Genomic DNA, 113308 nt, shown 5'->3' with positions numbered 1-113308 from the left:
AAAAAATGAGGCCCCCACGCTTACCTGCTTCGCATGGAACGCTGCCCCCCGTGGGGGTGTTTTTCAGCTCGGGAGCGGCCCTTCGCTGAAAAATGGCGAAAATACGCGCCATGCTGACTGAACTACGGCACTCCTTGGTCAGCAAGAGCTGGCTGCCGGACCTTGCCTTGATTGCACTTGCCTGGTGGATGGCTTTTTGGCTCCGTTTTAACCTGGGGTTACCTGCGCGCTATGTCTATGACGCTCTGATCACCACACCGATTGCTCTGGTGGGGATGGCCTGCGGTTTGATAGTGTTGCGGGTGCCTCGCCAATCGTGGCGATATGTGAGTCTTGCCGATTTACGGGGGCTGGCGGCCGGGGTAGGGTTAGGGGCTCTTTTGACTATGGCCGTTGTCCTGGGCTTGCGCATACAAGGCTTTCCCCGGTCGGTGTTCCTTATCAGCGCAGTCCTGGCGCTCGTGTTTCTGGCTGGAGCCAGGGCTACCTGGCGCACTCTGATGGAGTTGGTTCACGCGCCCACTGCTGGGACATCTGCTGCACAGCCCTTGCTCGTGGTGGGAACTCTGGAAGAAGCGGACCAGGCGTTGCGCACCCTGAAGGGCGTGACAGGCTGGCAAGTTCGCGGCGTGGTGTCCCCCAACGTTCAAGATACTGGTCGAACGCTGCAAGGCATTCCCGTGCTGGGCTCGGTCGAACAACTGGCGAAGGTCGCGCAAGCGGGGCATATCAGCACGATCTTGCTCGCGAGCCCGCCAGGGGCGGCCCTGAGGCGCGAAGTATTGCTGCGTTGGTCTGCCTCGGGATTGGTGCTGCTCACCCTGCCTAGTGCGGACGAATGGTTGAGTCCCGGCGCAGTCGCGCCGCGGGAGGTGCGGCTGGAGGACTTGTTGGGACGAGCGCCGGTTCAACTCGATGCTCAGGGGCTATCGGCGTTGGTGGGTGGACAAACCGTGCTGGTGACGGGGGCTGCAGGCTCCATAGGCTCGGAGCTATGCCGCCAGGTAGCGCGCTTTGGTGCCACGCGTTTAGTCTGTGTGGACCAGTCTGAATTTTCGATCTACCAGCTCGAGCAGGAGCTGCGCCGCAGTTTCCCTAATCTGCGCGGCGTGTTCCTGACTGTGAACGTACGAGAGTCCGAACGCATAGCCGATATTGCCAGGCAATATCAACCGACCATGGTGCTCCATGCGGCAGCTTACAAGCACGTGCCTTTGATGGAGGAAAGCAACGAAGTAGAGGCTCTGCGCACCAATGTCCTCGGCACGCTGTATGCAGCAAAGGCTGCAGCCCTTTGTGGCGCTCAACGCTTTGTTCTGGTCTCCACCGACAAGGCCGTCAATCCGACCAGTGTCATGGGAGCCAGCAAACGCCTGGCAGAACTGGGGGTTCAGGCCGTGGCAGACGAGTTCCCTCGCACGCAGTTTCTCTCGGTGCGATTTGGAAATGTTCTGGGCTCCAGTGGATCTGTTGTACCGTTGTTTACTTCCCAGATAGAGAAGGGCGGCCCGATCACAGTCACCCACCCTGAAATCGTGCGCTACTTCATGACCATTCCTGAGGCTGCGCAATTGGTACTGCAAGCAGGTCTGATGGGAAGTTCAGGTCAGATTTTCGTGCTTGATATGGGTGAGCCTGTGAAGATCGCAGAATTGGCTCGCATGCTGATTCGGCTCTCCGGCAAGTCAGAGACTCAAGTGCCCATTGTGTATACAGGCTTGCGCCCTGGGGAGAAACTGTATGAAGAGTTGCTCGCCGATGATGAAACCACCGAACTCACGCCGCACCCCAAGCTCAGGGTAGCCAAGGCGGGAGGTTCGGAAATCGCAAGCCCTTCAGCGATCGAATCAGCGATCCTCGACCTCGGTGTTTCGCCTTCTGGAGATTCAGTGCGTGGATTGCTCCACCGGTTTGTTCCCGAATATCAGGTGGGAAAACCGAAAGGAGAAGGGGTGCTTCAAGCGCAGTGATCCAAGCAGATTCTCCCGGTGGCCTGTCTTGGCATGTGCGCGGGGATGACGATGATCGGGAATGAAGGGCAACGGGGTGTTGTGCTGACCAACTCACGACACCAGCGGCTCCAGCGGGACTGCGTTACCTAGCCCGGGGCGGCAAGTACTCAACGCCTGAACTCAAGGCACGTCGGGCCCTGCTGTCTGTCCCCCGATATTGGAGCGGTTCAGTACATCAGCCACCAGTTCAAGCCGCAGGAGAGGATTTTCCAACGCCATCAACTGCTGCTTGGTTTCGTTCGGTAGCGGCAGCAGTTCGCACCAACGATTGGCAACCCAGCCGCAGTCTGCGTAAGCACCTGAGGGATCAGACGCCGTCGTCAGCACACCATTTGCACGAAGCGTTGTTCGTAGCTGCCGCAACAGATCGACGGTAAAGAAAAGATCGTCCGGGATATTGACGGTCTGATCGTCTTCGATCAAGACCACGTCGGCGACCCAGAGACCATGTTTGAGACGTTCCTTGCGAACGGTGCGAAACCGTTGCTTGCCCTCACACTGCATCACGAACAGGCCAGGTTGGGGGCGTTCCAGAGTCACAATATGAGCCAGCGTACCTTCCGAGTGCAACTGCTCTTCGGGCGCACCCGCCACCAGAACCTCATGACCCTGGCGTAGGTTGACTACGCCAAAGGGCGCGCCAGCTTGATAGCATTTTTCAATCAGATCAAGATAGCGCACTTCAAAAATACGCAGAGGCAGTTCTCCGCCTGGAAACAGCACGGTGCCCAGCGGAAATAACGGCAGTCGAGTGAGGGTAAGTGGTTCGTCAGCCATAGGTATCGCTATGATCGCACGCATATGAATCCACAGGCCGATCTGTCGGCAGCCAATGCTCTACCAAATCGTTTCATTTCTGCTTGAAGTTGCCGCGACCTTGGTGGGCGGAGCTTGCCTGCTTCGCCTCTACATGGGGTGGCGCCGTATGTCCATGGTGAATCCGGTCGGAAGATTTGTCCTGGCACTCACCGACTGGCTGGTCCTGCCCCTGAGGCGGGTGATACCACCGCGCGGTTCTGTCGATGCGTCCAGCCTACTTGGCGCCTGGTTAATCAAGATGCTGCAATTCGCAGTCATGATGCTTTTTCTGGGTGGTCACGGTTGGGCGGTCTTGCCAGTACTGGCGCTGCTCGGCATTGTCAAACTCGCCATCTCCGTGGCTACGGCGGTGGTTCTTGTTTCCGTCATCATGTCCTGGGTGCAGAACCGAAACGCCATGGGGGATGTGTTTGAACGCCTGAGTGAACCTCTGCTTGCACCTTTGCGCCGCGTTATCCCGCCTATTGGGGGAATCGATCTGTCTCCACTGGCGCTGCTCGTGTTGCTTCAGATCGCAAGCATCATGCTCGGGGCTGCCCAAGCGCGCTTGCTGGGTGGAGCGGTGCTTGGCGGGTAGTGCTTGGCGGGTAGTGCTTGGCGGGTATTGATTGGCGCCTAGGGCGTGTATAGGCGGCCTTGGACGACGCGCATTGGCGTTCCGCTCAGCACAAAATGCGCCGTAGCCTTTGAAGTGAGCCCGGGAGGAGAGGAACGGGCCCTGCGCATGGCAGGGCATTTACTCAAGTGGTCAACGTTTTGCCGCGTGGCACTTGGCGTGCCATTTTTGAGCGGCAGACCGGCCGTTTATCAGCTCACTGAGTCCGCAGGCTGGCGCTGCAGCATGGCCAGCAGTTTGGCTACTTTTTCGCGCAGTTCGCGTCGATCGCAAATAAAGTCGATTGCGCCTTTGGTTTGCAGGAATTCTGCACGCTGGAAGCCCTCAGGCAGCGTGACGCGCACTGTGCTTTCGATGACACGGGGACCTGCAAAGCCGATCAACGCCTTGGGCTCTGCGATCACCACGTCGCCCACAAAAGCAAACCCTGCGGACACGCCACCCATCGTGGGGTCGGTGAGTACGCTGATGTAGGGCAGGCCCTTCTTGGCCAAGCGCGTCAAGGCTGCATTGGTCTTGGCCATCTGCATCAGGGACAGCAGGCCCTCCTGCATACGGGCGCCACCAGTGGCCGTAAAGCAGATGAAGGGCACTTTCTGTTCAATGGCGGTTTCAACACCGCGCACAAAGCGCTCACCAACTACCGAGCCCATGGACCCGCCCATGAAGTCGAACTCAAAGGCGGCTGCCACGACGTTAACCGATAGCACAGCACCACCCATGACCACCAGGGCGTCGGTTTCACCGGTGTTTTCCATTGCCTCTTTGATTCGCTCCGGGTACTTCCGGCTGTCCTTGAACTTGAGCGCATCGACCGGCACCACCTCCTGGCCGATCTCATAGCGTCCTTCATTGTCGAGAAAGACGTTCAGGCGCTCGCGCCCACCCAGGCGATGATGGTGACTGCAGTGTGGGCAGACGTTCTGGTTTTGCTCCAGATCCGTCTTGTACAGGACGGTTTCGCACTGAGGGCACTTGATCCAAAGGCCTTCAGGCATTTGCCGCCGCTCGGCCACGTCAGATTTCTGAATTTTGGGAGGAAGAAGCTTTTCGAGCCAACTCATGGAAATTCCTTGGAGGTTGTCGGACTTGGAGCGCCGATAGCGAAAACGGGCTCCAGCCAAGACGGTTTCATTGTATTCGCAGGCCTAAGAGGCCGGCATACCGATCGCTGGCCTTCATGCGCCACAGGGGATTCGCAACAGGCGATTGGCAAGTCCGCAAGCCTCTTGAACAATAGGAGGATTATCAGGCGTCCAGCGCAGTACGGATGCTGCGCATGAAATCAGCCGCCACCGCAATCACGCGTTCGTGTGGTTGATCTTCGATAAGCTGAATCAAGCGACTGCCAATGACGACTGCGTCCGCAATGCGTCCGATGGCGCGGGCTGTCTCGGCATCCCGAATTCCAAATCCCACACCCACTGGCACGTGGACGTGCTGGCGAATACGGGGCAGCATGTTCTCGACTTCTGCCGTATTCAGCGTGCCTGACCCCGTCACGCCCTTGAGCGATACGTAATAGACATAGCCACTGGCCACTTGAGCAACCTCTTTCATGCGTTGCTCGGTCGAAGTGGGGGCCAGCAGGAAGATAAGGTCAATGCCGTTCTCTCTGAGCTTGAGCGCGAAGGCTTCGCACTCCTCAGGTGGATAGTCGACGACCAGAACACCGTCGACACCCGAGGCAGCGGCATCGCGAATGAATGCGTCCGCACCGTGCTTCTGGTCATAGCGCTCAATCGGATTGGCGTAGCCCATCAGGACCACTGGGGTCAGAGCATCCTTTTCCCGGAATACCTTGACCATGGCAAGAACCTGCTTGAGGCCGACGCCTAATGACAGCGCGCGGTCTCCGGCCTTCTGGATTACCGGTCCGTCTGCACTCGGGTCCGAGAACGGGACGCCGAGCTCGATCACGTTGGCGCCTGCGGCCACCATGCCATGCATCAATGCAGGCGTAATGTCGAGGTAAGGAAAACCAGCCGTCACATAAGGGATCAAGGCCTTGCGGTTTTCCTTTTGAAGCTTTTCGAAGGTCGCGGCGATGCGGCTCATGACTTGGCTCCTCTGGACGCAGGTATACCCTTGACGACATGGCCGCGCATGGAAGGGCGGTCATAGAACTCCGCCCCATCAAGGTCGGCTACGGTGCCTATATCCTTGTCGCCGCGTCCTGAGAGGTTGACCAGGATCGATTGGTTCGGGCGCATGGTGCTGGCGAGTTTCATGGCGTAGGCAAATGCATGGCTGGATTCCAGCGCGGGGATGATGCCTTCAGTTCGGCACAAGTGGTGAAAAGCGGCCAATGCTTCAGCGTCGGTCGCTCCTACGTACTCAGCGCGGCCAATGTCTTTCAGCCATGCGTGTTCAGGGCCAACCCCGGGGTAATCCAGTCCGGCACTGACACTGTGCGTCTCGGTGATCTGGCCGTTGTCGTCCTGCAGTATGTAGGTTCGGTTGCCATGCAGGACGCCGCTGGAGCCTTTTTGGAGGCTGGCAGAGTGTTTGCCACTTTCCAGGCCCTCTCCAGCAGCCTCTACGCCGATGAGGCGCGTATTTTCGTGCGGAATGTAGGGGTAGAAGATGCCCATGGCATTGCTGCCGCCACCCACACAGGCAATCACGGCATCAGGTTGCTCGGCGGCAATGTTTTGGGCGGCCAGCATCTCGGGCATTTGGGTCAGGCACTCCTGCCCAATGACGCTCTGGAAGTCCCGTACCATGGCGGGGTAGGGGTGCGGACCAGCCACTGTGCCGATGATGTAGAAAGTGTTGTCTACGTTGGCCACCCAGTCGCGCATGGCTTCATTCAGAGCATCTTTGAGCGTCTTGCTGCCAGATTCCACAGGCACCACAGTGGCACCGAGCAGCTTCATCCGGTAGACATTGGGGCTCTGGCGCTTGACGTCTTCGCTACCCATGTAGACCACGCATTCCAGCCCGTAGCGCGCGCAAATGGTCGCCGTGGCAACGCCATGTTGGCCGGCGCCGGTTTCTGCAATGATGCGCGGCTTGCCCATACGCTTGGCCAACATGGCTTGACCGATTACGTTATTGATCTTGTGAGCGCCCGTATGGTTGAGATCCTCGCGCTTCAAGTAAATCTGCGCGCCCCCAAGTTCACGGCTGGTGCGTGCTGCGTGGTACACAGGCGAAGGACGGCCCACGTAATGAGCCAGCTCGTAGTGGAATTCAGCTAAAAATTCGGGATCGTTCTGAAATTTGGCATACGCTTGTCGCAGTTCGTTGATTGCGAAGGTCAGCGTTTCACTGACGAAGCTTCCGCCATAAGGACCAAAATGTCCGGAGGCATCGGGTTGTTGATAGGAGGACATGGGATGGGCAGCCTATTTTCTAATGGATGGCGAAAATCGCGCCGGAGCAGGCGGATGTTCCAGATTGGTAGTTACTGACGGCAACCAGGACTGCGTCACAGGTCAATGAGCGCCACAATTCAGGCGTTGGTCAGTCTTCACGGGCGTCAGCGGCTCTTACGGCTTCGACAAATTGAAGAATTTTGTCTGCGTTTTTGATGCCTTTGAGCGGCTTGCCGTCGGGACCGTCGGCTTCGACGCCAGAACTCACGTCAACGCCGAGCGAAAACCCCCGAGTGCGAAGTGCGCGCACTCCTTCTCCCACGTTTGCAGGTGTGAGTCCACCAGACAAGACGAGGTGAGCATTGACGCTTGGTGGTAGAAGTGACCACTGAAATGCCTTACCGCCGCCGCCATAACCCTCGACTTCAGCGTCGAGCAATATGGCTTGGGCGTGATGAAAATCCTGGGTGAATTCTATCAAGTCGAATTGCGCCGCGGAACCGAGTGGAATCCGGGCTGCGCGAATCCATGGCCTGGTGCACGCTTTGGCAATGCTCTCGCATTGGATGGGCGTTTCGTCTCCATGAAATTGAAGCAAAGTGGGCGCAATGAGTGCGCAATCTGAAGCTATTTGCTCTTCAGCGGCATTCACGTAGAGCAGGACCGAGCTCAAGAACGGTGGCAACCTGCGAACCAACTCCGCCGCACGCTCAGCACTGACATGACGAGGGCTTTTGGCATAGCGGACAAATCCTATGGCATCTACGCCTGCAGCCACGGCCGCATCCACGTCCTCTTCGCGAGTCAGGCCGCAGATCTTGATGCGTGTTCTACTCATAATGGCAACCAATCATACGCGGGTGTGTGCTCCGGTAGTCCCCACTTCTGATCGTACAGTGGCCCAAGGAAATACAGTCCGTCAGGCGAGAACGTCGGGGCCGCCACTTTCCGGTTGCGCGCCAGTAATACTTCGCGCATCCAGTCTGGGGATTGTGCACCTTGGCCCACTGCAATCAGGCAGCCCATGATGTTGCGGATCATGTGGTGCAAAAAGGCATTGGCTTCGAAATCAAAACGCCAGTAGGCTCCTCGTCGGGCAATGTGGATGCGCTTGATGGTTTTCACTGGAGAGAGTGCCTGGCACGCCGAGGCTCTGAATGAGCTGAAGTCGTGTTCGCCCATCAAATGGTCTGCGGCCTGACGCATGGCCTGCTCTTCCAGTGGACGGAATACCCACCCCACGCGCCCCGCATCAATACTGGGCCGCACGGGTGACTCAAGCAGTATGTACGCGTAGCGGCGGGCGAGGGCGCTTGCGCGGGAGTGAAACTCCAGCGTGACCTCTTTGGCCCACTGCACCGCAATGTTGGAGGGCAGGTACCGGTTGGTCCCACGCACCCAAGATGACAAGTCCCGCACGAGATCGATGTCGAAATGCACCACCTGCATGAGGCCATGAACACCTGCGTCCGTACGGCCCGCGCAAAGCGTAGATACCGGACGGTTCGCAAAAGCGGTCAAGGCCGTTTCAAGCTTGTCCTGAACTGTGAGTCCGGTGGCCTGACTTTGCCAACCTTGGTAGGCGCGGCCATCGTAGCTGAGGCCGAGCGCAAGCCTCATGTGGTCAACTCAATTCATTCAGGAAGCGCTCGGCACGTGCCTTGAGTGGTCCAGACGCTTCGGCGACGACCTCCTTGATGAGGCTGCGTGCGCCTTCGGTGTCACCAATGGCATGGAACTCTTGAGCGAGCGCCATTTTGGTGCTCAAGGGGTTGTCATCCAGATCGTCCGCAGAATCAGGTTGCTCCGTGCTTGGCTCTCCAGGCGAGCGGGATTCTGGATCCATGGAAAGGGCCTCCAGATCGAACTCGATCATGCCGGAATTTCCAGTGTCGACAGGAGCAGGCGGAGGCGGGACCGAAAGGGAGGATGGCGTTGGATAGGCCTTGGGCGTATCGAGCGTCATGGGTTCGGAGCTTGCGAATTCTGCTGCAGCGGCAATGTCAAGATCCAGATCGAAATCCAGAGGCGGCATGACGGAAATCGGCGAGACCAGCAGGTCAGCCGATTTCGAATCAGGCTGCTTCGGTGCCGCTGCTGCAACAGCCGCTGCCGCAGCAGCAGCACCGGTGACAGCAGCAGTCGTGCCCATGGCTGGTGGGGCTTCTGGCGGGACACTGCGAGCGCTGCTTGTCTTGGCAGGTTGGGCGTCATTGGCCTTGACCGGAGCGCTTTCCAGATCCAGGTCCAGAGCTGAGAAGCTGCTGGGTAAGCCGCTTTTTTCGTCGATCAGCCGGGTAGGCATGGGGCCGGTGTCGGTGCCGAATGCGCGGCGGGGAATTTCAGCATCGTCCGCAGCCAATAGGTTGGACTCGGAGGCGTACAGCGGATTATCCGCGTCGATCTGTGAGCCAAGTCCGCGGATGTAGGCCCAATCGCCACCGGTTCCGCCAGAGATCGCATGCGCTTCGGTCGCAATGGCCTCGAGCGCGCGTGCATCGCGGCGCTTCAGGTAGATTTCTGCCAGCTTGCGGTGAATGGACAAACGCGTAGGGTTGACGCGCAGGGCTTCTTTCAGAATTTCTTCTGCCTGCATGTCACGGCCATAGGCCAGATACACGTCGGCTTCGGCCACTGGATCCACATCACCAGCCGCGTCGATCTGACTTGGCGAGTAAATCATGGACGACTGATTGCCCATGTGCGAGGTGCGGTTGGTCGTATCTACACGCCTGCCACCGCTCGATCCAAAGAATGAGTCGCCTTGTGGGCGGCTTTCGGTCAGTGTGCTGTCAAATTGGCCATCTGCTTCTTTTTTACGGCGTGAGCGATAAAGGCCGTATCCCAGCAGCAGAGCCAACAACCCGCCGCCTGCCAGTGGGAGCATTGGATTTTCTGTGAGGGAATCAAGAAGAGAAGGCTCTTCTACCAGTGGGGGCGCAGGCCTCGGTGCAGGCGGTTTGGGTGCAGGTTTCGGCGCACTGCTCGCTGCGGCCGCAGCCGTGGCGGCGGCTGCTGTGCTCGCAGTTACGGCAGCCGCTTCCGCCGAGGACGCCGCTTGGATGCTTGCGTTGGCCGCTGTGGTTGATGCCGCCGCTGCTGCAGCAGTGGTTGCTGCACTTGTAGCAGCCGCGCTAGCCGCAGGTGATGCGCCGACAGGCACGTTGATCGACGGGGCCTGTGCTGTGCCACCGGCGGAGGGCGTTGTGGGTGCTGCAGGAGTTGCTGCTGTCGCAGGGGCTGTGCTTGGTGCTGGAGCGGGTACTGCAGTGCCTTGCAGACGTGACAACTCGGCAATGTTCCGGTTCAGTTCTGCAATGCGATCTGCTTGCTCTTGAGCTTGTCGAGTACGTGCGGCGCCAGTTTCGGCTGCGCCCGGAGAAGACGCAGCGCCTGCTGCCCCCTTGGAGATAGTCAACCGATCCGGTGTGGCCGGAGCAGGTGCGCCGTCACGGACGCTCGCTGAAACGCGGCCAGAAGCGCTTCTGCCTGCCGCCTCGACTTGAGCGGCGGGGGCGCTTTGGGCCAAGCCACGGCGGAATTCGCGGAAATCTCGGCTTTGCGCCACTACGGCCTGGCGTGCTTCTGAACGGGGTATCGAGGACGCCTGCTCCGCATTGGGCATATCCAGGACAACGCCAGCCTTCATATAGTTCACGTTGCCCCGTATGAATGCTCCCGGATTGGCTCGCAGCATGGCCATGAGCATTTGATCCAGAGAAACCCCAGCAGGCAGGTTGGCAGACGCTAGTCCGTAGGCCGTGTCGCCACGCCGAACCGTCACTTGCCCACCCCCTCCGGCTGCGGAGTTGCGGGCTTGCACCGCTTCGGCGGCTCTTGCACGTTGTGCGGCACGTGCGGCAGATGCCGTGCCAGGTGTCGTTTGTTCTGCCACTGAGGGGCGTGTGCCTGGTGCCGGAGGCGGCGCCTGCAAGACCTGCGGGCCAGCAGGCGACTGCGTCTGAGGCGCTGGAACGGGTGTCACTGGGGCGGCTGCCTGAGGGCGCGATGGCGGATCGACCAGCATCGTGTAGTCGCGCACCATGCGGCCGTTGGCCCAGTTGGCTTCTATGACGATCCCCAGGAAGGGCTCATTGATAGGGCGTTCGCCAGTCAATCTTAAATAGGCTTGCCCGTTTGCTCGCCGCTCGAGGCTCAAACGAGCGCCTGTCAGTGCTGCTGTGTAGTCCACGCCCACAGAGCGGAAGGCTTGCTGGGAAGCGATCCGAGCCTGAAAGGACGAGGCCTCTTCGGAAGAGATTTGTGGCACTTCAATCTCGGCACGCAAAGGCTCTCCGAGAGAGGAGCGTACGGTAATGGCGCCTAGGGCCAGTGCTTGGGCATCCAGACTGATGCCCAACGTAGTCAATGCGACCGCTGAAGCAAGGGTTGCCTTCTTCCAGACAGGGAACCTATTGCTGGCAATATCCGACCCCCGTTGAGCAGCGTTGGACTTTTTCTTCATAGATCATTAGACAGGCTGGGCCTACCGCAAGGAGATACGGAAATCAACATTAACATCAACGAATTAGGCTGACAAGCTAATGGGCAGCCTGAAATTCGAGGTTGTCGGCAGAAAATTCACCTAAGTCAACTCCCGGTTGGTAATGGTGCCAATGATATAGCCAACCGTGGACTCTCCTGGAGCAAGCGGCGTCGCTCTGCAGTGGCGGCATCATCAGGAGGCATGATGTTGTCGTGGCGCAACGAGCCAGGCTCGATGCGCTACTAAACAATGAACCCGAATCCGGGTCAGGAGCGCGCGGTCCTGACATTCAGAATGTCAGAGCGTCAGAGCGTTTGCCCTGCAGCTCAGTCACGAATCAGGCATCCAGCAAAATGCGCAGCATACGGCGCAAGGGTTCCGCAGCACCCCAAAGCAGTTGATCCCCAATTGTGAAGGCGCCCACGTATTCGGGGCCCATGGCCAATTTGCGGATCCTGCCCACAGGAATGGTCATGGTGCCGGTGACGGCCACTGGCGTGAGGTCTGCCAGGGTGGCCTCCTTGTTGTTGGGCACCACCTTGACCCACTCGTTGTCTGCTGCAAGCATGGCTTCTATATCGGCCACTGGCACGTCTTTTTTCAGCTTGAAGGTCAAAGCCTGACTGTGGCAACGCATGGCACCGACGCGCACGCAGAATCCATCGACTGGAATGGCCGCTGTACCAAAACCTTCACCAAGACCCATGATCTTGTTGGTTTCGGCCATGCCTTTCCATTCTTCGCGTGAGTAGCCATCACCCAGATCCTTGTCGATCCAAGGAATCAGGGAGCCGCCAAGGGGTACGATGAAGTTGGCTGTCTCGTCCTGGCTGAGGCCACGTTGGCGGCCGATGACCTTGCGATCGATTTCAAGGATGGCGCTCTTGGGATCATCCAATAGCGGCTTCACTTCGGCATAGAGAGTGCCGTATTGAGTCAGCAGTTCGCGCATGTGCTGTGCACCGCCGCCGCTAGCAGCCTGGTAGGTCTGGGTACTCATCCATTCCACCAGCCCCGCTTTGTAGAGTGCGCCTACGCCCATCAGCATGCAACTGACTGTACAGTTGCCGCCCACCCAGTTGTTGCCGCCCTTGCTCAGTGCATTCTTGATGACCGGCATGTTCACTGGGTCGAGAACAATCACCGCGTCGTCGTTCATGCGCAGCGTACTCGCCGCGTCGATCCAGTGGCCTTTCCAGCCGGCCGCACGCAACTTCGGAAACACTTCAGAGGTGTAATCACCACCCTGGCAGGTAATGATGATGTCGCACTTTTTCAGCGCGTCGATATCGTGCGCATCCTTAAGCGTTTTCTCATTCCGCGCCAGAGCAGGCGCGGGGCCGCCGGCATTGCTGGTAGAGAAAAAAACTGGCTCGATCAGTTCGAAGTCTTTTTCGGCCTGCATGCGGTCCATGAGGACCGAGCCGACCATGCCGCGCCAGCCTACGAGGCCAACCGTGTTTCCGATTTTCATTTTCTTTCGCGCCTTTCAAACAAAGTTAATCTGTCTGACCTCCCCGGATCGTCTGGCTCCGGGAGGGTGGGCGCACGACGAACCGGGACTGAGGTCAGCCCTTTTTGGTGATCGTGGTAATGGAGGAGATGAGCGAGACAATGACAGCGTTCGCCTTCGGTGTTGAAACCGAAGCGAGGGGATCAAGGCGATCGCACGCGTTCATAGTGCGCTAATTTTAGTGGAGCATGCCTTGTTCGCCGAAGGCCAATCAATCAATTCCCGTCAGGCGCAGGGGGAAATGTCTCTTCGGTACGACGGGTGTGTTCTGAGATGTAGAAAAAAGATTTCAGTTATTGCAGTTGATTGGCCAGGTCCATAAGGTCGCTTGCGTGCAGCGTGTTGGCTGGATCGGGTGAGACAGCCTTGGGGCGGCGAGAACCGAATTCCAGCGGCCTTTCTATATAAGCGGTCTGCAAACCGCAAGCGCGAGCGGCGGCCAGATCATCCTGGTGGGCAGCCACCAGCATGACGTCGGACGGCGCCAGATCGAACACCTCAGCGGCACCGCGGTACACCACGGGGTCAGGCTTATAGGCTCGGAACACTTCGGCAGAAAGCACGCAATCCCAGGGAAGGCCGGCTTGCTTGGCCATGTTTGTCAGCAGGCCTATGTTGCCGTTGGACAGCGTGCAGATCGTGTGCCGTCGTTTCAGCAGCGACAAGCCTTCTATGGCATCTGGCCATGGAGCCAGGCGATGCCACACGCGATTGAGTTCCCGGCGCTCTGTGCTCGGCATACTTTCCAGGCCGAATCGGGGAAGGATGTCGTCGAGGATCATTCTGTGCAGATCATCCACTTTGGTCCAGCCCAGCTCGCCGGACGTGACCCGTGCCATAGCCGGACGATAACCTTCTCGCCAAGCGACTGCAAACGCGTCGCCGTCTACTTCAGGGTAGAGATGAGCCATCTCAGCGACGATGGACCCATGCCAGTCGACTACCGTGCCGAACACGTCAAAAAGCAGGACCCTGGGCGGGGTGGGAAGTACAGCGGCCATGTCTTTTTACCGTGCTGCGCAGGAATTCAAATGCGGGTGGATGGAGCGTTCAATCCATCTCACATGCTGGCCAGCCACGGGCTCGCAGGCGCGCTCCACATCATATGTCGGCGCCAAACCGAAGCTGATCGCGCTTTTCCAAAGCACTTTGGCAATGATTTCAGCGGAGGGCGCAGGGATTGCGGAAAGGGCTATTTTGGGGGAATAGTCGGACATGGCAGCGTCTCTCTGAGATGTTTCAATCCAGCCTTGCGGCCTCCATCTCAGCATAGGCGCTAACACATGCAACTGTCTGTAGGACAGAACACCAAGCAAGACCTTGGGAGAGGTGGTCTTGCCAATTCACCCCTCGCTCTCCACGGTAGCCCTGGGGTGCAGAGGAGGGGGGGCCGACTGCGCAGGTAACGCAATGGGCGCAAACGGTTATCTCAGCCCAAAGCCTTGACGACCGCTTCGCCCATTTCGCGGGTGCCGACCTTGGTCGTACCTTCGCTGTAGATGTCTGGCGTACGCAGGCCCTGCGCCAACACCTTTTTGACAGCGCTTTCGATACGATCCGCCGCCTCTGGCTTGTTGAGCGAAAAACGCAGCATCATCGCCGCGCTGAGAATGGTGGCCAAGGGGTTGGCTACACCTTTGCCAGCGATGTCGGGTGCGCTGCCATGGCTGGGTTCGTAGAGCCCTTGCTTCTTGTCGTTCAGACTTGCCGAAGGCAGCATGCCGATGGAGCCGGTGAGCATTGAAGCCTCGTCGCTCAAGATATCGCCGAACATATTGCCGGTCACGACGACGTCAAAACGCTTGGGCTCCTTGACCAGCTGCATGGCAGCGTTGTCGACATACATGTGATCGAGCGCCACGTCTGGGTAGTCCTTATGGACATCAGTAACCACGTCTTTCCACAGCTGGAAGGTTTCCAGAACGTTGGCTTTATCAACGCTGGTCAGGCGCTTGCTGCGTTTGCGCGCGGCTTCAAAAGCCACCCGGGCGATGCGTTCGACTTCCGGACGTGAGTAGCGCATGGTGTCAAAGGCTTCTTCGGCACCAGGGAAATGGCCATCAGGCGCGACGCGTCGTCCACGGGGCTGACCAAAGTAAATGTCGCCAGTCAACTCGCGGATGATCAGAATATCCAGACCGGCCACCAGCTCGGGCTTCAGGCTACTGGCATGTGTGAGCTGCTCATAGCAGATCGCAGGGCGGAAATTGGCGAAAAGACCCAGGTGCTTACGCAGACCCAAGATAGCCTGTTCGGGGCGCAAGGGGCGATCGAGCTTGTCGTATTTCCAATCACCTACGGCGCCGAACAAGATGGCATCAGATTGCTGGGCCAACTTGAGCGTGCTGTCCGGCAAAGGATGGCCGTGCGCGTCGTAGGCGGCACCACCTACTGGCGCCTCTTCCATTTCGAATTGAAGATCAAGCGAATTGAGGACTTTTACTGCCTCGGCAACAATTTCAGTGCCAATGCCGTCACCAGGAAGAACTGCGATTTTCATATTAGATTTTGAAGTCAGGACTTGCGAACGTCATCGCGTTTCAGTAGGCGGCCGCTGTTTTAGCCAGCCAAGGCTTGGTTGCCAGGCGCTCAGTCTCAAATGCCTTGATTTTGTCCGCTTGGCGCAAGGTGAGCCCAATGTCGTCCAGGCCGTTCAGCAAACAATATTTTCTGAAAGGCTGCACATCGAAGGCCAGTTCGCTTCCATCGGGTTTGACAATCACCTGGCGTTCCAGGTCGATGGTGAGTTCATAGCCGGGGAATACTTTGAGCTCGTCGAACAGTCTGGCAACGGTGGCTTCCGGCAGCACGATGGGAAGCACGCCGTTTTTGAAGCAGTTGTTGAAGAAGATATCAGCAAAACTGGGTGCTATGACGCTGCGAAATCCGTATTGCTCCAAAGCCCAGGGCGCATGCTCGCGGCTTGAGCCGCAGCCAAAATTCTTGCGGGCCAGGAGAATGCTTGCGCCTTGGTAACGCGGCTGATTCAGCACGAAGTCCGGGTTGGGTTTGCGCTGGGTTGGATCCTGGCCGGGTTCGCCCTTGTCCAGATAGCGCCATTCGTCGAAAAGATTAGGGCCGAAGCCGGTTTTCTTGATCGATTTGAGAAACTGCTTTGGAATGATCGCGTCGGTATCGACGTTCTCGCGGTCCATCGGGGCGACCAGGCCTTTGTGTACGGTGAATTTATCCACGGTGGCAATCGTTAAGAAGTTTAAAAAATGCTTGAAAGGTCGACAGTCAGGTAAGCGCTTGAACGAGACGCGTCGTCCTGCCAACTCCCCATGTATTACCTGGCGATCAACTGCGGCAGGATAAGTTGGGGGGATTGGTTGAAGGCTGACGCCATCCAGGGAACAAGGAGCGCTTATTTGGCAACGCCTTTGACTTTTTCACCAGCGGTGTTCAGGCCGTCGCCGGCCTTGTCCAAGCCGGTGCCTACGGCGTTGGTGACTGTGCCTCCCACTTCCTTGGCGTCTTGTTTAGCAGCGTTCCATGTATTGCAACCGGCCAGAGCCGCAGCAGCAACAATGAGCGTCAGGGCAAGAGTTTGTTTCATGAGAGATTCCTTTCGGTTGTTTCAGTAAGTAAGGATTACAAGCTTACCAAGGACGAAGCCTGACCGCTCAGGAAAAACGGCGGATATCTACAAAATGTCCGTGCACTGCAGCAGCCGCGGCCATGGCAGGGCTGACCAAATGCGTGCGACCACCAGCGCCCTGGCGACCTTCGAAGTTGCGGTTGCTGGTGCTGGCGCAGCGCTCACCGGGTTCCAGTCTGTCCGCGTTCATGGCCAGACACATGCTGCAGCCTGGCTCACGCCATTCGAATCCCGCGGCCGTGAAAATCTTGTCCAGGCCTTCTGCTTCGGCCTGGGCCTTGACCAGGCCCGAGCCAGGCACCACCATGGCCAGCTTAACGTTACGCGCAACCTTCTGACCAAGTCGTTTGACCACGGCAGCAGCTTCGCGCATGTCCTCAATTCGGCTGTTGGTACATGAGCCGATGAAAACCTTGTCTATATGGATGTCTTCCATCGCCTTGTTCGGCTCCAGGCCCATATAGACAAGTGCGCGCTCAATGGCGCCACGCTTGTTGGCATCCTTCTCTTTGTCTGGATCAGGCACTCGGGCATCGACGCCCAGCACCATTTCCGGGCTGGTGCCCCAAGTCACCTGCGGCACGATGCTGGCGGCGTCGAGTTCCACCACAGTGTCGAACTTGGCGTCTGCATCGGAATGCAGCGTTTTCCAATACGCGACCGCTTGATCCCATTCGGGCCCACCCACAAACTTGCCTGACACCTGATCGGTTCCAGGCGAGAGCAGACGACCTTTGACGTACTCGATGGTTTTCTCATCGACAGCGACCAGTCCTGCGCGGGCGCCTGCTTCGATGGCCATGTTGCACAAGGTCATGCGGCCTTCCATGGACAGCGAGCGAATGGCGCTGCCCCCGAACTCGATCGTATAACCCGTACCGCCTGCCGTACCAATCTTGCCGATGATAGCCAGGGCAATGTCCTTGGCAGTGATGCCGGGGCGCAGGCTCCCTTCGACCTTGATCAGCAGGTTCTTGGCTTTCTTGGCCAGGAGCGTTTGGGTGGCCATGACATGCTCTACCTCGCTGGTGCCAATGCCGTGCGCGAGGGCGCCGAAAGCTCCATGCGTACTGGTGTGGCTGTCTCCGCACACGACCGTCATACCGGGCAAGGTAGCACCATTCTCTGGGCCAATGACGTGCACGATGCCCTGGCGTTCGCTCAGGAACGGAAAGAAAGCGGCTGCACCAAAGGACTTGATGTTGGCATCCAGGGTAGTGATCTGCTCTTTGCTGATCGGGTCTTCAATGCCGTCGTAGCCTCGCTCCCAACCCGTGGTGGGCGTGTTGTGGTCAGCAGTAGCCACCACCGAACTGACGCGCCAGACTTTGCGGCCTGCCTGACGCAGGCCTTCGAAGGCCTGCGGACTGGTGACTTCGTGCACCAGGTGGCGATCAATGTAGAGGATGGCAGTGCCGTCTTCTTCGGTATGGACGACATGTTCGTCCCAGAGTTTGTCGTAGAGGGTGCGGGATGTCATATTGAGTCTCTCGTGGGAAGTCAAATTTTATGCGGCTATGGGAGAAAACGGAGTGGTCTCGGTCAGGTGTTCGACCAAGGCTCGTGCCGTCACAGGGAGGCTGTCGAAATCACGTGCGACCAGGTTGATCTGGCGTGATGCCCAATCATTGGTGAGAGGCACACCGCGGAGATCACCCACGCCGTGCATGAGCCCAAACGCGCGCTCAGGCATCACTCCCACGCCAAGGCCGTTATCGATCATGCGGCACATGGCGTCCAGGCTGGTGATCCTGATACGGAGCTTGATGGAGCGTCCCGCGTCGCCTGCTGCGTGGTGCATGGCAAGGTAGAGGGATGAGTTGGCGTGCAAGCCGACATGGTCGAACTCCAGAGTCTCCATGAAGTCAATCGACTCTCGTTCCGCCAGCGGGTGCCCGCTCGGCACGATCAATGCAAGATGATCTTCACGGTAGGGGCGAGATTGAAGCGGCCCACCATGGCTCAGAGCGCTGGCGTTGCAGATTCCGAGATCGGCAGCACCTTCCTGCACGGCGCGCACCACTTCGCTGGAGAGATGCTCTTCAAGGTCTATCTTGACCTGTGGATGTCGGTGGGAGAAAGCCCCCAAATCTTCCGGCAAAAACTGGACGATGGCAGAGATGCTGGCGTGCATTCGTACATGGCCGCGCACCCCATCAGCGTATTCCGACAACTCGCCCTGCATTTTCTCAAGGCTGAAAAGCACACTGCGGGCGTGATGGAGCAGGTTTTCCCCGGCTGGGGTGAGGTCGACACCTCTCGTGTGCCGATAGAGAAGGCTGGTCCCCAAGGCTTCTTCCAGGTCAGCCAGCCGTTTACTGATGGCCGATGCGGCAATGAACTCACGCTCTGCTGTGCGCCCAATGCTGCCCAGCTCGCACACAGCTACAAAAAGCTGAAGCGAGGTGAGATCAATGCGACGGACAAAACTGCGCTCTGTGGGTTTCATTTCTTATAGTCTTCTCGTCTGGAGATGACTTAGGCGTATTTTCACACTAGTTGAGGCTGTTTGCCTTCTCCGTTCGCGATGGCCGTACTGGCGACCTTAGCTTACCCACCTCCATTCTTGGCAACTCTCGCCGATTAGAACCCGGCGAATGAACGCCTGCCTATCCGGGCCGAACGAGCTGTCAAAGAAATTTGGAGAAAATGAGTAAATTGGAACTAATTATTTTTCCTGGTCACTCAACGTGAAGTGCTTCCGGTTCTCAGTCTGGCTTGGCTCTCATATCCACGTCTAAGTTCGTTCTTTTTACGGCTATAGTTCGCATCAATGTAATTAGAACTTATATATTCAATCACGAACTCAGTGGTTTTGAGATAGGCGCGCGCATGCAGGATGAGATACAGGCAATTCAAAACGGAGGAGTGAACGACCAGACAGCCGGCGAAGGGCCCTCTGAGGCCACCAAAAGTTTGATGGCACTGTGTTCCCTGGCGCGTTTGCACCAGACGGCGGTAGATCCCGCCACGCTCGCGCATCAGATGGGATTGCAGCCCGGCGAGGCAGCGAGCCAGGAAGATCTACTCCGCGCTGCGAAGCACCTGGGTTTGAAGGCCAAACTGTCCCGCTCCAGCGTTCAACGCCTTTCTCTCAGTCCTTTGCCGGCGCTGGCAATACTGCGTTCAAAGGATGGAGGCACTAGGGTCGTCGTACTGGCGCAGTGCGATACCCAGCGCGTGCTGATCCAGGATCCCGCAGCCAGCGGATCCGCAAGCCGGCCTGTAGTGCAGACCCTAGATGCTTTTGCGCAAGCCTGGACAGGTGAGCTGATCCTGATGACCAGCCGTGCAAGCTTGACGGGCCAACTCGCCAAATTCGACTTCTCCTGGTTCGTTCCCAGCCTCGTCAAATACCGAAAGCTGCTGGGCGAAGTCCTCCTCATTTCTTTGATGCTTCAGCTCTTTGCCTTGGTGAGCCCTTTGTTTTTCCAAGTGGTCATGGACAAGGTGCTGGTGCATCGAGGCGTGACCACCCTGGATGTACTCGTGATTGGGCTCGTAGCTGTGGTGGTGTTCGAGAGCATCTTGAACGCGCTGCGCACCTATGTGTTCAGCCACACCACCAATCGCATAGACGTTGAGCTGGGCGCCAAGCTCTTTCGCCATCTGATGTGTTTGCCTTTGGCCTACTTCCAGGCAAGGCGCGTGGGAGATTCTGTGGCGCGGGTGCGAGAGCTTGAAAGCATCCGGAGTTTTCTCACAGGCAATGCCTTGACCGTGGTGCTGGATGTCATGTTCTCGGTCATCTTCGTTGGCGTGATGCTGTTCTACAGCGTACCGCTGACGTTCATCGTCCTGGTCAGTCTGCCGCTGTACTTTGGACTCAGCCTCATGGTGGTGCCCATTCTGCGGCGCCGCCTGGACCACAAATTTGCGCGCGGCGCGGAAAACCAGGCCATGCTGGTCGAAACCATCACAGGCATACAGACTGTGAAGGCCAGCGCCCTGGAGCCTACCTTTGCTCGCCGCTGGGATAGCCATCTGGCGGCGTATGTCAGCGCAGGCTTCAAGGCCCAGAACGTCGCCAGTTGGGCGCACGAAGGAGTCAACCTGATTGGCAAGCTGGTAAATGCGGCCACGCTCTGGTATGGCGCTCACTTGGTCATGAGCGAACAGCTCACCGTAGGCCAGTTCATCGCTTTCAATATGTTTGCACAGCGGGTGGCCCAACCCATCATGCGAATGGCTCAGCTATGGACAGATTTCCAGCAGACCGGCATCTCCATGGCGCGACTGGGCGACATATTGAACACCAGGACAGAGGCGCCCCCCAGCAGCGCCGCCCAGTTGCCGCGCGTTCAAGGGCGTATCACTTTGAACACCGTGCATTTTCGCTACCGCCCTGAAGCGACTCCAGTACTGCGGGGCTTGAGCCTGGACGTGCGCCCAGGCGAGGTTCTGGGCATTGTGGGGCGTTCGGGCTCAGGCAAAAGCACACTGACCAAACTCGTCCAACGACTGTATGTGCCGGAGCAGGGCAAAGTGTTGGTCGACGGCATCGATATCGGGCTTATCGATGCGGCGCAGTTGCGCCAGCAAGTGGGCGTCGTGCTGCAGGAAAACTTGCTGTTTAACCGCAGCGTGCGCGAGAACATCGCGATTGCCGACCCGGCTGCACCGCTCGAGGCCGTCATGCGGGTGGCACGCCTGGCGGGCGCGCACGAGTTCATCAGTGAACTTCCAGAAGGCTATGACACGCTGGTAGGAGAGCAGGGCGGCAGCCTCTCTGGCGGGCAACGCCAGCGTATCGCCATTGCGCGTGCGCTGTTTACCAACCCGCGCATCCTCATATTGGATGAAGCCACCAGTGCATTGGACTACGAGAGCGAGGCCATCGTTCAGCGCAATATGGCCTCCATTTGCCACGGACGTACAGTGCTCATCATTGCTCACCGCTTGAGCGCGGTCCGCCAGGCGCACCGCATCATCGTCATGGACAAAGGGCGAATTGTGGAAGCGGGACCTCACGACCAGTTGGTTCAACAACCGCAAGGCCTTTACGCGCATCTATGGCGAATGCAGGGAGGGCAGGGCAGCGCACCAACCCCCAGCGCCGTGTCCGTACCCTTGCCTGAAGAGGCCTTGGCATGAGCGCCAATACGCCCGCAGCGGAGCAGCGACATCCGTTGCTGGATTTGCTCGCAAGATACCGTGCAGTTTTTCGCTCTGCGTGGGAGAACCGCGCCGATTTGGCGGGACCCACGCGCCTGGCAGATGAAAGCGCCTTCCTGCCGGCAGCGCTGAGCCTCCAAGAGACTCCAGTCCATCCAGCGCCACGTCGTCTGGCGTGGATCATCATGGTGCTGTTCGTCATCGCCGTGGTCTGGGCCATTCTGGGCTCCATCGACATCGTTGCGGTGGCACCCGGTCGCATCATAGTGAGCGACCGGACCAAGCTTATTCAGCCGTTGGAACGCAGCGTGGTACGTCGCATCCTCGTGAAGGATGGCGACCAGGTCAAGGCAGGGCAGCCACTGGTGGAATTGGACCCCACCACTGCCCAGGCTGACAAATCCAGCCTGACGGAAAGCGGACGGGCGGCGCAGTCGGAGTGGCTGCGCTCGCGCGCCTTGCTCCATTGGCTCTCAAGCCGTTCGACATCGAGAGTGTCGTTTGACCCCAAAGACATTCCGGCTGAGTGGAGCGCGGCCACACGATCCGAGGCCAACTCCCAGCTCATCGCAGAGTGGAGTGACATCACGGCCCGGCTGGCGCGTCTGGCTGCCGAACAACAGCGCCGAGATGCCGAACAAGCCACCGTTCAAGCCATGCTCGCCAAGATCGAAGCCACCCTTCCTATTGCGCGCCAACGTGAGCAGGACTTCCAGTCCCTTGCAGCCCAGGGTTTCATGTCTGGCCATGCCAATCAGGACCGCATGCGTGAGCGGATCGAGCTTGAACAAGACCTTGCTACCCAGCAGGCACGCTTCCGCGAAGCTCAAGCCGCTTTGCACGAAGCAGCCCAAACACGTGGCGCATACCTCGCCGAAACCAGAAAAGCCTTGAAAGACCGTGAGGTCGAAGCTGACCTCAAGCGCCATCAAACCAACCAGGAATTAGCCAAGGCGACCCAGCGCGAGCAATTGGCGACTTTGAGCGCTCCTGTGGCTGGCACGGTGCAGCAACTGGCCTTGCACACGGAAGGCGGCGTGGTCACCGAAGCCCAGGCATTGATGGTGATCGTGCCCGAAAGCGCCGAGGTCAGTGCAGAAGTCACCCTGGAAAACAAGGACATCGGCTTTGTCTACCCGGGCCAGGAAGTCACGCTGAAACTGGAGACCTTCCCGTTTACGCGTTACGGGACAGTGAACGCCACGGTAGACAAGGTGACGCAAGACGCAGTGAACGACGAGAGACGCGGAGCGATTTTTCCGGCGGTTTTAAAGCTGTCTCAGAACCATATTCAGGTAGACGGCAAGCTCATCAAATTGGCGCCAGGAATGAATGTGACGGCTGAAATTAAAACTGGGAAGCGAAGGGTGATTGATTATTTATTGAGTCCAATTCAAAAGGCTGGTAGCGAGAGTTTAAGAGAGCGTTAATTGCAAGCGAGTTGCATTATAGGAGGTTCATGCTTCGTTTTTTTTGCTAACAATTGGTTATTTTTTGATGTCATTGATATTTCGGAATTTAATTTGATGCCATATCGATTGAACTCGCCGCATCTGGCGGAATTAGTAGTTGAAGTAAATATCAGGAGAGCTTTTACAGGCTTGAGTTGTATGTATTTTTTATGTTTTTGATCAGATTTCTTGCTCAGCTTATGATTTGCTTGATGTTGATAATGAATAAATTTGCGGGTTTTTTTGATACTGCCCCCCCCGTTGCTGATGAGATCTTTGAAGAGTTTAATTTAATATATTGGTCTATTGCATTCGATTTGAAAGGTGTATAAATTTATATAAATAACTTCATGGTTGTGTTTTTTGTTTTTCTTGCTATTTGGGGGCCTGCATTTACTTTTGTCGCATATGGATATGGGGTGGTTGAATCTGAGTTAGATTTGAAAATATTGAAGAATCGCCATCACCCGAGTTTTTATATCAGGTGCTGGGGGACTGTTGTATGGATTTTTTTCAATCAAATTAATCGTTGGATTGTTTCTCTCGTTGGATTTTTGATGCTGTTTGCGGTGAGGATTGGCTAAGATAATGAATTTCGCGGATGCTATGGGCGCACTTGGATGGGGAAGCCCAGCAGGAAGTCGGCGGACCCAGGGAAAACCTCTTGCCAATTCAATGTTGGCGTTTTGCTGAAGCGACTTAAACAAGGATATTAGCTTTGTCTATCTGGTCAGGAAGTCACGCTGAAACTGGAGACCTTCCCGTTTACGCGTTACGGGACAGTGAACGCCACGGTAGACAAGGTGACGCAAGACGCGGTGAACGATGAAAGACGCGGAGCGATTTTTCCGGCTGTTTTGAAACTGTCTCAAAACCACATTCAGGTAGACGGCAAGCTCATCAAATTGGCGCCAGGAATGAATGTGACGGCTGAAATTAAAACTGCAAGACGGAAGGTTATCGAGTACCTACTCAACGCTATTGAGAAGGCGATCAACGAAAGGTTAAGAGAGTGCTAAGTCCAAGGAAATTGCTTTGTAATTAATTCTAACGGTGATTTTTGACCCTACTTGCCTACATTTCATGTGTCGAATGTCAACCGCGTTTTATGTTCCTTTAAATAATGACAAATAGTAAAAATATTAAATGAATTTTGTGGATTGAATTTATATGTACTTTTTTTGCTTTTTAATAGGATTGGTTTTTCAGTTCGCAATTTTATTGATATTGAAAACTGGTCAATTCGCAGATTTTTTTACTGGCGCATATATTTCTATGTTATTTCTTTTGTTGGCAATTTACATTGACTCAATTTTCTCAAAAAAGCTTAACGCGCAAGTTAAAAGTGTTCTTGGAGAAACGATGCACGCCGACTGCGATTTAAATATAATTGAATTAATAAAAATGGATCAATTTGTTTTGGCGAAAAGATGCAAAAGAAATACTCAGGGGGATTGGTTTCTGTTTGGGTGCCTGGCTTCTAATTTAATCGTGGGGCTTGCTGGTTCTGTTTAATGAAGAGTTATTTGAATATAATTTAGTCTTTGCTATTAATTTTATATGGATAAGTTGGAAGTAATATTAAAGGGCGGTAATTCGCCGACTGCATGCTGCGGCCTACGACCAACATACCCAACAACGCCCCCTAGCTGGTGAATCGACCCGTCAGAAATAGACACCTTCGAACCTCAAGCTGGGCTCATTCGGAGACACCGACGGTGCAGCTATCAGGTACCGAAGGGCGTGGGTTAGGCGTGTAAGCTATGGCACCAAGAGATGGATGAATTTCCTGCCGCATGTAGCGGGGTGCGCATCGCACTGTGACCCACAATGGCCTCATGGTAGAAAACGCGTTGCGAGTGGTAAGTCAGTATCATTCGAAGTAGCCGCACCCTGGGGGACCCAGCGATTTCACGCCAACGAATGACCGCATCACCTCTTTCCGATCAAGAGAACGTCTGTTCGAATGAAGACGTTCCAGAAGACGTTCCAGAAGACGAAGGACTATCCTTACCGTTCGTCGATGACTATCTGTCCGCGTTGCTGGCGCAGGCCAGCAACCTCATATCGACAGAATTTCATCGTGAAGTGCAATTAGCAGGCTTTTCTGTGACTGAATGGCGAATACTGGCTTCATTGACCGGCCAACCTGGCATTAGTATTGGTGGACTAGCGCAAATTTCCGTCAGCAAACAACCAACGATCACTCGCCTGCTTGACCGCATGGAGGCAAGGGGATACGTGGAGCGCTTTGCGCATGGAACCGATCGTCGCGTCACCATGGTTCGCATCACAGAGGCTGGAGGGACCATTGTGGCCAGCTTGATTCAGAAGGCCAAAGAGCACGAACGACGAGTGCTGCAACCCTTCGGGTTGAAGCGCGCTGAAGCGCTAAAGGTCACCTTGCGGCGTATCATCGAACTGCATCGACTACCAGGGTGATTCTGGGCTCTCCCTCATGGCGTCAATCGGACTTGATGCCGCGTGCCTTTACGATTGGTCCGAACAGAGCGCTCTCGGCTTTCACCATCTTCGCAACTTCCGCCGGTGACAATGCGACCGGCTCAGCGCCCACATCTGCGAACCGCGCCTTAACGGCAGGCAACATGAGTAGTTTGTTGAGTTCGCGATTCACACGGGCCACATTCACCGCCGGCATCGCGGCAGGCGCGTACACCGCGAAAGGCGTGTCCACGTAAACCTTGCCAAAGCCCGATTCCTCCACCGTGGGGGCATTGGGGTAGTAGGACGCGCGCTGGCTGCTGGCCACGGCCAGCAGCTTGAGTTTGCCAGCCTTCACACTGGGGAACACCGTGCCCGGCACGAACGCATAGTCGATCTGCCCGGCCATCACGTCCTGGATCGCAGGGGCCATGCCCCGGTAGGGAATGTGCGTGGCGAATATGCCGGCCGTCTGCTTGAACAGTTCACCGCCCACGTGCGGCGTGGTGCCGTTGCCGGCCGAGCCATAGCTGAGCTTGCCGGGGTTGGCACGCGCATAAGCCACGAATTCAGCCAGCGTGCTGGGCGCAAGCGTGGGTCGTGTGACCAGGAACAGCTGGGTGTTGGCCAGCAGCGCCACATGCTGCAAGTCCTTGGACGGGTCCAGTGGCATACGCTCGAACATGAGAGGGTTGACCGACTCGAGCGTCGTCACGTTCACGAGCAGCGTGTGCCCGTCGCCACCGTTTCGTGCCACTTCGACCGCCGCCACGTTGCCGCTGGCGCCGCCACGGTTGTCGATCACCACGGGCTGGCCCAACGCCTCGCTGAGCTGTGGCACTAGCAGGCGGATCAGCACATCGGCCAGGCCGCCGGGCGGGAAGGCCACGACCATGCGCAGCGGCCGGCTGGGCCAGGGCGCAGGCTGGGCCGACACGCCCGAGGCCGCGAGGCCGGCGGCAAGGCTCAACAGATGGCGGCGTGTAAGAGCATGGTGTGCAGGGTTCATGAGGGCTCTCCTGGTGAAAAATTACAACGCGAGGCTGCCGACGCTGGTGCCGCCGCAGACATACAGCACCTGGCCGGTGACGAAACCGTTGGCCGCATCGGCGAAGAAGCCGACTGCGCGCGCCACGTCGGCCGATTCGCCCAGGCGCTTGACGGGCACTGATGCAGCCAGCTGGCGCTCTTTTTCGCTGCCTTCCTGCACCACATCGTAGAACATGTCGGTGCGGACCGGTCCTGGCGCCACCACGTTCACCGTGATGCCGTCGGCCGCGAGTTCCAGCGCCCAGGTGCGTGCCATGCCCAGCATGCCGGCCTTGGTGGCCGAGTAGCTGGTGCGCGTCTGCAGGCCCAGCGCGGCGCGCGAGGACAACAACACCAAGCGGCCGAACCGGCGTGCACGCATCGCCGGCAATGTGGCCTGCAGCATCTGCACGGCGCAACCCAGGTGCAGGTCGACCAGCGCGTCCAGGTCGGATAACTGCACATCGGGCAGCAGCGCCGCGCGGATGACGCCGGCGTTATGCACCAGCGTGGTTACTTCGAAGCGGCGTGCCATGTCGCGCACTGCCTCGCCCGTAGCGGCGCGGTCGGTCAAGTCGACCTCGATGTTGTGCAGCCTTGGATGTGTGATGGGGCTGGCGCGGCGCGCGAGTGACACCACCTCGTAGCCCTGTTCCAGCAGATGTTCGCAGATGGCCTTGCCGATGCCAGCGCTGCCACCGGTGACGGCGGCGATCTTATGGTCTGCCATGCTCATGCCTCCACCAGTGCCAGCACGCGCAGGGGGCTGCCACTGCCCTTCTGGATCTTCAGCGGCGCGCTGAACAGCACGGCGCCCGTGGGTGGCAGCTGATCCAGATTGGTCAGGCACTGCAGCCCATACTTGCCCGCGCCGTGCATGAGCGAATGGCAGGGGTACGGAGGCAGCAGGTGGTAGCCCTGGCCGGCGTCGGTGCCGATGGCCTCCGTGCCGAAGCCCAGCACATCGCGCTGCTCCACCAGGAAGCGCACGGCCTCGGTGCTGGGGCCGGGTGTGTGCTGGCCGGTGTCGTCCATATTCTGGAAGGCCTGGCCGTCCTGCGCTTTCGACCAACGCTGCGACCAGTCGGTGCGCATTAGCACCCAGGAGCCCGCCTGTATACGGCCGTGTGCGGCCTCGAAGGCTTCGATGTCTGCGACGGTCATCAAGTAGTCCGCATCGGCCGCAGCCTGGCGCGAACAATCGATAACGCAGGCGGGTGCGACGAGGCGCTGCGGGTCGATGGTGTCCACCGAATTGTTTGGCAGGTCGCGACCCGAGATCCAGTGGATGGGCGCGTCGAAATGCGTTCCGGTGTGTTCGCCGCACGAGAAGTTGTTCCAGTACCAGCCCGGGCCGCGCTCATCGTAGGCCGATATCTGCTCGACACGGAATGGCTGGCATTGGCCCATTTCGGGCGGCAGCGCGATGGCGGGAAACTCGGGCGCCAGCGTCTGCGTGAGGTCGACCACGCGGACCTGACCGCTGGCCAGTGCGGCAACCAGGTTGGCCAGGATGGGAGAAGCATTGTGGCTAGCGGTCGTCATCTCAAGATCCTCCTGCAGCGAGTTCGCGCTCGAGCACTTTGGGGTTGTCGCGCCAGCGGGCCAGCCACTCCTGCGCGATGTCGCCCGGGTAAACGTCTTCCACTCCGTCTTGCAAGGCCTTGACGATGGCTGATGCCAGCGCAGCGGGGCCGAGCTTGGGCGGCGGCATGTTCTGGTTCCATTCGTCGTCCACCGGGCCCGGGAACACGTGAATGACCCGCACGCCGGCCGGCCGCATCTCGGCGCGCAGGCATTGCGACAGCGAAAGCGCCGCCGCCTTGGAGGCTGAGAACGTGCCCTGCGCTGGGTAGTTGGCCAGCGCATAGATCGACAGTACGTTGACCCAGGCACAGGCGTGGGTGGCACCGTCAGCTGAGCGGCCGCGCAGCGCCGGGCCGAAGGCCTGGGCCAGGCGCAGCAGGCCGAAATAGTTGACCTCCATTTCGGCCTTGGCTACGTCGGTGCCGCGCCGTGCGTTGATGCCAAAGGTCCTATGCAGTTCGGCCGTGTTGACCACGATATCGACCTTGCCACCGATCTGGCCCGCAAGCTCGGTCACCGAGCGCTCATCGCTGACGTCCAGCGGCACCAGTGCGACCTTGGCTAGCGCGGCGAGTTCGGCCACGCCGGACGCCTTCTTCCAGGGTTCGGCATGGCCGACCCAGACCAGGTCGGCACCGGCCTTGAGCAGCGCACGCACCACGGCCTGGCCCACCGGGGTTTTGCCGTCGGTGACCAGCACCTTGCGAAAGCGCGGGTCGCAGGCCATCTCGCGCAGCATCTTGTCGTCTGCCATGTGTTCGCTCTCTTTCTCGGGAAATCCGATTAGCACAGCCTGGCCGCTACGGTCGATGCGGGCGCCGACGCGCACTCGTTCTGGTGCAGCGCCGACATCCCCGTGCAAATGAACCATCACGCTGGGACCGGCGTCCAGTTGCACCATGCCCAGCCGCCAGGGCAGGCGTTCGCGGAAGAACAGGTCGTTGCTGTGATCCAGCGTGGTCTCGGCCAGCAATTGGCCAGCACCAGACTGGGCACACCAGCGCACCCGGGCTGACACGCAGCGCCCACAGGCCTCACGCGGAGGGTACTGCACTGCGCCGCAGTCTTCGCAGACCTGGAGCTCAAAGCGGCCCTCGGCGGCTGCGGCCGTCAGCCCCAGGGCCACACGGCCCCGTGCGCTGGGCGGCAGGTTAATTTGCGGCGTGCGCAGGATGGGGTTCTTGCGCGACGGACGCGGCATAGGAATGCTCATGTTGAAGCCCCCAGCACCACGGCACCGGTGCACAGACAGCGGTCGTAGGTGACCATGCCGAAGCCGCCCACCAGGCCCAGCTGCGCGTTGGCAACCGCCCGCTCGCCGGCCGCGCCAATGAGCTGTCGAATGGTTTCGGTCAGCCCCAAAAAGCCGCCCGCCGCACCGGCCTGCCCAGCCGAAAGCTGGCCGCCGCTGGTGTTGTTTGGAAAGTCACCGTCGTGCGTTGTGCGACGTGCACGCACGAAGGCGGGGCCCTCGCCCTTGTCACAAAATCCCAGGTCTTCAAATTGCATCATCACGATCACCGGGTAGTCGTCGTAGGTCTGCACGAAGTCGATGTCTGCCGGCTGCGCACCGGCCATGGCGTAGAGCTCGTCACGGTCCATGCGCCAGCCGCCGCGCAGCATGACCGGGTCGTCGGCATAGGCGTTGTGGCGCTCGATAGCGCCGCGTAGCAGTGCATGCGGCAGGCCCAGGTCGCGCGCGCGCGCCTCGGACATCACGAGGAAGGCCTCAGCGCCCGCGCAGGGCATTACGCAGTCGAACAAATGGATGGGTGCGGAGATTGCCTTGGCGGCCACGTACTCGTCCAAGCTCAAAGGCTTCTTGAACAAGGCGTTCGGGTTGCGCAGCGCATTGGCACGCTGGTCCACTGCGATGCGGCCGAAGTCCTCCCGCGTGGCGCCATAGGTGCGCATGTAGTTGGCGGTGATGAAAGCGAACATCGAGTTCGGCCCACCCGCGCCATAGGGGTAGGTGGCGTCACGCGCGAAGTCACTGAATCCCCCCAGCGTCTGGCGGAACGAGTCCACATGGTTGGTGTCGGCCGCGATGCAGGCCACGATGTCGGCGTCGCCGGCCTGCACGGCCCGCGCCGCGCGGCGCAGCGCCATGACACCGCTGGCACCGCCCGTGGGGATGTGGTCCAGCCAGCGGGGCGACAGGCCCAGGTGCTGGGTCACGCCGACGGCCGTGTCGGGCGCCAGCGAGAAGCTGCTGACCGTAAGCCCGTCGATGGCGCTCTTGGGCAGGCCGGATTGTTCGAGCAAGGCATGCAGAGCGCTGCCGATGAACCAGTGCGCACCGCGCGTGGAATAGCGCTCGTAGGGCACCGTCACGGGCACGGCGACGGCCACGCCTTCGTATCCTTTGCGAGTATGGAAGTGGGCCATGTCAATCCAGGCGGATACCGGCGCTTTTGATGATGCGGCCGAACTTGACCGTGTCGTCACGGATCACCTGCGCGAACTGCGCGGGTGTGTTGGCCACCACTGTCATGCCCTGAGCAGCAAGCTGCTCGCGCGTGGCAGGCAGTTGCAGGATGCGCGCCAGCTCGTTGTGCAGGCGCTGCACGATGACAGGGTCTGCCCCGGCTGGCAGCACGAAGCCGATCCACGTCACCAGGTCCACACCGGGCAGGCCAGACTCGGCCAGCGTGGGGACGTCAGGCAGCAGCGGGTTGCGCTGGGCGCTGGTGACCGCCAGCGGCCGCACTTTGCCGGCCTTGAGGAAGGGCATGGCGGGGCCGAGTGCATCGAAGATCACGGGTACGGTGCCGCCTACGGTGTCGGTCATGGCCGGTGCACCCCCTTTGTAGGGCACGGCCAGTAACTTGGCCCCGGTGGCGGCCTTGAAAACCTCGCCAGCCACCTGCGCCGGCAGTGCGCCGTGCGCATAGGCCAGTTCGCCTTTGCGCTCGCGCGCCAGGGCCAGCAGCTCGGGCACGTTCTTGGCGGGTGTGGTGGGGTGCACGGCCAGCACCATAGGCATGGTGATGGCCAGCGTGACCGGTGTGAAACTGGCCACCGGGTCGTAGGGTAGCTTGCTGTACAGGCTCTGGTTCATGGCCAGCGTGGAGTCGATGGCCACGAACAGCGTGTAGCCATCGGGCGCGGCCTTGGCGGCCGCTTCGGCCGCAATGATGGTGTTGCCGCCGGGGCGGTTGTCCACCAACACCGGCTGCTTCCAGCTCTCGGACAGCCGCGTCGACACGATGCGCGCCACCATGTCGCTGCCCCCGCCGGGCGGAAACGGCACGATGATCCGGATCGGCTTGCTGGGGTAGGTGCCCTGCGCGCCCGCAGTGGCCAACATGAGGCTGGCGCAGCACGCCACGAGACCTTTCAGGAGAATGCGTTTCATACGGTTCCTTCCTTTCAGCGTTTGAGCTGGTAGCCGGCCGCCTCACGGTCCCAGGTTTGTTCGGTGGTGCCGCGTTCACGCAGCTTGAATTTCTGGATCTTTCCGTTCTCGGTGGCCGGCAACTGCGCCATGAACTCCACGAAACGCGGCACAGCGAAGTAAGCCATGCGTGGCTCGCAGAACTGCATCAGCGCCACGGCGTCTAGACTGGCGCCTTCGCGCAGCACGATGGCCGTCATGACCTCGTCTTCGGCCATCTCGCTCTTGACTGGGTACACGGCCGCGACCGCGATGGCCGGGTGGCTCAGCAGCACCTGCTCGACCTCATAGGACGAGATGTTCTCGCCGCGCCGACGGATCGCGTCCTTCAGCCGATCCATGAAGGTGAAGAAACCGTCGGCGTCGCAGACCACACGGTCGCCAGTGTGGAACCACAGGTTGCGCCAGGCCTCTACCGTCTTCTCGGGCATACCGAAGTAGCCTGTGGCAAACGCATAGGGGTCGCGTGCGCGCAGCAACAGCTCGCCGGGCTGACCGCGCGGAACGGGGTTATCGTCCTCGTCGACCACGCAGGCCTCAAAGCCATCGCCGGTGCGACCCATGCTGCCAGGGCGCTGCTCGGCGTCCAGGCCGATCACGAAGTTGGTCTCAGTGGATCCATAACCGTCCAGCAGCCGCATGCCGAAACGCTTGGTGAACACGGCGTGGAACTGCGGCGGCACGCCGGGTGCCAGCGCAATGCGCACGCGGTGGGCGCGGTCGTCCGGAGTCGTGTCCTTGGACAACAGGATGGGCACCATTGCACCCAGCACGTAGGTGACGGTGGCCTGGTGCCGCACCAGTGATGACCAGAAGGCCGAGGCCGAGAAGCGCTTCTCCACGACAAGCGTCGAGCCGCTCAGCAAGGCCTGAAAGAAGGCGTTCATCGCATTCGTGTGGAACAGCGGCAGCGTAGTCAGCAGCACCTCGCCCTCCTGCAGGCCCAGCAGGCTGCCGCTGTGCACGCCCCACCAGAAGAACTGCGCATGCGGGCAGCAAACGCCCTTAGACAGGCCGGTCGTACCCGAGGTGTAGAGGATCAGAAGCGTGTCACCCGGGCGCACGGCGGCCGGCGCTGCGGTCTCGGCCGGCTCAGCGGGGAAGGGCGTGCAACCGACCTCGCCCTCGGCTGACGCGTCGAGCAACCAGATTGATTGCAGCGGCAGCGCAGGGGCTTCCAGCACCGCCAGCGCGCGCACGGCCTGCAGGCCCTCGGCCTCAGTGACCAGCAGGCGCGCCCCGGAGTTGGACAGGATGTGCTGCAGCTGGCTACCGCGCGAGGCGGTGTTGATTGGTACCGCCACGGCGCCGATCCAGGCGCAGCCCAGCACCACTTGCATGAACTCCGCCCGGTTCGAGCACAGAAGCGCCACGCGGTCGCCGGCCTGCACGCCGGCCTGCTGTAGCGCCGTGCCATAGGCACCTGCGATACGCAGCGCATCGGCGAAGGTCCAGCGTACGGAGCCGGCCACGAACAGCGTGCGCCCGCCGAAACGGGCGGCCTGGTGCTGCAACATGCGCGGCAGCGTGCGATCGGGCGGGGCGAAGGCCTGGGCCAGAGGAATAGGTTTTTGCATGGCGGGCTTACATGAAGAGCTGCATGCTGCCAAAGGCTGCATCGCAGTTGACGAGGTCTACGCGCTTTTCCCTGATGCGCAAGGCTCCGGCCTGCTGTACCAGCGTGTGCGTGGCCCAGCCCGCATAAAGCGTCTGCGTGTCCTGTCGGGTTTCGACATAGTGGAAGGACGTGCGGCAGGTGAAGATGCCGGCCGCGTCGTCACGTGCCAGCACGCGCGGCTGCTGCAGCAGGTGGTGGCAGCGGCTGACAGGTTGTTGCGAGAAAGTACGCGCACCGGCCAGGCGCGCCACGCGCACCTGCAGCAACAGCTTGTCTTCATACAGTAACGAGGCGTGCAGGCGCGGGTCAGTCTGGCCGTGCGCGAGCGGCATCCAGTAGTGGCCGTCTTCGGTGAACAGTTGCAGCCAGTCTTCGAAGCGCAGCGCATCAAGCATGGCGGCCTCATCGAGTACGAAATCGATGAGCTGGGTGTCCGTGGGCGCAGTCATGCAGCTTCCCCTTTCGCCATGCCGGCCGTCATGAACCGTACCCAGGCACGCATCTGGCTGCGCATCTGCCATTCGTTGGTGCCGTTGGTGACGGCGTCGGTCTGCCCGTGTTCGGCGCTGTCGTACAAGCGCCCGACGTTCACCCACGCGGCGCCGCGCGAATGCAGGCCCTGTTGAGCGCGTTCGTACATCTCGAGGTCGTCATGGCCAACGACCGAGGTCGGCGCATTGACCAGGCGGTTGTACATGAGCGTGCGCTCCAGCAGCAGGTCGGGCGCGCCGACCAGCCGAAAGGTCCAGCTTTCCACTAGCGTCTTGTTGGCAGCCAGCGGCTTGAAAAGGCGCAGCGTCTGGATCGGCCCCTTGACCATGATGTTCGGGAAGTACACGGTGTTATGACGCACCTCGCTGAGGATGCTGCGTGCACGCTCTTCGCCGTAGGCCGCAACCATGCTCTCCCAGTAGCCCGCCGCAGGCGAATACTCAGCGTGGATGGAGTCGCTGACGCCGGTGTGGCCGTGGCCGTTGGTCCAGACGCGGATACCCATGTTCTCGAAGAACTCGTAAGGGTTCACGAAGGGCGCGAACAGCTCCACAGCCATGGGCTTGGGCGTGCCTTCGGGTGCCTGTTGCCAGACCTTCACTGCGGTGCCAGCCGACGACTCGTGTGCGACCATGGGGTGGCAGGTGTCGGTCTGGTTGTCCACCAGCATCTTCCAGTTGCAGTGATGCAAGTAACGCATCACGCCCCCAGCCACTTCGAGTCGGCCTTCGGGTGAGCGATCGACCATGTTGTCCAGCGTGGACAGCGACGGACCGAAGAATTCCGCGAAAGAGATTCCCTCCGGGTTCAGTCGGCAAAAAACGAAATCCCGGTAGACCTCGACCGCGCCAACGGCCGCCAGGCCGCGGCTGGCTTCGCAGTTCTCGAAGCCTGTGTTGTCGTAGCCCTTCTTGAGCGGGATGGACAGCAGCTTGCCGTCGGTGCGGTAGGTCCAGGCATGGTAGGGGCAGCGGAAGAACTTGCCAGTGTTGCCGCAACCCTCAGGTGCGATCTGCACGCCCTTGTGCGCGCAGCGGTTGTACAGCACCTTGATGCTGCCGTCCGTGTGGCGCACCATGATCACGGGCTGGTCGCCCACGGTTGTGCCGTAGAAGTCGCCAGGCTTGGGAACCTGGCTGGCGTGGCCGACATAGACCCAGGTGTGGGTAAACAACTGCTCCATCTCTAGCGCGAAGACTTCGTCGCTGACGTAGCAGTCCTTGTGCACCTCGGTGTCGCGCACCAGCGCAGCCACGGCGGCGGGGTTGTCGTGGTAGCGGGACATGATGCCCTCTCAATCGAGCTTGATGTTGGCGTCTCGGATCACGCGGCCCCAACGCTCGCGCTCCTGAGCGGCGTAGCGCGTGGCTTCCGCTGCCGAGGTGGGCAGCGGCTCGATGCCAAGCGTCGCCATGCGGGCCTTCACATCATCGGAGTTCAGTGCCGCGTTCAGCGCCTTGTTCAAGGCTTCCTTCGTCGCCGGCTTGGTGGCAGCAGGGACTACCAGTGCCTGCCAAGCGTAGGCCTCAAAGCCGGTCAGGCCCTGCTCGGCCAGCGTGGGCACGTCGGGCATGGATTTGACGCGTTGACCGCTTGCCACGCCGATCGCGCGGACCTTGCCCGAAGCGATGAAGGGGCCGCCGCTGGAAGTGTCGACGAACATGAAGGGCAACTGGCCGCCGACCACATCAGCAATGGCCGGTGCCGCGCCCCGGTAAGGCACGTGCGTGAGCGCAAGGCCAGTTTGCGCACGGAACATCTCTACAGCCAGATGGTGTGGACTGCCGGCGCCGGGGCTGCCGTAACTGACGCCTTTGGGGTCGTTTTTCGCCCAGGCCAGGAACTCAGGCAGGGTTTTCACCGGTGCATTGGGCGCGACCACCAGAACGAGAGGGAAGCGTGCGATCATGCCAGCCAGCGCGAAGTCCTTCTCGGCGTTGTAGGTGAGCTTGCTGTAGAGAAAGGGGTTGGCTGCGAGCACGGCAGAATCAACCGTGGAAACGGTGTGCTCGGGGCTGCGCGTCTTGGCCACGTACTCGGCCGCGATGTTTGCGCCGGCACCGGGCTTGTTCACTACGATAAAGTTCTGGGCCATGCTCTTGCTCATGGCATCGGCCAGCATGCGGGCGACCACGTCGGAGCCGCCTCCCGGCGCGTAGCCGACGACCCACTCCACGGGTTTGCCATCATTGGCAATCGCCGCGAGCGGGAACAGGGCGAGGGCACAGCGCATCAAGGTTCTACGAATCATCATGGGGCTCCTGGGGTGGTTGGGGGTCAAAAAGATTCGGGTCAAAGGTCAAGCACCAGGCGAGAACCCTTGGCGCGCGAGATACAGATCTGGATCACGTTGCCGGCGGCCTTTTCGCTGGCGTTGAGCACGTAGTCGCGGTGATCGATGTCGCCTTCCAGTACGGGCACGGCACAGACGCCGCACTCGCCGCGCTTGCAGTCGAACAGCGGGTCGCAACCGTGGTCGATCAGACATTCAAGGATGCTCTGGTCCGCCGGCACCGTGAAGCGCTGGCCGCTTTGCGACAACACCACTTCGAACGCATGGTCGCCGGCCTGGGCTACGGGGGCGGTGAACAGCTCGAAATGCACGCGTTCGCTGGGCCAGGCGCGGGCGTGGGCGGCGGCGAGCACGGCGTCCAACAGCGGTTGGGGGCCGCAGACGTACAGGCGGTCCTCGGGGGCGCAGGCGTCCAGTAGCGCGCCTACATCGAGGGGTGCACCGGACTCCTCGTCGGCATGCACGTGCAGCGCGTCGCCCAGCAGAAGCTGGAGTTCAGGCAGCAATGCCATCAACGCACGGCTGCGGCCAGCGTAGACCATACGCACCGGCCGGCCATGGGCACGGCAGCGGGCGGCCATGCTGGCCAGCGGCGTGACGCCGATACCACCCGCCACCAGCACCACGGCGCCATCGTGCGTGGCCAGGGGAAAGTCGTTGCGCGGCGGCTCGATGGTGAGCGCGTCGCCCGCCTGCAGGCTATGCATGAAGCGCGAGCCACCGCGGCCAGCGTCTTCCATCCGCACGGCGATAGTGTAGGCCTGCGGTGCAGCACCGGCATCGGCCGCCGTGGAGAAGTCGATCAGCGAATAGTGGCGCCAGTCGTCGGCCGTGCCGATACGCACACGTACATGGGCACCAGCGTCGAAGGCCGGCAATATACCGCCTTGTACGGGCTGCAGCGTGAAACGGCGGATCAAGGCGTTCAGCGTCTCGACTTGTGCGACGCGCATGGAGATGGTGGACATGGAGGTTCCTTGTTCAAGCCAGTGCGTGTCGGACCAACAGGGCCTGCAACTGCTTGCCGTGCTCGTCTGCCAGCGCGGCCTCGCGCAGTGCGCTCAGCGTGGCGGGTGCCAGCGTCGCGCCGGCTGTGCGCACGGTGTGCATCAGCAGCAGGTAGTTCGCCAGGCCATGGGCATGCGTATCGCTGTAGCCCTTGACCAGACGCTGGCACCGGGCGACCTCCACCGCTAGCGCGGGGTTGATGGCCGCCGTGCTGGCGATCTGCTCCAGCCATTGAGTGATGCGCGCGTTCTCGTGCTGGTAGCGCAGCGACCTGCGCCTCGTGCCGCGCAGCCGTGCCAGGCTCCACAGCAGCAGGAAACCACGCAATGAGCTGGTGGAGACGGTGCGCCCGCTCCGCGTGAAGCGCGCCACCAGTCGATGCACCGCATGTGGTTTGGCCAACCAGCGGCCCAGGCCGGCGGGCAGGGTGTCGCAGATCTCCTCAATGCGCGGGTGCATGTACTCGTGGATGGCGATCTGTTGATCGGACTGCAGACCCACCTCGGACTTCACACGCGCGAAACGGCTCCCGCGTGTCTTGAGGTCGGCCACGCGCACGGTGTCCTCGTAGCTCATCCACAGCGCCAGGTGGCGCGCGGTGTCGCGCAACAAGGCGCCCGTGCCATCGTCGGGCAAGGCCTGCACGACAGTCAGACGGTCGAGATAGAGCGCGGCGTAGGCCGGGTCCTGGTAGTCGATCAAGCGGCGCACGCCTTCGGTGGCGAGCTGCTGCGCATCGGCCGGCAGGCTGCGCACGCGGGCGAGCAGGGCGGCGACGGCGGGGTCACGCGGCGCAGCACCTGCGGCGGCCAAGTCCCGTGGCACCGCGTTTGCGACGGCTGCCGGCGCTCCGGCTTCCGACCCACCGGTTGTAGCCCGCGCATAGGCCGCGTCGAAAGCCTTCAAGCTGGACTTCACGCCCACGCCGCCGCGCTCGACCGTGGTCTCGAACTGCGCGCGGCTCCAGGGCAGTACGCCGGTCGCGGCCAATGCGCCGAACAGCGCGGCGCTGACCACGCTGCCAGCGTCCGTGGCCAGTTGCGCCATGTCGAAACCTACAAACCGCTGGGCCGCTTTGCGCGCATGGGCTAGCAGCTCGGTGCTGTCGACGCGGCCGTCGCCCATGGCGGTCTTCTCGGCGATCGAGTAGACGCGGTGGGTAGACGCGACCAGCGTGGTGCGGTCGGGCGTGACCAGGCCACGTTGCACGGCGCGGCCAGCTTCCATGAGTTCGGAGGCCAGCACTACGTCCACGTCGCCAGGCAGCGGCATCAACGCCAGCACAGGCTGGCCGCCGTCCTGCAGCGCGCGGGCGCCAGGGAACAGCTCGACGTAGTAGATGGTGGCGCCGGTGCGCTGGGCTACGCCGGGCACCGAGGTGGTCTGGGCGATGTAGCCGTTGAATTCGCCCAGGTCGACCAGCCAGTCGGCCAGCACGCCGCCTCCCTCGCCACCCATGGCGAGGATAGCGATCTTGATAGGTTGTGGAGTGGACATGAAAGACCTTAAAACGCGTAGCGCGCGCGCCGCTGCGCATCGCGGGCCTGCAGCCGGCCGATCACCGCCTGGCGCACGCGCTGGCGCAGGCGGTCCCAGCGGCTTGGGTTGCTTACGATCTGCGCGCGATAGAACGAGGGGCACAGTACGGCCGCGTGGGACACCTCGCCGCACAGGCCGCAGCCCACGCAGCTGTCCAGCACAGTGGCCACCGGGTCGGTGCGCAGCGGGTCGGGGTTGGGCTTGACCGACAGCGAGGGGCAGCCTGACAGCCGGATGCAAGAATGGTCGCCGGTGCAGGTGTCCGCATCGATGCCGAAGCGCTCGCGTACCACCCGCTTGCCATTGGCGATCGCCTGACGCACCTTGGGCTTCTCGCGGCGTTGCAGGTTCAGCATGCACTCGCTCTGAGCGATCAACACCTTGGGCCCTTTGACGGTGGTGGTGAGCGCCTCGCGCAGCGTGCTCACCATGGTCTTCAAGTCATAGGTGCGACGCACGGTCTGGACCCATTGCACGCCGACGCCGCGCACGGCCTGCTCGATGGCGTGGTTGGTGCTGCGCGTGGGGTTTAGCGCCTTGGACGACAGGATGTCCTGCCCGCCGGTAGCCGACGTATAGCTGTTGTCGACCACAATGGTCAGGTTGTCACTCTTGTTGAAAACCGCGTTGGCAATGCCGCTGGTCAGCCCGTTGTGCCAGAAGCCACCGTCGCCCATGACTGAGATTGCCCGCTTGCCTGCAGGCACGTTCAGCGCCGCCGCGCCGGCCGCCCCCAGGCCGTAGCCCATGGTGGTGTTGCCCAGGTTGAAAGGCGGCAGGATGGAGAACAGGTGGCAGCCGATGTCGGCGCTGACATGGTGCTCGCCCAGCTCGCGCTCCACAAGCTTCATGGCGGTGAAGATCGGCCGCTCGGGGCAGCCGGTGCAAAAGCCTGGCGGGCGGCCATGCACATTGGCGTCGATCGGCAGGGCCGGTTCGGTCGTCGCTGCCACCAGCGGAATGGTCTTACGAACGGGCGTGGCCGATGCGGGCAAGCGCTCATAAGTCCGTAGGAAACTGCGCAGGCCCTTGAGCACGACGGCGGTGGTGTATTCGCCGGCCACGGGCAGCAGGTCCTTGCCGTGCAGCTGCGTGACGCTGTCGGCCTGGCGCAGCACGCTAGCTATGTTCTGCTCGACGAAATTGGGTTGCCCCTCTTCCACTAACAACACCGCACGCTTGCCGCTGCAAAAGCGCAGCAGTTCGTCATTGACCAGCGGATAGGCTACGTTCATCACGTAAAGCGGGATCTGCGAGTTCCCATAGGCGTCAGCGAGATTGCACACCTGCAGCGCGCGCACCAGTGTGTTGTAGCAGCCGCCTTGCACCACGATGCCGACGTCGTCGGCATCCTCGGCAAAGAACTCGTTCAGGCCACGCTCGGTGATGAAGCGCAGTGCGGCTGGCCAGCGCTCGTGTACCTTCTCCTGCTCGTGGGCGAAGCTGGCGGGCGGCAACACGATGCGGCTCACGTCGCGTTGTGGCTGTTCCATCGCTTCTGCGATCGTGTGCGTTGGGCGACGGTTGTCAGCCGCGACAAACTGGCCGTGCACATGGCAAGCGCGGATGCGCAGTTGCAGCATCACGGGAGTGTGGCTGGCCTCTGACAGGTCGAAGCCGTCTTTTACTGCCTGCACGATGCTGGGCAGGTTGGGCCGCGGATCGAGCAGCCAGATCTGCGACTTCATCGCGAATGCGTGGCTTCGCTCCTGCATGATGGACGAGCCCTCGCCGTAGTCTTCACCGACGATGACGAGCGCACCGCCGGTAACGCCGCCCGAAGCCAGGTTAGCCAGCGCGTCGGACGCCACATTGGTGCCCACCGTGGCCTTGAAGGTGACGGCGCCGCGCAGCGGGTAGTTGACTGAAGCGGCCAGCGTGGCGGCAGCCGTGGCCTCGCTCGCGCTGTTTTCGAAACGGATGCCGTGTTCGGAAAGGATGTCCTGTGCGTCGGCCAACACGTCCATCAAGTGCGAGATCGGCGCGCCCTGATAACCGGCTACGTAGTTCACGCCTGATTCCAGCAGCGCTTTGGTCACGGCCAGGATGCCTTCGCCATGGAATACCTCGCCAGCGCCCAGGCGCAGCTTCTTGACTTCTTCTGCGAATGAACGCTCGGCCATGCGGGGTCCCTTTAAAGTCTCTGCAATCAAGTAAATACATGATTTTGGATGGATTGTATTGATGGAATTTCAAAAGTAAATACATCCATAATCATGGATTTCCCTAATGAGAAAAGCCGAAAACTGAGAGAAAAGGGAACGGATCGCAGATAGACATCTCCTTTTCGGCTTTGCATCCACACCGGTCAAAAAGCGATTACGCCTCCGCCACATCCGACGCTGTAGACCACAAAACTTGCGCAAGTTATGAAAAAGGCGTTCTAGCCGGCGGTTGAATTTCGTTTCCAGAAATCCGGCGCGCGGGAGCATCGTTGTGGATGCTGACTTCTCATCCCACAAGGAGGCCAGACGATGCAGTGACTAAATGCGAAGCAGGAGTCACTGTGGACCGTGGCAAAGTTGGAGGACTTTATGCAAACAGACCGTCCGTTGCGGTTGATCCGAAGGCGGGTGAAGCCCTGGAGCGCCTGAACGGCGTGCTCAACACCCCCAACGCAGATACAAACAGAGCCTCGGGATGAGCTGCCGAAAATAGCTGGGACTTCGAGGCCAGCGCAGTCGGACATCACCGCGCTGGGACTGCGGAACAGATGGGTTGGGTAGTCCCACTGGACGATATTGGTACTTTCGCGGCAGCAAACTCAGAACCGGATGAGAACAATGACCCCCACGCTTGCCAGCTTCGCGAGGTCCGCTGCCCCCCTATACCGGGGCCCTCCGAGGGGGCGTTTTTCTCTTGGGGCGGTCCGGCAATAAAAAAACCCGCCAACGCGAGGCGCTGGCGGGTTTTGAGCAAAGGGCAGGGGTGCCGATTACTTGATGTCGCGGCGAACTGGGCCGGTGTACAACTGGCGTGGGCGTCCGATTTTGTAGTCGGCGTCGCCAATCATTTCGTTCAACTGGGCAATCCAGCCCACAGTGCGTGCAAGGGCGAAGATGCCGGTGAACAGTTTCACTGGAATGCCGATCGCACGCTGAACGATGCCGGAGTAGAAGTCCACGTTCGGGTAGAGCTTGCGCTGCACGAAGTAATCGTCTTCCAGGGCAATCTTCTCCAGGGACTTGGCCAGGGCGAAGAGTGGATCGTTTTCCAGACCCAGTTCAGCCAGAACCTCATTGCAAGTTTCTTGCATGAGCTTGGCACGTGGATCGTAGTTTTTGTAGACGCGGTGGCCAAAGCCCATCAGCTTGACGTTGGAGTTCTTGTCTTTGACTTTAGATACGAACTCGCCCACTTTGGCAACGCCACCCATTTTCTGGATGTCTTCCAGCATGTTCAGCGCGGCTTCGTTCGCGCCACCGTGAGCAGGGCCCCAGAGGCATGCAACGCCGGCAGCGATGGCTGCGAACGGGTTGGTGCCAGAGCTGCCGCACAGGCGAACCGTGGAGGTGGACGCGTTCTGCTCGTGGTCAGCGTGCAAGATGAAGATGCGATCCAGCGCTTTTTCCAGCACAGGGCTGACTTTGTACTCTTCGCAAGGCGTACCGAACATCATGCGCAGGAAGTTGCCTGCGTAGGACAGATCGTTCTGCGGGTACATGAAGGGTTGTCCAACGCCGTACTTGTACGCCATGGCCACCAGAGTAGGCATCTTGGCGATCAAGCGGATCGCTGCGATGTCGCGATGTTCTGGATTATGGATGTCAGTGCTGTCGTGATAGAAAGCAGACATGCCACCCACCAGACCGGTCAAAACGGCCATCGGATGGGCATCACGGCGGAAGCCACGCAGGAAGAACTGCATTTGCTCGTGCACCATGGTGTGGTTCATCACGAGCTTGTGGAAACCATCACGCTCTTTCGCGTCTGGCAATTCGCCCTTCAGCAACAGGTGGCAGGTGTCCAGGTAGTCGCAGTTCTCTGCCAACTGTTCGATGGGGTAGCCGCGGTACAGCAGTTCGCCCTTGTCGCCATCGATATAAGTAATGGCAGACTCGCAAGCCGCCGTCGACATGAAACCTGGGTCATAGGTGAACATGCCTGTTTGCGCATAGAGCTTGCGGATGTCGATGACGTCCGGCCCAATGGTGCCTTCATAGACTGGCAGTTCAACTCCGTGGCTGCCGTTGGAGAACGACAGGGTAGCTTTGTTGTCGGAGATTTTCATCTATTAATTCCTGATGAGATGGCGGTTGAAATCAGTTGGATGGCCTGCGTTGCCTTGAATGTTCAGTGCCGCATGGCTTGCAGCACTTCATGCACTTCCGGCGTGTCGAGGTCGTCCTTGGGTTCGGTTCGTCGCAAAAGCAGATCAAGCAGATCGTTGTCAGCAAGATCCATCAGCTGCGTCAAACCGTTCGCCTGCGAGTGAGTGATGCACGATTCGTGGCTGGCAAAGAATTTCTCGATGAAGAGATCATTCTCCAACAAGCCCCGCCGGCAACGCCAGCGCAGCTTGCTGAGAGCACGTTCATCAATGCAGTCGGTACTCATGGTCAGGCAGCGCGACGGACCATCAGTTCCTTGATCTTTCCAATGGCCTTGGTCGGATTCAAGCCTTTCGGACATACATCAACACAGTTCATGATGGATGTGCAGCGGAACAAGCGGTAGGGATCGTCGAGGTTATCGAGACGCTCGCCAGTGGCCTGGTCGCGGCTGTCGGCAATGAAACGATAAGCTTGCAGCAAACCGGCAGGACCTACGAACTTGTCAGGGTTCCACCAGAAGCTTGGGCAAGACGTGGAGCAGCTGGCGCACAGAATGCATTCGTACAAGCCATTCAGCTCTTCGCGTTCCTCAGGCGATTGCAGGCGCTCTTTTTCGGGCGGAATCGATTCGTTGATCAGATAAGGCTTGATCGAATCGTATTGCTTGAAAAACTGCGTCATATCGACGATCAAATCCCGAACCACGGGCAGGCCGGGCAGGGGTTTGAGCACGATGGGGTCTTTGAGCGTACGCAGGTTAGTCAGGCATGCCAGACCGTTCTTGCCGTTGATGTTCATGGCGTCGGAGCCACAAACGCCTTCGCGGCAGGAACGACGGAAAGACAGGGTAGGGTCTTGCTCTTTCAGCTTGACCAGCGCGTCAAGCAACATGCGCTCATGGCCTTCGAGTTCAATCTCGATGGTTTGCATGTAAGGCTTTGTATCCTTATCGGGATCGTAGCGGTAGATCTTGAATGTGCGTTTTTGCATCGTGTAGTCCTCGTGGTCTTTGCTTAGAACGTGCGCACTTTAGGCGGCACTGATTCCACTGTGAGCGGTTGCATGCGCACGGGCTTGTAGCTCAGGCTGTTGTCTGCTGAGTGCCACAGCGTGTGTTTCATCCAGTTGGCGTCGTCGCGGCCAAGTGGGGCAGTGGGGTGGTCGGCAGGGTGCTCGTAGTCAAGCACCGTGTGGGCGCCACGGCACTCTTTACGTGCGGCGGCTGAGACCATGGTGGCTTGCGCCACTTCGATCAGGTTTTCGACTTCCAGAGCCTCGATACGTGCAGTATTGAACACCTTGGAGTTATCTTGCAGACCGATGCCTTTGGCACGCTCACGCAAAGCAGCGATCTTCACAACGCCTTCGTCCATGCTGGCCTGGGTACGGAACACACCTGCATGCGCCTGCATGGCAGATCGGATGTCGTTGGCCACGGTTTGCGAGTATTCGCCGCCACCCGCATTGTCGAGGCGGTTCAGGCGCTCAAGCGAAGCGTCTGCTGCGTTGGCCGGCAAGTCTTTGTGCGATGTGTTCTTTGTGAACTCAATAATGTGGTTACCGGCGGCTTTGCCGAACACCAACAAGTCGAGCAACGAGTTGGTGCCCAGGCGGTTGGCGCCGTGCACGCTGACGCAGGAGCATTCGCCAACGGCGTAAAGCCCATTGACTGGCACGTTGTAGTCGCCCTCAGTGGGCATGACGACCTGGCCATTGATGTTGGTAGGAATGCCGCCCATCTGGTAGTGGATGGTGGGCACCACTGGAATAGGTTCCTTGGTGATGTCGACGTTGGCGAAGTTCACGCCAATCTCATACACCGAAGGCAGGCGCTTGTGAATGGTCTCGGCGCCGAGGTGGTCCAGCTTCAGCAGGATGTAGTCCTTGTTGGGACCGCAGCCTCGGCCTTCCTTGATTTCCTGGTCCATGGAACGGGAAACGAAGTCACGGGGCGCCAGGTCTTTCAGCGTAGGAGCGTAGCGCTCCATGAACCTTTCGCCGTTGCTGTTCAGCAAAATGGCGCCTTCACCGCGGCAGCCTTCTGTGAGCAACACACCCGCACCAGCCACGCCGGTGGGGTGGAACTGCCAGAACTCCATGTCTTGCAGCGGGATGCCCGAACGAGCCGCCATGCCCAGGCCGTCACCGGTATTGATGAAGGCATTGGTACTGGCACCGAAGATGCGTCCGGCGCCGCCGGTAGCGAGCATGACCGTCTTGGCATGCAACACGTACAACTCGCCGGTTTCCATTTCGAGGGCAGTCACGCCCACCACGTCACCCTGATCGTCACGCACCAGATCCAGGGCCATCCATTCAACGAAGAAGGTGGTCTTGGCCTGAACGTTCTGCTGGTACAGCGTGTGCAGCATGGCATGGCCGGTACGGTCGGCGGCGGCGCAGGCGCGTTGTACGGGTTTTTCGCCGTAATTGGCTGTGTGGCCGCCGAATGGGCGCTGGTAAATGGTGCCGTCCGCATTGCGGTCAAACGGCATGCCCATGTGCTCCAGGTCATAAACGACCTTCGGTGCTTCGCGGCACATGAATTCGATGGCGTCCTGGTCACCCAGCCAGTCACTACCTTTGATGGTGTCGTAGAAGTGATAGTGCCAGTTGTCTTCGCTCATATTGCCGAGCGATGCGCCCACACCGCCCTGAGCCGCCACTGTATGTGAGCGGGTGGGGAAGACTTTGGACAGCACAGCAACGTTCAAGCCGGCACGTGCCAATTGCAGGGAGGCACGCATACCGGAGCCGCCGGCGCCTACGATCACCACATCGAACTTGCGGGTGGTTACTTGCTCTTTTGTATAACTCATGGTCGTGGATTCAATTTTTTTGTCGTTTCGAGTAGATCAACGGCATCTCAGAGGCGCCACAGCACTTGCACGGCCCAACCTGCGCAGCCCACCAGCCAGATCAGCGTCAAAGTGTCCAGAACCAGTTTGAGACCAACTGGCTTGACGTAATCCATGAAGACGTTACGGATACCGACCCAGGCGTGCCAGGCCAAGGCCACGATGACGGAAAACGTCAGGACCTTCATCCACTGAGAGGAAAAAATACCTGCCCATTTGTCATAGCCCATGGGGCCCTTGTTCACCAGCACCTGGACCAGCACGATCAAGGAAAAGATGGCGATCAGTGCGCCGGTGAAACGTTGGCTCAGCCAATCACGCAGACCATAGTGCGCGCCTACGACGAGACGCTTGGAACCGTAGTTCACTGCCATTTTTTTCTTCCTTCTTCTCAATACAAACCGAACAGCTTGGCGCCCAGAATCACTGTGAGCGCCACGCTCAGCACCAGCGTAGTCACTGCAGTGCTTTTGCCAAATTCCTTGCTCAGCTTATGCGTTGCATCCATGTAGAGGTGACGCAAGCCAGCGATCAGGTGATGCAGGTAGGCCCACATGAGAGCCAGCACAACCAATTTGATGAACCAACCGGGAAGGATCCACAAACCGCTGGAGAAGGCGGCGCTGAACTGGCCGAAAGATATCTCCGATGAAACTGACTTGTCGAACATCCAGATGATGAACGGCAACAAGAGGAACATCAGGGCACCACTGATCCGATGCAAGATCGACACGATTGCCGCAGGCGGCAGGCGGTAGGTCAATATATCGGTGATATGGATGTTGCGGAACTCAGGCCGTTTCTTGGCAGCTTCGCTCATGTGAGATCTTTCTTCAAATGTGTAACGACTAGGTCGTAGTTCGCGGGCAAATTTTGTAAATTCTATTGCAATGCAGCAGACTCAACTGAGGTGGTTGCGATAGTAGTGCGTATCAGTCCGGTATAGACCGCGTCGAAGCTCCATAGGAGCGTCGTTGTAGGTATAGGCGATTCGCTCTACGCTGAGCAGCGGTGTCGCCTGCGTGACCCCGAGCAAACCTGCTTGAGCAGCGTCCGGCAGGACGGCGCGGATTTTCTCATCTGCACGAACCATGCGCACACCAAATTCGGCTTCGAACAGCGCATACATGGGGCCGTGGTAATCCGCAAGTCGTTCAGCAGTCAGCCCTTTGAAAGGGCCACCGGGAAGCCACAGGTCTTCGCAGATGGTGGGAACGCCGGCGAAGGTAAGTACCCGTCGCGCCTGGAGCACTGGATCGCCTGTGCGCAAAGCCAGCGCGCGGGCGATTTCGGCGCTTGCCCGCAGACGCCGACAGTCGATGATGTCCCTTTGAGCAGGGCCCTCGCTGTCCGTGGTGCCGCTGTCCGGTTCCAGGCGAAGAAAGCGGTATTGAACGTGCTGCTCCGCATGTGTGGCAACAAAAGTGCCACGACCTTGGCGACGTATCAGCAGGTTTTCTGCAGCCAGTTCATCTATGGCTTTTCGAACGGTTCCCTGGCTGACGCGAAACCGCGCCGCAAGATCAAATTCACTGGGAATAACCTCACCTGGCTTCCATTCCCCTTGTTGCAAGCTGCGCAGAATCAGGCCTTTGATCTGCTGGTACAGCGGACTGAACGCAGGCGTTGCGCTACCCGAGGGCGCGCCGGGAGGAAGAGGTGGCTCAGTGTCTGCGAGAGAGAAGGCTGGGATGGCCATAGGTGGGAGTGGTCTTCGGCGCAAAAAAGAGCAAAAAATTAAAAAAAGCGCGCTCCGACACCAGCCGCCGCCAGAGCAGGCCAATCATATCTTATATAAGACACAAGACAAATTGACCTCATGGGGATTTCCCGGATACACTCCCAGGTTAATCGCCATGCGCCGAGGTTCGCGGTTTGTTCCGCCTCAGGGTGCATTGCAGTTGCCGTTTTCTCATTACAAACTGGAGTTTTTTCCATGAGCAAGAAGCCTGTTCGCGTCGCCGTCACCGGCGCCGCCGGTCAAATCGGTTACGCCCTGCTGTTTCGTATTGCTTCCGGCGAAATGCTGGGCAAAGATCAGCCGGTCATCCTCCAGTTGCTCGAAATCCCTGACGAAAAAGCGCAGAAGGCGCTGACTGGCGTCATGATGGAATTGCAAGACTGCGCATTCCCCCTGCTTGTCGGCATGGAAGCGCACAGTGATCCCATGACCGCGTTCAAGGACGTCGATTACGCCTTGCTGGTGGGCGCACGTCCTCGCGGCCCTGGCATGGAACGTGCCGACCTGCTGGCTGCCAACGCGCAGATTTTCACGGCACAAGGCAAGGCGCTGGACAAGGTTGCCAGCCGCAACGTCAAAGTGCTGGTGGTTGGCAATCCCGCCAACACCAACGCCTACATTGCGATGAAATCCGCACCTAGCCTGCCAGCGAAGAACTTCACTGCCATGCTGCGCCTGGATCACAACCGTGCCCTGAGCCAAGTGGCCGCCAAGACTGGCAAGCCAGTGGCCGCCATCAAGAAACTGACCGTCTGGGGCAACCACTCTCCCACCATGTACGCTGACTATCGCTTTGCCACCATTGATGGCCAGGACGTCAAGGACATGATCAACGATCAGGAATGGAACGCCAACGTGTTCCTGCCTACCGTCGGTAAGCGCGGCGCCGCCATCATTGATGCGCGTGGCCTGTCTTCTGCTGCCTCTGCTGCTAACGCCGCAATCGATCACATGCGTGATTGGGCGCTGGGCACCAATGGCGAATGGGTCACCATGGGTGTTCCATCGCAAGGCTGGTACGGCATTCCTCAAGATGTGATCTTTGGTTTTCCCGTAACGTGCGAAAACGGCGAATACAAAGTGATCGAAGGCTTGCCAATTGATGCTTTCAGCCAAGAGCGCATCAACAAGACCTTGGAAGAACTCGAAGGCGAGAAAGACGGCGTCAAGCATCTGCTTTGATGTGACTTGGCTCACTCTCCCTAAAACAGGGGAGAGTGAGGCCTGGTTGGGGGGAGGGCGGCAGTGCACAGAAGCTAAAGATGCCTGCTGTTACAAGAAAGATGAAATCTCTCTCCATACCGGCCACCCAAAGGCTTAGCAATACTTTCCCACCATGCAGCACCCACGCGACGTTCTTCTAGGCGCCCAAGCCACAGCCGGCATGCTGCCGGTATGTGACCATTACAGCGGCGTGGAAGCGCGTATGCGCAAAAGCCTGCAATTGCAGGCCGAGTTGACCCAGGAGTTCGGAACCTGTGTCTTTGATGTGACGCTCGACTGCGAAGATGGTGCTCCCGTAGGTGGAGAGGCAGAGCATGCTGCTCTGGTCACCGAATTGGCCCTGGCTGCCTCCCCGCAGGCCCGGATCGGCGTGCGGGTACACCCGGTTGATCATCCTGCATTCGCCGCCGACATAGCGCAGATTGCTGGCAAGGCAGGGGCCAGGCTTTCGCACATCATGATTCCCAAGGTGGAATCGGTGAATGACGTCGTCTTGGCCGAGAAGGCCCTACTGGCCGCGTATCCTGCAGGCCTGCCATTGCAGGTCTTGATTGAGTCTCCCGCAGCCGTACATCGAGCTTTTGACATTGCAGCTCACCCGCGCGTGCAGTCGCTCAGTTTCGGGTTAATGGACTTTGTGTCGGCCCATGCCGGCGCCATCCCGGCAGACGGCATGGGAATAGAAGGTCAGTTCACGCATCCATTGGTATTGCGCGCCAAGCTTGAGATTGCCTCCGCAGCGCACGCTTATGGCAAAGTGCCTTCGCATTGCGTAGTGACCGAATTCAATGATGTTCAGGCCATGCGGACTGCTGCACGGCGTGCGGCGCGTGAGTTTGGCTACACACGTATGTGGAGTATTCACCCCAGCCAGATTCGCGCCATTCTGGAAGCCTTTGCTCCGGATGAAGGGCAGATCGAAACCGCCGCCGCCATCCTGCTGGCAGCGCAGCGAGCCGACTGGGCTCCCATCAGTTTTCAAGGTGCATTGCACGACCGGGCCAGCTATCGTCATTTCTGGCATGTGCTGGAGCGAGCTCACAGCACCGGTCGGACTCTTCCCGCTGAGGTGATGGCATGGTTTTGAGCGTGAAGGCAGCGATGCCCTCCCGTTTACGTGTCATTTCATCTCCTTATTCTTTGCTTTTTTACCCAAAAGGTGGCTTCTCCATGACCATGAAGTTCATTGCTCTCGCTACCCTGACAGCCGCTCTGGCATTACCGTTTGGCGCTGTTCAGGCACAAACTGCTAACAACACGACCAAGAAGCCGGCAGCCACAACCAAGGCTCCAGCCAAGAAACCAGCGGCCACGCAAGCCAAGAAGCCCGTAGCCAAGCGTAAGGTGCCCGCTAAGACAGCGAAGGCAGTGGAAGCCGCTACCCCGGTCGAGTCGCTTTCCAGTCGCCTGTCCGAGAAAGAATTGGCCATTGCTGACCTCATTCATACGGGCAAGATCCAATGTGAGCTTGGCGCAGACGTCACCGTGAAAGCCGATGAGGCCAACCGCGGCTTCTTCCATGTCACCACTGGCAAGCGCAAGTACTACATGCACCCGGTCGAAAGCCGTACGGGCGCACTGCGCATGGAAGACGGACGCCTTGGCGCCATGTGGCTGCAGCTGGGCAACAAATCGATGCTGATGGATCAGCGCGCAGGACAGCGACTGGCGGACGAATGCGCCACGAATGAGCAGCGTCTCATTGCCGAACAAATGAAAGCCAACAACACGCCCGGTTTGCTGGATGACTTGAAGAAGTAAGTCTCCTTCATGGCCTTGTTTCGCAGTCAAGGCCTGAGCATCTTGAGTGTTTGAGTCGTTAAGTTTCAGGAGAAAGAAAAATGTTGAAGAACTATCGTGACCACGTTGCTGAACGCGCTGCCCTGGGCATTCCACCACTACCACTGGATGCCAAGCAAACCGCCGAACTGATCGAACTGATCAAGGCGCCACCTGCGGGTGAAGAAGCATTCCTGCTGGATTTGCTCACGCATCGCATTCCCCCAGGCGTGGATGATGCTGCCAAAGTAAAAGCCAGTTTTCTAGCCGCCGTCGCCCATGGTGATGTCAAAGTCGACCTCCTCAGCAAGTCTAAAGCCACTGAACTGCTCGGCACCATGGTCGGCGGCTACAACGTTCACCCCCTGATTGAGTTGCTGGACGATGCAGAAGTGGCTGGCGTGGCGGCTGATGCGCTGAAAAAGACTCTTTTGATGTTCGACTTCTTCAATGACGTCGTTATCAAGGCCAAGGCAGGCAATGCCAAAGCCAAGGAAGTCATTCAAAGTTGGGCTGATGCCGAGTGGTTCACTTCGCGTCCTGAAGTGGCGAAGAAAATCACCGTGACTGTGTTCAAGGTACCGGGCGAAACCAACACCGACGACCTTTCCCCAGCACCTGATGCCTGGAGCCGTCCTGACATTCCGCTGCACTACCTGGCCATGCTGAAGAACACTCGTTCTGATGCGGCCTTCGTGCCAGAAGAAGATGGCAAGCGCGGCCCCATGCAGTTCATTGAAGACCTGAAGAAAAAAGGTCATCTGGTGGCCTATGTCGGCGATGTGGTGGGTACCGGTTCCAGCCGTAAATCGGCTACAAACAGCACGATATGGGCGACGGGTGTAGATATTCCCTTCGTGCCAAACAAGCGTTTCGGTGGTGTCACCTTAGGTGGCAAAATCGCCCCGATCTTCTTCAATACGCAAGAAGATTCCGGTGCGCTGCCTATCGAAGTGGATGTCAGCAACTTCAACATGGGCGACGTACTCGACATCTTCCCCTATGAAGGCAGGATCGAGAGAGACGGTCAGAAGGTTGCAGAATTCCAACTCAAGAACGATCTGCTTTTGGATGAAGTGCAGGCTGGTGGCCGTATTAACCTCATCATCGGCCGGTCGCTGACTGCCAAAGCACGCGAAACCCTCGGGCTTCCTGCTTCAACTGTGTTCCGCCTGTCCGTAGCACCTGCTGCCAGCAAGGCCGGTTTCACACTGGCCCAAAAAATGGTTGGCCGTGCATGTGGGTTGCCAGAAGGGCAGGGCGTTCGCCCCGGTACTTACTGCGAACCTCGCATGACCACCGTGGGCAGCCAGGACACCACTGGGCCCATGACACGCGATGAGTTGAAAGATCTCGCCTGCCTCGGATTCTCCGCAGACATGGTGATGCAATCGTTCTGCCATACCTCTGCCTATCCGAAGCCAGTGGACGTGAAAACCCACCGTGAGCTTCCAGCCTTCATGAGCAACCGTGGCGGCGTGTCGTTGCGCCCAGGTGATGGCGTCATCCACTCATGGCTCAACCGCTTGCTGCTGCCCGACACCGTCGGTACCGGTGGCGATTCGCATACACGATTCCCTATCGGTATCTCCTTCCCGGCAGGCTCTGGCCTGGTGGCTTTCGGTGCAGCCACAGGCGTCATGCCGCTGGACATGCCTGAATCCATCCTGGTGCGCTTCAAAGGCGAGTTGCAGCCAGGCGTCACCTTGCGTGATCTGGTGCATGCGATTCCTCTTTACGCGATCAAACAAGGTCTGCTTACCGTCGCCAAAGCCGGCAAGGTCAACGCTTTCTCTGGACGTGTTCTGGAAATCGAAGGCTTGCCAAACCTGAAAGTCGAGCAAGCGTTTGAATTGTCCGACGCGTCGGCCGAACGCTCAGCTGCAGGTTGCACGATCAAGCTCAATAAAGAGCCGATCATGGAATATCTGCAGTCCAACGTGGTTCTGATGAAGAACATGATTGCAGACGGTTATGCAGACGCCAAAACGCTTGCACGCCGCATCGAGAAAGTGGAAGCCTGGCTTGCCAAGCCAGACCTTCTGGAAGCGGACAAGGATGCTGAGTACGCAGCCGTGATCGAGATCGATCTGGCCGACATCAAAGAGCCGATTGTTTGCTGCCCCAACGATCCTGATGACGCCAAGTTCCTGTCAGAAGTGGCCGGCACCAAGATCGATGAAGCCTTCATCGGCTCTTGCATGACCAACATCGGCCATTTCCGCGCTGCGGCCAAGCTGTTGGGCGGCCAGCGAGATATTCCTGTGAAGCTGTGGGTGGCACCGCCTACCAAGATGGATCAGAACGAGTTGATCAAGGAAGGGCACTACTCGGCTTTCGGTACAGCTGGTGCGCGCACGGAAACGCCCGGTTGCTCGCTGTGCATGGGTAACCAGGCTCAAGTGCGTGAGGGCGCCACGGTGATTTCCACCAGCACCCGTAACTTCCCCAACCGTCTGGGCAAGAACACCAATGTGTATCTGGGCTCTGCGGAGCTGGCTGCCATTGCCTCGCGTATCGGCAAGCTTCCCACCAAAGAGGAATACCTCAAGGAGATGGGCGTGATCGATGCGGACAAGGCCAGTGTCTATCGCTATATGAACTTCGATCAGATCGAAGAGTATGCAAGCGTGGCAAGGGAAGTTACAGCCTGAACGCTGTAGCTTTGCTTTTCACTCAAGCAGTCTTCGGGCTGCTTGAGATAGCTGAAAAAGCCTCCCGTAAAACGGAGGCTTTTTTATTGCCGGGCCGTCCCAAAATAAAAAGCGCCCCCACGGGGGCGCCCGGCATAGGGGGCAGCGGACCTCGCGAAGCGGGGAAGCGTGGGGGTCATTTCTATTTTTTCCCCATGACTCCAACACCGAATTTCCCGGGACTAAAACCACCCGCGGGTCGCAACCCGCAGGACGCGCCCATGTGTGGCCTAGCCGCGCAGACTCCTAAGTAGGTTTGGCGAAAACGTCAATCGCGTGCCCAGTCTCCAGAAAGGATTTCAGGCTCGACAACACGATAGGCCAACCCTTGCTGATGCCGTTCAGCATTCCGCTGCCGGGAATCAGTCCGTCGTGCGTGATCGTCAGACGCACCATGCCGTCATAGGGCGCGAGGTCGAAGGTCACCCGGCTATAGGCGGCAGGATCGTCCGCTTGCGAAGCATTGGCCCAGGTGATGACTAGACGACGCGGAGGCGCATGTTCCACCACCTCGCCCACCAGTTCCACCGTCCGCTCCGCGTTGGCGCGTACATGCTTCCATCGGGCACCGGGTGTCCAGTCGGATATATTCTCGTGTCCCCAATAGGCTCTGGCCATCTCTGGTGTTGTGATCGCCTCGAACACCTTTTCAGGGGTCGCGCGGATGTAGGTGATGTATTGGAAATTCGCGGTTTGCTCGGTCATGGTCATTCTCCTTCGAGTTGATGTTTGAGGTCGTGTAAGAGCCGCAGCCGCTCGCGCTCGAACTTGCGGACCCAGCGTTCATAGATGTCGTGCAGCGGCACGGGGTTGAGGAAATGCAGCTTCTCGCGTCCTCGACGGACCGTGCTGATCAGGTTGGCGGTTTCGAGGATGTCCAGATGCTGCGTGGCTGATTGCCGGGTCATATCCAGCCCCTCGCAGAGTTGGCCGAGGCTCTGCCCGTTCTGCTCGCACAGAAGATCGAGCACCCGCCTGCGAGTGGGGTCACCCAGCGCCTTGAAGACCTTGTCAGCGTCCATTCGTCTTCACTTACGTTCTCCTGAAGGCAGGCCAACTCTTCGTCAGTTCCGGTTGTCGATCTTGACATCGTGCGGACTCGGCTGGCCCTTGCCGGTTTCCACGACATCTCCTTCTCGATCGAACAGAGAGACCGCGGATGCCGCAGCCTTAATCTTGTGATGAATTATGCAGGTAAATACCTGCATGTCAACCAGGACGCAAAAAACATGAGCTGCTTCTATTTTCCAAGCGACCCGCGGGGCGTGTGTGAGGCCAATACAACTATGGGGCGTCGGTCCAGTCAGATTTGCCGACAAAGGGAGTAAGAAGCCTGCAAGGAAAACGCGTAGCCGTGTATCATGAGAATGATTCTCATTTATATGTAATGCACCTTCGGAACGCAGCCTTGTGATCGCGACAGATTCCAGTCTAGATTTATCAACCGAACAACAGATCGACGTCCTCTATTGCCAGCACCATGGGTGGCTGCATAACTGGTTGCGCCGCAAGTTGGGGGATGCTCATCAGGCGGCAGACCTTGTGCACGATACTTTTGTGCGTATTCTTGAGGCCTGCCGGGCCGAAGAATTGGCCCTGAACTCCGTGCGGGAGCCACGCGCATATCTCACTACGGTGGCGGGGAGGGTGCTCGCCAATCATTATCGAAGGGCCTCCCTCGAACAAGCCTGGCTGGCGGCCCTGGCACTTTATCCCGAATCATTTGCGGTTTCTCCCGAGGACCGCCTGAGCATCTTGCAAACATTGCACGAAATTGATGCCATGCTCGACGCTTTGCCTTCAAAAGTGCGCACCGCTTTCCTGCTGGCACAGCTCGAAGGGCTGACCTATGCGGAGATCGCCTTACGCATGGATATTGCCGAGCGCACCGTCAAACGGTATATGGCCCAGGCATTCGAAGAATGTTTGATGCAAGTCGAATGACAGGCTCAGCTGAGGGTAGGCCTGCCGGTGTGCCGCGTGAGGTCTTGCGCGCAGCATCCAGGTGGATGGCACATCTGAATTCGGGGGAAGCTACAGCGGCCGAACGGCAGGACCTGGAGCGATGGCGCAGTGCAGATGAGTTGCACGAGTTGGCCTGGCAGCGCGCTGTACGTCTGAACGCTCAACTGGGGCGTTTGCCTGCGCTGGTGAGTCTGCAGGTTCTAGGCCGTGCTCGTCGACAAGCCGGACGCCGCTCTGCATTGCAGAGCTTGGCGGTGTTCGCGGTGGCCGCACCGGTGGTCTACACAGTCTGGCGTGGAATTTCCCATGGGCAGGATACCTGGACCGTCAGTCATAGCACTGTAACGGGAGAACGCCGTAAAGTGGTGCTACCCGATGGCACAAAGCTTGAGCTCAACACGGCCACAGATATCGACGTCTCCTTTGACTCAGGGGAGAAGGGACTGCGTCTGGTCAAGCTTCACTCTGGAGAGCTTCAGATTGAGACCGCACAGGACTCCGCACGCCGGCCGTTTGAAGTGCAAACACGCCACGGCCGCATTCGGGCACTGGGTACGCGGTTCCTGGTGCGCCAGACGCCAGAAGACTCCGCGACCCTGGTGGCAGTGCAGCAAAGCGCGGTTGAGATTCGCCCGAAGAATTCTGGTGACCACCCCTTCCGTATCGAGGCTGGCTTGCAGACTCGCTTTGATGCTGCTGGCGCGCATGACATAGTTCCGGATCATCCCCACCAGGCCTCATGGGTGCGCGGAGTGCTCTTTGCCAGCAACCAGCGTTTGGCGGACTTCGCAGCTGAACTTGGGCGATATCGGAGAGGCGTGGTACGTTGCGCGCCGGAGGTCGCCGATCTTCGAATTAGCGGAGCATTCCGCTTGGACAGCACAGACGAGATTCTTGCAGCACTGCCGGACACCTTACCGGTCCGCATGGCCTACCGCACACGTTGGTGGGTCGAGATCAGGCCACTAGCCACTCGTTGAAAGCTATTTGGCACTTTCTTTGTCACCTTTTGACGTTTCGGGTGTCATACCTATAGAACGCCAGCAAGCCGCGTCGCGGAGCCAGCTAATCAATCCATCCAAGGGAAGCTCCGCATGTCTCGACACCGTATCTCCAGAGGCGCCCCTGCGCGCTCGAAAACTGCCCCGCTCGCCGAAGCTGCGCGCCAAGCCATGTTGATGATGGCGCTGACCACTGGTGCAGGCTGGCTGCCAGCCGCCTTTGCCCAAGTTCCCGCGCCGGCAAGTGCCTATGCAGTGCCTGCAGGGCCGCTCGATGACGCTTTGACCAATTTCGCTGCCAGCGCCGGCGTGACCGTGCAACTGGATGCCAGGTTGGTTTCGGGTCGCCGAACAAGTGGGCTTCAAGGGCGCTATGGCGTGCGTGAAGGGTTCACCCAATTGTTGGCTGGCACCGGGCTGGAAGTGCATGAGCGTAGCCGCGGAGTCTGGGTATTGCGCCAAGCGTCGTCACCGGCTTCGGCGGCAGCATCCACATCGAACTCCGCAGCAGCCGCAACTGTCGCACCGCCCGCGCAAGGCGACGTTACCCTGGCTGAAGTCAAGGTGACGGCAGACGCCGGTCGGCGCGAAGCGGGAACCCGTACGGTGCTTACTCAAGATGATGTCGAGCGCACAGGGGGCAATAGCATTGCGGACGTGATTCGCTATCAGCCGTTGGTCGAAGCACCGGGCACGGTGCAAGGAGCCACGCGCGGAGCGAGCCGCTATGACCGTGGCGGCACCACCGGATACAACATCCGTGGCGTAGAAGGAAACCGAGTGGGATTGGACGTGGATGGCATAGAAATGCCAGACGCAGTCAGCCGCGCACCGCTCACAGCTCGCTCAGAAGACGGTACCTTCGGGATGGGGCGTGATTTTATCGACCCTGACCTGTATTCCTCGGTGGATATTCAGTCAGGGACGACCAATTCGCAGCGTTCTGCTGGAGGCATCGGCGGCGCGGTGAGCTTCCGCAGCAAGTCGCCAGAAGACTATGTGAGCGCCAGCAATCCGTTCTATGCGGGAGGCAAACTCGGCTATAGCCAAGCCGACCGTGCATGGTCCAAGGGGGTGACGCTCGCGGGGCAGACTGGCGATCTCGGGCTATTGTTAGGCTACTCGCGCCGTGATGGCCATGAGTCCAAGAACAACAGCGAGTCCCTGTCGAGGTACCCGGAGCGCTGGAATTCGGACGCGTTGCTGCTCAAAGGTGTGGTGCGTGTAAATCCCGAGCACAAACTGGAACTGGCCGCCGACCTTTACCGCAAACAGAACCAGTCCACCTTCGCAAGCTGGAACGCCGACGGTACGGCTGTCACCGGCACTTCAGATCAAGACGCCCGTACCAAGCGCGACACGGTGTACGCCGCGCACACCTGGACGCCTGGGGTCGGTGGTCCCATAGACCAGGTCAATACACGTCTGTTCCTGCAAAACACCGACATGGACGACGTGACCAACACGGTCACGACAACCCCAGGTGCCGCAGTCCGAGAAGCTTCGCAGAACACTACGCATCAGATCGGCTTTTCCAGTGTGGCAGACAAACGCATTGCCAACCATGCGATCAAGTTCGGTGTGAACTACTCGCGAACCAAGAACGAGCACCCATTTACATCCAGTGAGGCGTACGGCGCGGGTCAGCCATTTCCTGACACGCTGACGGTGCGTTCGGGGGCGTTTGTACAGGACACCATTGACTTCCAGCTAGGTGGCCGGCGTCTCGCAGTCGTGCCGGGTTTGCGGGTGGACCGTATCGAACCGAGCATCCGAAATACGGGCAACTTCGGCAATGACCGCATCTCTCAGGCTGAGTTGGAAGCGATGTATGGCAACGCACCGACGACGACCATCGTCAGTCCGAGCCTGGCTGTCTTGTATGACGTGATGCCCAGCATGACCGCCTACGCGCAGTGGAAGCGGGGTGGGCGCGCTCCCACCAACAGTGAGATTTTCGGCTATTGGAATAGCGGTGGAGGCACGTACGCGCTGCTCGGTGACCGAAATTTGAAGGCAGAGACCAGCAACGCCTTCGACGTCGGCCTGAAGGGCTCTCCGGTGCCCGGGGTGCAATTTGCGGGTTCTCTCTTCTACACGAAGTACAAGGACTTCATATCCTATACACGCTACACGCGGGCGAACAATCCTGAAAAATTCGTCAACATTCAGAACAGCCTGAGCATCCTCTACCAGGCCGAGAATCGCGATGAGGCGAATATCTACGGCACTGAACTCAGCGTTCGGCTGGAACATGGTACCTGGACGCCCGCTTTGCGCGGCCTGTACACCACCTGGGCAGTGGGTTACAGCAAAGGCAGCTCCAAATCTAACTATGCGGGCGACAAGAACGTCGACCTCGACTCCGTGCAGCCTGGCAAAGCCATTATCGGCGTTGGCTATGAGGCACCGCAAAAGGCCTGGGGTTTGAACCTGATGGGCACATTTGTTCGCGGCAAGCAGGCCACCTCTACGAATCGCCAGTCTTATAGCAATAACCCCGGCGCCGAATTGACTGACTCGTCAACGCAACTGTTCCGCGTGCCCGGCTTCGCGCGTTTTGACATTTCCGGCTACTGGCGCATCAATAAGCATGCCCGCCTGAACTTCGGCATCTTTAACTTGGCTGACAAACGGTACTGGGCCTACAGCAGCACACGCAGTCTGCAACCAGTCAACCCCCGGGATCGCCAACAGATTGAGCTTTCTACCGCGCCAGGCCGCACATTCGCTGTCAGCTTGAATGTGGACTTCTGAAGGCACTGGCGCATCTACCCCCCCATCACTCCCAAGCACCGAGATCCTCTATGCAATATTCAAAAAAACCTGTTCTTGCAATACTGGCTGTAGCCGCATTCCTGTCGGCTTGCGCCGGCAGCGTTGCGCCCAGAAACGCCGCGTCTACTACACCCCAGTCCCAGCCCGCACGCCCCGCAGGGGGCCATGGCGTGGCAGCTTTCCTTGGCAGCTACGATGCCGACCGAGACGGCAAGGTCACGCGTGCCGAGTTCGATGCGATCCGCGCACAGCGCTTTCAAGCTGCTGACACCAATGGTGACGGCTGGCTCAGCGAAGAGGAGTACGTCGCAGAATTCGAGTCCCGGTTGAAGCGGCAGTACTTTGATGCTGGACGTCAGCCGGACAAGGCCTACGAAAACGGGATCAAACAAGCGCACGTGCGGTTTGGCATCGTCAACCGAGCGCGGGACGGCAAGTTCACGCGTGCTGAAGACAGTGCCATTGCTGAAAAGACCTTCGCCAACCTGGATACCAGCGGCGATGGCGTCGTGTCTGCGGCCGATCCGCAGCGCCCACGTGAGCAGCAGAGCGGTAATAGATGAGCGCGCCACAACGCGTTGCGGCCAGGCACGCACAGCATAGAACTCACTGGTTGGCTGGCGCTGCACTGAGCTTGCTGGCAGTGCCGGCGGGCGCAGGCACTCTCTCGTTGCAGGTCACTCTGCCAGCCATTGATACGGCTTCTTATTACCGGCCCTATCTCGCGGCGTGGATTGAGAAAGCCGAGGAAGACAAAGCTGTGCTCGGTACTCTGGCCGTTTGGTACGACACACGGTTGCGAGACAACGGCGGCAGGGGCTGGTTGCGCAACCTGCGTACGTGGTGGCGCACTAGTGGCGAGCAAATGGTGTTGCCTGCAGATGGCGTCAGCGGCGCCACTCGTCCGGCTGGCACGCACCTTCTTCAATTCAGCGATGCCAAGGGCGTACTGTCAAAGTTGCCTGCAGGGCAATATCAGCTGGCTATCGAAGTTGCACGCGAAAACGGTGGACGGGAAATGCTGCGTCTGCCTTTCACCTGGGGGCGTTCCGCCAGTCAGGCCGACGCGCAGGGACGTACTGAGCTCGGAAAAGTGAGTGTGGTGGCCGCGCCCTGAAGCGAATCTGCAGCCTCTGCATTCCAACCCATCCAACAATGGAAACATTAATCATGAATTCGTTTCTTTCTCGCTCATTGGCCCTGTTGACCGTGGCTTGCCTCAGCGCTTGCGGAACGCAGGCGCCTGTCGGCCAATCAGTGTCGGGCCCTGTCGTCTACAAACACGTCCAGAGCTCTCAAATTCAACGCGCAGCCGTCGCACCAGCGCTGTACGAAGTTGCATTCTCCGCACGCCAAAATGCCGTGTTCGTGGCCTCTTCAGGAGGCTTTGGTGAGGGTGCCGGGGCCAGCAAGGTGTTGCGGCTCGATCCCAAGACGCTCGCCGTGCAGGCTGAGATCACATTACCGCTGCGCGGATTTGGCGTGGTACTGGATGACGCTTCCAACAGACTGTACGTCGGGAACACGACAGAAGGTTCGGTCACCGTGGTGGACACTGCCAGCAATCGGGTGGTGCAGGCCGTCCCGCTGATGAAGAAGGTCAAAGGTGCCGATGGCAAGGAAAAGTATCCGCATCATTTCCGCGAGCTGGTGCTCGATACGGCCAATGATCGGCTTTACGCTCCGGGCCTCAGCTCGGATGGCAGTTCGCTGTATGTAATGAACACCCGCACGCTCACGCTGGAGAAGGAGCTTCCAGGGCTGGGGGCGGTCGCGACGGGCATCGCTTTGGACGCAGACAACCATCGCTTGTTTGTGTCCAACATGCGCGGTGGTCTTTTCGAAGTCGACACGCGTAGCCTGAATATCAGCAAGAGCTATGACGTAGCCGCGGACCAGATGCTTAATTTGGCCTACGACCCTAAAGCTCGGCGACTGTTCGCAACGGACCAGGGCTTGAGCAGCATCAGCGAACGCCGTCAGAAGGCGGAGCCCGGCTTCAAGCCCACTCCTGGCAACCGTGTCGTGGTATTTGATGCTGACAGCGGGAAAATCACCACCAGTATGCAGACGGGCGACGGTCCGATTGCGCCGCTGTTGGACTTGTCACGCCAACGTTTGTACGTCACCAACCGCGGTGCAGGTAGCGTCAGCGTGTTTGACACGTCCAGCCACCAATTGCTGCAGACGATCGCGCTGCCAACGCATCCGAACAGCATGGCGCTGGACAGTAGGAATAACGTGCTTTACGTCACGGTTAAGAACGGCCGTAATGATGTACGAGGCAGCCACGAGGCCGTGGTGCGCATCGCTTTCTGATGCGGGCAAAAGAGGCTGGCAAGCGAAGCTTCTGGCTTCGGCAATTGCATACCTGGCATTGGATTTCCGCTGCCATCAGCTTGGCAGCGATGCTGATGTTCGCCGTCACGGGCATCACACTCAACCACGCAGCCAGCCTCTCGGCCAACCCCAGCAAACATGTGCAACGCGCAGTGTTGTCGGCAGACTTGCGGGCGGTACTTGAGGCCATGGCGGACAGCGCCACTGATTCGGCGCCCCCTGAACTCGCGCGCTGGGCTTCGGAAACCTTCGCTATCAATATTTCTGGCCTCCCTGCGGAGGCTGGCCCCGATGAGGTTTTCGTGGGGATTCCCATGCCCGGAGGGGAGGGGGCCTTGGTGATTGACCGCACCGACGCCAACGCGACCTACACAGTCACCAAGCGCGGGTGGGTAGCCTACTTCAATGATTTGCACAAAGGCCGCAACGCTGGCGTCGTGTGGTCGTGGTTCATCGATGGCATGGCGGTCAGTTGCGTGGTCTTCACGCTGACGGGGTTCGCGCTTCTGTGGATGCATGGCCGCACCCGGCCTCTTACTTGGCCATTGACGGGTTTGAGCTTGTTGGCACCCATCTTGATAGCGTTACTCTTTGTCCATGGCTGAAGCTAGTGTGCTGTCCCGTATTCGGTGCAACGCAGACTTATGCAACTAGACACTCTCAGCAACCGCGTGTTCTTGCCGGTTGACTCTGGTAAGAACATACCAGCCGTGCCGCGTGCCGGCGACCCAATGCACCGATTCGAGGGGACGGCGATGGGGACACACTGGTCGGTTCAGGCTTATGCGCCGAAGAGCGTGGATCCCCAGCGTTTGCACTCGGCCATCATGCAGGAATTGGCCCACGCCATCAAACTGTTCAGCACCTGGCAAGCTGACAGCGAGGTGGCCCGCTGCAATGCAGCGTCTGCTGGCGACTGGCAATTTTCGGCCCCCTGTTGGACCCTTCTGGAAAGTAGCTTGGCCTGGGCGCAGTCCAGCGGTGGCGCGGTCGATCCAACGCTAGGTGCGCTGGTGAATTTGTGGGGTTTTGGTCCAACGGGGCCACGTCCGGAGCGGGCACCTCTGCCGACTCAACATGAGATCGACGCGGCATTGCGTGCTAGCGGCTGGCGCAATGTCCAAATTGATACGACGAGGCGAACACTGCATAAACCCGCTGGCCTGCAACTTGATTTCAGTGGCATCGCCAAGGGCTGGGCTGTTGACCAAGTCTCCTCCAGGTTGGTGCGTGAAGGGGCCTGCGTGCACCTGGTCGAAATCGGCGGGGAGCTCAAGAGCCGCGGGCTGAGACACGACCTGCAACCCTGGTGGGTGCTTATGCAAAACAGGGGTGGCAACCCTCGAAGCTTGCTGGCATTGGTGGATATGGCAGTGGCCACCTCGGGCGACACCCATCATCATTTCAACCATCAAGGGCGCCGATATTCACACACTTTGGACGGCCAAAGCGGTTGGCCCATCGCGCATGGCACAGCTTCAGTCACCGTGTTGCACCCTCAAGCCATGCAGGCCGACCTACACGCAACGGTCTTGACTGTCATGGAGCCTGAGAGGGCCTTGGACTGGGCCGAAACGCATGAACTTGCAGCGCTGCTGACGGTGCGGAATTGCCAAGGCGTGGAGGAACATATCAGTACCGCCATGATGGCTATGTTGGATTCATAGCAATGACGGTCGACTCGAGTCGCTGGATGTGGGCGGCGTTCGCCTGTGTTCTCTGGCTGTCGCTGTGGATCCGACCGATGCGTAATAAGCTCGGCATCTGGCAGCCCATTCGCAGGGTCGCTCGGCGCCTTCCTGCTCAAGCCCAGGCTGAAGCATTGTTGATTGGCTATGCGAGCCAGGGCGGCTTTGGTGCTCTATTGGCTGAAGATTTGGCACGCAACCTGGCAGCGGGCGGTTACCCGGCCCACGCTCGGTCTTTGCACAGTCTAAGTACGCTCGATATCGGCAAGGCAAATCGCATGCTCTTTATTGTCAGCACCACGGGCGAGGGCGACGCACCTGACAACGCCGCTGCGTTCGTTTCCAGGGTGATGAGCGGCACACTCAATCTTCAGAAATTACGCTACGGGATTCTGGCCTTGGGTGACAGCAGTTATGCGAATTTTTGCAAGTTTGGCAGACAGCTGGACGCCTGGTTGATCTCCGCGGGTGCAATCTCGGTCTTCAACCGTATCGAGGTCGATAGCGGCCATGCTGCCGCCTTGGACATGTGGCGTCAAGCCGTTGAACGTTTTACAGACCACACCTTGGCTGCTGACCCACTGCCTAGCCGGCAGTCGGCACTTACGCAACGTTGGATGCTGGTTCGGCGTGAGATCCTGAATAGCGGCAGTCCTGGCGCGCCCATTCACCACATAGTGCTGCAGCCGATGGAGCCGGCTGTGCATTGGCAAGCCGGAGACGTGGGGCGGATATGGATTTCCAATAATTTCGACGAAATAGCCACGAGCCGCGATTACACACTGGCGTCATTACCGCAGAGTGGTTATGCGGAATTGATGGTGCGGGAGGTTTTGAGGCCAGATGGTCAGCGGGGTCTGGGGTCTGGTTGGCTGGGACACGGTCTTGTCATAGGCGGTGAGCTCAGAATGGAGATCCGCTGCAACCGTGAGTTTCATAGTCCGGGGGCCACCGTACCCCTGATTCTGATCGGTAACGGCACGGGATTGGCTGGACTGATGGCACACCTGGAGGTGCGTGCGCTGGCGCAGCGGCTCGGACAACCCATAGGGCCTGCATGGCTCTTGTTTGGTGAGCGAACTTCCCAATTTGATGCGCTGTGCAGTGAAAGACTCGAGGGCTGGCTTGCCTCTGGCGTGCTAAAACGCTTGGATCGCGCATTCTCTCGGGATGCAGAAGCGTCTGCGCATTACGTCCAAGACTTCATCGGCCTTTACTGTGAACTGATGCAGCAATGGGTGAGCCACGGTGCGGCCATTTATGTCTGTGGTCAGCGCGAGGGCATGGCGAGCGGCGTGGAGGCAGCGCTGCGACAGGCGCTGGGCGAAACCCTTCTAGAGCAACTGACCATCGAGGGCCGGTACAGGCGAGATGTCTATTGATGCGAGTTTCATCCGCAACGCATGGGCACCAGCCCGCCGGTTGCTTGAGACTGCTGCAAAAGCCTCCGAAAAGAAATCGGAGGTTTTTCCATTTTGGGGCGATGCGAATCGCTGATGGATGAGACGATATCGTCGGATGGAGCCAACTTTTCGCAAAGCGGAATAAATTCGCGGCGCTGTGTTTGTTCGCAATGGGTGGGGTCGGTACCTTCGAGGCTTTCCAACTACCAAGCTCTGTCATGGCCTATGTTGTCACCGAAAACTGCATCCGATGCAAATATATGGACTGCGTCTCCGTCTGCCCCGTCGATTGTTTCCATGAGGGCGAATCGATGCTTGTCATCGACCCGGATGTTTGCATTGATTGCGGGGTGTGCACGCCAGAGTGCCCGGCTGACGCGATCCGTCCTGATGTCGACGACGGCATGCGTGGCTGGGCTGTGTTCAACGCCAAGTACGCATCTGCGTGGCGTTCTATTTCCTCCAAAGGGTTACCGCCAGATGATGCTCCAGCCTGGGATGGTGCACAGGGGAAACTCCAAGCAGCGTTCGGCGCTGCCGATCCTGCGTTGGCCTGAGAAAGGAGCCGTGCCATGAGTAGCCTACTGCGCGAAACCGTATCCTCGATCCACCACTGGAATGAAGAACTTTTCACGTTCCGTACCAGCCGTTCCTCCGCACTGCGCTTTCACAGCGGTCATTTTGTGATGCTGGGGCTGGAGGTTGAGGGCCGACCGCTGATGCGTGCGTACAGCATTGCCAGCCCGCACTATGCCGAGCATCTGGAGTTCCTGAGCATCAAGGTGCCAAATGGCCCATTGACCTCGCGGCTGAAGGATATCCGCGCTGGCGACGAAGTGCTGATAAGCAGCAAGCCTGTTGGGACACTGCTGATTGATGACCTCCTGCCCGGCGAACACCTGTATCTATTCAGCAGCGGTACCGGCTTGGCTCCTTTCATGAGCATCATCCAGGATCCCACCATCTACGAACGTTTTCGCAAGATCGTACTGGTGCATTCTGTGCGTCGTGTGTCAGATCTTGCCTATGCTCGTTTTCTTATGAACGATCTGCCGCAGGATGGCTTCTTGGGGGACATGGTAAGAGCTCAATTGCTCTACCTACCCACCGTCACGCGAGAGAGTTTTCACACCACGGGGCGCATCACTACCCTTATGGACAATGGAACGCTTGCTCGAGTGAGTGGCCTTCCGGAGCTCAATGCTGCTACCGACAGGGTAATGCTTTGCGGAAGTGCCTCCATGCTCGCGGACCTGACGCAGCGACTCGAGGCGCGAGGGCTGCAAGGCTCGCCGCAGATCGGACAAGCTGGGCACTTCGTGATTGAAAAGGCGTTCGCTCAGCGATAAGCCAGCGCAAGAAGCTCGGGTTTAAATGCGGGGGGCCCGACTCTCACGTTCCCGTACAAAGATGCGCGCCACTGAGGACAGGGCCAACAAGTTCGGGTCGCGCTCGCGCGCTTTCATGACGCTCAACCCGATGGTCTGGCTGGCGCCTTCGCTTTCAGCAAACGGAATGAATCTCACCAGGTGCTGGTACATGGGGCGGATGCGGCCTGGCACCACTGCGCAGGCCACTCCGCTAGACACCAGGTTCATTTGAGTGAAGATGTCTTGAACTTCCATGATCACGCAAGGGTGAAAATCCTTGAATCTCTCAGCGAGATGGACTGCTGAAAACGGGCCCTCTGCCAGAGTGACCAACTTCTCGCCTACGTGCTCGGACAGCACAATCGTCTCGTGCGCAGCGAGCGGTGAGCTTAGCGGGGCGGCGAAATAGGACTCGTCTTCGAACATCGGCAGAGACACAAGGTCTGAGTCACCTGGAAGAATTTCGGCAAACACGGCATCGATCTGGCCTTGCTTGAGTCGGGGAAGAAGTTCATGGCGGGATTTTCCCAGGATCAGCTCGCACTGCAAGTTTGGCCGGCGCTGGTTCATGGACTTGATGAGCTCCGGAAGCACATGGCTCGTGAGGGAATAGAGCGATCCAATCTTGAGTCGATCCGAGGCGTAGCCAGCCGCGATGCGCGTAGCCTCGATGCCGCGGTCCAGCCTACCGAGCACATCCCTGGCCACGCCCGCGAGAGTGTGAGCGGCTTCGGTGGGGACCAGGCCACGGCCTTCGTGTCGGAACAGCGAGCAACGCACACTGTCTTCCAGTGAATGAAGAGCTCGGTGCACACTCACGGCACTGGTATTGAGCGCGTCAGCGGCGGCGTTGAGCGTCTTGTGATCAAGATATGCCACCAGGGCCTCCAGCTTGCGCGACGAGATGTCTTCATTCAGGCGATGCAAGACTTTACTCCCGGATCCTAGCGCGTCAGGATGACAACCTTGCCTTTAACGCGCCGCTCCATCACGTCGCGCAGGGCTTGGCCGGCTTCTTCCATGCGATAGCTTCGCGTAACAGGTGGTCGCACCGAGCCTGAAGCGTGCAGCGCGAAAAGGTCCCGCATGTGCGCGCGGGTTGTTTCGGCGTCCCGGCGCAGGAAGTTGCCCCAGTACACGCCAACTATCGACGCGCCCTTGAGCAGCGGGAGGTTGAGGGCTATCTTGGGCACCTCGCCAGCTGCGAATCCGACAACCAAATGTCGCCCTTCCCAGGCCATGCAGCGAAACGCTGCTTCAGACCGTTCACCGCCGATAGGGTCCAGGGTGACGTCAATGCCGTTAGGTGCTAATTCCTTGAGGCGTTCGCGCAGGTCTTCGGTGGTGTAGTTGATGACGGCGTCTGCGCCGTGGGCAATGCAGAGCTCTAGCTTGCCTGAGTCTGAAGCTGCCGCGATGACGCGTGCGCCCATCGCTTTACCGATTTCAACTGCTGCGATGCCGACGCCTCCACCAGCGCCTAACACTAAAAGTGTTTCGTTCGATTTCAGCCGGCCTCGGTCCTTCAGTGCGTGCAGGGTGGTGCCGTAGGCCAATACAAACGCGGCGGCGACTGAATAGTCCATTCCTTCGGGTATAGGTACTACGCGTTCCGCCTCAATGACCGCTTCCTGCGCAAAGCCACCAAAAGTAGCGCTGCCGACCACGCGATCGCCTACGTTCCAGTTGCTGACACCCAGCCCGAGCGCCTTCACGCGACCTGCCACTTCGCCACCTGGCGAGAACGGCAGTTCGGGTTGCACCTGGTACTTACGCTGAATGATGAGGGTGTCAGGAAAGTTGACCCCGGCTGCGTGTACCTCGATCAGCACCTGCCCCGGCCCAGGAATGGGAGGGGAGATATCGGCCACATCAAGGAGCTCGGGAAGTCCCCACTGCTTGCACACCACTGCTTTCATCGTCGTATTTTTAGTTGGAGCTGAAAGGTCAGTATAGCCAAGAGACCCCTTGTTCGCTATCTACTTTGAATCTATATTCCGCACAGCGAAACTAGAAAGATGCCCTTGGGACGAATTGTCAAACCTATCAAAACTCCCCGCAGCGAAGCTGAGGAGGACCGCCGCTTTGTGAATGCCCTCGCGCGCGGCCTGGACGTCTTGCGTTGTTTCGAACGCGCGGAAAGGTGGTTGCCTAACCAGGAGATTGCACGCCGCACCAGCTTGCCCAAAGCGACGGTTTCGCGCTTGACGTACACGCTTACCACGCTAGGCTATTTGGAGCATTCACCCGAGCGAGAGATGTATGCTCTCGGCTTACCGGTGCTGGGCCTGGGCTTCAAGGTGCTTTCGCACTTCGAAATGGGTCGCATTGTGCGGCCGTTCATGCAAGCCTTGGCGGACGAGGCTCAGGCGGCCGTTTCATTGGCGGTGCGCAGTGGCGGCTGGGTTGTTTACGTGACCCACTGCCGTTCAGATGCTCCACTCACATTGGGTTTGGACGTCGGCGCTCGTCTGTCGCTCACGCGCTCAGCCATCGGGCGTGCAGTATTGTTTTCGCTGGATGAGTCCACAAGCGACAAAGCGCTGGCCAGTCTTCGCGCCGAAGCGCCGCATGAGTGGGAGCAAGGGCAAGCTGGCCTGCAGGAGGCCAGGGAAAGCTTCACGCGCCGGGGCGTGGTGTTTTCCATGCCGGGAGCAGACATTGGCGCGGCAGCGGTTACCTTGGATCCCGGCGATGGTCGCGAGTGCTTTGGTCTGAACTGCGGTGGACCTGCCAGCATCATGACACCCGCGCGGTTGGCTCAGATCGCCCCGCGCTTGCTGGATACCGCAAACCGGATGGAGCGCGCCATCCGTTCCGAAAACTGAAAACAAGGTTCGGCTAATGAAACCTTTTGGAGCGCACAAAGAGCGGTGTTCAAGGCTAAACCGGGTTTACCGGACTCCGCTGCGTCTGTAAACTTAATTTCAGATTGCACCAAATTCCGCAAGGCGGAACTGAGAAAGCATTCTGTACTCCAGGTTGTCACTGGTGTCCTATCCCACTTACAGGAGTCTTCCATGCGACGTCGTGAACTGCTTCTCGCCACCGGTGCCATTGGCTCACTGCCCTTGGGAGCCGCAGCCCAGACCTTTCCGTCCAGGCCCATCACCCTGTATTGCCCCTTTCCGGCGGCTGGTCCCACCGACCTGATGTTTCGCTCACTGGCAGAGGCGGCAGCACGGGTGCTCGGCCAGCCAGTGATAGTGGAGAACCGGCCAGGCGCGGCAGGAACCATGACTGCGCCTACCATGCGCACGGCACGCCCCGACGGCTATACGCTCACGCAATGCCCCATGGGCATGTTCCGCGTGCCGCATATGCAACGCGTGCAGACGTTCGATCCGCTCAAGGACTTCACCTACATCATCAACCTGACTGGATACACCTTTGGCATGGTGGTGCGGGCCGACTCGCCGTTCAAGAGCGTGCAGGACGTAGTGGCCTACGCCAAGGCCAACCCGGGCAAGCTAACCTACGGTTCCACCGGCATTGGTGCGGGCCCCCACTTGGCCATGGACGAGTTCGCTTCCCGCGCCGGTATTGATATCGTCCATGTGCCCTTCAAGGGCAGCTCCGACATGTTGCCCGCACTGCTGGGCGGACATGTGATGGTAGGCACCGACACCACCGGATGGGCACCGCATGTGGAGAGCGGCAAGATGCGCCTGCTCGTTACCTACGGTAGCCAACGCACCAAGCGCTGGCCACAGGTGCGCACGCTGAAGGAACTGGGCTTTGACATGGCCTCGGACTCGCCATTTGGCATTGTCGGCCCAGCCGGCATGGATCCTGCGGCGGTCAAAATTTTGCACGACGCCTTTCGCGCGGCGCTGGCAGATCCGAAGGTGGTTGAAATGATCGATCGCTATGACCAACCCACAATTTACATGAGCCCGGCCGACTATGCCGAATGGGCAAAGAAAACTTATGCCGAGGAAGCGCGCACTATTGCACGCCTGGGCATGAAGAACTCCCTGTAGGAGGAGTTGCCATGAACAGCTTTCAACAGCCGGCTTCGCTAGCGAAGCCCAACGGGTTTTCACATACTGCGCGCTCCGAAGGTGGGACCACGATTTACGTGTCTGGGCAAGTTGCCTACGATGGTGCGGGCGGCGTGGTGGGTGAGGGCGATTTGGCAGCGCAGACGCATCAGGTCTACCTCAATATCCAGCGCGCTCTGCAGGCACAGGGTGCTTCCATGGACGATCTGGTCAAGACGGTCCTCTTCGTCCGCGATCTGGATCCTGACAAGGCTCGAATCATTCGAGAGGCAAGAGCCTCCTTCCTCCGATCTGATGGCCCGCCTGCCAGCACGATGGTCGGTGTTTCTTCCCTCGCTCGGCCAGATTTGCTGCTCGAAGTGGAGGCGATTGCAGTGGTCCACTGACATGACTGCACCATTTCATAAGTTCAGGCCCAGCGGCTTGACACTCAATGCGCGCGAGTTTGCTCCGGGTTCGGCACGCGTAGCGGTACTTGGCGCAGGCGTTATGGGCCCAGGCATTGCCCTGGTCTTTGCTGAGCACGGATTCCAGATCGACCTTTGCGAGGTGCGGCAGCCCGCTCTTGACGCCGGGATGACATCATTGGCAGATGCCTTGGACCTCAAGGTGCAGGCCCAGGTATGCGACGCTGCAGCAGCGCGCGCTACGCTGGCCAGGGTCACGCCACGTATCGGTATCGCGGATGGCATCGCGCACGCGGACCTGATAGTGGAAGCCGTGCCGGAAGACAGGAACATCAAGCGCGCCGTGTACACACAAGTGGCTGACGCAGCGCCCTCACACGCCGTGGTCTGGAGCAACACCTCGACGCTGGACGTTTTTTCTCTCGCACCCCCGGCATTGGCTCATCGGTTATTGGTCGCGCATTGGTTTGCGCCGCCCCACATCTTGCCGCTGGTAGAAGTTGTCTGCCAAGAACCCGCGTCCGATTCGCTATGCGACGAGAGCGTCTCCCTGCTGCGCGCGTTGGGCAAGGCACCCGTGGTGCTAGAAAAGTTCGTTCCTGGTTTTGTCATCAATCGGCTATTGCGCGCACTTGGTCGCGAATCCTTCGACATGATTGAGTCGGGCGTGATCTCTATCGCCGACCTTGACGTTGCCGTGCGCACCAGCTTGGCGCCGCGCATGCAGATCTTAGGCGTCATGCAACGCTACGACTACACGGGCCTCCACCTTAGTCTGCGCAACTTGGCCGATCCAGACATCGTCGACGCGCCAGTTAACCGAAGCCCTGCGTTACTACAGGATCGCGTGGACCGTGGCGCACTCGGGGTTGCCAGCGGGAGCGGCTTCTACGACTACGGCGGTCGCTCCGCTCTGGAGCTGCAGCGCGAGCGCGACCTTCGCTTGTGGCAGGTCATGCGCGCCCTGGCCGAACACGCCACTGATCCGAAGCCCATCTGAGTTCACCTCCATGACATCTTTCTCATCCGAAGAGGCTGCACGCCTTCGACCCCTTGTCGATCCACGCTCGATCGCGGTGTATGGCGCCTCGGCCGACCTTACCAGGCTTGGCGGTATGCCCGTGGCCTTGCTTACGGAGCGCGGCTTCCAGGGCGCCATCTACCCCATCAACCCCAAGTACACCGAGATTGCGGGGCTGCGTTGCTACCCTGACATCGCATCCCTTCCCGTACCCGCCGACCTGATCGTGATCGCTGTTGCTGCGCCCGAGGTGGTGGGCGTGATGCGCCAGGCGGCCGCGCGCGGCATCCGTGCCGCTGTGGTATTTGCCGCCGGGTTCGCTGAAGCGAACGACGTCGAAGGATTGGCTCTGCAGGCTGAACTGGTCGAAGTGGCGCGGGAACTTGGCATTGTGGTCGCGGGTCCGAACTGCATGGGTTTCGGCAATCTGGACAGCCACGCCTACAGTACTTTCACCGCCATCTTCCGCACTGTAGAGCCGCCTGCCGAGCCGAGAGACACAGGGCTGGTTACGCAAAGTGGGAGCATTTGCTCTGCGATCTATGCTGCTGGCCGGCAATTGGGAGTGCGCTTCAACGTCGTAATCAACACCGGTAACGAGGCCTGCGTCGAGTTTTCCGAGTATCTGGAGTACTTGGCAGACCGCCCCGGCACCGAGACCATCGTTGGCTACATCGAAGGCCTGCGCGATGGCGCACGTTTTGAACGCGTGGCAACGCGCCTGCGCGACGAGGGACGTTTATTGGCTTTGCTCAAAGCGGGTGAAACCGAAAAAGGAGCGCTTGCGGCGGCATCACACACCGCCGCGCTCGCAGGCTCCGGTGCGGTGTACCGTGCGATGTTCGAGCGGCTTTGCGTGGTTCCAGCACACGATATTCTGCATGCTGCCGATGTAGCCTACCTGGGGCGCTTTCGCCAACGCGCCAGCGGTTCGCGCGTGGCCGTCCTCACCATTTCCGGAGCCATCGGCGCGTTGCTGGCCGACGCATTCACGCAGTCCGGCATCGACTTGCCCGAGCTGAGCGCACCTGTGCGTGAGGCGCTTCGCGAAGGCATCCCGCGCTTCGGAATGGTTCACAATCCCGTGGACTTCACGGGAAATATCGTCAACCGTCACCAGTTTGCGGCCCAGGCGCTTGAGACGCTCTTCGCATCAGGCGAGGTGGACTTTGCAGTGATCTATGCGCCGGGCTTCCTGATCGACCGCATGTCCGAGGGACTGGCCGCGGTGTCCAAGGTTTCAGGTAGGTTGGTGGCGGCCATTTCCACCGGCAAGGTGGCCTCGCGCGAGATGCTCGAGGCAGCCGGCGTTCCGGTCTTCGATGACACCACACGCGCGGTGCGTGCGTTGGCCAGCCTGGCCCATTGGCACGAAAACCGTCGACGCCACGTTGGTCGTCTTCGCACCACTCGCCCCGCGAATCTAGAGGTGGTGGCGAGGGAGATCGTGAGTGAAGCTCGCCGCGATGGAGAACAGACGATTGACGAACATCGCGCGAAACGGTTGATGGCCGAGTTCGGCTTGCCTGTGGCTCGCGAGCGCGTGGCGCTCACGGCGCCGACGGCGGTGGAGGCTGCGCAAGCTATTGGCTACCCCGTGGTACTGAAGGTGCTGAGCGCCGACATCGCTCATAAATCGGATATCGGGGGGGTGCGCCTGAACTTGATCGATGACGGTGCTGTGCAGACCGCCTTTACCAGTGTGCTGCAAAGCGTGACCGATAGACAACCCCAGGCGAGGGTTACAGGCGTGTTGGTGCAGAAGCAGGAAGCGGCCGGCACAGAATTGTTGGTGGGTGTTGTACGCGATCCGGTCTTTGGCCTCATGATGACTTTAGGCATGGGGGGCGTATGGACGGAGGTGTTTGGCGACGTGGTGCATGCACCACTGCCAGTCACGGAGGAAATCGCAACTGTCCTGGTGCGGCGCCTTAAGGGTTGGCCGTTGCTGGAGGGTTTACGAGGTTCCGAGCAGGTGAACATGACCTTGCTGGTGAAGGCCATTGCGTGCGTATCCGATGCGGCCTGTGCGTTGGGCGGCGACCTCGATGAATTGGAAATCAACCCTTTGATCGCGCGCGCAGATGGCGTGGTGGCTGTCGATGCTCTCGTACGCTTGAGCCTTCTTCCGGCAACTGTGGAAACGGTGGCCAGTCTCAACGAGACCGCTGCCGGGCAGCCCGCATGAGCGCTCTCACCACAGGTTTGGCAGGCCGGGTGGCCTTGGTCACGGGCTCCACCAGCGGAATCGGCTTGTCTATTGCGCGGCGTCTGGCGCGAGGCGGATGCCGCATCGTCCTGCATGGCTTCGGCGAGACGGCACAGATCGCCGACCTTGAGCAAGAGCTGATGCACAGTGGAGCTCCTAACGCTCAGCATGTCATGGCAGATCTTGTACAACCCGCCGAGATCGAACGCATGATGACCAAAGTAATCGAGCTTCACGGACGCTTGGACATTCTTGTAAATAATGCGGGCATCCAGCATGTCGCGCCGCTGGAGGCCTTTCCGGTGGAGCGGTGGGACGCCATTCTCGCCGTCAACCTCAGCGCAGCTTTCCACACCACGCGCCTGGCTTTGCCGCTTATGCGGCAACATCATTGGGGCCGAATCGTCAACATCGCCTCAGTAAGTGGTCTTGTGGCGGCACCAATGAAGTCTGCGTACGCGGCCGCCAAACACGGGCTCTTGGGGCTGACCAAGGTCACCGCGCTAGAGACGGCCACGTCCGCCATCACCTGTAACGCAGTCTGCCCAGGCTGGGTGCTCACGCCGTTGGTGGAACGCCAGTTACAGGCTCGGATGGCGGCCGATGGGGTTGACCGGGAGGAAGCTACGCGCCGTCTGCTAGTCAAGCAGCCTTCGAAGGCTTTCGTGACACTTGAGCAGGTGGCCGCATTGGTGGCCTACTTCGTTTCGGATGAAGCGGCGCAAACTCGTGGGGCGGCCTGGAACGTGGACGGTGCGTACACCGCCGCTTGACGGAGAAGCCTTCCGAGGCAGCTTCGCTGCCTCGGTGGCTTGGGATCACTGGGGCGCGAAACTGCAGAGCCCACCTCGGAACTCAGCTGAAGTAAACACCTCCGGCAGCACCGCTGCGAGTTCTTCCGGGTCCATATTGATACCGTTCGCTTTTAGCATAGGGCCGGCCTCCAGAACCATGGCCCGCCAGTCGTTGAGCTGGCGGAAGGGCTCAACTGTGTCTGGGCACGGCTGCTCTCCAAGGGCTGCGACAAGCAGCTCGGTGAAGTTGACCACCTGGAAGCCGTGGGTTTGACCCTCCTTCGACAGTTGCAGATGGCAGCCATGGAATAGCGACACAAGTGCATCCACGTCGTCTCGCTTGCAAAGCGTGATCGTGTCCTTGCGCACGTGTGCCTTGAGCTCGGGAGATCGGTCGGAGCCTGATGCGCCACACATGTAGCCCGGCTCCTCGGCCTCCTCGACAATGGTCAGGCCGGGTATGGCGCGAAGCAAGCGCAGCACGGCCTGACCCACCTCGGGCAGGCCATGGTGAGTATGGACCACAACCCGCTTGTTAACGGGGGTGTTGAAGCGGGCGATAAGATCGTCTTCACGCTCCAACAGAAACTGGGTGATGTGGTCGAAGTCGAATTTCACTTCGCGATAGCCCTTGATCGTCTCGCCCAGATGGATCTGGCAGGAGGGGCACCAGCTCAAAACCTTCTGCGGCTTGAAATCGCCGAAGCGATGCAGGGTCTGCTCCGCCACTCGGCCACCTTTCTTCAGATCGCCTTCCCATTTGCTGTAAACGATGCCGCAGCATGCGGAAGGGCCGCCCATGACCTCGTATTCGATGTCCAAGTGGTCCAGAACGGTCATGACGTTGAATAACACATGTGGGGTTCGGATTGGGTTGCAGCCGGTGTAGAACACCACATCGACATCGCGTGCCTGAGGAGGCCGAAGCAAGCGTGCGACGTCCGCCGGAACGAGTTGCATCGACACCATGATTCGGATCGCTCGCGCCATTTTTCGAAATACATGAGGCGTGGGATTGTGGACCTCAGCGACCTTGGAGCAGCTCATCATCAGCATCTTGCGTGGGTTGACACCCTCCGGACAAGCGGGGATGCAATCGCCACAGCCATTACATTGCCGGATCCACGTGGCAGACGTCTCGGGCAGGGGGACCGAGTCACGCATGAAGTCGAGCACTCCGGTGACCACCTGGACGGGGTCTGCAAGTGCCATGCCGGGGGCGAATGGAACAACCGGGCAGACCTCTACGCATTTGCCGCAGCGCGTGCAGGCAGAGAGCATGTCGTCCCAGGATTGAGCGACGAAGTCGGAGAAGCCAATTTCGGTTTGAGGGGGGAGCGTGGTCATGGGCAATTTCCTTCGCGAGCTCAGACGTTGCGGCGTACTGCAATAGCTTCGATTTCCACGCGAACTGATGGCGTGCCTAGCCGTGCCTCGACTGCCGAACTTGCGGGGGGGATCTCCACGTCGGAAAATAGCTCGTTGCGCACGTTGCTGAACTGGGAGTATTCCCGGATGTCCGTGAGGAAAACGGTGAGCTTGCGGATATCGTGGTGATCCGAGCCGTGCGCATGGAGGAGGGCGCGGATCTTGTCAAAAACGATCCGTGTCTGAGCCTCCGCATCGTAGGGCGCTGCAGTTCCCGCGGTGATCCCAGAGACGAACAGCATGGATGCCTCGCCGATTGAGACGGCGTGGATGGGAGAAAAACGTGGGCTATCGGGCATCGTGGTTCCTTGCTTCGCATGAGTTTGCTGAGGGGAGCTTATTCAGGTACCTTTTGAATATCAATTGCTCCCATCAAGCGATCTTTTCGCATCTCGGAACGATGCGTCGTCAAGCGAGCAGGGATAAAAAAATCCTGAGCAATTCAATTGCTCAGGATTAATTGAAACTGATGCCCAGCCGCCAATGGCTGCAAGAGGGATTGTGGTGTGAGGCGCTCCGTTTTGGAGCGTCTCACACATCGCGCCTTTTGACGTTGGGCAGTGGCGATGCGCCGCTACCGTGAGTCCCTTTGAAGGTCTATTGCTTGAGCGTCGACAGCCACCACAAGACATTGGTATTGTTTGATGGCGTCGACGCGTCTTTCAATACATCAGGATCCACGCCTGGCGCTGCGTAGGTACCCGAGACAACCTCCTTGGTGTTTGAATCCACATAGGAGAAGGGGGTGCCCACCGAGTTGGCCATGAAGGCTGAAGTCTGCTGAGGCAGCTTGGCCATGTAGCTGGTGTAGCGGTCGAAAGCGGCGGCAGGGTTATTCATGCCATTGACCGAATTGATGATCTGGCGCCAGCTGTACAGCACCCGCGCCTGGCCTGCGCAATCAGCCGCCGGCATAAGTGACGGAGTGCCTGTTGCCGTGGTTCCGCATTGAGCACCCACAGGAGATGCCGTGAAGAGCTTGTCGAACAGGCCGGTATCGTTGGCCTCCAACTGCAGCAGGGCGCTGGCATGGTGGCTCGCCCAATCCTGCGAGAGTATGTAGGGTGTCAGCGGACTGATAGGCAAGATCTGAATCCCGACGCGATAAGTCTCGCGTTGGCCAAAGAAGACCTGTGTTTCAGTCAGATTGAAGCGCTTGATACCCACTGTGATGAGTTTATTGGGATCGGCTGTGACAGAGCCTCCACCCTTCAATGGGATCTCAATCGGGGTGACGTCCTGAAAGACACTGTTGGTTGGCGTCACCTGGTACATGGCCTGAGCAGAGCGGATTTCGCCCGCTGCCATGACCATGCCCATGGCCTGCATCTCAGGGTTGCCGGTGACGGCGCCCCACAACACCAGGCCGTAGTTGGCGTGGATAGCTTCGCTGGAAGACTCTGTGTTACCACCATTGGCATCCGGTCCTGCGTCTGCCACGTTTTGCATGCGGAACCAGTCGTAGGTGCGGGTGATAGGAAAGTACGTGTCGTCGCTGCTGTAGTTGGCGATATCGCGAGCCAGGGTGTTTACCGGCTCCTTGTACTTTTCGCGCCATGTGGCGTCGTAGCGTCCCAAAACCGCAGAGGCATACAAGAAGTAGCCGTAGTGGAACATGTGATCCAGGTAGGTGGCGTTGTAGAAGTCTTGCTCATAGTCGTTCTGCAGAAACGGACGGTTGGTCACCGTGCCGCCATTGGTGGTGTCGTAGCGGAAGTAGTCCTGCATTTTCTTGGTGAGCTTGTCGCCCCATTCAGGATCGTCGGCGTCCTTGGCGTCAAACCACGGGTTGAGAGTCGACTTCAGGAAGTCGAGCATCTCATTGCGGGTGTCCTTGGCCTCGTCTCCCAATTGGGCTGCGATGAGCACCAGGCGTGAAATGTTGCCTACATATTTGCCGCAGAGATAAGACTCGTAGTTGCAATGAGCGATATAGCCTTTGGCGGTGGCCGCGTCGGCCTTCAGCGAGGCAAGTACGGCTGCACGGTCAGACGCCTTGATGGTGCCCGCACCTTGCCAAAGACGCTCGGCCTGAGTGGATTCTTGCAATACACCTGGGATTTTCAGGGTCTGCGTCCAGGAGTTGCCCACCACGCCGGTCATGGTGCCGAAGTTGGAGCGGTACTTCAGCCCTACGGTATTGGCGTTGTTCATCGACTTGAGGTGCAGCTGATCGAACGCCACCATCAGCAGACGCTGACCGCCGGCGGTTGAACCATCAAGGGTTTCCGTGTTCCAGCCGTAGCGCACGGTGGCGTCGTTGCCACCTGTGTATTGCAGGTTGATGGTCGAGGTGACGGGGTACTCGACGGAATGTTTGTCGAGCAAAGCCTCCTCAGTCGGGTAGCTCACGAGCGTAGGAGCCGGTGCCGGACCGGCGGGTTGTTCGTTCACGAACGCCACCCGCACGGTGCCGTTGAAGGGCTCGCTGAACACATAGGTGCGCGAAGGAATATCCCACTTCAAGGTGACTTGAGAGGAGGTATAGACCACCATCACGCGTTGCATGAACGCCAGGTTCGGGTCAGAACTGACGGAGTTGTCGGAAGTACGATATACAAATCGGAACTTCTTGCCCGTCAAGTCTGGCGTTGTGGGCGCGCCTCCGTTTTCAGCAAACGGCTGGATTTCTCCATTGTCGGCAGAGATGGCCTGGATTTCGGGGATTGCTTCCCACTTGTTGGGGTCGCCATTGCCTGGGTCAGTAGGGAGCCGGGTGACAGGGTCCTTGGCCTCTTGTGCGCGGATGCCTTGACCCAGCCCAATCTGAGGACGCAGATTGGAATACTTGGCCGTGATGTAGGGCGAACCTACGGCCATGATCAACTGCATGCTGGGCAGGCCCGCACCGTTGGCGGATTTGCCGTACCAGGAAGTGGCGATCGTCAGCTCGTCCTTGTGGTCGATACGGCGAGTGAGCCGTCCTTCGGCTGCAGGCAGGTAAGTCAGCTGCAGGTCCGGATTGGGCGATGGCACCATGATGTACGGCGCAGCATCGACGTAGTATGGATTGGACATATCCAGCGGCGCACCCGGTTGAGGGATATAGCGCTTGCGCGGGAATGCCACGTTGACCATGCCGGACCGATCATCCAGCCATGCCTGGTTGGGGAATGCGAAGACGGATTGCTCACGCGAATCGCCAGGCACTCCCAGGGGCACATCCATGTTCCGGGGACTTTGATAGAAGAAGGACTTGTACCACTTACCAGTAGGCAGCGGGCGGCCGGCCATGCCTTCGACCAGCTTGAAGTTCTTGTTGGCTGGCTGGAAGGGGTTGGTGACCGCCCCCCCGCCAAGCACGGTGCTGGGGTCAACCGTGGAGATAGGAGGCAGGTTTGAAGCCTTTGCCATCAGCGCGCTGGAAGATTTCGCTCCAGCTGCGCTCGGAGCCAATGTGGCAGGAATAGTGCTGTCAGCCAGCACGGGCGCAACGCGCGTTGGCGGATGGTCGCTGTAAGCACTGCTGCTGGAGCCGTCGCCGCCGCCGCCGCACGCCACCAGGCCAACGGCGCTCAATAAGCTCATCGTCAGCAGACTGAAGCGACGTCTTGGTTGCCAGTCATTTTTCATCATTCTTTTCCTTAGATGGAGAATTAAATAATACTGATTCAGTATTGAAATTTGTACCGTTGATGCCCGCTTTTACTGACTCGCAGTGGATATCACACGTCGAACAGCGGCAAGTAGGCGTCATTTGCACCGATTTGGTGCTGGTTTAAAAGCACTGTTTACGGAGCATCCGGAGATAAGACTTGAATATACGCAGGCCAGCCAGAATGCGAAAGTGGTAGGTGACGAGCGTGCGTCCCAGGTTTCGGGGCTGCGTACCACCCAGAGAGTGGGCGCAGAAAACCACATGTCTCGAAGGGGGAGCGAAGAAAGCCTGTCCCTAGGCTTGAGAATCGTTCTTCAGGGGGACGGTAGCCGCAGCACCTCCTCAGGCGCTGCCGCGAGAATGCGCGCAGCAAGCTGGGCAAATTGCTCTCCGGTCACTTCGTATCGCATGAACCAGGGTCTGCCGTTGTTCACCCGATGCACGATTACGATATCTCGCACGCGGTCAATCAACATGAACTGCCCACCCGTGCCTACGGCGAAAGCGAGTTGATTGCCCGAATGGCGCCAGAAAGGGAAGGCCTTCTGTGGAACCCACCACATGTATCCGTATCCATTCAAGCCCCGTCCGACTGTGCTGTACGCGGTGGTGCTTTCCTGTAGCCAGTTTGAACTCACTATGTCCTTGCCTCTCCACTGGCCGCCGCGACTGACCAGCAGTCCTATGCGTGCAAGATCGCGTGCGGACAGCTTCATGACGTAGGCAGGGTGGTCGGAGGCTCTTTCGTAGACGAGTTCCAAGTCCTCTGGGTAGCGAAAATCTTCAAGCTGCAGGGGATCGGCTAAATCGGCCTTGAAGGCTTCATAGACACTTTTTCCGGTCTTTTGCTGAAAGATCGTCCCCAGGGTGTTGAAATCCCAATTGTTGTAATACCAGAATTGTCCAGGGGCATGGCTTCCGCGGGCAGGCCGCTCTTTTTTCGCCTCCGCTGTTTCGTAGGCGGCCGGGTGGTAGACGCCAGACCTTCCCTGCAGGAGCTGGCGCACGGTGGCAGTGCGCTCAGTGGCACTGAGTCCACCCTTATCCGTGATATTGAGGTCGGCAAGGCTCTCGTTCAGATCAATGCGCCCACGATCCACATAGATTCCATACAAAATGCTCAGCACGCTTTTGCGAACCGATGCCAGGTTCATTGGCTGAGTGATGTCGCCGTATGTATGTACCAGGCGACCGCGATGAATGACCAGATAAGCGTCAGAGCGGATGGACGCCGCATATTCATCTGCAAGCTTGAACTTTTCTGACGACCAGACGGGCGCTTGATCAGCTTCGCTCGAAACCAGCCACTTCGTATCCGGAAACACCGACTGCGAATGCGCTCCCGTGGCTGCACTCAGGAAGAATAATGACACCAAGCTGGTGGCCAGGCGATTTTTCAGGAGAGCTGTCCATTGAGATGTGGCCATGGTTTGAGTCAACAGAAATAGGACGACTGAAGATGAGTCAATGTAGCCTAACGAGCCTCTAAGCGCCCAGTGTTGGCGATGCCAGAGGGGCTTAACTCAGGTTCATGACCTTATTATTGGTCCGGGACGTTTGCAAAGCGTGGAGCGCGCCAGAACCAATCTTTTTAAGTCCGCAAATTGCTTGCTTACCATAGATTTCCTGGCCTTCTGGCTTGTCGCGCTCGGGACAAGCCCTATTGCGCTGCAACATGCAACTCCTACAATGAAACAGAACGATCGTTCTTTTATCTTTTTTTAGGGCCCGCATGACCGCTGAATACAAGCTCCATGGCAACGTCGCCGTTATTTCTTTGAACAACCCCCCCGTCAATGGTCTCGGTTTTGAAACACGGGTAGGCATTGTCAACGGGCTTGAGAAGGCCAACGCGGATCCCGCTGTCAAAGCCATTGTGCTGACGGGCGCTGGCAAGGCTTTTTCTGGTGGCGCTGATATTAGGGAGTTCAATTCTCCCAAGGCCATGCAAGAGCCTATCTTGCTGAGTGTGATCCGTGCCTTGGAGAACTCGCTCAAGCCTGTAGTGGCTGCAGTTCACAGCGTCGCCATGGGCGGCGGTCTGGAGTTGGCACTTGGTGCGCACTATCGCATTGCAGCTCCAGGTGCAAAGATTGCGCTGCCAGAGGTCAAACTGGGTCTGATTCCCGGCGCCGGCGGTACGCAGCGCCTGCCTCGCGTACTGGGTGTGGAAACTGCGTTGAACATGATCGTCAAGGGTGATCCGGTCAATAGCGAAGTGTTGGCAGGCCTGCCTGGTCAAAAGTTGTTCGATCAACTCTCCACCACGGCAGAATCGCTATTGGATGAAGCCCTGGCCTTGGCCGAGAAGGTGGCGGCTGAACACGCCAATGGTTCACCGTTGCCGCTGGTTCGCAACTTGCCGTGCAAGCACCCCAATGGCGACGCGTACTTCCAATTTGCCCGAAATATGGTCAATGGAATGGCGAAGAATTTCCCCGCGCCCGCCAAGTGCGTGGATTCCGTGGAAGCCAGCACCAAGCGCAAGTTCGAAGACGGTATGGCGTTTGAACGCGAAACCTTTATGAACCTCATGTTGACGCCAGAGTGCAAAGCGCTGCGTCATATCTTCCAGGCTGAGCGTGCCGCATCCAAGATACCCGATGTAGGCTCTGACATCGCTCCACGCGAAATCAAGAGCGTAGGGATCATTGGTGCGGGCACCATGGGCGGCGGCATCGGAATGAACTTCCTGAATGCAGGCATTCCAGTGATCATGCTCGAGATGAAGCAAGAAGCGCTGGACCGTGGCCTTGCCATCATTCGCAAAAATTATGAGGCGCAGGTCAAGAAAGGCAAGCTGAAGCAGGACAAATACGACCAGCGCATGGCTCTGCTGACCACCACGCTGAACTACGACGATCTCAAGAATACAGATCTCGTCATTGAGGCTGTGTTTGAAGATTTGGGCGTGAAAGAAGCCGTATTCAAGAAGCTCGATGAAGTGATGAAGCCCGGGGCCGTGCTGGCGTCCAACACCTCCACCCTGGACGTAGACAAGATCGCTGCCTTCACCAAGCGGCCGCAAGACGTGGTGGGTATGCACTTCTTCAGCCCTGCCAACGTCATGAAGCTGCTCGAAGTGGTCCGCGGCGCAAAAACCGCCAAAGACGTGCTGGCCACAGTGATGGCCGTTGCCAAAAAGATCAAGAAAACTGCCGTGGTTTCGGGTGTGTGCGATGGTTTCATCGGCAACCGCATGATTGAGCAATACAGCCGTCAGGCCGGCTTCCTGTTGGAAGAAGGTGCGACGCCTCAGCAAGTGGACAAAGCCATTGAAAAGTTTGGGTTTGCCATGGGGCCCTTCCGCATGGGTGATATGGCGGGCAACGACATTGGTTGGGCTATCCGCAAGCGCCGCTACCAGGAAACCCCGGACATGAAATACAGCAAGACTGCGGATCTGCTGTGTGAAATGGGCCGCTACGGCCAAAAGACCGGGGCCGGCTGGTACGACTACGTGCCCGGCAAACGCGACGCCATTCCCTCCAGCGCCGTGAACGAAATGATCGAGAAGCACCGCAAAGACCTCGGGATCACCCCGCGCAAAATCGGTGACGAGGAAATCGTTCAACGCTTGGTTTATTCGCTGGTCAATGAGGGCGCGCATATCCTGGAAGACGGGATTGCAAGCAAAGCCAGTGACATCGACGTGGTCTATCTGACGGGCTATGGTTTCCCGATCTGGCGTGGCGGCCCGATGCAGTACGCAGACCAGACAGGGCTCTTCAACGTTGCAGAAAGTATGAAGCGTTTTGCGCGTAATCCGATGGATGACGCAAGCTTCTGGCAGCCGGCGCCTTTGCTTCAGAAACTGGTGAAAGAAGGTAAAACGTTCAACGGTTAATCCGGTGAAAAAAGCCCTTTTTTCTCTCGTGCTGCTGATCGCCATATTGATTTTGGCGATTGGCGCGAACACTTGGCGCCAGGGTTCGCGCCAGGTGAGCGTGCCACCGGCGCCAGAGCTTGCCATTGACACGGGAGCAGCAGCTACCCGGTTGGCTGGCGCCATTCGGTTCAAGACGGTATCGAGCCTGGAGGACGCCAATCTCAATGCAGACCAGTTCACCGGTTTGCACGCGCACCTGCAAACCAGCTACCCCCGGGCGCACGCAGCACTCAAGCGCGAAGTCGTGGGTGATCTCACACTGCTCTATACATGGCCGGGAACCGACCCCGCCGCGCCACCCATTTTGCTGTTGGCCCATCAGGACGTCGTGCCCATTGCGCCAGGTACGGAAACGCAATGGCAAGCCTCTCCGTTCGCTGGTGAGATCAAAGAGGGTTATGTATGGGGACGCGGCGCCTGGGACAACAAGGCTAACTTGATTGGCCAGATGGAAGCCGTGGAGATGCTGCTGGCCGAGGGCTTTCAGCCCCGCCAGACGATTTACATCGCCATGGGCGCGGACGAAGAGGTCGGCGGATTGCGGGGAGCCAAGAAGGTTGCCGAATTGTTGGCCTCGCGTGGCGTCAAGCTCGACTTTGTACTTGACGAAGGTCTTCTGATCACGGAGGGCATCCTCAAGGGACTCAGTAAACCCGCAGCTCTGATAGGCATTGCCGAAAAAGGCTACTTGTCAGTGGAAATGCACGCTCATGGAACGCCTGGGCATTCCTCCATGCCGCCGGCAGCGGGTACAGGTGCCATCGGCATACTGAGCTCCGCTTTGGCCAAGCTTGAAGACAAGCAGATGCCAGCGCACATACGCGGCGTGGCGCAAGAGATGTTTGACACCATAGCACCGGAAATGGATGGGTTTGGACGCGTGGCGCTTTCCAACCTATGGTTGTTCGGGCCGTTGGTGCAGCGTCAACTTGAAGGCGCGGCCAGCACGAATGCCATGCTGAGAACCACCACTGCGCCTACTATTTTCGAAGCGGGCAACAAAGACAACGTGATACCCGGTGAAGCCAAGGCCACGGTCAATTTCCGTTTGTTGCCGGGTGACACGCAGGAAAGTGTCCTGCAGCACGTGCGCGATGCCGTCGGAACTCAGCCTGAGGGCAGATTTGAGATGAAGACGCTGAAAGGTGCGTCTGAGCCTTCGCCTATTTCACCCACGGAGTCGGCGTCCTATCAATTGCTCAATCGCACACTGAGGTCGCTATTTCCGGATACCTTGGTAGCGCCGGGGCTGATGATTGCGGCCACTGACTCACGTCATTTCACTGAGATCAGCCAGCACATCTATCGTTTTTCCCCGGTCCGCGCCAAGCCGGAAGATCTGTCGCGTTTTCACGGAACCAATGAGCGCGTGAGCGTCGCGAATTTTGGTGAGTTAATCCGCTTTTACGTCCAGCTGCTCCGCAACTCATCCGCGCCAGCCCGCGCCAATTCTTAGTTTCAGGTATTTATCAGAAAGGTCATCATATGAGCCAAGCCGTCATAGTCTCCACTGCACGCACTCCACTTGCCAAAAGCTGGAAAGGCGGTTTCAACATGACCCATGGCGCAACGCTTGGAGGCCATGCAGTGCAGCACGCCATCGGACGCGCAGGTATAGAAGCCGGTGAAGTCGAAGATGTCATCATGGGCTGCGCTAACCCCGAGGGTGCCACGGGCTCCAATATCGCACGCCAGATTGCATTGATGGCCGGTTGCCCCATCTCTGTTTCTGGACTGACCGTCAACCGCTTCTGTTCCTCAGGCTTGCAAACCATTGCCCTGGCGGCGCAGCGCATTATTGCGGGCGAGGGTTCGGTGTATGTCGCTGGTGGGGTTGAAAGTATTTCTTGCGTCCAGCAGGAGATGAACCTTCACATGATCAAAGACCCCGCTCTGGAGCGCATCAAGCCCGAGATTTACTGGAACATGCTCCAGACTGCCGAACAAGTGGCCAAGCGCTACGGTATCGGGCGAGACGCTATGGACGAGTACGGCGCGGCCAGCCAGCAAAAAGCCAGCGCAGCGCTGGCGGCGGGCAAGTTCACTGATGAAATTGCTCCTATCACCGTGACGGCTGGCGTGGCTGACCCAGTCATGGGCTTGCGCACCAAAGAGGTTACCGTCTCCAAGGATGAAGGCATCCGAGAAGGAACCACGAAAGAAGGTATCAGTGGGATCCGCTCTGCCATCCCCGGCGGCCTGATTTCCGCAGGCAATGCCAGTCAGTTCTCGGACGGCGCCGGTGCCTGTGTGGTCATGGATGAAAGCCTGGCGAGCAAGAGGGGACTCAAGCCACTTGGTCGCTTCCTGGGGTTTGCCGTTGCTGGCTGCGAACCTGATGAAATGGGCATTGGCCCGGTGTTTGCCGTACCCAAAGTTTTGAGCAGGCTCGGCTTGAAAGTCACCGACATCGACCTGTGGGAACTTAACGAAGCTTTTGCAGTACAGGTGCTGTATTGCCGCGACAAGCTGGGCATCCCTGCCGACCTCTTGAACGTGAACGGCGGAGCCATTGCAGTCGGCCACCCTTACGGCGTGAGCGGTCAGCGATTGACAGGCCATGCACTGATTGAAGGCAAACGTCGTGGCGCCAAGCGGGTCTGCGTGACCATGTGTATTGGCGGTGGCATGGGCGCTGCGGGCGTCTTTGAAGTCCTCTGAGTTTTCCTCCCCTGCAGTTACCACCCCATGGGGTGGTAACGCCAATGCCGTTTCTGACACCCCATGAGCCTGCGAAACACCCTCGAATTTTTGCTGTATGACTGGCTCGATGCGCCGGCGCTGATTGAGCGTCCGCGGTTTGCCGAACATTCCCGCGAGACTTTCGATGCGGTCATGGACACATGTGAACGTATCGCTCGCGACAAGTACGCACCTTTCAACCGCCTGATCGATTCCGAGGAGCCACGCACTGAGCAACAGCCCGACGGCAATCTGCACGTGGTGCTTCCCCAGGCTACCTATGACGCTCGCATCGCCTACGCCGAAAGCGGCATGCTGGCTGCGGCACAGAACTACGAGCACGGCGGCATGCAGTTGCCTTATCTGGTGGAAGCCGCTGCCAATGCATTCTTCGGCAAGGCTTCGATTAGCATTGGTGCCAACCTGTTGACTGTAGGTAATGCCAATCTGCTGATGGCCTATGGCACGCCGTCGCAGAAAAACGTGTTCGCTGCCAACGAATTCAACGGGCGCTGGACTGGCACCATGTGCTTGAGTGAACCTCAGGCAGGCTCCAGCCTGAGCGACGTGGCCACGCGTGCCGAGCTTGAAGAGCAGGGCGATCCGCTGGGCCCTCGATATCGCCTGCGCGGCAACAAGATGTGGATTTCCGGCGGCGAGCATGAGCTTGCCGAGAACATCGTGCATCTGGTGTTGGCCAAGATTCCAGGACCAGACGGCAAGCTCATACCTGGCGTGAAAGGTATTTCACTGTTCGTAGTGCCCAAGAAACTGGTGGATACCCAGGGCCAACTGACAGGCGTTCGAAATGATGTCGCACTGGCCGGTCTCAACCACAAACTGGGGTGGAGAGGCACCACCAATACACTGCTCAATTTCGGCGAGGGCAAGTTTCCAGTTGATGGAAAAGCGGGTGCCGTTGGATATCTCGTAGGGCAGCCAGGTGAAGGCCTGAAGTGCATGTTCCACATGATGAACGAGGCGCGTATAGCCATAGGCATGGCGGCCACCATGCTGGGATTGGCCGGATACGAGGCATCACTGGAATATGCCCGTACACGCACACAAGGGCGGCCCGTCGGTGCAGGCGGCAAGGATGCCAGCCAGGCACCTGTTCGTCTGATTGAGCACGCCGACATCAAACGCATGCTCCTGACTCAGAAAGCTTATTGTGACGGCGCGCTCGCCTTGCTGCTGTACTGCGCGCGCCTGGTTGATGAACAGCACACGGGTGCATCAGGCGCCGCTGATGAAGCCAGGCTGCTTCTGGAAGTGCTGACGCCCATTGCCAAAAGCTGGCCAAGCGAGAACTGCCTGGAGGCCAATTCACTGGCCATCCAGATCCACGGTGGTTATGGCTATACCCGCGACTTTCCTGTTGAGCAGTATTGGCGTGACAACCGGCTCAACATGATTCATGAAGGCACCCATGGCATACAAGCGATGGACCTGCTGGGGCGCAAGGTGTTGATGGAGGGCGGGCGCGGCTTGAAGCTGCTGGCTGCCCGCATCAACGACACCATAGAGAAAGCGCTGCAGCAGCCTGAACTTGCGGTCTACGCCAATGCGCTCGCGCAGGCGCTGGCACGTGTGGGCGCAGCCACCAAAACCGCATGGGCTACGGGTCAGCCGGCAGAGGCTCTGGCCAATGCTGTCCCTTACATGCAGGCATTCGGTCATATGGTTCTGGCTTGGGTATGGCTAGACCTCGCACATACAGCTTCGAGCGGCGACGCATCGGCGAACGAGGCTTCACAAGCTTGTATTCCCGCCATGAGCTTTTTCTATCGTTATGAGTTGCCCAAGATCGATGCCTGGTTGCGTGTGGTGGAGTCACGTGATATGACCTGCGCGGAGATGCCAGAGCACCTTTTTTGAAGACAGCTGCACCCAATTTGCTTCTCAATCTGCGCGTCGCGTGTCTCAAACGCTTCGCGTTTCCCGATCAACTTCTACATCCACGATCATGACCCGTACTATTCAGCAACTTTTCGATCTCAAGGGTAAAACCGCCGTCGTGACCGGCGCTTCCCGCGGCTTGGGCCTGCAAATGGCGCATGCCCTGGGGGAGGCGGGGGCACGCATCATGCTGAGCTCCCGCAAGGAGAGTGACCTGGAGGAAGCCGCCGCAGAGCTGCAGAGCGCGGGTATTGATGCGCGCTGGGTCGCAGCCAACTGCGCAGACGAAGCGGACATCGGCCGCCTGGTGGATGAAACCCTGCAGCGGATGGGTGATATAGATATTCTCGTGAACAACGCGGGAGCTGCATGGGGCGCACCAGCTGAAGACCATCCGGTGGACGCCTGGGACAAGGTGATGAACTTGAACGTCCGCGGCTACTTTATCTTGAGCCAGCAGGTAGCCAAGCGCAGCATGATCGCGCGCAAGACGGGCCGAATCATCAACATTGCCAGCATTGCGGGCCTTGGTGGCAATCCCCCAGAAATGCGCACGATTGCTTACAACACAAGCAAGGGCGCTGTTGTGAACTTCACGCGCGCACTCGCATGTGAATGGGGGCGCTACGGCATCACCGTCAATGCGATCTGCCCAGGATTTTTCCCCAGCAAGATGACACGCGGCACCCTGGAGTCGATGGGGGAGCAAGAGCTTGCTTCCCATGCGCCTCTAGGCCGTCTTGGCGACGACGAAGACTTGAAAGGCCTGACGCTGCTGTATGCCAGCGATGCCGGCAAGCACATCACGGGGCAATGGTTGGCCGTGGATGGCGGTGTCAGCGTAGTCACCGGAGGGTGATCCAGGTAGCGCGTGGGGACCGGGTGTTTTTACTTGAATGAGGTTCGACCGTGAGTCTTGAATTTGGGAACAGCATCCCGTTCGTCAATCATCTAGGCTTCACGCTTGAAGCGTATGAAGCCGGTGAATCCAGGTTGCACTACCTGCCAAAACCTGAGCATTGCAATTCCTTTGGCGTCGCGCACGGGGGGGCGCTGATGGCTTTGATGGATGTGACCATGGTCATGGCGGCCCGCAGTAGCGGAACGCAAGATATGGGCGTCATCACCATCGAAATGAAGACGAGCTTCATGCGACCAGCAGGGGTCTCCAAGCAAGGCGAGCCACTGGTGGGAACAGGGAAGCTGTTGCATCGAACCCGCAACATGGCTTTCGTAGAGGCCACTATCCACGATGCCGATGGCCAGTTGTGCGCTACGGCCAATGGAACTTTCAAGTTCGTACCGCAGGCTCCTATAGCTTGACCGCCAGTGATCGCCTTTGTGCATCCCAGACACCTCACCCTGTTTTTAACTATTTTGCAATGGAATGACCATGCCTAAAAATCGCCAGATTCTTCTAGATAACCGTCCAGACGGCGAAGCAACGACCAGCAACTTCAAGCTGGTTGCCAGTGAAACACCGGCTCTTCAAGACGGGCAGGTCCTGGTACGCCATCATTACCTGAGCCTGGATCCCTACATGCGTGGGCGCATGAGCGACAGCAAGAGCTACTCTGCGCCCCAGCCGTTGGGCGAAGTGATGATTGGTGGTACGGTAGGGGAGGTTGTCGAATCGCGGCACCCCAAGTTCGCTGTGGGCGACAAAGTAGCCGGCATGGGCGGTTGGCAGGAATACAGCGCAGTTGACGCCTCACAGCCAGGCCTGTTGCGCAAGGTCGACACGACGCATGTGCCGCTCTCGTTCTACCTGGGTGCCGTTGGTATGCCCGGCGTCACCGCCTGGTATGGCTTGAACGAGATCATCGCACCCAAGAGCGGGGAAACTGTGGTGGTGAGCGCAGCCACGGGAGCGGTGGGTAGTTCATATGCGGCATTGGCCAAGGCCCGGGGTTGCAGGGTGGTCGGGATTGCAGGCGGCCCTGAGAAATGCAAGTACGCCGTCGAAGAACTGCATTTCGACGAATGTATTGATTACCGCACCCATCCAGATGTCAAGACTCTGTCCAAGGCTTTGAAGCAAGCCTGTCCGGATGGGATTGACGGCTACTTCGAAAACGTGGGTGGCTACATTCTGGACGCTGTATTACTGCGCACTAACGCGTTCGCACGGATTGCTGTTTGCGGAATGATTGCAGGCTACGACGGCCAGCCGTTACCGCTGCAGAACCCCTCACTCATCCTGATCAATCGTTTGAAGATTGAGGGTTTCATCGTCAGTGAGCACATGAATGTGTGGCCTCAAGCCCTGCAAGAACTGGGGACACTGGTGGCGCAGGGCAAGCTCAAACCCCGTGAAACTGTTGCTCAAGGCCTGGACGCTGCCCCCGAAGCTTTCCTTGGGCTGCTCAAAGGAAAGAACTTTGGCAAGCAACTGGTCAAACTGATCTGAGCGACAGAAGGCAGCCTACGCACTTTCTCCCACCCCGGCTACACCCCTCGGTCAACCCAGGAGTCTCTCATGCCCTTGACACACGAAGTCCTGAATCAGGCGGCCCCTCTTTCCGATTTCAATCTGTTCGAGGGCAATCAGCCTTTGCGAGACGCCCTGGCGTTCAATGCACCAGGGTTGAATGACAAACCGCTGGCCTCGCTTGGTGCGCTGGTAGGAAGCGCTGAAATGCAACGCCATGCGCGGCTAGCCAATGTGCATACGCCCGAACTGCATACCCATGACCGTTTTGGCTATCGTATAGATGAGGTCGAGTTCCATCCTGCTTACCATGCGCTGATGTCGGCGGCCACCTGCGCGGGCCTCCATGGAACGCCATGGGCGCAAGACAGTACGGCTGGGAACAGCCCCCACGTGCTTCGCGCAGCGGGTTTCATGCTGTTCACCGAGCTGGAGCCTTCCACGCTTTGCCCGATTTCCATGACCTATGCGGTCACCCCGGCACTGAAGGACAACCCTGCGATCTACCGCGACTGGGCTCCCCAGCTGACCAGCCGGGCGTACGATCCCGCGCTCAAGCCTTGGCGTGACAAGTCCGGGGTCACCATGGGCATGGGGATGACAGAAAAGCAAGGTGGCTCGGACGTTCGAGCCAACTCCACACGGGCAGTCCACGACGGGCGAGATGAGTGGGGCGAACGTTACCGCTTGACGGGCCACAAGTGGTTCATGTCTGCTCCCATGTGTGATGCTTTCCTGGTGCTTGCCTACGTGGAAGGCATGGGGGAGGGTGGTCTGTCCTGCTTCTTTCTGCCTCGCGTACTGCCTGACGGATCACGCAATACCTTACGTATACAGCGCCTCAAAGACAAGCTGGGCAACAAGGCCAATGCCAGCTCCGAAGTCGAGTTCGACCAGACACTGGCCTGGATGGTGGGAGAGCCTGGGCGGGGCGTGCCCCAGATACTTGCCATGGGAACCATGACCCGGCTGGATTGTGCGCTGGGCACGAGCGGCCTCATGCGTCAGTCGCTTTCCATCGCCTTGCACCATACCCGCCAGCGCAAGGCTTTTGGAAAGCACTTGAACGAGCAGCCATTGATGCAGAACGTTTTAGCCGATCTTGCGCTTGAAAGTGAAGCGGCCACTGCGCTGTCCATCCGGCTTGCACGTGCCTTCGACCATCAGAACCAGCATTCCGAGCAACTCCTGGCACGCGTGCTCACGCCCATTGCCAAGTTCTGGATATGCAAGCGCGGCAGCCTATTTGCCCAAGAGGCCATGGAGTGCCTGGGCGGCAATGGCTACGTAGAAGAAGGCGGCGAAGGCATTCCGGCGCGCATCTACCGTGAGATGCCGCTCAACAGTATCTGGGAAGGCGCCGGCAACATCATGGCGCTTGATTTGCTGAGGGCCTTGCGTAAAGGGGATGTGGCTGCAGCGCTCGACGAAGAACTGGCGCCAGCCCGTGGCGCCCACGCTGCGCTTGATGCCATGATCAATGCCATGCCGGCCTTGATCAGCAGCCACGCTACGGAATCCACTGCTCGCCAACTCGCCCGTGATGTAGCCCTGACAGTACAAGGCGCGCTCCTGGCTCAGACTGCGCCTCCTGAGGTATTCGGCGCCTTTTGTGACTCGCGCCTGGCGACACGCCATGACGTGTTCGGTACGCTTGGCCCCAATGCCAATTGTGGCGCCATCATCCGCCGTGCCATGCCGGCTTGACTGTCAAAGAGAGTCATCATGATAAAAAACTTCAAGGGTAAGACGGCTGTACTGACGGGCGCTGGTTCAGGCTTCGGCCTCGAATGCGCGAGGCTCGCTGGTGAGCTTGGCATGAACGTTGTCCTTCTGGATATTCAATCGGATGCACTCGAAGCTGCTCAGACCGAGTTGAATTCAAAAGGGGTCCGAACCTTGGCACGCCGTGTAGATGTCAGTAAGGCACCTGATATGGAGTCGCTGGCACGAGATGTCCGGGAAGAGTTCGGTGCCCCGCATTTCGTGTTCAATAACGCAGGGGTTGGTGCAGGTGGTTTGATTTGGGAGAGCTCTGCCCAGGATTGGGAGTGGGTGTTAGGCGTCAATCTGTGGGGGGTGATTCATGGCGTGCGCTGCTTCACTCCGATGATGCTGGAGGCAGCCAAAGCAGACCCGGCATACGAAGGCCACATCGTCAATACCGCCAGCATGGCCGGGTTGCTGACGCCGCCCAATATGGGTGTCTACAACGTGAGCAAGCATGCCGTTGTAGCCTTGACCGAGACGCTCTATCAGGATCTGAAGCTGGTCTCAAACCAAGTCTCGGCGAGCGTGTTGTGTCCATACTTTGTTCCCACAGGCATCAGTAAGAGCGAGCGCAATCGATCTTCCGATTTGCCTGTTGCTGAGTTGACCGCCAGTCAACGCATCAGCCAGGCTCAGACCGACAGGGCGGTGGGAAGTGGCAAAGTGTCTGCGGCCGAGGTGGCGCAAAAAGTGTTCGATGGCATTGCCAACGATCAGTTCTACATCTTCAGCCACCCGAAGGCATTGGGCAATGTAGCCTCACGCATGGAAGCGATCATGAACATCCAAAACCCTCCAGATCCGTTTGCCGAGCGCCCTGAGATTGGCGAGGGATTGCGCGCGGCACTTAGAGCCTGACTTCAACGCCCCATTTGCGTCACTTGCCTGCGCCAGAACTGAGGCAGCAAATCGTACAACGGGGTGGGTTCCCGATAAAGCAAGTCTATGCTGCCGGGGATCCCTAGCGTAGGAATGGTGGTGGTGGGGTCCGCATAGGCCAACTGCTGCATCCAGCCTATATCGATGCCTCCATTGGGAGAAGGCCGAGAGAAAATCAGCCCGAGCATTTTCTTGGCTTCCAGGCTGCCCTTGGCTTCGGCCTGACGATATAGTCTGACGGCTTCCACGTAGTTCACAGGCACGCCTATCCCTCGATGAAACTTGTGCGCAGCTGCCAGCAACTCATCAGCACTTGATGCGTTGGACACTGTCACCTGGCTCAGCCGGCGGGAGTCCATGCGGGATTCAATCTGCCGGATATTGGCCAGCGCTGCTTCTGAGCCATTCCCGGCGCGGCGGAAAAATTCCAGTGCCTCAGGCAGCCGATTGTTGGTGACTGCATTCAGCCCAAGCTCAATCAGCGCGTGTATGTCTCCCTCGCTGGCCGCTTTCTGCAACAGCGCGGGTTGCGGCATGCGCAGAATCTCGGTTTGCGCCAAGCCCGGTTGGCTGACCTGCAGTGGCGTTTCCCTTGCCAGAAGCACCCACTCAAGAAAGTCTGCGCGTGCGCGGTGCACACCACGTAGCTGCGCAATCACCCGGCGGGCGCGATTCGGATCCGACGGACCCTGGCAGCCGTCAATGGCGCACCAGGCCTGGCCTGCATAGGCCCAGGGTTCCCTCCCCAACCGAGCAGCGCGCTCGAACCACACTTGTGCCAATGCGGTATCTCTACGAACACCTGCCCCATGGAGATAGATCAAACCCAGCAACCAGGCAGCTTGAGCAGAGGCCGCCGAAGTACCGTAGGCCCTCGTGGACTCAGCTGTCCGCTGCAGGCGCTGCAACTCGCGCTGAACATCAGCACCGATCAGTGGGCGCACGGCCAGAGGGTTGATGACCAGAGACTGGCCGGCGATGGGTGGCGCCCCGTCGGTCCGAGGCTCTATCTTGGGCGTAACGATTCGGGGTGCCGTGATATGGGGTGTGATTGAAGGGGCTGCTTCAATGGAGCCTGGAGTCGCCATTGGGAGAGGCGTCTGCGTTTCATCTATGGCGCGCCCGGCAGCCCAAGCACCTCCAGCTGGCACAACCGCGCTCCCCATCACCAGCGTTACAAGTGCAAATAGAGTAAGTTGCATGATCGTAGCCTTGGGTATGCGTCGGGTGTGAGCCATGCACTTCAACGTGCTTTACTTGGCTGCAGGGGCGGGGGGCGCAGGAGGCGAAGGCGGAGCAGGTTTTCTCGCGACCACGTTCCACTGCAGCACTTGGGCGACGAACTCGTCAGTGCCAAGAATGCTTGAAAAGCGTTGCTGAACTCCTTGCAGCCCTTGTATGCCCCTCATGTTGGACAACGCCGGAGCCTGCATTTCAGGTGGCAGCCGAGATGCTGCATCTTGAGCGGTTGCGACACACATGACAGCTTCTACACCCGGCTTGCCGGCATCCAGAATGAAGCCCGGATTCGGAGCCATCCAGTCGGGAATACGAACGGCCTGGTCAGCCGAAATCATGGCATTGGTCGTGATGGCATTCGGTAGCAAGCGCATCACGTTGCCCGCGGCGTCCGAGAAGTAGCAATACAAGTACGAAGAGCGAGAAAGCGTGGCAGAAAGAAACACCTGCTCGCCTTCGGTAAACGCTGGCCGTTCACCCGCAGGTTGAGGGTTCTCGATTTGCATGTCGATCATCCACGGTCTGACCGAAGAGATTCCATCCGAACGTGCTGCGCTTGCAACAGTCATGTCGGCAGGGCCGGAGGCAGACCATCCCATACGGACCATACTTCCGTCCTCGCTCAGTTTCACGAAGTTGCGCAGAGCTCGTTCATAGGTCGGAAAATCCAGCACGCCTGTGACGACAATGCCGCTATCGGACTGAAATCTGGCCAGGGCGCCCCGCATGCGAATGTCATTGACAGCAAGGCCGCTGTCGCTGCTGGACAGGTAGCCCTGGTTGAGCAATGAGTTCTCAATCAGACGCAACTGGCCGCTAGGTCCGCTTTGGTCGAACCAGTCGCGCATTTGTCTCTGGAAGTTGGGGTTGGTCTGCTCCAGCATCAGACACTGCCAATAGGGCACCCGAGCCCATTTGCCCACCAACTCAACTGCCGCCAGGTCAACCAGGGTGCGCAGCGCGCCGCCGGTGCCTTGGGTGTAGTCCCGCCCCAGCGTGAACTTCACACCATAGAGGCCGATGGTAGCGGCAGCGTCCAGACCTTGACTGCCTCCTCCAAAAACCACTTCATTGGCCGAGTCCAGACCTGGCAGCAAGGTGCGGGTGCGAAAATCGCCCAGGTGCATTTCCAGGCCGAGCAAGGTCGCGCTGCGATTGCGGTTGTAGCCGGCGTTGAATCTTTCGCCGGCGGCGCCAAAGCTTTCGCTGTTCGTGAAAACGTTCTGGTCTACAAACGATACGCCACCCGATATGTAGAGCGCTGGGCGCTGCAACTGCATCTGGTTGTTGTTGAGCAAAATCGTTGTCAGATTCTGTACGGTGTCCTGGGTGACCAGGTTGACCTCGTAGTCGACATAGCGAAACGCGTTGGAGACGCGTGACATTCTCGACAACGCGGTGATCATCATGTCCTTGGTCGATGCCGGCACTTTTCCGGAATAGTCGGGAAATTGCTTCGCTGTGATCAGGGTCGTGGGAATCTCCGCCGCACGAAGCATATAGTCCATGCACACCAGAGACTCGTTGAAGCTGGAGATCGATCGGATAGGGCGTACCACGGGTCGGTCGGCTGTGGGCGCATAGGACTGGTATTCGGCGTCCTTTCGCGGATCCAGATGAGAGCAACCGGCCAGAAGCGCAGCTGCAGATATCGCCGCCCATAACAAGCACTTTCCCGAGCTTGCCGAAGGACTGAAGCAGGAAGTCCGTGAGCCAATGTCTGAATCCATGATCGTTCTCCTCGCTGCTGCCCTGATGCGGCAGCTGGACTAGCGCCTTGAGCCGCCAGGGTGCGGCTCGGCGCAGGTGGTTGTTCTTAGTTGCAGACGTTCACAAGGTCGCCCCTCAACACCACCACTTGCTGGGTCGCCAACAAGGCGGCAGCTCCCGATGCAGGTGCGACATTGCTGCCGACGCTCTGCGTACAGGTGGTATTCATGCCGTTGGTATGGACCGCGTTGACGACGTCCTTGTCCGTCAGTACGCCTGGCGTTGCCGAATACGCCATAGCGGTGTAGCGCGCAATCTTGGCTTGGTCAGCTCCCGACATGCCCATTTGCATGTTGATCGCGGTAGATTTATTGACGATGGGGTTGGGAGCCATCTGGTAAGTCACCTTGGACTGGATCTGTACGGGGTCTTCGCCGGGAGCGTTTTGCGCCAACGCGGTCAGGGAGAAAAGCGACAGAGCACCAATGGTCGAGACTTGGGCAATGGTTGTATTCAACATGGCATCACCTCATTTCTTTTCACAAAAAGAGTTGGGTTGCGATGCACAACCCAACTTCGGATTTCGCACCTGGTGGACCTCGGGCCTGCAGATTCGGCGAAGTCACATGAAGCAACTCGCGCCGGCTGGCCTTCAGGTACTCAGGTTACGAATCAACGACGCGCAACCGAGAAAGGTCCGCATGCTGCGCCCACACAGATGGGAGGAGGTGGCAAGCAGTAGTCGTTCGATGCGAGGTTTTGATAGGCTGCACTGCCACTGCCGTGGGCCACATTGGACAGCAGTGAATTGCTGGCGATCCATGTGGTCTGGTTGGATGTACCGCTGATCGTGACCTTGCCGTAGTTGGACGACAGGTTCTGGATGGCCACTGCATCGGCACCGTCAGCCAGGTTGCGAACGGTTGAGCCGCCACCGACACCAAGCGTCTGGTTGCTCGTTCCGGTGATGGTGACATCACCGAAGTTCGTTGCACCATTTTGGTAGGCCGTGGCAGTACCCGCACTGCAATCGTCACAGCCCTCGCCTCTGGCTTCGTTTGTCATCGTGCTGTTGGCGACGTTGGAATTCTGGGTTGAGGTGCCAGAGATCTTGACGTTGCCTACGTTAGAAGCCAGGCTTTGCACTGCAACGTCCCCGCCGTTGTATCCGACGTTATGCACGCCAGAACTGACGATGCCGGAGCTTTGGGTGGACGTACCGCTGATGACGATGTTGCCTTGATTAGATGCCTGGTTTTGAGCCGCGTAGGTTCCAGCATTGCTGGTGTTCGTGACGGACGAGCCATTGCTGACGCTGGCCACCTGAGTGGACGTACCAGTTATGGAAATCGCTCCCGGCTGAACAGGACTAGCGGCAAATGTCGCGGTTGCAATAACGGTCAACGCGAAAAGGGCAAGCTTTTTCATGATAGAGATCCTCCAACGATTTGCTGACAGGGATTCGGCTCGCCTGGAATCAGGATTGCCGACGTTTGACGCTTTCATCTTCGGGATTCGCCGTCTTTCCGGTTTTTCCTGATGACGATGTCGTCGGAGGTCAGTGTCAGGCGCATGCTTGCACCTACCAATCGCCAGCTTTGGTTAGGTAGGACATGCTGTGTCTTAAGTTGTATTTTTTTCTTCTCTAGCGCTTCAAACTGTTCATTGATGGGTAGTTCTTGCTTCTAAAAGCATAGCTGCAGTCCGCTCAAAACTTATTAGTATCGTGTTGTATATTGCGTAACTAAGTGATTTTTAATCCAATTATTTCACGACAAGGGCTTTTGGCTGGATTACGCTGTACCCGTAACGTCTTAAGCCGCTTTTGTGTTGAGGGGTGATCACTATTAGCGGCGGTTGGAGAGCTGACGCCCGTACTCTGTTCGTTACTGATCACCCCTTGGATGAGGAGAGAAAAAAATGAACTCACTAAACCAGACCATGGGGGCGAACGGACTAACCATACCCACGAGCAATGCCGGTACTCTTGTGGCTTCCGAACTTGGTGCGTCCATGTGGCCACATTTCATGACGGGTCAAGTCAATCAACCTGTCAGAGTCGTTCTGGTTGATGACGATCCTCATATGAGGCGAGTAATTTCACAAGAGCTTCTGGCTGATATGCGCATCCACTTGGTGGGGCAGGCCGAAAGCCTCAGGGACGGCAAGCGCATGATCGCCACCAACGAGGTGGATGTCATGCTGGTCGACCTCAATCTCGGTGACGGGACAGGTTTTCAGCTGATCGAATACATGAAAACCATGCGCCCGGCCGCTGAGGCTGTTGTAGTGTCTGCGATGGAAGACGAGGATAAAGCGATCCAGGCATTCGAGCTCGGCGCGACGGGCTACCTGATCAAGAACTCCTGGTTTGGGAGCTTTGCGCAGGCGGTATTGCAGGTAGTCAATGGAGGTGCGTCTATCACGCCTAACCTGGCTCGCCGACTTCTCCACAGGCTTGATTCATCAAGCGCATCGCGTCGTGGGCATGCCCAGCCCGGATGGACGCCTGGGGGAGCCAGCGGGGGCGACCGCATGTCTGAACGCGAGCGAGAAGTCCTGAGGATGGTCGCGCTAGGTTATACGAGTGCCGAAATCGGCAAGCGTTTAATCATTAGTGATCAAACGGTGAATTCGCACATCAGAAATATCTACCGAAAGTTGCATGTGCACACCCGCGCTCAGGCGGTGAGCCAAGCTTCTATGCACGGCTTGTTGTACTGATATTTCAGAGCCAGCCAATGTCAGAGCAGGAGATCGTCCATGATGATAGCCTCGCTCACGATGATGTTCGCATCACTTTGCCTTGCGTTCTATGCGGCTCATGGCTTTGGACGTAGTGGCAACGTCTTGGATGTGCTCTATGCCGCTGCGATGCTTCCCTGGACGCTCGTGGTGGCAGTCATGTTGCTGACTGACCGCGGCTGGCTTGGGCACGACGGCCCATCCGTGGTGAGAATTTTCTATCAGATTGCGATCCTCAGCATGGCCGTATTCCTGCTGCACGGCATGGGTGCTTTGCATGTGCCTGAAACGGCCCTGGTAGGAGCGCAGGCATTGTTGGGTATCTTTCTGGCCGCGTTGCCCATGGCCGACCTGATGTGGCCGCCCCATGTTCTGGAGTGGGGGTGGGCCTACATGAACGGGGCCTTTGCGGCCGTATTGGTGGCGCGAGTCATCCAGTTGGCGTGCCGGACAGCGGAACCCGAGGGCTGGATTGTTCTGATCGTCATGCTTTTTGCCCTTGGGGTAGCGGCGGTAGATGTTCAGTCCCATGTGTTGAGTGACACGCTGGGCTCCATTTCCCATGGCTTCCTGGCTGCTGCACTGCTGGTGCTGTGGCTGGTTCTCAGCCGGCGCATAGAGACCGCAGCATGGAAGTACGCTCGCCACGCCGATGACTCCAACCGCGGTCAGTTAGCCCAGGATCTGCACGACGGTGTGGGCGCGCATCTGACCAGCATCATTGCAGCACTGGCTACCGGCACCGCCCAACAAAGAGCGACGGCACTGTCGCTTCAGCATTGCTTGCTGGAGCTGAAGGTGCTGGTTGACGGACAGACGCAAGACGGTAGCGTGCTGGAACATTTGGCTAGCCTTCGATACAGGCTGCAGCCTCTGCTGCAAAGCGCGGGCCTGCAAATGAACTGGCACATCTCCGATGAAGAGGTGTTGGAGCGTCTTCGTGGGGACGCTGCCTTGCAGGTTTTGCGGGTAGCGCAGGAAGCGCTAGCCAATGTAGTGCGTCATTCTGGAGCCGATGAAGTTTCTGTCGCGTGTGGCTACATGAAAACCACGCGCTGCCTGGTTCTGGAGGTCGTCGACAATGGAATCGGTTTACCGTCAAAGGTCCTTTCCGTTGCAGATCAATCGCGCCCCCCTGGCGGCAATCGGGGCGGCAAGGGCCTGTCGGGTATGGCGCGCCGTGCCAACAAGCTGGGCGGGGAAATCGTCATTGAGCCTGCTCAAGGCAGGGGAACGCGCGTGAAATTGCAGCTGCCGCTTTGGCGCCACCTGGCCACTTCATCGCATCAGGTCAGAAAGGCAGGATGGGCGAGTCAGCTTCGCTGAACGAGCGCCATGGATTTCAAGCATCTATGGATACCCGGTGCGTAAACATGTGAAATTTTCCATTTGCAGCATTGGATATTGGCCCCTCTGAGCAAATGTGGCGGGGGCGTACTAACATGTCTGCCCTTGGAGAATTTTGCCTGTGTTTTTTTCTTTCTTTGAAAATCGAGTTCCCCCTTATCCCGGTTCGGACCCCAGTCCTCCGCCGCGAGGGTTTTTTGCGTTTCTGTGGGCGTGCACGAGAGGCATGCGTGGCTGGATCGTATTGCTTACGAGCACGTCCGCATTGCTTGCGGCCTATGAGGCCGTGCTCTTTGCCATCATGGGCAGGGTTGTGGATTGGCTCGCTTCCGTTCCGCCGGCCGGCTTCTGGGAAGCGCAGCGGGGTAATGCCATTGGAATTGCAGCCATCCTTTTATCCAGCGTCTTTCTGTTGGCGCTCCATACGCAGGTCATGCATCAGGTGCTGGCCATCAACTTTCCCATGCGTTTGCGCTGGGTCTTCCACAGGTTGATGCTAGGGCAGAGCATGTCGTTCTATGCAGACGAGTTCGCAGGACGAATCACCACCAAGATCATGCAGACCGCGCTCTCAGTGCGTGAAGTCATCTTCCTGGTGGTCGATGTCCTGGTGGGCGTGAGCGTCTACATGATTGGCATCTTGATACTGGCAGCCAGCTTTGAATGGCGTCTGGTGCTGCCATTCGCTATTTGGCTGATCCTCTACATTGCCGCGTGCTTCTATTTTGTTCCCCGGCTGGGGAAAATAGGCAAGGAGCAGGCCGATGCCCGCTCGATGATGACCGGCCGCATTACGGATGCGTACACCAACATCGCCACGGTGAAGCTGTTCGCCCACACGCGTCGCGAGGCGGAGTACGCGCGCAGCGCCATGGACGCCTTCAAGAATACAGGGTATGCCCAGATGCGCCTGGTGAGCCTTTTTGAGATCACCAATCACCTGATGATCACGCTACTGCTGCTTAGCAGCACAGGCACCGCGCTATGGCTGTGGTCGACTGGGCAAGCCACGGCAGGCGTGGTGGCTGCTGTCATCGCCATGGCCCTGCGCCTTATGGGGTACTCCCATTGGGTCATGTGGCAGATGACAGGATTGTTTGAAAACGTCGGAACAATCCAGGACGGTATTGCCACGCTCTCCAAACCGCGCGGTATTGTGGACGCGCCCGACGCCAAGCCGTTGCAGGTGACCAAAGGCGAGATCGCATTCGAGAACGTTACTTTTGCGTACAAGGAGGGTGGTCGGCCGGTCATGGATCGCTTGTCCCTCACCGTTCGTCCCGGCGAACGCATTGGGCTGATTGGGCGTTCCGGTGCCGGAAAATCCACCCTGGTGAATCTTCTGCTGCGTTTTCACGAACTTCAAGGCGGACGCATCACCATTGATGGCCAGGATATCCGCATGGTCACGCAGGACAGTTTGCGTGGTGCCATCGGCATGGTGACGCAAGACACTTCATTGCTGCATCGCTCCATGCGCGACAACATTCTCTACGGGAACCCGGGGGCGAGTGAAGAAAAAATGCTCGCAGCCGCTGAACGCTCGGAATCTTCGGAGTTCATAGCCCAACTGACTGACCTTAAAGGGCGAAGTGGCTATGACGCCCAAGTGGGTGAGCGCGGCGTGAAACTCTCAGGCGGGCAACGTCAGCGCGTGGCCATCGCGCGTGTGATGCTCAAGGACGCCCCCATCTTGCTTCTGGACGAAGCTACCAGTGCGCTAGACAGCGAAGTGGAAGCCGCCATCCAGCAGAGTCTGGACACGCTGATGCAAGGTAAAACCGTGATCGCCATCGCGCACCGGCTTTCCACCATTGCGGCTTTGGATCGTCTGGTTGTGCTCGATGCCGGCGGCATCATGGAGGAGGGTTCACACGCCGAATTGCTCGCCAAAGGCGGCATCTACGCGCGTCTATGGTCACGTCAGAGCGGCGGCTTCCTCGGAGAAGTCCAAACTTGAGGGTGAAACGCTAAAAAAGAATGTGCGGTGTGACATTCTCATGGTCTATGGGGGAAATAGATCATGAGGATGCACGCAGGGGCATTTGGGGGGCTGCCGTACTTCATAGCGGTGAATTAATCAGCTAAACCCTTATTTTTGAGTCCGAGTCTTCCGCGCAATCGACCCGATACGTGTGGCAAACTTCCTTGCTTCGTTTTCCGAGAATATTTTCCTCAGGCACATGCAGCAAATCTTTCGGCAGTTGGCCACAGAAATCAAGATCAGTGAAACCCAGGTACGGGCGGCAGTAGAACTGCTGGATGGCGGCGCTACCGTGCCGTTCGTTGCCCGCTATCGCAAAGAGGCCACTGGCGGCCTGGATGACGTTCAGCTGAGAGAGTTGGATACCCGCCTTTCCTACCTGCGTGAGATGGAAGATCGCCGTGCGTCCATTGTCAAAGCCATTGACGAACAAGGAAAACTCACAGACGCCTTGCGCGCGGCGCTGGCTGGCGCAGCCACCAAGCAGGAATTGGAAGATATTTACCTTCCGTTCAAGCAAAAACGCCGAACCAAGGGCCAGATTGCTCGCGAATTCGGCATTGAGCCTTTGGCTGACAAATTGCTTGCTGACCCGACGCTGGACCCACAGGAAGAAGCCAAGTCCTTCTGCCAGCCTGCCACCACTTTGGATGACGGCAAACCGGGCCCCGATTTTTCAACTACTTTCGCCGTGCTCGATGGCGTGCGCGACATCCTGTCCGAGCGTTGGGCCGAAGATGCGCAACTGGTGCAGTCGCTGCGCGAATGGCTGTGGGAAGAGGGTCTTCTGCGCAGCAAGAAAGTTGACAGCAAGAACGAGAGCGATCCGGAAGTCGCCAAATTCCGCGATTACTTTGAATACGATGAGCCCATTGGCCGTGTACCTTCACACCGCGCATTGGCCGTGTTCCGCGGTCGAGCACTGGAAATACTTGAAGCCAAGCTGGTTCAGCCACAAGAACCTGAGCCGGGGCAGGCCAGCCTGGCAGAAGGGCGCATTGCCCTGCACTTGGGCTGGAGCCATCAGGCACGCAAGTCTGACGACCTGATCCGCAAGTGCGTCGCCTGGACCTGGCGAGTCAAATTGGGCCTTTCCACCGAACGTGATTTGTTTTCGCGCTTGCGTGAAGATGCGGAGAAGGTCGCCATCAAGGTCTTCGCGGACAATCTGCGTGATTTGCTCTTGGCTGCCCCGGCGGGACAAAAAACTGTCATGGGCTTGGATCCCGGCATCCGCACTGGTGTGAAAGTGGCAGTGGTGGACGCGACCGGCAAGCTGGTGGAGACGGCCACCGTCTACCCACATGAGCCTCGCAAGGACTGGGAGGGCAGCCTGCATACGCTGGCCAAATTGGTCGCCAAGCATGGTGTTCAACTCATTGCCATTGGCAATGGCACAGCCAGCCGCGAAACCGACAAGCTGGCAGCAGATCTCATCAAACTCTGCGCCAAAATGCTGGCCGCCCAAGGTGCTGAGCCTCACCAGATCGAGAAGATTGTGGTGAGCGAGGCCGGCGCCTCCGTGTACTCAGCCAGTGAATACGCGAGCCAGGAAATGCCTGATGTGGACGTCAGCTTGCGTGGCGCGGCCAGTATTGCCCGCCGACTGCAAGACCCATTGGCCGAGCTAGTGAAGATCGACCCCAAATCGATTGGGGTGGGACAGTATCAGCATGACGTCAACCAGAGCGAGCTGGCCAAAACACTTGATACGGTTGTGGAAGATTGCGTGAACGGTGTGGGGGTTGATCTCAACACTGCAAGTGCGCCTCTCTTGTCGCGAGTCTCTGGGCTGTCCGGTACGGTGGCCAAGGCAGTGGTTCGTTGGAGAGAAGCGAACGGCGCATTTGTTGATCGTCAGCAGTTGCTCAAAGTCAGTGGTCTTGGCGCCAAGACCTTTGAGCAGAGCGCAGGCTTCTTGCGCATTCGCGGCGGTGAAAACCCGTTGGACATGACCGGGGTGCACCCTGAGACCTACCCCGTGGTCGAGCAGATCATCGTCAAGACCGGCAAGCCGATTGACCAACTCATGGGGCGTGGCGAACTTCTCAAACCGCTCAAGCCTGAGCAGTTTGAAACCGAGAACTTCGGCGCCATTACGGTCAAGGACATTCTGGCTGAACTGGAAAAGCCTGGACGCGATCCACGTCCGGACTTCAAAGTGGCCCGCTTCAATGACGGTGTGGAAGACATCGCCGACCTGCAGGAAGGCATGGTTCTTGAAGGCACGGTCAGCAACGTGGCTCAGTTTGGCGCATTCGTGGACCTCGGTGTCCACCAGGATGGCCTGGTCCACGTGAGCCAATTGGCCAATAAGTTTGTCCAGGACGCGCGCGAAGTCGTGAAGACCGGGCAGATTGTCAAAGTGAAAGTGTTGGAAGTTGACGCGGCCCGCAAGCGCATCAGTCTGACCATGAAGCTTGACGCTGCCCCTGTTCGGCGTGATGGACCAAGAGAAAACCGCTTTGAAGCGGCCGGACGCGGTCCACGCGGCGGCGGATTCTCATCGGGGCAGGGCAGGGCGACTGCACCCCAGGGAACTGCCATGTCATCAGCCTTCGAAAAGCTCAAGGGGCTTCAGGGTAAATAAGCGCCGTGCCCCCCGTGCTCTACACCTTCCGCCGCTGCCCTTATGCCATGAGGGCGCGATGGGCCATCCTCGTCTCGGGCGTGGAGGTGCAGATGCAGGAGGTCTCCTTGAGAAACAAGCCTGCAGCCATGCTGGCGGCCTCTCCCAAGGCGACCGTGCCCGTTCTGGTCGTCAGTGATGGGCAGGTGATCGATCAGAGCCTGGACATCATGCTTTGGGCGCTTGGGCAACACGATCCAGAGCAGTGGCTCGAGCCTGTTGGCAGCGATCCAAAGGAAATGCTGGAGTTGATCAACGCATGTGAACTTGATTTCAAGCCGTATCTGGATCGATACAAATACCCTACTCGATACCAGTCTGAATGGGCTCCATCTGCAGCGGCTTCAGGCTTGGCGGAGCAGGAAAAGGCATTTTCTGACCTGAACTTCGCCAAGGCACACCGATTTCTTGAGCAACTTGCCCAGCAATTGGCACAGGCGCCCGCATTGAGCGGTCAAAAGCTCGCGCTTGCAGATTACGCCATAGTGCCTTTCATACGCCAGATGGCTCGGCACGATAGGCCTCGATTTAAAGATTCGATGGTTCCGGCGCTCACCATGTGGATGGACAGATTGCTGGCCCAGGGGAGTTTCGAAGCGGTGATGAAAAAACCCCCGGGGACTTCGGAGTAGACCTCCATACAAAGCCGACGACTGGCATGGGGTTGGTTTGCCTAAGGGCCTGATTGACATACTTGAAACCCTGAAGCTGCAACAGGGTAGTGCGTCCTGCGTCAAAATGGTGACCAAGCGTTGGCCGCTTGTTGGTACAGGAGCAAAAATTTTGAGAATTGGTGATCTCGCGACGGCGTCAGGCACGGCTGTCGAAACTATTCGGTACTACGAGCGAGAGGGTTTGATGCCCGCTGCTGCCCGTACCAGCTCAAATTATCGCCAGTACGAAGATACACATCTGGAGCAGTTGCGCTTCATCCGGCACTGCAGGAGCCTCGGTATGTCTTTGGGCGAAGTGCGTGAGCTGCTTGCGGTACGCAACGCGCCACAAGCAGGGTGCGAGGTAGCCAACCGTGTGCTGGATGAACACATCGGACACGTTAGCAAGCGAATACACGAGTTGAGAGCGCTTGAATCTCAGCTCAAGGAGCTTCGAGCTCGGTGCGCTCATGCGCAGCAAGCGCAAGAGTGCGGCATTTTGACGGGACTCGCTGAACCGGCATTGGCTGAAGATGCGGCAGGTACGTTCATTGCAGGTACTCGTCATCTGGCTGACGTTCATACCGCGACTCGGGCCGTACCCAAATTGTGACCATGCGTGCCCTCCATCTATACGCTGGACCGGTTGCTCGGCAACACATCGAAAGACATGGTCTTGACGCCTCCGATGTAGGCGTCATTCCTGCGGCTGCCGGTGGTCCCAAGGGCCTGATTCTCGGCCCGCTAGACCGATTTATCTTTGGCCACTGGCTCCCAACTTCTACCCAATCTGTCGATCTGGTGGGAGCTTCCATTGGTGCATGGCGCATCGCCACGGCCTGCATGGACAAGCCGGTGGCTGGCTTTGAGATGCTGGAGAACGGCTATATCCATGGCGATATGAAGGCGCCTCCAGGTCGAAAGCTTCCCCTTCCCAGCCAGGTGAGCGCTACATTTGCGGCCAACTTGCGCACCATGTTCGATGGGCATGTTCCAGCATTGCTGAGCCACCCCAGGTATAAATTGCATGTGGTCACCTCGCGAGGCCGTCATGTGCTGGCTCGCGAAGGGCGTTTGCGCACCGCAGCAGGGTATCTAGGTGCAGCGCTTACCAACGCGGCCAGTCGCCGAGCCATGGGGGCGTGGATTGAGCGCGTTGTTTTCTCTGGCCCTGGTGCAGACCTTAAAACGCCTGCACCCTTGCCATTCGACACACGCGATTACCGAACTCGGCACGCACTGCTTGACCCGGACAATTTCTTTTCCGTGCTGCAGGCCAGCGGCTCGATACCCTTCATGCTCAAGGCTGTACACGACATCCCCGGGGGTCCGCGAGGCGCCTACTGGGACGGTGGTATTACCGACTATCACCTGCACCTGGCCTATGCGCGAGCTTTGCCGACAACAGGTGATTCCAAAGAAAAGGCCCGTCTGGTGCTGTATCCTCACTTTCAGAAGGAAGTGGTGCCCGGTTGGCTCGATAAGCCGTGGAAGCGCCGGCATAGTGCCAGTTCCAGCCTGGATGGCATGCTGTTACTGGCGCCCAACCCAGAGTGGATTGCAAGCCTGCCGAATGGGAAGCTTCCCGACCGCAATGATTTTCAGACCTTGACCCATTCCGAGCGGGTGCGTGCCTGGACCACTGCTGTGTCAGCTGCCAAGCAATTGGCGCACGAGTTCTCGGAGTGGCTGCAGAGGCCTGATCCAGGCAAGCTGCAACCGCTGTAATTGCCCACAGTTACCGAAGAAACCGCTTAAACGAGGTCAAAGCGACATCAAGATGGTGCCGGAGATCTCTCGCTCGGCGCATCTACATCAAGTTGATCTGCTGCCTTACCCAGCGTTTGAGTGCTGCGTCCTGGCGAATGCTCACCAAGTCATGCTGCATCATGGCAATATAAGACTGCAATTGCTGAATTTGAGCGCGAAGTGCCGCTTCTATGCTGCGCTCAGTCACTGAGCTATTCCAGGGCAAATCAAGTCCGTCACGAATTTGCATCGCCAATTGCTCATGTTCCTGACGCAGGCTTTGGTCCTGCTCCTTCAGCACTCGATTGAAGCGGCGGAGCTTCTCATCAGCCATGGATGCGACGTCTTGCAGGTTCAGTTGCTCGATCTGCAGCTGCAATTGAAGCAAAGCCAGCAGGTCTCGGCGATCATTCGCGATATTGACCTGGACCATCAATGCTGACTTGCGAGCGCGCTCATCTGCATCTGGCTCGCGGTCTGGGTGCAGCACGCTGGCGAGTTTTCGATAGATCTCCCTCAATGCCTTGTCTGCATCCAAAGCCTCCTGGACTTCCTTGTTTTTAGTTGGGTTTTTTTGTCGCTTCGCTTGCCGGGCCGCACGCGCTCGCTCGACTGCCTCCTGCCTTGCCCTGGCCTGGGCAAGCTCGACCTCTAACCAGTCTTCGACAGATTCGGTAGGGTCTGACTCTTCGAAATCCAGTCCGAATGCGTCAGCAAGTGCGCCTTTAAGTTCGGCGATGGCTTGCTCTTCATCCGGTGCGTTTGAAGTTTCCGGCACTCGTCTTGCGTGGATTTCAGCTATAGCCGGGTTCACAGGCTCATCTTTAAGCGAAATTTCAGCCAGGAGCAGCAAGATGGTGGTGACATCGTCTTGCAACTTCTTCGACAAGCCTTTGGAGTCTGTAAGGCGTTGATCGAGCCATATCACCATTTGCTCACGCAATTGGTTGGCTTGCAAGATGAGGGGCTGAAGTCGGCGCGCGCGTTCGGGCACATGGGTGGAAAGCAGGCGTCGCAGTTCGACCAATGCAGCCTTTCCAGCTTCGATCTTCGCCAGAAGCTGGTTGAACTGTTTTTGCGCCGGTCCCAGTGGCTGCCCACCCGCAGAAATTTTCAGCACGGTCTCCTTAGAGGCTGGTTTGTTCGATTCCCCTGTTGCAGTATTGACAGTCATTGTTCGATTATCTGGTTTGAAAGGGAGTCTTGAAAAATTCAAGGCTGTTGGTTGCCCCGTTTCGCGATTTGGCGTGCACTGATCAAGTGAGCGGCAGCGGGAGTGCAAGACTGTGATTTCCCGTATAGGATCGCTGGCTCAATCCACAGAAAGCACAGGTCTTGGCTTCTTCGAATACCTTTGTCCCAGCCTATGGCCCCGATATCCATGCGCGCTTGACGCCGGCTATGCGCCAACTCGTAGAGCGCATGGAAAGGGCGCCTTACCCGCCCATGCATACGCTGAGTGCCGCGGAGGCCAAGGCCGCTTACGCCAAGTCCATCGGCGTGCTGGACCTTCCCAAGGCAGAGTTGGCGCGCGTCGAGGATTTTTCCATTCCCGCGCGCGATGGCTTCAAGCTTGCGGCTCGACTTTATGCACCAAGTAAGGATGCTGGCTTGCCTGTCTTGCTGTATCTGCACGGAGGCGGCTTTACCATCGGCAGTATTGAGTCTCACGATACGTTCTGCCGCAGCCTAGCCCATGGCAGTGGTGCGGCTGTGGTGTCCCTCGACTACCGTCTGGCCCCTGAGTTTCGCTTTCCAACGGCTGCTAATGACGCTTGGGATGCACTGCAATGGCTCTCACGCGAAGGCGTGGCATTAGGTTTAGACACTCAGCGTCTGGCGGTAGGAGGTGATTCCGCTGGGGGCACGCTGGCTGCCGTCAGTGCCCTTCAGGCCAGGGATGCAGGATTGACCTTGTCCCTGCAGTTATTGATCTATCCGGGTACCACTGCGTACCAAGATACGGATTCTCACGCCCACTTTGCCCATGGACCGGTTCTGGATAAGAACCTGATCGATTGGTTTTTTGCGCAGTACATTGACATGCCAGATCGCGCAGATTGGCGCTTCTCTCCTTTGGGCGCTGACGACGCCGAAGGGGTTGCTCCCGCCTGGATCGGCTTGGCCGAATGCGACCCTCTGGTAGACGAAGGCGTGTTGTATGCTGACAAATTGCGCGCTGCTGGCGTCAGGGTAGATCTGGAGATTTACAGGGGCGTCGTACATGGCTTCATCAACATGGGCCGTGCTATCGTGGAAGCGCGCCAGCTTCATTCCGATGCGGCGGCGGCCATGCGAGAAGCCTTCAGCCGTTGAGCTCTGCTTAGTTGCTCTCTCCTCGGCTTGCGCCCGCACGCTCAACCTCCTGTGTTTTCTCATGCCTATGAATCGCCACGACTTCCGATTTTTTGACCACCTGCGCGTCCGCTGGGCAGAGGTCGATATGCAAAAGATCGTCTTCAATGCGCACTATCTGATGTATTTCGACACCGCAGTCACAGGCTACTGGCGAGCATTGGCCATGCCCTATGCGCAGGCTATGGAACAGTTGGGAGGCGATCTTTATGTACGCAAGGCTTCGATCGAATTCCATGCTTCTGCGCGCTGGGATGACAGGCTCGATATCGGCATGCGTTGCAGTCGTGTTGGGAACTCCTCCATCACCATCAGCGGCGCTATTTTCCGGGGAGATCAACTTCTCATCACGGGCGAATTGATTTATGTGTTTGCCGACCCGGCAACGCAGACTTCTCGCTCCGTGCCGACAGCGCTACGCCAGTTGCTGGATGATTTTGAAGCGGGCAAACACATGCTGGATGTGCAGACAGGCGACTGGTCTGGACTCGGCCAGGCTGCAGCTACCGTACGAACTGAGGTCTTTGTAAATGAGCAGGGCATTTCCAGTGAAGACGAGTGGGACGGCGCAGACCCGACCGCCGTTCACGCCTTGGTCCGCAATCATCTGGGCCAAGCCCTGGGTACTGGCAGGCTGCTGCAGGACTCTCCCGGTGTTTCACGCATTGGCCGCATGGCGGTGCTTCAATCGGTACGCGGCGCGGGGGTAGGCCAGGCTGTCATGAACGCCCTGGAACAGGTTGCGCGTGCACGCGGCGACCGGGAGGTCATACTAGGAGCTCAGTGCAGCGCAGAACCGTTTTATCGCAGCCTGGGCTACACGCGACGAGGTGATCCGTACGAAGAAGTGGGAATTCCTCACGTCTACATGGGCCGTCAGCTCAACTGACAACCCCAACGGTTGAACAGACCCACCCTGAAGCGCATTGCAAGCCAGGTGTGATATGCAGCGGTCAAATGTCGTCAAGTAACGGGTAGGGCAAGTGCCACCCCGTCAAGGTGGGGCCGCCTGGACCGGCCACGGTCAACGCGTCAGCTCCGTCGAGGGCGCCTAGCTGCAGCGAAGCGATCACCTCGGTTCCGCCCCCAGGTGCAGGGGCAGCGAGTGCCACCAGACCGCAGGGCTGCTCTGCATCCGCGCTGGTAAAGATCTCTTGGCCTGCCTGCGCAGCACCGTTCACATGGGCCACGAAGGCACGGCGTTTGATTGCACCTCGAAATTGACTGCGCGCAACCACTTCCTGCCCCGGATAGCAGCCTTTTTTAAAGTTCACGCCCCCGATGGACTCGTAATTGAGCATTTGAGGAACAAACGCTTCAACGACGGGTTGGGTGACCAGAGCGACGCCGCTGCGCACGTCCGCCCAGTGCCAGGAGCCAATGTCCAACTCGCCAAGCTCATCCGAAGGCCCTGCGATATCCGTTGGGCAAACCAGAATGGCGCGCGCGAGATTGTCTGCGGGTGCCAATGGGCAAAGGTACTGGCCGGTCGCCGCAACTTGACTCTGGGCTGCCTGACCAATCAGGCCAAAAAGATCGAACTGCTCTGTGGCATCAGTCAGCTTGGCCTTGGATCTAAGCACAAACATGGACAGGCGTTTCAAGGTCGCGGCCAATATGTCGCGACTACAGATCAGAAAAATTTCTTCCTGCGTCACTTTCAGCGCTATGAAGCTCGCCAACATACGCCCTTTGGGGTTGCAAAAAGCAGCAAGGCGGGTCTCACCCGGCTTGGTCAGGACCATATCCTGGGTTAGCTGGCCTTGCAGGTACTTGGCAGCGTCTTCACCCAGTACACGGATCACTCCTAGGTGAGTCAAGCGGGCTGCACCACCCTCGGCGGTAACAGAAGTGGGCAAAGTGACATCTGGGGAGTTCATGCACTGAATTATCATGGTCGGCTTATTGTTCTGTGGTTTGAAGGGTTGTGCGTCGTATTTTTCAATTGCTGCTTCTGGCAGTTTTACTCGCGGTTTCTGCAGCAGGCGCGTTCTGGTGGTGGGCAAGCCAGCCACTAAGCCTGGCCGCTGAAACGGTCGAGATGAGCGTCCCTCCCGGCGCGTCGCTGAGAACGGCTGCTCGCAAAGCGGTCGAAGGAGGCGTTCGTGCGGAAGAAACCTTGCTGTATGCGTACTTTCGACTGGCAGCCAACCCAGACCAGACCATCAAGCCAGGTGATTACGAAATTACTCGTGGCATGACGCCTCAGCTTCTGCTCGACAAGCTCGTACGCGGTGATCGCATCGTACTGGCTGTGACTTTGGTTGAGGGATGGAATTTCAAGCAGGTACGAGCCGCCTTGGCAAGAGCCGAACACCTCCGCCCCGAGACCCGGGACATGTCGTCCGATGCCATCATGAAAGCGCTGGGATTGCCCGGTGTCCATCCTGAGGGCCGGTTCTTCCCAGACACTTACAACTACACCAAGAACACGAGTGACCTCGCAGTGCTGCGCCAATCCTTGCACTTGATGGACAAACAGCTGGCCGCGGCGTGGGAAGCCCGATCGCCTGGTCTGCCGCTGAAGTCCGCGTCGGAGGCATTGATCCTGGCCAGCATCATCGAAAAAGAAACCGGCGCTCATGGGGACCGGCCGGAAATCTCCGGGGTATTCATCAATCGCTTGAAAATTGGCATGCGTCTGCAGACCGATCCGACCGTTATCTACGGCTTGGGAGACAAGTTTGACGGCAATTTGCGCCGTACTGATCTAACCACCGACACACCCTGGAATACCTACACCCGCGCCGGGTTGCCTCCGACTCCAATCTCCATGCCTGGCAGGGCATCCTTGATTGCCGCCGTCCAACCTGCATCCACCAGATCACTCTACTTTGTGGCGCGCGGCGACGGCTCCAGCCATTTCAGCGGTTCCCTGGACGAACACAATCGGGCTGTCAATAAGTACCAAAGAGGCATTCGATGACCGCGCAGGGTTTATTCATCAGTTTCGAAGGCATCGATGGCGCTGGCAAATCCACCCATGTGGAGGCTCTGGCCGAGCGCGTACGCGGGACTGGCCGGACAGTTGTGCTGACACGAGAGCCTGGCGGCACGCCTTTGGCGGAAAAACTAAGGTCGCTGGCGTTGCACGAGGCCATGGATCCCTTGACGGAGGCCTTGCTGATGTTTGCTGCGCGGCGCGATCATTTGCAGCAAGTCATAGAACCTGCACTCGCGCGCGGCGACGCGGTGCTGTGCGATCGCTTCACCGACGCCACATTTGCGTACCAGGGGGGAGGGCGCGGCTTCGATTGGCAAACGCTCTCAACGCTTGAGCGCATGGTGCAATCTCTTCCTTCCGTCTCCGAGGCCTCGGGCGTCAAGTTGCGCCAGCCAGATCTGACTCTTTGGTTTGACCTTCCGCCCTCCACAGCCGCTGAAAGGCTCGCGGGGGCGCGGCTTCCGGATCGGTTCGAATCTCAACCCATCACATTTTTTGAAGCCGTGCGTGCAGGCTATGAACGCCGGATGTCAGAAGACCCGTCACGGTTCGCACGCGTCGATGCCAACCAGTCTCGCGAACAGGTATGGCAGGCCGTTTGCCAGTCCGTACACTCGAGGGGGTGGATTTGAGCGCGACTGCCCCCTGGATTTCTCGGCAAGTGGAAAGCCTGCTGGCCCAACGCGGCCACGCCTGGTTGCTCCAGGGGCCCTCTGGTCTGGGGCAACTCGACGTGGCTGATGCCTTGGTACGCGCGTGGTTGTGTGATGTACCTACTGCTCAAGGCGCGTGTGGTCAATGCACCAGTTGCCATGCCATTGATGTGCACACCCATGCGGATTTGGCCGTTCTGATGCCTGAAACGGTCATGATCGAGCGCGGCTGGCCGTTGTCGGAGAAAGCCCAGGCAGAAATCGACGACAAGAAGCGCAAACCGAGCCGCGAAATCCGTGTCGAAGCGATGCGGAACGTGATCGAATTTTCCCAGCGCACGAGCGCCAGAGGGCGCGGCAAGGCTGTGCTGGTTTACCCCGCAGAGCGCATGAACCAGGTCACAGCCAATGCGCTGCTCAAAACGCTCGAAGAGCCGCCTGGTGACGTCCGTTTTGTCCTCGCCAGCGATGCGGCACATCTGTTGCTCCCTACCATCCGCAGCCGCTGCCTGACGCATGTGATGGCGTGGCCGGAATCCCGTGAGGCCACGAACTGGTTGGCCAGCAATGGAATGTCGGAGCAGGATGCCCAGACCATGCTGCACGCAGCCGGCGGTCGGCCCGCTGCGGCCTTGGCGGGAACCGCCAGCGCCATGAATGCCAAGTCATGGAAACTGTTGCCGCGGGCCATGGCCAAGGGTGACGTGGCGGCCTTGTCGGACATTCCGTTACCTGAGGCGGTCGCTCGATTGCAAAAACTCTGCCACGATGTGACTGCGCTACAGTTAGGCGCGTCCCCCAGATTCTTTGCAGCGGAGGATCTGCCCGCGAAGCCGC

96 protein-coding genes (1 of these 96 only partly in view) are annotated in these 113308 nt (G+C 58.8%); 48 read left to right on the top strand and 48 right to left on the bottom strand.

Features of this window, described 5'->3' with window-relative positions:
- Positions 1–110 precede the first annotated feature (110 nt).
- On the top strand, positions 111–1970 hold the full coding sequence (locus ABIE13_RS03630) for a polysaccharide biosynthesis protein (protein ID WP_354441206.1): 1860 nt from the start codon (positions 111–113) through the stop codon (positions 1968–1970).
- Between the two features lie 162 nt (positions 1971–2132).
- On the opposite strand, the gene ABIE13_RS03625 is transcribed toward ABIE13_RS03630, so the two are convergent.
- On the bottom strand, positions 2133–2813 hold the full coding sequence (locus ABIE13_RS03625; RefSeq protein WP_354441204.1) for an LON peptidase substrate-binding domain-containing protein: 681 nt from the start codon (positions 2811–2813) through the stop codon (positions 2133–2135).
- 31 nt (positions 2814–2844) lie between these two features.
- Here ABIE13_RS03625 and ABIE13_RS03620 point away from each other — a divergent pair, with 31 nt between their 5' ends.
- A complete protein-coding gene (locus ABIE13_RS03620) occupies positions 2845–3408 on the top strand; it encodes a YggT family protein (protein WP_354441202.1) in 564 nt (187 codons plus the stop codon).
- A gap of 230 nt (positions 3409–3638) precedes the next feature.
- Here the strand turns inward: ABIE13_RS03620 and accD are convergent, their stop codons facing one another.
- The 13 genes from accD to ABIE13_RS03555 all read right to left on the bottom strand — a co-directional run bounded on the left by accD (position 3639) and on the right by ABIE13_RS03555 (position 18816).
- On the bottom strand, positions 3639–4511 hold the full coding sequence (gene accD / locus ABIE13_RS03615) for an acetyl-CoA carboxylase, carboxyltransferase subunit beta (protein ID WP_354441200.1): 873 nt from the start codon (positions 4509–4511) through the stop codon (positions 3639–3641).
- A 184-nt stretch (positions 4512–4695) separates the two neighbouring features.
- Positions 4696–5505, bottom strand: a complete 810-nt coding sequence (trpA, locus tag ABIE13_RS03610) for a tryptophan synthase subunit alpha (RefSeq protein ID WP_354441198.1) — start codon at positions 5503–5505, stop codon at positions 4696–4698.
- Positions 5502–6785: a tryptophan synthase subunit beta gene (gene trpB / locus ABIE13_RS03605; RefSeq protein WP_354441197.1), complete on the bottom strand. Its 1284-nt coding sequence runs from the start codon at positions 6783–6785 to the stop codon at positions 5502–5504. Before trpB ends, trpA begins: the two co-directional genes overlap by 4 nt.
- A gap of 130 nt (positions 6786–6915) precedes the next feature.
- Positions 6916–7605 (bottom strand): phosphoribosylanthranilate isomerase, encoded by a 690-nt coding sequence (locus ABIE13_RS03600; RefSeq protein WP_354441195.1) that lies wholly within the window; start codon positions 7603–7605, stop codon positions 6916–6918.
- Positions 7602–8387 carry a tRNA pseudouridine(38-40) synthase TruA gene (gene truA / locus ABIE13_RS03595; protein WP_354441193.1) on the bottom strand — a complete coding sequence of 262 codons (786 nt, stop codon included), beginning with the start codon at positions 8385–8387 and terminating at the stop codon, positions 7602–7604. Before truA ends, ABIE13_RS03600 begins: the two co-directional genes overlap by 4 nt.
- A gap of 4 nt (positions 8388–8391) precedes the next feature.
- Entirely contained in the window at positions 8392–11232 is a 2841-nt protein-coding gene (locus ABIE13_RS03590; RefSeq protein ID WP_354441192.1) for a FimV/HubP family polar landmark protein, read from the bottom strand.
- A 358-nt stretch (positions 11233–11590) separates the two neighbouring features.
- Positions 11591–12721 carry an aspartate-semialdehyde dehydrogenase gene (gene asd / locus ABIE13_RS03585; protein WP_354441251.1) on the bottom strand — a complete coding sequence of 377 codons (1131 nt, stop codon included), beginning with the start codon at positions 12719–12721 and terminating at the stop codon, positions 11591–11593.
- Between the two features lie 338 nt (positions 12722–13059).
- Positions 13060–13767, bottom strand: coding sequence for a haloacid dehalogenase type II (locus ABIE13_RS03580; protein ID WP_354441190.1), 708 nt, complete (start codon positions 13765–13767; stop codon positions 13060–13062).
- A gap of 428 nt (positions 13768–14195) precedes the next feature.
- Positions 14196–15266 carry a 3-isopropylmalate dehydrogenase gene (leuB, locus tag ABIE13_RS03575; protein WP_354441189.1) on the bottom strand — a complete coding sequence of 357 codons (1071 nt, stop codon included), beginning with the start codon at positions 15264–15266 and terminating at the stop codon, positions 14196–14198.
- 40 nt (positions 15267–15306) lie between these two features.
- Positions 15307–15960, bottom strand: a complete 654-nt coding sequence (gene leuD / locus ABIE13_RS03570; protein WP_354441188.1) for a 3-isopropylmalate dehydratase small subunit — start codon at positions 15958–15960, stop codon at positions 15307–15309.
- 173 nt (positions 15961–16133) lie between these two features.
- The gene (locus ABIE13_RS03565) at positions 16134–16325 is read right to left on the bottom strand and encodes a hypothetical protein (RefSeq protein ID WP_354441187.1); all 192 of its coding nucleotides are present in this window, start codon (positions 16323–16325) and stop codon (positions 16134–16136) included.
- 67 nt (positions 16326–16392) lie between these two features.
- A complete protein-coding gene (leuC, locus tag ABIE13_RS03560) occupies positions 16393–17847 on the bottom strand; it encodes a 3-isopropylmalate dehydratase large subunit (RefSeq protein WP_354441185.1) in 1455 nt (484 codons plus the stop codon).
- A 27-nt stretch (positions 17848–17874) separates the two neighbouring features.
- Positions 17875–18816, bottom strand: a complete 942-nt coding sequence (locus tag ABIE13_RS03555) for a LysR family transcriptional regulator (RefSeq protein ID WP_354441183.1) — start codon at positions 18814–18816, stop codon at positions 17875–17877.
- A 470-nt stretch (positions 18817–19286) separates the two neighbouring features.
- On the opposite strand from ABIE13_RS03555, the gene ABIE13_RS03550 reads away from it, so the two are divergent.
- The 4 genes from ABIE13_RS03550 to ABIE13_RS03535 all read left to right on the top strand — a co-directional run bounded on the left by ABIE13_RS03550 (position 19287) and on the right by ABIE13_RS03535 (position 25375).
- The gene (locus ABIE13_RS03550) at positions 19287–21461 is read left to right on the top strand and encodes a type I secretion system permease/ATPase (RefSeq protein WP_354441181.1); all 2175 of its coding nucleotides are present in this window, start codon (positions 19287–19289) and stop codon (positions 21459–21461) included.
- Positions 21458–22912 carry an HlyD family type I secretion periplasmic adaptor subunit gene (locus ABIE13_RS03545; RefSeq protein ID WP_354441179.1) on the top strand — a complete coding sequence of 485 codons (1455 nt, stop codon included), beginning with the start codon at positions 21458–21460 and terminating at the stop codon, positions 22910–22912. Before ABIE13_RS03550 ends, ABIE13_RS03545 begins: the two co-directional genes overlap by 4 nt.
- Positions 22913–23715: 803 nt before the next feature.
- Positions 23716–23952 (top strand): hypothetical protein, encoded by a 237-nt coding sequence (locus ABIE13_RS03540; RefSeq protein WP_354441178.1) that lies wholly within the window; start codon positions 23716–23718, stop codon positions 23950–23952.
- A gap of 904 nt (positions 23953–24856) precedes the next feature.
- Complete coding sequence (locus ABIE13_RS03535) at positions 24857–25375, top strand: MarR family winged helix-turn-helix transcriptional regulator (RefSeq protein WP_354441177.1); 519 nt, start codon at positions 24857–24859, stop codon at positions 25373–25375.
- Between the two features lie 22 nt (positions 25376–25397).
- Here ABIE13_RS03535 and ABIE13_RS03530 read toward each other — a convergent pair whose 3' ends face one another.
- The 20 genes from ABIE13_RS03530 to ABIE13_RS03435 form a co-directional block, all read right to left on the bottom strand.
- Positions 25398–26384 carry a Bug family tripartite tricarboxylate transporter substrate binding protein gene (locus ABIE13_RS03530; RefSeq protein ID WP_354441176.1) on the bottom strand — a complete coding sequence of 329 codons (987 nt, stop codon included), beginning with the start codon at positions 26382–26384 and terminating at the stop codon, positions 25398–25400.
- Between the two features lie 21 nt (positions 26385–26405).
- Positions 26406–27134 carry an SDR family oxidoreductase gene (locus ABIE13_RS03525; protein ID WP_354441175.1) on the bottom strand — a complete coding sequence of 243 codons (729 nt, stop codon included), beginning with the start codon at positions 27132–27134 and terminating at the stop codon, positions 26406–26408.
- Between the two features lie 2 nt (positions 27135–27136).
- Complete coding sequence (locus ABIE13_RS03520; RefSeq protein WP_354441173.1) at positions 27137–27949, bottom strand: cyclase family protein; 813 nt, start codon at positions 27947–27949, stop codon at positions 27137–27139.
- Position 27950: 1 nt separating this feature from the next.
- Entirely contained in the window at positions 27951–29204 is a 1254-nt protein-coding gene (locus tag ABIE13_RS03515) for an SDR family NAD(P)-dependent oxidoreductase (RefSeq protein WP_354441171.1), read from the bottom strand.
- Entirely contained in the window at positions 29201–30379 is a 1179-nt protein-coding gene (locus ABIE13_RS03510) for a thiolase family protein (RefSeq protein ID WP_354441169.1), read from the bottom strand. Before ABIE13_RS03510 ends, ABIE13_RS03515 begins: the two co-directional genes overlap by 4 nt.
- 1 nt (position 30380) lies before the next feature.
- Positions 30381–31349 (bottom strand): Bug family tripartite tricarboxylate transporter substrate binding protein, encoded by a 969-nt coding sequence (locus ABIE13_RS03505; RefSeq protein ID WP_354441167.1) that lies wholly within the window; start codon positions 31347–31349, stop codon positions 30381–30383.
- Between the two features lie 14 nt (positions 31350–31363).
- Complete coding sequence (locus tag ABIE13_RS03500) at positions 31364–32965, bottom strand: ATP-dependent acyl-CoA ligase (protein WP_354441166.1); 1602 nt, start codon at positions 32963–32965, stop codon at positions 31364–31366.
- Positions 32966–32972: 7 nt separating this feature from the next.
- The gene (locus ABIE13_RS03495) at positions 32973–33455 is read right to left on the bottom strand and encodes an aromatic-ring-hydroxylating dioxygenase subunit beta (protein ID WP_354441164.1); all 483 of its coding nucleotides are present in this window, start codon (positions 33453–33455) and stop codon (positions 32973–32975) included.
- The gene (locus ABIE13_RS03490) at positions 33452–34783 is read right to left on the bottom strand and encodes an aromatic ring-hydroxylating dioxygenase subunit alpha (protein ID WP_354441163.1); all 1332 of its coding nucleotides are present in this window, start codon (positions 34781–34783) and stop codon (positions 33452–33454) included. Before ABIE13_RS03490 ends, ABIE13_RS03495 begins: the two co-directional genes overlap by 4 nt.
- A 9-nt stretch (positions 34784–34792) precedes the next feature.
- Positions 34793–35752, bottom strand: coding sequence for a Bug family tripartite tricarboxylate transporter substrate binding protein (locus tag ABIE13_RS03485; protein ID WP_354441161.1), 960 nt, complete (start codon positions 35750–35752; stop codon positions 34793–34795).
- Between the two features lie 38 nt (positions 35753–35790).
- Complete coding sequence (locus ABIE13_RS03480) at positions 35791–36759, bottom strand: PDR/VanB family oxidoreductase (RefSeq protein WP_354441159.1); 969 nt, start codon at positions 36757–36759, stop codon at positions 35791–35793.
- A gap of 13 nt (positions 36760–36772) precedes the next feature.
- Positions 36773–38296 (bottom strand): indolepyruvate oxidoreductase subunit beta family protein, encoded by a 1524-nt coding sequence (locus tag ABIE13_RS03475; RefSeq protein ID WP_354441158.1) that lies wholly within the window; start codon positions 38294–38296, stop codon positions 36773–36775.
- Positions 38297–38304: 8 nt separating this feature from the next.
- A complete protein-coding gene (locus ABIE13_RS03470; protein ID WP_354441157.1) occupies positions 38305–40461 on the bottom strand; it encodes an indolepyruvate ferredoxin oxidoreductase subunit alpha in 2157 nt (718 codons plus the stop codon).
- A gap of 812 nt (positions 40462–41273) precedes the next feature.
- On the bottom strand, positions 41274–42569 hold the full coding sequence (locus tag ABIE13_RS03465; protein WP_354441155.1) for a citrate synthase: 1296 nt from the start codon (positions 42567–42569) through the stop codon (positions 41274–41276).
- A gap of 62 nt (positions 42570–42631) precedes the next feature.
- The gene (locus ABIE13_RS03460; RefSeq protein WP_354441153.1) at positions 42632–42895 is read right to left on the bottom strand and encodes a succinate dehydrogenase assembly factor 2; all 264 of its coding nucleotides are present in this window, start codon (positions 42893–42895) and stop codon (positions 42632–42634) included.
- 2 nt (positions 42896–42897) lie between these two features.
- Positions 42898–43602, bottom strand: coding sequence for a succinate dehydrogenase iron-sulfur subunit (locus ABIE13_RS03455; RefSeq protein WP_354441151.1), 705 nt, complete (start codon positions 43600–43602; stop codon positions 42898–42900).
- 23 nt (positions 43603–43625) lie between these two features.
- Entirely contained in the window at positions 43626–45431 is a 1806-nt protein-coding gene (sdhA, locus tag ABIE13_RS03450) for a succinate dehydrogenase flavoprotein subunit (RefSeq protein ID WP_354441149.1), read from the bottom strand.
- Between the two features lie 47 nt (positions 45432–45478).
- Positions 45479–45844: a succinate dehydrogenase, hydrophobic membrane anchor protein gene (sdhD, locus tag ABIE13_RS03445; protein WP_354441147.1), complete on the bottom strand. Its 366-nt coding sequence runs from the start codon at positions 45842–45844 to the stop codon at positions 45479–45481.
- A 17-nt stretch (positions 45845–45861) separates the two neighbouring features.
- On the bottom strand, positions 45862–46290 hold the full coding sequence (sdhC, locus tag ABIE13_RS03440; protein ID WP_354441145.1) for a succinate dehydrogenase, cytochrome b556 subunit: 429 nt from the start codon (positions 46288–46290) through the stop codon (positions 45862–45864).
- A gap of 81 nt (positions 46291–46371) precedes the next feature.
- On the bottom strand, positions 46372–47169 hold the full coding sequence (locus tag ABIE13_RS03435) for a GntR family transcriptional regulator (RefSeq protein WP_354441143.1): 798 nt from the start codon (positions 47167–47169) through the stop codon (positions 46372–46374).
- Positions 47170–47406: 237 nt separating this feature from the next.
- Between ABIE13_RS03435 and ABIE13_RS03430 the strand changes: the two genes are divergently transcribed.
- The 4 genes from ABIE13_RS03430 to acnB all read left to right on the top strand — a co-directional run bounded on the left by ABIE13_RS03430 (position 47407) and on the right by acnB (position 52868).
- Positions 47407–48393 (top strand): malate dehydrogenase, encoded by a 987-nt coding sequence (locus ABIE13_RS03430; protein ID WP_354441141.1) that lies wholly within the window; start codon positions 47407–47409, stop codon positions 48391–48393.
- A gap of 154 nt (positions 48394–48547) precedes the next feature.
- Entirely contained in the window at positions 48548–49522 is a 975-nt protein-coding gene (locus ABIE13_RS03425; RefSeq protein ID WP_354441140.1) for an HpcH/HpaI aldolase/citrate lyase family protein, read from the top strand.
- 83 nt (positions 49523–49605) lie between these two features.
- Positions 49606–50196 carry a hypothetical protein gene (locus ABIE13_RS03420; protein ID WP_354441139.1) on the top strand — a complete coding sequence of 197 codons (591 nt, stop codon included), beginning with the start codon at positions 49606–49608 and terminating at the stop codon, positions 50194–50196.
- 80 nt (positions 50197–50276) lie between these two features.
- On the top strand, positions 50277–52868 hold the full coding sequence (gene acnB / locus ABIE13_RS03415) for a bifunctional aconitate hydratase 2/2-methylisocitrate dehydratase (protein ID WP_354441138.1): 2592 nt from the start codon (positions 50277–50279) through the stop codon (positions 52866–52868).
- Between the two features lie 285 nt (positions 52869–53153).
- Here the strand turns inward: acnB and ABIE13_RS03410 are convergent, their stop codons facing one another.
- Together ABIE13_RS03410 and ABIE13_RS03405 are read right to left on the bottom strand one after the other, a co-directional pair.
- Positions 53154–53612: an SRPBCC family protein gene (locus tag ABIE13_RS03410; protein WP_354441136.1), complete on the bottom strand. Its 459-nt coding sequence runs from the start codon at positions 53610–53612 to the stop codon at positions 53154–53156.
- Positions 53613–53614: 2 nt separating this feature from the next.
- Entirely contained in the window at positions 53615–53929 is a 315-nt protein-coding gene (locus ABIE13_RS03405; protein ID WP_354441135.1) for an ArsR/SmtB family transcription factor, read from the bottom strand.
- Positions 53930–54317: 388 nt separating this feature from the next.
- Between ABIE13_RS03405 and ABIE13_RS03400 the strand changes: the two genes are divergently transcribed.
- The 11 genes from ABIE13_RS03400 to ABIE13_RS03350 all read left to right on the top strand — a co-directional run bounded on the left by ABIE13_RS03400 (position 54318) and on the right by ABIE13_RS03350 (position 65431).
- Positions 54318–54851 (top strand): sigma-70 family RNA polymerase sigma factor, encoded by a 534-nt coding sequence (locus tag ABIE13_RS03400; RefSeq protein WP_354441133.1) that lies wholly within the window; start codon positions 54318–54320, stop codon positions 54849–54851.
- Positions 54848–55852, top strand: a complete 1005-nt coding sequence (locus tag ABIE13_RS03395) for a FecR domain-containing protein (RefSeq protein WP_354441131.1) — start codon at positions 54848–54850, stop codon at positions 55850–55852. Before ABIE13_RS03400 ends, ABIE13_RS03395 begins: the two co-directional genes overlap by 4 nt.
- 114 nt (positions 55853–55966) lie before the next feature.
- Positions 55967–58630, top strand: coding sequence for a TonB-dependent receptor (locus ABIE13_RS03390; protein WP_354441129.1), 2664 nt, complete (start codon positions 55967–55969; stop codon positions 58628–58630).
- 50 nt (positions 58631–58680) lie between these two features.
- The gene (locus tag ABIE13_RS03385) at positions 58681–59214 is read left to right on the top strand and encodes an EF-hand domain-containing protein (RefSeq protein WP_354441127.1); all 534 of its coding nucleotides are present in this window, start codon (positions 58681–58683) and stop codon (positions 59212–59214) included.
- A complete protein-coding gene (locus tag ABIE13_RS03380; protein ID WP_354441125.1) occupies positions 59211–59768 on the top strand; it encodes a DUF2271 domain-containing protein in 558 nt (185 codons plus the stop codon). The genes ABIE13_RS03385 and ABIE13_RS03380 overlap by 4 nt, the downstream gene beginning before the upstream one ends.
- A 53-nt stretch (positions 59769–59821) precedes the next feature.
- On the top strand, positions 59822–60970 hold the full coding sequence (locus tag ABIE13_RS03375) for a YncE family protein (RefSeq protein WP_354441123.1): 1149 nt from the start codon (positions 59822–59824) through the stop codon (positions 60968–60970).
- Positions 60970–61596: a PepSY-associated TM helix domain-containing protein gene (locus ABIE13_RS03370; RefSeq protein WP_354441121.1), complete on the top strand. Its 627-nt coding sequence runs from the start codon at positions 60970–60972 to the stop codon at positions 61594–61596. The genes ABIE13_RS03375 and ABIE13_RS03370 overlap by 1 nt, the downstream gene beginning before the upstream one ends.
- 39 nt (positions 61597–61635) lie before the next feature.
- A complete protein-coding gene (locus tag ABIE13_RS03365) occupies positions 61636–62658 on the top strand; it encodes an FAD:protein FMN transferase (RefSeq protein WP_354441119.1) in 1023 nt (340 codons plus the stop codon).
- Between the two features lie 77 nt (positions 62659–62735).
- Positions 62736–64061 (top strand): sulfite reductase subunit alpha, encoded by a 1326-nt coding sequence (locus ABIE13_RS03360; RefSeq protein WP_354441117.1) that lies wholly within the window; start codon positions 62736–62738, stop codon positions 64059–64061.
- Between the two features lie 239 nt (positions 64062–64300).
- Positions 64301–64639, top strand: coding sequence for a ferredoxin FdxA (gene fdxA, locus ABIE13_RS03355; protein WP_354441115.1), 339 nt, complete (start codon positions 64301–64303; stop codon positions 64637–64639).
- Between the two features lie 15 nt (positions 64640–64654).
- Positions 64655–65431: a ferredoxin--NADP reductase gene (locus tag ABIE13_RS03350; protein WP_354441113.1), complete on the top strand. Its 777-nt coding sequence runs from the start codon at positions 64655–64657 to the stop codon at positions 65429–65431.
- 21 nt (positions 65432–65452) lie between these two features.
- Here the strand turns inward: ABIE13_RS03350 and ABIE13_RS03345 are convergent, their stop codons facing one another.
- On the bottom strand, positions 65453–66379 hold the full coding sequence (locus ABIE13_RS03345) for a LysR family transcriptional regulator (RefSeq protein ID WP_354441112.1): 927 nt from the start codon (positions 66377–66379) through the stop codon (positions 65453–65455).
- A 17-nt stretch (positions 66380–66396) separates the two neighbouring features.
- A complete protein-coding gene (locus tag ABIE13_RS03340) occupies positions 66397–67371 on the bottom strand; it encodes an NADPH:quinone oxidoreductase family protein (RefSeq protein WP_354441110.1) in 975 nt (324 codons plus the stop codon).
- Positions 67372–67476: 105 nt separating this feature from the next.
- Between ABIE13_RS03340 and ABIE13_RS03335 the strand changes: the two genes are divergently transcribed.
- The 6 genes from ABIE13_RS03335 to ABIE13_RS03310 all read left to right on the top strand — a co-directional run bounded on the left by ABIE13_RS03335 (position 67477) and on the right by ABIE13_RS03310 (position 73866).
- Positions 67477–68280, top strand: coding sequence for an IclR family transcriptional regulator (locus ABIE13_RS03335; RefSeq protein WP_354441109.1), 804 nt, complete (start codon positions 67477–67479; stop codon positions 68278–68280).
- A 192-nt stretch (positions 68281–68472) separates the two neighbouring features.
- Entirely contained in the window at positions 68473–69435 is a 963-nt protein-coding gene (locus ABIE13_RS03330; RefSeq protein ID WP_354441108.1) for a tripartite tricarboxylate transporter substrate binding protein, read from the top strand.
- A gap of 11 nt (positions 69436–69446) precedes the next feature.
- Positions 69447–69842, top strand: coding sequence for a RidA family protein (locus ABIE13_RS03325; RefSeq protein WP_354441106.1), 396 nt, complete (start codon positions 69447–69449; stop codon positions 69840–69842).
- A 1-nt stretch (position 69843) separates the two neighbouring features.
- Positions 69844–70863: a 3-hydroxyacyl-CoA dehydrogenase family protein gene (locus tag ABIE13_RS03320; RefSeq protein WP_354441105.1), complete on the top strand. Its 1020-nt coding sequence runs from the start codon at positions 69844–69846 to the stop codon at positions 70861–70863.
- Positions 70864–70873: 10 nt separating this feature from the next.
- Complete coding sequence (locus ABIE13_RS03315; RefSeq protein ID WP_354441103.1) at positions 70874–73072, top strand: acetate--CoA ligase family protein; 2199 nt, start codon at positions 70874–70876, stop codon at positions 73070–73072.
- Positions 73069–73866 carry a 3-hydroxybutyrate dehydrogenase gene (locus tag ABIE13_RS03310; RefSeq protein ID WP_354441101.1) on the top strand — a complete coding sequence of 266 codons (798 nt, stop codon included), beginning with the start codon at positions 73069–73071 and terminating at the stop codon, positions 73864–73866. Before ABIE13_RS03315 ends, ABIE13_RS03310 begins: the two co-directional genes overlap by 4 nt.
- 45 nt (positions 73867–73911) lie before the next feature.
- Here the strand turns inward: ABIE13_RS03310 and ABIE13_RS03305 are convergent, their stop codons facing one another.
- The 4 genes from ABIE13_RS03305 to ABIE13_RS03290 all read right to left on the bottom strand — a co-directional run bounded on the left by ABIE13_RS03305 (position 73912) and on the right by ABIE13_RS03290 (position 80340).
- Complete coding sequence (locus ABIE13_RS03305) at positions 73912–75234, bottom strand: (Fe-S)-binding protein (protein WP_354441099.1); 1323 nt, start codon at positions 75232–75234, stop codon at positions 73912–73914.
- A gap of 20 nt (positions 75235–75254) precedes the next feature.
- Entirely contained in the window at positions 75255–75614 is a 360-nt protein-coding gene (locus ABIE13_RS03300; protein ID WP_354441097.1) for a RidA family protein, read from the bottom strand.
- A gap of 298 nt (positions 75615–75912) precedes the next feature.
- The gene (locus ABIE13_RS03295; protein ID WP_354441095.1) at positions 75913–78891 is read right to left on the bottom strand and encodes a glycosyl hydrolase; all 2979 of its coding nucleotides are present in this window, start codon (positions 78889–78891) and stop codon (positions 75913–75915) included.
- Positions 78892–79227: 336 nt separating this feature from the next.
- Positions 79228–80340: a serine hydrolase domain-containing protein gene (locus ABIE13_RS03290; RefSeq protein WP_354441094.1), complete on the bottom strand. Its 1113-nt coding sequence runs from the start codon at positions 80338–80340 to the stop codon at positions 79228–79230.
- A 305-nt stretch (positions 80341–80645) separates the two neighbouring features.
- Here ABIE13_RS03290 and ABIE13_RS03285 point away from each other — a divergent pair, with 305 nt between their 5' ends.
- The 9 genes from ABIE13_RS03285 (at position 80646) to ABIE13_RS03245 (ending at position 92442) form a co-directional block, all read left to right on the top strand.
- On the top strand, positions 80646–82760 hold the full coding sequence (locus tag ABIE13_RS03285; RefSeq protein ID WP_354441092.1) for a 3-hydroxyacyl-CoA dehydrogenase NAD-binding domain-containing protein: 2115 nt from the start codon (positions 80646–80648) through the stop codon (positions 82758–82760).
- Between the two features lie 4 nt (positions 82761–82764).
- Complete coding sequence (locus ABIE13_RS03280) at positions 82765–84258, top strand: M20 family peptidase (protein WP_354441091.1); 1494 nt, start codon at positions 82765–82767, stop codon at positions 84256–84258.
- Between the two features lie 29 nt (positions 84259–84287).
- Entirely contained in the window at positions 84288–85463 is a 1176-nt protein-coding gene (locus ABIE13_RS03275) for an acetyl-CoA C-acyltransferase (protein ID WP_354441089.1), read from the top strand.
- A gap of 63 nt (positions 85464–85526) precedes the next feature.
- Complete coding sequence (locus ABIE13_RS03270; protein ID WP_354441088.1) at positions 85527–87362, top strand: acyl-CoA dehydrogenase; 1836 nt, start codon at positions 85527–85529, stop codon at positions 87360–87362.
- Positions 87363–87450: 88 nt separating this feature from the next.
- Complete coding sequence (locus tag ABIE13_RS03265) at positions 87451–88242, top strand: SDR family oxidoreductase (protein ID WP_354441086.1); 792 nt, start codon at positions 87451–87453, stop codon at positions 88240–88242.
- 50 nt (positions 88243–88292) lie between these two features.
- A complete protein-coding gene (locus ABIE13_RS03260; RefSeq protein WP_354441084.1) occupies positions 88293–88706 on the top strand; it encodes a PaaI family thioesterase in 414 nt (137 codons plus the stop codon).
- A gap of 70 nt (positions 88707–88776) precedes the next feature.
- Positions 88777–89793 carry an NADP-dependent oxidoreductase gene (locus ABIE13_RS03255; protein ID WP_354441082.1) on the top strand — a complete coding sequence of 339 codons (1017 nt, stop codon included), beginning with the start codon at positions 88777–88779 and terminating at the stop codon, positions 89791–89793.
- 69 nt (positions 89794–89862) lie between these two features.
- Complete coding sequence (locus ABIE13_RS03250) at positions 89863–91521, top strand: isovaleryl-CoA dehydrogenase (protein WP_354441080.1); 1659 nt, start codon at positions 89863–89865, stop codon at positions 91519–91521.
- 18 nt (positions 91522–91539) lie between these two features.
- Positions 91540–92442, top strand: coding sequence for an SDR family oxidoreductase (locus tag ABIE13_RS03245; RefSeq protein ID WP_354441078.1), 903 nt, complete (start codon positions 91540–91542; stop codon positions 92440–92442).
- 2 nt (positions 92443–92444) lie between these two features.
- Here the strand turns inward: ABIE13_RS03245 and ABIE13_RS03240 are convergent, their stop codons facing one another.
- From ABIE13_RS03240 to ABIE13_RS03225, 4 genes are all read right to left on the bottom strand, one after another.
- Complete coding sequence (locus ABIE13_RS03240) at positions 92445–93665, bottom strand: tetratricopeptide repeat protein (protein ID WP_354441076.1); 1221 nt, start codon at positions 93663–93665, stop codon at positions 92445–92447.
- Between the two features lie 51 nt (positions 93666–93716).
- The gene (locus tag ABIE13_RS03235; RefSeq protein WP_354441075.1) at positions 93717–95432 is read right to left on the bottom strand and encodes a DUF4384 domain-containing protein; all 1716 of its coding nucleotides are present in this window, start codon (positions 95430–95432) and stop codon (positions 93717–93719) included.
- An 86-nt stretch (positions 95433–95518) separates the two neighbouring features.
- Positions 95519–95932 carry a hypothetical protein gene (locus ABIE13_RS03230; RefSeq protein ID WP_354441073.1) on the bottom strand — a complete coding sequence of 138 codons (414 nt, stop codon included), beginning with the start codon at positions 95930–95932 and terminating at the stop codon, positions 95519–95521.
- 152 nt (positions 95933–96084) lie between these two features.
- Positions 96085–96840: a hypothetical protein gene (locus ABIE13_RS03225; RefSeq protein WP_354441071.1), complete on the bottom strand. Its 756-nt coding sequence runs from the start codon at positions 96838–96840 to the stop codon at positions 96085–96087.
- Positions 96841–97332: 492 nt separating this feature from the next.
- Here ABIE13_RS03225 and ABIE13_RS03220 point away from each other — a divergent pair, with 492 nt between their 5' ends.
- The 7 genes from ABIE13_RS03220 to ABIE13_RS03190 all read left to right on the top strand — a co-directional run bounded on the left by ABIE13_RS03220 (position 97333) and on the right by ABIE13_RS03190 (position 106498).
- Positions 97333–98136, top strand: a complete 804-nt coding sequence (locus tag ABIE13_RS03220) for a response regulator (RefSeq protein WP_436278369.1) — start codon at positions 97333–97335, stop codon at positions 98134–98136.
- A gap of 39 nt (positions 98137–98175) precedes the next feature.
- A complete protein-coding gene (locus tag ABIE13_RS03215; protein ID WP_354441069.1) occupies positions 98176–99483 on the top strand; it encodes a sensor histidine kinase in 1308 nt (435 codons plus the stop codon).
- Between the two features lie 142 nt (positions 99484–99625).
- Complete coding sequence (locus ABIE13_RS03210; protein ID WP_354441068.1) at positions 99626–101464, top strand: ABC transporter ATP-binding protein; 1839 nt, start codon at positions 99626–99628, stop codon at positions 101462–101464.
- 223 nt (positions 101465–101687) lie between these two features.
- Entirely contained in the window at positions 101688–104078 is a 2391-nt protein-coding gene (locus ABIE13_RS03205) for a Tex family protein (RefSeq protein WP_354441066.1), read from the top strand.
- 5 nt (positions 104079–104083) lie between these two features.
- The gene (locus ABIE13_RS03200; RefSeq protein WP_354441064.1) at positions 104084–104749 is read left to right on the top strand and encodes a glutathione S-transferase N-terminal domain-containing protein; all 666 of its coding nucleotides are present in this window, start codon (positions 104084–104086) and stop codon (positions 104747–104749) included.
- 151 nt (positions 104750–104900) lie between these two features.
- Positions 104901–105383, top strand: a complete 483-nt coding sequence (gene cadR, locus ABIE13_RS03195; protein ID WP_354441063.1) for a Cd(II)/Pb(II)-responsive transcriptional regulator — start codon at positions 104901–104903, stop codon at positions 105381–105383.
- 2 nt (positions 105384–105385) lie between these two features.
- Positions 105386–106498 carry a phospholipase gene (locus tag ABIE13_RS03190; protein WP_354441061.1) on the top strand — a complete coding sequence of 371 codons (1113 nt, stop codon included), beginning with the start codon at positions 105386–105388 and terminating at the stop codon, positions 106496–106498.
- Between the two features lie 82 nt (positions 106499–106580).
- On the opposite strand, the gene ABIE13_RS03185 is transcribed toward ABIE13_RS03190, so the two are convergent.
- Entirely contained in the window at positions 106581–107693 is a 1113-nt protein-coding gene (locus ABIE13_RS03185) for a J domain-containing protein (RefSeq protein ID WP_354441059.1), read from the bottom strand.
- Between the two features lie 227 nt (positions 107694–107920).
- Between ABIE13_RS03185 and ABIE13_RS03180 the strand changes: the two genes are divergently transcribed.
- Both ABIE13_RS03180 and ABIE13_RS03175 read left to right on the top strand, forming a co-directional pair.
- Positions 107921–108835 carry an alpha/beta hydrolase gene (locus tag ABIE13_RS03180; RefSeq protein WP_354441247.1) on the top strand — a complete coding sequence of 305 codons (915 nt, stop codon included), beginning with the start codon at positions 107921–107923 and terminating at the stop codon, positions 108833–108835.
- A gap of 67 nt (positions 108836–108902) precedes the next feature.
- Positions 108903–109763 (top strand): YbgC/FadM family acyl-CoA thioesterase, encoded by an 861-nt coding sequence (locus tag ABIE13_RS03175; RefSeq protein WP_354441246.1) that lies wholly within the window; start codon positions 108903–108905, stop codon positions 109761–109763.
- A gap of 64 nt (positions 109764–109827) precedes the next feature.
- On the opposite strand, the gene ygfZ is transcribed toward ABIE13_RS03175, so the two are convergent.
- Complete coding sequence (ygfZ, locus tag ABIE13_RS03170; protein ID WP_354441057.1) at positions 109828–110754, bottom strand: CAF17-like 4Fe-4S cluster assembly/insertion protein YgfZ; 927 nt, start codon at positions 110752–110754, stop codon at positions 109828–109830.
- A 47-nt stretch (positions 110755–110801) separates the two neighbouring features.
- On the opposite strand from ygfZ, the gene mltG reads away from it, so the two are divergent.
- The 3 genes in view from mltG to ABIE13_RS03155 are tightly spaced (each overlapping or abutting the next) and all read left to right on the top strand, a layout consistent with a single transcriptional unit that may run on beyond the window.
- Positions 110802–111800, top strand: a complete 999-nt coding sequence (mltG, locus tag ABIE13_RS03165) for an endolytic transglycosylase MltG (RefSeq protein WP_354441056.1) — start codon at positions 110802–110804, stop codon at positions 111798–111800.
- Positions 111797–112450: a dTMP kinase gene (gene tmk / locus ABIE13_RS03160; protein WP_354441054.1), complete on the top strand. Its 654-nt coding sequence runs from the start codon at positions 111797–111799 to the stop codon at positions 112448–112450. Before mltG ends, tmk begins: the two co-directional genes overlap by 4 nt.
- Positions 112447–113308, top strand: partial view of a DNA polymerase III subunit delta' gene (locus ABIE13_RS03155; RefSeq protein WP_354441052.1) — the 5' portion only. 137 nt of this gene lie beyond the right edge of the window; the window shows 862 of its 999 coding nt (coding positions 1–862); the start codon lies at positions 112447–112449; the stop codon falls past the right edge of the window. Before tmk ends, ABIE13_RS03155 begins: the two co-directional genes overlap by 4 nt.

This window comes from Ottowia thiooxydans (genome assembly GCF_040548795.1).
Classification (GTDB): Bacteria; Pseudomonadota; Gammaproteobacteria; order Burkholderiales; family Burkholderiaceae_C; genus Ottowia; species Ottowia thiooxydans_A.
This window is presented reverse-complemented; position numbering and strand designations above follow the sequence as displayed.

What these genes read in the sequence shown, in the direction of transcription:
- ABIE13_RS03630 (WP_354441206.1), top strand. Translation starts at nt 111, where the DNA reads ATGCTGACTGAACTACGGCACTCCTTGGTCAGCAAGAGCTGGCTGCCG.
- ABIE13_RS03625 (WP_354441204.1), bottom strand. Translation starts at nt 2,813, where the DNA reads ATGCGTGCGATCATAGCGATACCTATGGCTGACGAACCACTTACCCTC.
- ABIE13_RS03620 (WP_354441202.1), top strand. Translation starts at nt 2,845, where the DNA reads ATGCTCTACCAAATCGTTTCATTTCTGCTTGAAGTTGCCGCGACCTTG.
- accD (WP_354441200.1), bottom strand. Translation starts at nt 4,511, where the DNA reads ATGAGTTGGCTCGAAAAGCTTCTTCCTCCCAAAATTCAGAAATCTGAC.
- trpA (WP_354441198.1), bottom strand. Translation starts at nt 5,505, where the DNA reads ATGAGCCGCATCGCCGCGACCTTCGAAAAGCTTCAAAAGGAAAACCGC.
- trpB (WP_354441197.1), bottom strand. Translation starts at nt 6,785, where the DNA reads ATGTCCTCCTATCAACAACCCGATGCCTCCGGACATTTTGGTCCTTAT.
- ABIE13_RS03600 (WP_354441195.1), bottom strand. Translation starts at nt 7,605, where the DNA reads ATGAGTAGAACACGCATCAAGATCTGCGGCCTGACTCGCGAAGAGGAC.
- truA (WP_354441193.1), bottom strand. Translation starts at nt 8,387, where the DNA reads ATGAGGCTTGCGCTCGGCCTCAGCTACGATGGCCGCGCCTACCAAGGT.
- ABIE13_RS03590 (WP_354441192.1), bottom strand. Translation starts at nt 11,232, where the DNA reads ATGAAGAAAAAGTCCAACGCTGCTCAACGGGGGTCGGATATTGCCAGC.
- ABIE13_RS03580 (WP_354441190.1), bottom strand. Translation starts at nt 13,767, where the DNA reads ATGGCCGCTGTACTTCCCACCCCGCCCAGGGTCCTGCTTTTTGACGTG.
- leuB (WP_354441189.1), bottom strand. Translation starts at nt 15,266, where the DNA reads ATGAAAATCGCAGTTCTTCCTGGTGACGGCATTGGCACTGAAATTGTT.
- ABIE13_RS03565 (WP_354441187.1), bottom strand. Translation starts at nt 16,325, where the DNA reads ATGAAACAAACTCTTGCCCTGACGCTCATTGTTGCTGCTGCGGCTCTG.
- leuC (WP_354441185.1), bottom strand. Translation starts at nt 17,847, where the DNA reads ATGACATCCCGCACCCTCTACGACAAACTCTGGGACGAACATGTCGTC.
- ABIE13_RS03555 (WP_354441183.1), bottom strand. Translation starts at nt 18,816, where the DNA reads ATGAAACCCACAGAGCGCAGTTTTGTCCGTCGCATTGATCTCACCTCG.
- ABIE13_RS03550 (WP_354441181.1), top strand. Translation starts at nt 19,287, where the DNA reads ATGGCACTGTGTTCCCTGGCGCGTTTGCACCAGACGGCGGTAGATCCC.
- ABIE13_RS03545 (WP_354441179.1), top strand. Translation starts at nt 21,458, where the DNA reads ATGAGCGCCAATACGCCCGCAGCGGAGCAGCGACATCCGTTGCTGGAT.
- ABIE13_RS03535 (WP_354441177.1), top strand. Translation starts at nt 24,857, where the DNA reads ATGACCGCATCACCTCTTTCCGATCAAGAGAACGTCTGTTCGAATGAA.
- ABIE13_RS03530 (WP_354441176.1), bottom strand. Translation starts at nt 26,384, where the DNA reads ATGAACCCTGCACACCATGCTCTTACACGCCGCCATCTGTTGAGCCTT.
- ABIE13_RS03525 (WP_354441175.1), bottom strand. Translation starts at nt 27,134, where the DNA reads ATGGCAGACCATAAGATCGCCGCCGTCACCGGTGGCAGCGCTGGCATC.
- ABIE13_RS03520 (WP_354441173.1), bottom strand. Translation starts at nt 27,949, where the DNA reads ATGACGACCGCTAGCCACAATGCTTCTCCCATCCTGGCCAACCTGGTT.
- ABIE13_RS03515 (WP_354441171.1), bottom strand. Translation starts at nt 29,204, where the DNA reads ATGAGCATTCCTATGCCGCGTCCGTCGCGCAAGAACCCCATCCTGCGC.
- ABIE13_RS03510 (WP_354441169.1), bottom strand. Translation starts at nt 30,379, where the DNA reads ATGGCCCACTTCCATACTCGCAAAGGATACGAAGGCGTGGCCGTCGCC.
- ABIE13_RS03505 (WP_354441167.1), bottom strand. Translation starts at nt 31,349, where the DNA reads ATGAAACGCATTCTCCTGAAAGGTCTCGTGGCGTGCTGCGCCAGCCTC.
- ABIE13_RS03500 (WP_354441166.1), bottom strand. Translation starts at nt 32,965, where the DNA reads ATGCAAAAACCTATTCCTCTGGCCCAGGCCTTCGCCCCGCCCGATCGC.
- ABIE13_RS03495 (WP_354441164.1), bottom strand. Translation starts at nt 33,455, where the DNA reads ATGACTGCGCCCACGGACACCCAGCTCATCGATTTCGTACTCGATGAG.
- ABIE13_RS03490 (WP_354441163.1), bottom strand. Translation starts at nt 34,783, where the DNA reads ATGTCCCGCTACCACGACAACCCCGCCGCCGTGGCTGCGCTGGTGCGC.
- ABIE13_RS03485 (WP_354441161.1), bottom strand. Translation starts at nt 35,752, where the DNA reads ATGATGATTCGTAGAACCTTGATGCGCTGTGCCCTCGCCCTGTTCCCG.
- ABIE13_RS03480 (WP_354441159.1), bottom strand. Translation starts at nt 36,759, where the DNA reads ATGTCCACCATCTCCATGCGCGTCGCACAAGTCGAGACGCTGAACGCC.
- ABIE13_RS03475 (WP_354441158.1), bottom strand. Translation starts at nt 38,296, where the DNA reads ATGTCCACTCCACAACCTATCAAGATCGCTATCCTCGCCATGGGTGGC.
- ABIE13_RS03470 (WP_354441157.1), bottom strand. Translation starts at nt 40,461, where the DNA reads ATGGCCGAGCGTTCATTCGCAGAAGAAGTCAAGAAGCTGCGCCTGGGC.
- ABIE13_RS03465 (WP_354441155.1), bottom strand. Translation starts at nt 42,569, where the DNA reads ATGAAAATCTCCGACAACAAAGCTACCCTGTCGTTCTCCAACGGCAGC.
- ABIE13_RS03460 (WP_354441153.1), bottom strand. Translation starts at nt 42,895, where the DNA reads ATGAGTACCGACTGCATTGATGAACGTGCTCTCAGCAAGCTGCGCTGG.
- ABIE13_RS03455 (WP_354441151.1), bottom strand. Translation starts at nt 43,602, where the DNA reads ATGCAAAAACGCACATTCAAGATCTACCGCTACGATCCCGATAAGGAT.
- sdhA (WP_354441149.1), bottom strand. Translation starts at nt 45,431, where the DNA reads ATGAGTTATACAAAAGAGCAAGTAACCACCCGCAAGTTCGATGTGGTG.
- sdhD (WP_354441147.1), bottom strand. Translation starts at nt 45,844, where the DNA reads ATGGCAGTGAACTACGGTTCCAAGCGTCTCGTCGTAGGCGCGCACTAT.
- sdhC (WP_354441145.1), bottom strand. Translation starts at nt 46,290, where the DNA reads ATGAGCGAAGCTGCCAAGAAACGGCCTGAGTTCCGCAACATCCATATC.
- ABIE13_RS03435 (WP_354441143.1), bottom strand. Translation starts at nt 47,169, where the DNA reads ATGGCCATCCCAGCCTTCTCTCTCGCAGACACTGAGCCACCTCTTCCT.
- ABIE13_RS03430 (WP_354441141.1), top strand. Translation starts at nt 47,407, where the DNA reads ATGAGCAAGAAGCCTGTTCGCGTCGCCGTCACCGGCGCCGCCGGTCAA.
- ABIE13_RS03425 (WP_354441140.1), top strand. Translation starts at nt 48,548, where the DNA reads ATGCAGCACCCACGCGACGTTCTTCTAGGCGCCCAAGCCACAGCCGGC.
- ABIE13_RS03420 (WP_354441139.1), top strand. Translation starts at nt 49,606, where the DNA reads ATGACCATGAAGTTCATTGCTCTCGCTACCCTGACAGCCGCTCTGGCA.
- acnB (WP_354441138.1), top strand. Translation starts at nt 50,277, where the DNA reads ATGTTGAAGAACTATCGTGACCACGTTGCTGAACGCGCTGCCCTGGGC.
- ABIE13_RS03410 (WP_354441136.1), bottom strand. Translation starts at nt 53,612, where the DNA reads ATGACCGAGCAAACCGCGAATTTCCAATACATCACCTACATCCGCGCG.
- ABIE13_RS03405 (WP_354441135.1), bottom strand. Translation starts at nt 53,929, where the DNA reads ATGGACGCTGACAAGGTCTTCAAGGCGCTGGGTGACCCCACTCGCAGG.
- ABIE13_RS03395 (WP_354441131.1), top strand. Translation starts at nt 54,848, where the DNA reads ATGACAGGCTCAGCTGAGGGTAGGCCTGCCGGTGTGCCGCGTGAGGTC.
- ABIE13_RS03390 (WP_354441129.1), top strand. Translation starts at nt 55,967, where the DNA reads ATGTCTCGACACCGTATCTCCAGAGGCGCCCCTGCGCGCTCGAAAACT.
- ABIE13_RS03385 (WP_354441127.1), top strand. Translation starts at nt 58,681, where the DNA reads ATGCAATATTCAAAAAAACCTGTTCTTGCAATACTGGCTGTAGCCGCA.
- ABIE13_RS03380 (WP_354441125.1), top strand. Translation starts at nt 59,211, where the DNA reads ATGAGCGCGCCACAACGCGTTGCGGCCAGGCACGCACAGCATAGAACT.
- ABIE13_RS03375 (WP_354441123.1), top strand. Translation starts at nt 59,822, where the DNA reads ATGAATTCGTTTCTTTCTCGCTCATTGGCCCTGTTGACCGTGGCTTGC.
- ABIE13_RS03370 (WP_354441121.1), top strand. Translation starts at nt 60,970, where the DNA reads ATGCGGGCAAAAGAGGCTGGCAAGCGAAGCTTCTGGCTTCGGCAATTG.
- ABIE13_RS03365 (WP_354441119.1), top strand. Translation starts at nt 61,636, where the DNA reads ATGCAACTAGACACTCTCAGCAACCGCGTGTTCTTGCCGGTTGACTCT.
- ABIE13_RS03360 (WP_354441117.1), top strand. Translation starts at nt 62,736, where the DNA reads ATGCGTAATAAGCTCGGCATCTGGCAGCCCATTCGCAGGGTCGCTCGG.
- fdxA (WP_354441115.1), top strand. Translation starts at nt 64,301, where the DNA reads ATGGCCTATGTTGTCACCGAAAACTGCATCCGATGCAAATATATGGAC.
- ABIE13_RS03350 (WP_354441113.1), top strand. Translation starts at nt 64,655, where the DNA reads ATGAGTAGCCTACTGCGCGAAACCGTATCCTCGATCCACCACTGGAAT.
- ABIE13_RS03340 (WP_354441110.1), bottom strand. Translation starts at nt 67,371, where the DNA reads ATGAAAGCAGTGGTGTGCAAGCAGTGGGGACTTCCCGAGCTCCTTGAT.
- ABIE13_RS03330 (WP_354441108.1), top strand. Translation starts at nt 68,473, where the DNA reads ATGCGACGTCGTGAACTGCTTCTCGCCACCGGTGCCATTGGCTCACTG.
- ABIE13_RS03325 (WP_354441106.1), top strand. Translation starts at nt 69,447, where the DNA reads ATGAACAGCTTTCAACAGCCGGCTTCGCTAGCGAAGCCCAACGGGTTT.
- ABIE13_RS03320 (WP_354441105.1), top strand. Translation starts at nt 69,844, where the DNA reads ATGACTGCACCATTTCATAAGTTCAGGCCCAGCGGCTTGACACTCAAT.
- ABIE13_RS03315 (WP_354441103.1), top strand. Translation starts at nt 70,874, where the DNA reads ATGACATCTTTCTCATCCGAAGAGGCTGCACGCCTTCGACCCCTTGTC.
- ABIE13_RS03310 (WP_354441101.1), top strand. Translation starts at nt 73,069, where the DNA reads ATGAGCGCTCTCACCACAGGTTTGGCAGGCCGGGTGGCCTTGGTCACG.
- ABIE13_RS03305 (WP_354441099.1), bottom strand. Translation starts at nt 75,234, where the DNA reads ATGACCACGCTCCCCCCTCAAACCGAAATTGGCTTCTCCGACTTCGTC.
- ABIE13_RS03300 (WP_354441097.1), bottom strand. Translation starts at nt 75,614, where the DNA reads ATGCCCGATAGCCCACGTTTTTCTCCCATCCACGCCGTCTCAATCGGC.
- ABIE13_RS03295 (WP_354441095.1), bottom strand. Translation starts at nt 78,891, where the DNA reads ATGATGAAAAATGACTGGCAACCAAGACGTCGCTTCAGTCTGCTGACG.
- ABIE13_RS03290 (WP_354441094.1), bottom strand. Translation starts at nt 80,340, where the DNA reads ATGGCCACATCTCAATGGACAGCTCTCCTGAAAAATCGCCTGGCCACC.
- ABIE13_RS03285 (WP_354441092.1), top strand. Translation starts at nt 80,646, where the DNA reads ATGACCGCTGAATACAAGCTCCATGGCAACGTCGCCGTTATTTCTTTG.
- ABIE13_RS03275 (WP_354441089.1), top strand. Translation starts at nt 84,288, where the DNA reads ATGAGCCAAGCCGTCATAGTCTCCACTGCACGCACTCCACTTGCCAAA.
- ABIE13_RS03270 (WP_354441088.1), top strand. Translation starts at nt 85,527, where the DNA reads ATGAGCCTGCGAAACACCCTCGAATTTTTGCTGTATGACTGGCTCGAT.
- ABIE13_RS03265 (WP_354441086.1), top strand. Translation starts at nt 87,451, where the DNA reads ATGACCCGTACTATTCAGCAACTTTTCGATCTCAAGGGTAAAACCGCC.
- ABIE13_RS03255 (WP_354441082.1), top strand. Translation starts at nt 88,777, where the DNA reads ATGCCTAAAAATCGCCAGATTCTTCTAGATAACCGTCCAGACGGCGAA.
- ABIE13_RS03250 (WP_354441080.1), top strand. Translation starts at nt 89,863, where the DNA reads ATGCCCTTGACACACGAAGTCCTGAATCAGGCGGCCCCTCTTTCCGAT.
- ABIE13_RS03245 (WP_354441078.1), top strand. Translation starts at nt 91,540, where the DNA reads ATGATAAAAAACTTCAAGGGTAAGACGGCTGTACTGACGGGCGCTGGT.
- ABIE13_RS03240 (WP_354441076.1), bottom strand. Translation starts at nt 93,665, where the DNA reads ATGCAACTTACTCTATTTGCACTTGTAACGCTGGTGATGGGGAGCGCG.
- ABIE13_RS03235 (WP_354441075.1), bottom strand. Translation starts at nt 95,432, where the DNA reads ATGGATTCAGACATTGGCTCACGGACTTCCTGCTTCAGTCCTTCGGCA.
- ABIE13_RS03230 (WP_354441073.1), bottom strand. Translation starts at nt 95,932, where the DNA reads ATGTTGAATACAACCATTGCCCAAGTCTCGACCATTGGTGCTCTGTCG.
- ABIE13_RS03225 (WP_354441071.1), bottom strand. Translation starts at nt 96,840, where the DNA reads ATGAAAAAGCTTGCCCTTTTCGCGTTGACCGTTATTGCAACCGCGACA.
- ABIE13_RS03220 (WP_436278369.1), top strand. Translation starts at nt 97,333, where the DNA reads ATGAACTCACTAAACCAGACCATGGGGGCGAACGGACTAACCATACCC.
- ABIE13_RS03215 (WP_354441069.1), top strand. Translation starts at nt 98,176, where the DNA reads ATGATGATAGCCTCGCTCACGATGATGTTCGCATCACTTTGCCTTGCG.
- ABIE13_RS03205 (WP_354441066.1), top strand. Translation starts at nt 101,688, where the DNA reads ATGCAGCAAATCTTTCGGCAGTTGGCCACAGAAATCAAGATCAGTGAA.
- ABIE13_RS03190 (WP_354441061.1), top strand. Translation starts at nt 105,386, where the DNA reads ATGCGTGCCCTCCATCTATACGCTGGACCGGTTGCTCGGCAACACATC.
- ABIE13_RS03185 (WP_354441059.1), bottom strand. Translation starts at nt 107,693, where the DNA reads ATGACTGTCAATACTGCAACAGGGGAATCGAACAAACCAGCCTCTAAG.
- ABIE13_RS03180 (WP_354441247.1), top strand. Translation starts at nt 107,921, where the DNA reads ATGCGCCAACTCGTAGAGCGCATGGAAAGGGCGCCTTACCCGCCCATG.
- ABIE13_RS03175 (WP_354441246.1), top strand. Translation starts at nt 108,903, where the DNA reads ATGAATCGCCACGACTTCCGATTTTTTGACCACCTGCGCGTCCGCTGG.
- ygfZ (WP_354441057.1), bottom strand. Translation starts at nt 110,754, where the DNA reads ATGAACTCCCCAGATGTCACTTTGCCCACTTCTGTTACCGCCGAGGGT.
- tmk (WP_354441054.1), top strand. Translation starts at nt 111,797, where the DNA reads ATGACCGCGCAGGGTTTATTCATCAGTTTCGAAGGCATCGATGGCGCT.